Raw genomic sequence first — 110,219 nt, 5'->3', positions numbered from 1 at the left:
ATCGTGTCCAGCCGGGCCGCGCTCGCGGTCGCGCTGGAGGCGCAGCCGCCGCGGTGCTGGGGCGTGATGGCCCCGCCGGAGACCCGGCTCGACGATCTGCGCAGCGCGCGCATGATACCGCTGGGCGACGATCCCGCCGCCTATGCCGAGGCGGACGGATTCCTGCTGGTGGGCAGCGACGGCTGGACGGAAGCGCGGCAGGCGGTGCTCGAAGACAGCCTGCGCGCCGCGCCGCGCCCGTTGCTGGTTGCCAATCCGGACATCATTGCGCCGCGCGACGAGGGCTTCTCTGCCGAGCCCGGCTATTTCGCGCATCGCATCGCAGACAGGCTCGGCATCGAGCCCGCGTTCTACGGCAAGCCCTTCGCCAACATCTACGACCTCGCCCTCGCCCGGATCGGGCGGGAGGTGCCGCCGTCGCGGGTGCTGATGGTGGGCGACAGCCTGCACACCGACATCCTGGGAGCCCAGACCGTGGGCGTCGCCTCCGCCCTGGTGGCGGAGTTCGGCTTCTTCGAGGGGCTCGACATCCCGAACGCGATCGCCCGCACGGCGATCGTTCCGGATTTCATCATCCGGAGGCCATGAGGGGAAGCAGTGAGAGATAACGCACGGACCATTGAAACCAGCAAAGAACGACCCTGCCCGAGACCGTGCCCGGCGCAGGAAAGACGAAATCACTTTGGGAGAAACGCACCAATGAAATACGCACTGTCCTCGCTGGCGCTGGCCGCCAGCCTCGGCTCCGCCCAGATGGCCGCCGCGCAAACCGAAATCGAGTTCTGGCATGCCTTCACCGGCCGCCTCGGTGACCTCGTCGCCGAACAGGTCGAGACCTTCAACGGCAGCCAGAGCGACTATGTCGTCAAGGCGACCCACAAGGGCAACTATTCGGAAACGCTGAACGCCGGCATCGCCGCCTTCCGCGCCGGCGAGCAACCGGAAATCCTGATGGTCTTCGAGGTCGGCACCGCGACCATGATGGCCGCCAAGGGCGCCATCAAGCCGGTCTACACGGTGATGGAGGAAGCCGGCGCCGAGTTCGACCAGTCCAAGTACATCGGCTCGGTCAAGGGCTACTACACCGCGCCCGACGGCAACATGCTGTCGCTGCCGTTCAACTCCTCGACCCCGGTTCTCTGGGTCAACCGCGACATACTCTCCGAGGCCGGCATCGACCCCGACACCGATCTCTCGACCTGGGAAAAGGTCGGCGCGGTGCTCGACCAGCTCAAGGAAGCCGGCGTGCAGTGCCCGATGACCACCGCCTGGCAGAGCTGGATCCACCTCGAGAACCTCTCGGCCTATCACGACGTGCCCTTCGCGACGCAGGACAACGGCTTCGCCGGCACCGACACGGAACTGGCCTTCAACGGCGAAGCCCAGGTGGCGCATATCTCGGCCATGGGCGAGTGGGCAAAGGACGGCAAGTTCATCTATGCCGGCCGTCGCAACGAGGGCGGCGCCAACTTCCGCGCCGGTGAATGCGCGCTGTTCACCGAATCCTCGGCCGGCTACGCGGGCATCAAGTCCGAGGCCCAGTTCGACTTCGAAGTGCGCCCGCTGCCCTATTGGGAAGCCGTGACCGCGGAGCCGCAGAACACCATCATCGGTGGCGCCTCGCTCTGGGTCATGGAAGGCCACGAAGCCGAGGATTACAAGGGCGTCGCGGCGTTCCTGAACTTCCTCAGCTCGCCCGAGATCCAGGCCAAGTGGCACCAGGATACCGGCTATCTGCCGATCACCGCCGAGGCCGGAGAGCTGACCCGCGAGCAGGGTTTCTACGACGCGAACCCGGGCACGGACATCGCCGTGATCCAGATGACGGCCAAGGAACCGACCGAAAACTCCAAGGGCCTGCGGCTCGGATCGTTCGACCAGATCCGCACGATCATCGACGAGGAACTGGAAGCCGTCTGGTCGGGTGACAAGGACGCCCAGGCCGCGCTCGACAGCGCCGTGGAGCGGGGCAACGCCCTGCTGCGCCGCTTCGAACAAGCCTCGCAGTAAACGGAAAGGCGGCGCTCCCGGCCAACGGGAGCGCCGCGCATCTCAGATGGAAAAACGCGTCACCTTCAAGGGCATCTGGCTGCCGATCCTGCTGGTCTTCCCGCAGATCCTGATCACGGCCGTGTTCTTCTTCTACCCGGCCGGGCAGGCGATCTGGCAGTCGCTGTTCATCCCCGATCCCTTCGGCCTGTCGATGCAGTTCGTGGGCCTGGGGAACTTCGAGTTCTTGCTGAGCGATCCCTACTACCGCGCCTCCTTCGCAACCACGGCGGTGTTCTCCTCGCTGGTCACCATTGTCTCGATGGCTGTCGCGCTCTACCTCGCGGTGCTCGCAGACCGGCTGATCAAGGGCTCCGGGACCTATCGCACGCTGCTGATCTGGCCCTATGCGGTCGCCCCCGCCGTGGCCGGCGTGCTGTGGCTCTTCATGTTCAACACCCGCGTCGGCGTGGTGACCTGGTATCTCGGCCTGCTGGGATACGACTGGAACCACGTGCTTAACGAGGGCGAGGCTATGGGCCTTGTGGTCGTCGCCTCGGCCTGGGGACGGATCAGCTACAACTTCCTGTTCTTCCTCGCCGGGCTGCAGGCGATCCCGAAATCGGTGATCGAAGCAGCGGCGATCGACGGCGCGCGGTTCTGGACGCGGTTCCGCACCATCGTCTTTCCGCTGCTGTCGCCCACCACCTTCTTCCTGCTGGTGGTCAACATCATCTACGCCTTCTTCGAGACCTTCGGCGTGATCCACACGATCACCAGCGGCGGGCCTCAGCAGGCGACGACGATCCTCGTCTACAAGGTCTATGCCGACGGTTTCGTGGGCCAGGACCTCGGTTCCTCGGCGGCGCAATCCGTGATCCTGCTTGTCGTCGTGTCGATCCTGACGGTGGTCCAGTTCAAGTTCATCGAACGCAGGGTGCACTACTGATGGCACAGCACAACGGCATGGTCGAAAAGCGCGGCGCCGGGCTCTGGCTCACCCATCTGGGCCTGATCATCGGCGTCGCCTTCATCTTCTTCCCGATCTGGCTCGCCTTCGTCGCATCGACGGTCGAGCAGCAGGACATCGTGCGCCCGCCGATGCCCCTGCTGCCGGGCGACCAGTTCTTCGAGAACTACTCCCGCGCGCTGACCTCGGGCGTCAACGCGCCGGTGGCGCGGATGCTGGTGAACTCGGGCGTGATGGCGCTCGGGATCGCGCTCGGCAAGATCGTGATCTCGCTGCTCTCGGCCTTCGCGATCGTCTACTTCCGCTTCCCGCTCCGGAAGCTCTTCTTCTGGCTGATCTTCCTGACCCTGATGCTGCCCGTGGAGGTGCGCATCGTACCGACCTACGAGGTGGCGGCCAATTTCGGAATGCTCAACAGCTACTCCGGCCTGATCTTCCCGCTGATCGCCTCGGCCACGGCGACCTTCCTGTTCCGGCAGTTCTTCATGACCGTTCCGGACGAGCTGGCCGAGGCCGCCCGCGTCGATGGCGCGCGGCCCATGCGGTTCTTCGTCGACATCCTGCTGCCGATGAGCCGCACGAACATCGCCGCGCTCTTCGTGATCCTCTTCATCTACGGCTGGAACCAGTATCTCTGGCCGCTCCTGATCACGACAGATCCGGAGATGAATACCATCGTGATGGGCATCAAGCAGATGTTCCCCTCCGGCGACGACATCGCCGACTGGCCGGTGATCATGGCGACATCGATCCTGGCCATGGTGCCACCGATCATCGTGGTGATCGGAATGCAGCGGCTGTTCATCCGCGGCCTTGTGGAAAGTGAGAAATAGATGGCGACAGTTTCGCTCGAAAACTTGAAGAAGAGCTTCGGCAAGACGGACGTCATCCATGGCGTCGACATCGAAATCGAGGATGGCGAGTTCATCGTCATCGTCGGCCCCTCCGGCTGCGGCAAGTCCACCCTGCTGCGCATGGTGGCGGGGCTGGAGACGGTGACCAGCGGCGAGGTCCGGATCGGCGGCACGCGGGTCAACGAGGTCGAGCCGATGGACCGGGACATCGCGATGGTGTTCCAGAACTACGCGCTCTACCCGCACATGTCGGTCTTCGACAACATGGCCTACGGGCTCAAGATCGCGAAGGTGCCGCGGGCGGAGATCGAGTCGCGCGTTCAGACGGCCGCGCGGATGTTGCAGCTCGAGGAATACCTCAAACGCCGCCCGCGCGAGCTGTCGGGCGGCCAGCGCCAGCGCGTCGCCATGGGGCGCGCGATCGTGCGCAAGCCGGCGGTGTTCCTGTTCGACGAACCGCTCAGCAACCTCGACGCCAAGCTCCGGGTGCAGATGCGGCTGGAGATCAAGGCGCTGCAGCGCGAACTGGGGGTCACCTCGCTCTATGTCACCCATGACCAGGTGGAGGCGATGACGCTGGCCGACCGCATGATCGTGATGCACGACGGGGTCGCCGACCAGGTCGGCGCGCCACTGGAGGTCTATGCCAACCCGCAGACCGCTTTCGTCGCCGGCTTCATCGGCTCGCCGCCGACGAATTTCCTCGATGCCGGACGCGTCGGCGGCGGGCCGGCGGGCGCGCAGGTGGGCATCCGCCCGGAGCATGTCCGGCTAGGCGCGAGCGGCAAGCTCGCGGCCACGGTCGCTTATGCCGAGGCGCTTGGCGCTGAAACGCTGGTCCATCTGCGCACCGAGGACGGCGCGGCGATCACCGTTCGCCAGGACGCAGGGGAGCCCATCCCCGCGGAGGGCGCTTCGCTCCATCTCGACTGGAGCCCGGAGCACCAGATGGTCTTCGGCGCGGACGGCCGGCGCGCCGGCTGAGCCTTGCGCCCTGCGCCAACGCGGCGCGGGGCGACCGTCACCGAGGACCCGAGCGGGCCGCGCACGTCACTCGGACTTGGTGATCTGCTTGCGCAGCCAGCGGGCGCGGGCCATCTGGTCGTGAACGATCTTGAGCTTGGCTTCGAGACGTTCCCGTTTCGACGGCTTGGTCGCCTTCTCAAGGTCCTTGCGAAGCGCCTCCTGCTTGGCTTCGAGCTTGAGGATGACCTTCTCGACATGACGGACCTTGATCCGGTCAGCCTTGTCGCTCTTCAGCCTGGCGTAATAATCGTCCAGCCGGGCAATCGTCTTTTCCAGGGCCATCGTGCCATCCTCCGGATGTGCCGTTGCAGCCTTCGGCGGATCGCCCCGCTCAGGCCGACAACTCCTGAATCTCGTCTTCCTCGAGGGCGAGGATCCGTTCAACCTCGGCAACCGCGCCCTCAGTCTCGATATAATACACCCGGGCCGCTTCGATCAGGTCCGTCATTGCCGCATAGGCATAATCGGAATCGTTGAGGAAGGAGGTCGCCGTGGCGGCGCCGATCCTGCGGTCGCGGATCAGTTCCTCGACCAGCCGCGTCGAGTTCTTGCGGTCGCGCTCCACCTGGATCCGTTCATCGTCCAGCCAGAGGCTCGACCGCATCTCCGGGTCGCTCCGCTCGAGATCGTCGATCTCGACGAGGATGCGGGCGATCTCGGTGCGCAGACCGTTGTAGAGATCCGTCGCCGTCCCCTTCGGATGGGTGGTGTAGGCGCTGGCGTTGCGACGCATGTGCTTGACCGCCTTGACCGCGCGAACCGTGCGCTGCGCGGCGTCCCAGAGCAGGTGAACCTGCTCCATCGTGTCCTTTGGCAGGCTCTGCGTCCCGGCCCGCGTGGCGAATTCCACGATGGCGGCATAGAGCGACTTGACCCGGGTCTCGTAGAGTTCGTCGAACTCCAGCTCCATCGGTTCGGTGCTGGTGGCCACGGTCGCGGCGATGTCGTCGCTGGCGTAGATCTCCTCGCGGTGCAGGTTCAGGCCGTGGGCGATGAGGGCGATGGCGTTGTCCTGCAGGTGCCGGACCTCGTTGCGCATCGCCGCGACGATCGTCGCGGGGAAGCCGTCCACCGCCTCGCTGAGATACCTGGGCTTGCTGACATCCGGCTCCGGCTCGGGGATCGTCCGCTCCAGCAGGGCGATAAGCTGACCGATCAGCGGTACCATGATCGCGACGCCGAGCACGTTGAAGATCGTGTGGAAGACAGCGAGCTTGAGCGCGTAATCCTCCGCATTGATCCCGACGAGATCGCTGATCTCGTCGACCGCCCAGACGATCTGGTTGATCAGGACGAGCGCCACCCCGGCGGTCACCAGGTTGAACAGCAGGTGCGCCAGCGCCAGCCGCTTGCCCTGGAAATTCGCCGTGAGCGACCCGATGATGGCGGTGACCGTCGTGCCGATATTTGCCCCGATCGCCAGCGCGATGGCGTTCTCGTAGGAGACCTGCCCCGCCGCCAGCGCGGTGATCGTCAGCACCATCGTCGCGTGGCTCGACTGCATGACCACCGTCGCCGCCGCCCCGATGAGCGTATAGACCACCAGCCCGAGCACACCCGTCATCGCGAACCGGGTGAGGTCGAACTGTTCCTTGAAGGAGTCGAACCCCTCCTTCATGTGGTGGATGCCGAGGAAGAGAAAGCCGAGCCCGGCGAGGATATAGCCCGCGCCGCGGAGGTATTTCGATTTCTGGAACACCAGGATGATGCTGACCCCGAGCATCGGCAGCGCGTAGGCCGAGATATTCACCTTGAGCCCGAGCCCGGCGACCAGCCAGGCGCCGGTGGTGGTGCCGATGTTGGCGCCAAAGATGATGCCGACCCCCGCCGCCAGCGTGATGAGCCCCGCGCTGAGAAAGGAGATGGTGATCACCGAGACCAGCGAGCTCGACTGCATGAGCGTGGTCGAGACAATCCCGAAACCGAGCGACTTGCCGAGCGAATCCGTGGTCGCCGCCAGCATGCGCTCCAGGAAGCCGCCCGAGAACATCTTGAACCCGTCTTCGAGCATGAACATCCCGAACAGGAAGATGGCGACGCCCGCCGCTATCTCCTGGAAATCCGCGCTGGCCCAGAACGCCAGAAGCAGCGCGCCAACGGCGAGCGGCAGCAGAACGGTCTTCACAGACGATCCGCCAAGGTGGTCATCTCCGGTCTGCGCTCCGTCTCGGAAAGCGGCGGCGGTCTGTTCAAGACTCTGATTTTCCCCTCCGTTTCTTTCACGCCCGGCCAGCCAGGGCCTCTCCTCGCGGCCCCTTCCCGCCGACGCGTCCCACGAGCCTACGCCAACGGGGCGATCGCGGGCAAGCGCCTCCGCCGCGCGCGCTCACCGTATGGCGCGGAGCCAGCCCAGAGTCGCACCGGTATCGCCGCCGGTCCGGTATTCGGCCCCGAGTGGCGCCGACCACCCGAACGCCGCGATCCGCTCGAAGACGAAGGGATAGAACAATTCTCCATGGTCCGGCGCGCCGCGGTCGGGCACCGAGGCGAACTGGATATGCCCGACCAGCGGCAGAAGATCGGCCAGCCGGCCGGTCACGTCGCCCTCCGTCCGCTGCACGTGGTAGCAGTCGAACATGAGCATCAGGTTGCCCGCGCCGACCTCCTCGATGACGGTCCGCGCCTGATCCGTGGTGGTCAGGAAGTAGCCGGGCGCGTCATGCCGGTTGAGCGGTTCGATCAGCAGCGTGATCCCGTGGGCGGCGGCCTTTCCGCAGGCCTCGGTGAGGTTCGCCACGTAGGTCTCCCGCGCCTGCGGGCCTTCGGCGACCCCGGCCATCGCGTGGATGCGCCGGGTGCCGATGGCATGGGCATAGGCAATCGCCTCGTCGATCGCCGCCTGCGCCTCCGTTTCGCGACCCGGCAGGGCAAGGAGCCCGTTCTCGCCCGCCGCCACGTCGCCGCGCCGGGTGTTCAGCGCGAGCATCTCCAGCCCCGTCTCGCGCAGGGCCGAAACGATCTCCTCCGGCGGGGTGTCGAAGGGCCAATGGCATTCCACGGCGTCGAAGCCCGCGGCATGAGCGGCGCGGATAGCATCGGGCAGTGGCCGGTCTGTCCAGAGGAACCCGAGATTGGCGGAGAATGTCGTCATGCGTGCCTCTTCAGCCCGTTGGTTTCACTGTCCGGCCCCAAGCTGGCGGCGCAGGCGGGGCTCGTCGATCTTGGAGGCGTGGCGCCGGTCCATCGGCATCCGCCGGACCTCGACCACGCGGTCAATTCCGAGGCGCCTTGCCGCCGTCTGCCAATGTGCCAGATGGCGGACGTCTCCCTCGATGGCTAGCACCGCCCCCTGCTCCATCCGCACCAGCGCGGCCCGACGGACACCTGGCCAGAACCGCGCGGCCGTCTCGACCTGCAGCGGCATCGGCCCGTCCTGCGCCCCCGGCTTCCAGCGCCCGAGCAGCCAGAGCCGGCCATGCCCGTCGAGCCGTGCCGCATCGCCGGTACGATGCCAGATCCGTTCGCCCTCCCGGACCTTGTTGCCGTTGTCCTGCGCCGGGTCGATGTAGCCGCGGTTGACATGCGCCCCGGCGACCTGAACCTCGCCCTCGACCAGCCGCAGCTTGATCTCCGGCACCGGCGGACCGGCCAGCAGCCCGCCGCCGGCCTCCATCTCGGCCCAATCCTCGGCGGCGATCTCCGCCGTGCCGATCTCAGCGATCGGCTCGGCCTCGGTGGAGCCATAGACGGCCACAACCCGCAAGCCCGGACGCCGCTCCAGAAGGCGCCGGAGCGTGTCCGGAAAGACCGGCCCGCCGCCGGTGAAGATCGTCGTGACACCGGCCGGCACCCCGGAATCGGCCAGTTTCTCGCATATCGAGGGCGGCAGCAGCAGGCGGGTCGCGCCGCTCCGGGCGATCCATGCGCCGATCCGTCCTCCGTCGGCCCGGTCCTGCCGGGTGAGCTTCCAGTTCGGCAAGACCGAGCAGCGCCCAGCCGCGAGGTTCACCAGCACGAAGACCGGGAACCCCACGAGGTCGCGTTCCGGCCCGCTGGCGGCGAGCAAGGGCGCGACGGCGGCGTTCTGGGCCATCAGGAACCCGTGGCTCCTCAGGATCCCCTTGGGCGCGCCGCTTGTGCCCGAGGTGAAGGAGATCAGCGCCGGGTCGTCGGGGCCGAGCATAACCGGCGGCACGTTGCCTGCCTCGTCGTCCCCCGGCCGCAGGCCGGTCAGGCCCCAAAGCGTCGGCAGGGCACGCAGAAGCCGATATGGCCCGCTGGCGGCGAAGGCCGCGGGGCGGGTCGTCTGCACTGCGTGCAGCAGTCCGCGCAGCCCCATCGCCGGCTCCGGGAAGACGGCGACAAGCCCCGCCTTCCAGATCCCGGCCAGCGTCACGTAGAGCGTCGCCGAGACAGGAACGGCCACCAGCACCCGGTCCCCCTTGCCCAGCCCGCGCGCACGGATCTGCGCGGCAAAGGCGCTGGCCCGCCGGTCGAGTTCCCCGAAGCTGGTCAGCTCCCCCGAGGGATCGAGGATCGCCGGCGCATCGGGGCTCCGCGCGACCCTCTCCGCGAAGGCCTCAACGAGCGTCGTCATCGAGCACCTTGCCCATCAGCGCGTAGCGGCGGAACAGGCGCCCCCCGAGCTGTTCGCTGCGTTGGGCGGAAACGTTGGTTTCGTGGATCAGCGCATGGATCGCATGGGTGAACCCCGCCTTGCGCGCCGCGTCGTGGAACACCGAGGCGAGCGCCTGTCCCGCACCGTGCCGGGTGCTGGCGTAGGTCTTGAGGATCACCGTGTCGGGCGACGGCCCGGAGCCGTAGTTCGGGATTCCGAAGAGAAACCCCACCAGCGCGCCCTCGCCGTTCCGGGCAAACAGAACGAACTCGCGCCGCAGCATCGGGACGAAAGGAAGATACATGCCGAGGAAGTCCTCGCGCGTGATCGGCGTGTAGAACGCGTTGCCGGCAAAGGCCGCGAGCGACAGGTCGTAGACCTGCCCGAAATGGGCCTCCGGGTCGGTTCCGTCCCAGGTCTCGACGGTGATCTCCGGGTCGAACGACGGCGGGTTGTCCATGCCGGCAAGCGCGACGCGGGCCGAGAGATACCGGGCGATCGGCGTGAAGCCGGCGGCGGTGAGGGCGGGCAGATCCGCGGGGCCGGACTTTGGCTCCATCAGGAAGGACGGCGAGCCGTCACTTTCGGTCACGAGTCGATAGCTGTGCCAGGTGTTGCCGTCCATCGGGCCGAGCAACCGCGCCGCTCCCCTGGCCAGGGCGGCAGTCTCGGCCTGCGCCAACACCGCGCGGCCGGCCTCGGCGCTCTCACACGTGAACTTGCCCACCGCCATCGTCGGCTTCCCGTCCCAAGAGGGCGCGTCGGGGAAGAGGGTGACGCGGGCGCCGGCTGCGGTGAAGGTTTCGGTCATGAAGAGACTCCGATCAGGGCGAAGGTGGCATAGGTCAGCGCCGGCAAGGCGACGCTCAGCCCGGCGAGACGGGCCATGCGCTGTCGGTGGAAGGCTCCGGGCCAGCGCAGCGCGGCCAACCCGCAGAGCGCCAGAGTGGCCAGAAGAAGAAGCCCGACATTGGGGGCCCAGTGCTTGGCGGCCAGGTTGGCTTGGATCAGCCAGAGCCAGAACGCCCAGAGTCCGGCCGCAAGCAACGCGAGCCCTCCGAGGCGCAACACGAGCGCTGCCCTGGCGAGCGCCAGCGCCGCCAGCGCGATGCAAAGCCCGGCCATGGTCGCACCGAAGAAGTCGAGCGCGTTGAGCCCCGTGGCATGACCCGCCGCCAGCCAGCCGAAACTCAGCACCGCCAGCGCGGCAACGGCATCGAGTTCCGGGTGCCGGTCCGCGCTCGGCGTACGGCGTTCGGCCAGAACGTGCAGCACCAGCATGGCGAGCGGGAGCACCGTGTTCTGCATCGCGGTCACCGACAGCAGCAGGAAGATCGCCAGCAGATAGACCCGAGCCACGTGCCGGGACAGCCCGAGCCGGTCCGCCAGCATGTGGAACAGCGCGAAGGCGCCGGCAAAGACGATGGCCAGCGCCAGCAGTTCGGAAGTCGGGCTCGCGCCATGCTCGCGCAGGATGATCAGCACCGCGAGCGGCAGAAACAGGTTGTCGAACCCCCGCCAGCTGTCGGCCTCGACCAGCGTGCCAAGGGTGGCGATGAGGAAGCCGAGGATCACCACGTTCTGCCGCGGGATCTCCGATAGCAGGAGCAGGCAGACCATTGAGAGGATCACGGTCACCATGAACAGGATCGCGCTGCCCTCGACGCTCTTGACCCCGTCCTCCACGGTGAAATGCCGCCGGCCATAGGTGCTGCCCGCAAGCGCAGCGGCGGCATCTCCGAGCGTCAGGACGGCCAGCGGCAGCACGTAAAGCAGCGGGTCGCGCTGGCTGAGCAGCAGGACGAGCGCCACCGCGGCGGCGAGCAGGAAATCACCGTAGGATTGCCGGTCCACCGAGTGGAGCGCGGCCGAGGCGCCGCTGCCGCGCAGGATCGGCGCGCGCATTGCGGCCATCACCAGGACGGTGAAGCCAAGAAGCATGTAGACCGGCCAGTTCTCGGCAAACAGGAACGGCAGGCAGATGGCGAAGAGGCCCGTAGCCACGTGGACCAGCTTGCGCTGCACCTCGGCGCTCCAGCCGGCCGCCTCGGCCCGGCGCCGCACCAGCGTCATGAATCCCAGAAGCCCGAGAATCGCGGCCACTGCGACGAGGAGCGGGCCGAGAAGTTGCATCAGCGCATCTCCTCAATCACGAAATCGGAGTAGAAGAACGCCTTGTCCTGCGCCTTGAGCCGGTCTTCGAGCGCCGTCAGGGTGGTCACGCTTTCGGCCAGCGAAGCCGGCACGCGGCGCGGGGCCATCATGTTCCAGTAGACCAGCCGGCTGCCCGGCCTGCCGCGCTCCAGCACCTGCCGATAGGCCGCTTCCGCCGCCTCGGGGGACATGTATTCGAAGATGTCCGAGAGGTTGAACCCGTCCACCGGCGGGCCGGCTGCAGCTTCGAGCGGGCCCTGCACCAACTCCAGCCGGTCGAGCCGTTCGCGGATCACCTCGTAGGGGCCGGGCCGCCAGGGCATCGGCAGGGCTGCCCCGTGACCACCCTTGAGGATCCAGTGCAGGTACGGGTTCTCCGCCGGGTCGCAGGTCACCCCGGCATGGCGGATGCGGCGCGCGACATGTTCGGCGACCGAGCCCTCGACATGGTCGAAGAACGCCTTGTCTCGCCCCATACGCCCCATGACGAAGCGGGAGAAGAACAGCTCCAACATCAGCCGCCAGCGCCAGGTGACGAAGCGCTCATCAAGGAACCGCGCGCGCTCGGCCGGCGGGCGAGAGACGAAGACGTCGTCGATGGTCCGGCGCGAATGGACGAGCGGCAGGATAAGTCGGCGGAAAATGCGGAAGTAGCGCTCGAACCGCCCGACCCCGCCCGCGCCATGGGCCAATACCTCCGGGCGCAGCGCCTGCCAGCGGGCGCGCGTCTCCTCCGGCAGGCCGGCGATGGCGCGGTCCAGCAGCGCGCCGCGCCGCTCACTGGGGCGCGAGCCCATGAGCTCAAGGAAATCGGGCTGATCCAGCGCCCGCATCGCCCCGATCCGCAGCCGCAGGCAGTCGAGCTGCGCCGCCGACAGATCCACCGCCGTGACCCGCTCCGGATCCAGCGTCAGCAGGGCCAACGCATTGTCGCCCGCCGAGCAGATCGACAGGAAGTGCTGCCCCGCCTCGGGGCGCATCGCGGCGACGAGCACATCGGCGTCCTCCCAGAGCTGGGCGTAACGGATGATGTCGAACCGGGCGCGCTCGGCGATGTCATTGCGGGTCATGGGCCAGCCGCACCTCCCCGGTTTCGCCGTCGACGGAGAGCATCGCCCCGTCCGGCACCCAGTCGGTCGCCCCCTTGATTCCGACGACGCAGGGGATGCCCAACTCCCGCGCCACGATGGCCGAATGCGACAGCAGCGAGCCGCGCTCGACGACGATGGCCGCGGCGTTGGAAAAGACGGCGATCCAGCCGGGATCGGTGTTGCGCGCCACGAGGATCTCGCCAGCCGACAGATGCTCGGTGCGCGGGTCGCGGATCACCCGCGCCCGGGCGGTGACCTGGCCCGCGGAACAGCCCGTGCCGGTGCGCAGCGTCCCGGTCTCGGGCTCCGCGGCCGCGACCGCGCCGGTCTCCACCAGCAGCGCCGCACCGCGCCCCACCATCCGCTCCGGTGGGTCCGGCAGACGCTCGTGGCGGGCCTGCTCGGCCTTGCGCGCGGCGGCGATGGCCCGGATGTCCTGCGTCAGGGCGTTGCCCTCGATGGCGCCGAGCACCTCCTCCACAGTGAGCAGGAAGATATCGCGCGGAGCATCGAGCCGGCCGGCGGCCCAGAACTCGCGCCCCATCGCGAGGAATACACGCCGGGCATGGCCGAAGATCCGGGTGCGTTCGAACCGCAGGTTCTCCCGGTCGCGCACCCGTGCCTTGGCATAGGCCGTGACCTGCCGGGCGATCCAGCGCCTCACCGGGCTCTCCGGCATCAGCACCTGCCAGTCGGGCTCGGCACGTTCCGGCACGGCGCCCTCCGGCCGGCGGGCACTGGCGACGATGGCGGCGAGCAGCTGCGAGGGATCCTCGTCGAGCGGGATCGATTCCAGCTTCAGCTCCTGCGTGCAGCGATCCCCGAAGCGGTCGATATAGGAATCGAACTCGGCCGCGATCTCCGACTGCCCCGCCAGCGCCTCGCGTTCGTCCCGCGCCAGCGCATCGGCAAGCCCCGCCTCGGCCACCATCCGCCCCATCCGCGCGATCCTCCGCGAAGGCTCCGCCGAGACGATGTCACCCTGCCCGATCATCACGTCGTTGTGCAGCGCCAGCCCCGCCGGACCGGCCCAGCGTTCCAGCAGCTTCCGCGAGCCACCGAAGGCCATCATGCACAGAAAATCGTTGATGAGCGGCGCGTCCCAGCGGTCGAGCAGATCGGCCTCGATCGTCCGGTAGATGGCCGCGAGCTCGCTCAGGTTCGCCCGGTCCGGGTGCGGCCCGGTGGCCAGAGCCCGTTCCAGTCGCGCCTCGAACCGCCGTTTCGTCGCCGGCAGCCGGAGCGCGGCCCAGCCCAAGCCCCCCGCCACCCACGCCGTCCGCGCGGCCTCGGCGAGCCGCCGCAAGCCGGTCGCCGGCGGCGGGCCGATGGAATCTCGCAACTCGGCCGGCAGCGGCTCGTCCACGCCCATCATCGTCTCCATGTGGTCGCGGTTGCGCGAAAAGCCCGGCAGCAGCGCCAGCGCACGATACCAGTTGCCGAGGTTGTAGTAGACCCGCCCCTCGACCCGCGAGAGCATGTTGTCGAAGACCGGTCCATTGGCGGCGATCTCGGCCGCGCCGACCCCGAGAAGCGCAACGAAGGCGCGATAGACCCGGCCGTAGACATGGACCGCGAAACTGTAGGTCAGCGGGCTGACGATGCCCGGATAGCTTTCGACGATGTTGGAATTGTCGAGCACGACCATGGAGTCGTCCGGCATAGGCGCCGGGCGCAGGGGCGTGGTGATAGGACGGGATTGCAGCATCAGCAAGCGCGCGCCGTCGAGCGCCCATTCGATATCCTGCGGCAGGCCAAAGAAGGCCTCGGCGCGCGCGACCAAAGCGGCGATCTCCTGTGCTTCCTCAGACGTGAGAACCTGCGGCGCCTCCGGGGCGACAATCACGCCGCCGTCTGAGCCAATCTGCCAGTCTTCGCTGTCCGCCTCACCGGAGACCAGAGCCTCGCCCAGCCCCGCGATGGCCGAGATGGTCCGCCGGTCGCGAAGCCCGCTCACCGGATCGGCGGAAAAGGCCACGCCGGCGGCGCGAGCCGGCACCATCCGCTGCACGACGATCGCCGGCGGCTCAGCCTCGGCGGCCTGAGTCGCCTGCCGGTAATGCTCCAGCGTTTCCGAGGTGCCGGAGGCCCAGACCGCGCAGATCGCGTCTTCCACGCCCTCGGCCGGCACGTCGAGCGCGGTGTGAAACTGGCCAGCATGACTGAGGGCGGCACCGTCCTCGGCACGGCCGGATGAGCGCACCGCGTATGGGCCGGGACCGAGGGTGTCGAGCGCATCGCCAAGCGCGGCGATAAGATCAGACAACGCGACCACGCACTCGCCCTCCCGGCGACAGGCATCTGCGGAGACGACGAAGAAGGCCGGCACATCGAAGCCACCTTCTGCCAGCCGATGCAGCGCCGCGCCCTTGCCGCCGGCCGTTTCCAAGTTGATCTCTGCTGGTTTCAGGATCGGTCCCATAGGTCAGCCCGCCGCGACCAGTGGCAAGAAACCGGCTGCCAGGTAGCAGACCAGAACCCACAGGCCCGACATCTTGTCCACGCGCCCCTGCCAGACCGGGCTGGGATCGGCCCGGAACCGCCACGCGCAGATTGCGACAAGCAGCAAGCCAATTGCCCCGATGGCTGCGATCGCCGAGACTGCGCCCAGCGCCTGCCCGAGACCCACCAACAGGACAAAGGCCAGGACGGCCGTCGCCAGCCAGATGGCGGCCGCACGGCGCGCCCCCCAAAGGCCAGAATAGGTGTCCACACCCTCCCGCTCGCTCTGTGGCGCCCAGACCTTGCGCCCGATCTCCAACACGCAGCCATTGACGAAGCTCAGCGCGAGGAACCAGCCGAGCGCGGGGGCGGGCGCGGCGCCGGCGGCCGTCCATTCAATGCCGGTAAGCATCAGGTCGATCATTGGCATGATCATCATGTGGCTGAGCAAGTAGAGCAGCGGCCGCGCCTTGAGCCAGGCCGGCGCGCCGAATTCCGCGGTCATTAGCGCGAGCCAGAGCCAGACCAGCAGGAGCAGCCCGCGCGTGGCCGGGTTCCAGGCCCAGGCCAGCGCCAGCATCCCCGCGCCCACCAGCGCGGCCAGCCCGAGGATCGTCCGCAGGCTCACCAGCCCACGCGGGATCGGCCGTTCGGGGCGATAGCGCCGGTCGTCCTCCAGATCCTTCGCCTCGTCGAAGGCGCGCATCTGGAAGAAGATCCCGAGTGCCAGCAGCGCCGCGACGACATAAGCCCAAATCCCGGGCAACGGACGCCCCGCCAGAAACGCCGAGACGTTGACGCTGGCGGCGGCGAAGACTGTCAGCAACGGCACTGTCTGTACCAGCGGGAAGCGCTCTGCCTGGTAGGTCCAGAGGCGGCGGGGAAGACTTTGGGTCATCGTTTGCGTGCCAGCTTGTCGTGGGCGGAGGCGAAATGCCCGGCGGCCATGGCGGCCACGATGGAGATCTCGCCGCACAGGCAGAGCGCCGCCGTGACCTCGGCCAGCGCGGCGGCACTCCCCGGCCCCTCGAGCCCGACGAGGTTCAGCGCGGCGCGCTGGCTCGGCAGGCGGGTGCCGCCGCCGACGGTGCCCACGAGAATGTTGGGCATGGTCACGGAGCAGAAGATCCCGCCCTCGCGCCGCTCCATCCGGGTAAAGCCGACCGCGCTTTCCGCCACGCAGGCGGCGTCCTGCCCGGTTGCGATGTAAAAGGCGGCGAGCGCGTTGGCGTAATGCGCCTGCGCCCCGAACTGGCCGGAGAGCAGCGCGCCGAGGCCGGCGACGCGGCCATAATCGAGCATGGCGTCGATGTCTGTCCGCAACACGCTGCGCACCACCTCCGGCGGCAGGATGACCGAGGCGCTGACCTTGCGGCCACGGCCCGTGATCGTGCCCAGCGAGGTCGCTTTCTTGTCGCCGGAGAAATTGCCCTCGACATACCAGCGCAGCGGCTTCGTCGGGCATTCGGCCACGGCGGCCTTGCCGAGCGCCTCGGTGGCGATCGTCACCATGTTCTGCCCGGCCGCCTCGCCGGTCGTGTAGCGGCAGAGCAGGAAGACGACGTTGTTGTCGATCACCGGCTCCAACGAGACCAGCTTGCCGTGAGACGTCGTTGCCTCGGCGGCGGCCTTCAGCCGCTCGACATGGCTGACCGCCCATTCGACGAAGCGTCCGGCGTCGAGCAGGCTCTCGAAGACGAAGGCCGGAGTCCGCAGCACGCCCTCGTAGAGCACCGCGGTGCTGATCCCGCCGGCCCGCGTCGCCGCCCAGGCGCCGCGCGCGTAGGAAGCCACAAGCGCGGCCTCGGTGGTGGCGAGCGGCAGGTGGAAATCCCCGTCGGCATGCAGCCCCCGCACGCGCAACGGACCGACGACGCCCACCGGCAGCTTCACCGTGCCGATCATGTTTTCGATATTGGTGGAATAGCGTTCGGCGTTGGCGAGCGTCTCCGGGTCGGCCAGAACCGCCTCGCTTTCGGGCGGTGCATGCCCCTGGCCGCGTAGCGCCTCCCACAACCCTCTGATCGACTCGGCCGAGGCGGATTGCGCGCCGCGGAACCGGGACAGAGCGGCGTCGCTGGGAAGCATGCGTTCCTCGCGGCCCTGCCGGAAATACAGCTCGCGCACCCGCTGCATCATCTCGAGCACATGGTTCGGAACGATCAAGCGAAACCCCTCAAATTCGCTCGCGCCTGGCTGGCGCGCATGGAGAATGGGGCGAGACTATAGGCCGGACCCGGCTCACACAATCCGACCGCGAGGCCCTGCGCCACTCGCTGTCTCACGCTATGCCCGGCGGGTCTGACCGGAAGAAAGCGCCGATGGGACAATGCCGTGGCATCCGGCGCGCGCTGCTTCGGATGCCACGGGAGAGACGGGTCGGGCGGTGCGGCGCGTCAGATGTAGGCGGAGAGCCCGCGCCAGCCGGCAAGCAGGGCGGAGAGCCCCATGACGGCGATGGCAAGCTGCCGGTACTGGGTGCTGTCGAGCCGGTTGAAGGCCTCGGTGCCCAGCCAGGTGCCGAGCGCCAGCGCGGGGATCGAGACGAAGCTCAACCAGAGCGTGTGGCTGTTCACGGCCCCCGCAACAAACAGGCCGGGCGTGGCCATCAGCGCCGCGATGAAAAAGAAGAACAGCAGCGAGGCACGGGTCTGGACCGAGTTGATGCCGGAGCCGAGGTAATAGGCCACGGCCGGAGGGCCGGGGATCGCCGCGAGCCCCGAGAACGCGCCGGAGGCGACGCCGGCCGCCAGGGCGAGGCCGTTATGGGCCCGCTGCTCCGTCGGCTTGTAGCGCAGGATCATCACCAGCCCGACCAGAATGGCGGTCGCGATCAGGATCCGTGCCGCATCGGGGCTGAGCGCGGTCAGCGCGAGGATCCCCACGGGTGTCCCCAGCAACGAGCCGAGCGACAGCCGAACCAGCGAGGGCCGGTGAATGTCGGCGTGCAAGACGAAGACATCGCGCAGCCCCACCACCACCTGCAACAGCACACCGATCGCCACCGCCTCGACCGGCGACAGGACGAGCGAGACGATCGGCACGGCCGCAAGCGCAAAGCCGAAACCTGCCATGCCGCGCAGGAAGGCCGAAAAGAAGACGGCGCAGATCACGAGGAGGGTCGTAGTGGAGAGCATCTTGGGTGTCGTCCCGGGCGAGTTTGGTGTCCCCACCCGCCTATCCGCTGCGCTGCAGCAAGGATTGGGCCAGTTCTGCGCTTTCGATGGGGCCAGGGCCCGCGGCGGCAAGCTCGGCCGCAAGTTCTCCCAGCTTGCGCATCCCCGGAACGATGGCCTCCGTCTGGATCAGCGATAGCCCGAGCCTCAGATATCGCCCCGCCTGCTCCGGCGGCACAAAGGGGTCGCCGCTCTCGAACAGAACGCCCGCCTCGAGCGCAACCCGGTTCAGAACGCGGGCATCCACGCCCTCTGGACATTCCAGCCAGACGCTGGCGCCGCCGTTGCAGGGATCCGGCGTCCGGAAGCCGGGGAGCAGCTCCGGCAGATGCTCGATCACCCGGTACCAACGGTCCGCGTGGGCCGCGCGGAGCTTGCGGATCAGCGCCAGGAAATGCCCCTCGGCCAGGAAGATCGCCGCCGTGCGCTGGTTGTTGAGTGGCACGGAACGGTGGACCAGCCGGCGCAGCCAGCGCGCCTCGGTCACCAGCGGCTCCGGCGCGATCATGAAGCCCAGCCGCACGCCGGGTGCCAGCACCTTGGAGAGCGTCCCGAGATAGATCACCCGCCCGTCGCGGTCGCGCGACTTGAGCGATGGTTCGCCGGAGAAGGAGACCAGCCCCTCGTGGTCGTCCTCCACGATCAGGAAATCGTCCTGCGCGGCGCGGGCGAGTATCTCGTCCCGGCGTCCGCCGGGCATGACGGTCATGGTCGGGCATTGCGCCCCCGGCGTCAGGATCGCCAGGTCGAGGTTGGAGCCCGGCGAAATTCGCGCGCCCCGCTCGTCCACCGGCAAAGGCACGGATTCCGCGCCGGTCAGCTCGAAGATGAAGCGCGAATCCGGATAGCCGGGCATCTCGCAGCCAACCCGCCGGCCGGGGCCGGCCAGCAACTGGGCCAGCAGATAGAACCCCTCCTGCGCGCCGAGGGTGATCAGGATCTCCTCGGGCCGGGCATAGATCCCGCATTCGGGCAGGATCCGCGAGCGGATCTGCTCGATCAGCATGGGGTCGTCGTCCACCGCCCTGTCCGCCGACCACCAGTCCAGCGCCGCCCGTCCCAACGTATCGCGCGAGGATTCGCGCCAGGCGTTCAGCGGAAAGAGCTGGCGGTCCACCTGGCCGAAGATGAAGGGATAGGGGTAGTCGTGCCAGTTCTGCGGCTTGCGGATATGGTTGAGTCGCGACGGGTGCACCGCCATCCGCGCGTCCCAGTCCACCACCGTCTTCAATCCCGCAGGCCTCTCCGCCGAGCGCCCACGCGCCGCCACGAAGCAACCGCGCCGGGGGAGCGACTCCAGATAGCCGCGCGCGATCAGCTCGTCGTAGACGGCGGTGGCGGTGTTGCGCGCGATCCCGAGTTTCTCGGCCAGAGCGCGGGAGGAGAGGATCTTCTGCCCCGGCTGAAGCGTGCCCTCGTGAATCGCCGCGATGAGCCCGCGCCGAAGCTGCCGCTGAAGCGGCTCCGAACTGCTTCGGTCGACTGAAACGGGCACGCTCTGCATCGGGTGGGGGCTCCGGCTGTCCTGAGCCTTCTGCTGGAGCCAGCCGCGCCGCTTGGCAAGCGATCGGCCCCGATCCGGCGCCGCGCATCCCGTTAGCGCCCAAAGTTTCATCAGCGCCGCATTCCGCCGGCCCGGAATCGACAATCTTCGAGGATGACGGAGCGGAACTGGCCCCAACTGATCTGCCGCGCTGGCCCTGTTTCGCTGCGGTGCAGAAGTGATTGGTTGGCCGCCAAATCGAGTTCGAGAAGGAAACTCCATGGACGGCATGTATCCCAACGGCATCTGCGCCACCGTCGAGGCGGACCGCGCACATGTCTGGCACCATCTCTTTCAGCACGCCGCGCTCGATACCCAGGATCCGCGCATCTTCCTCGAAGGCAAGGGAATGACCCTCTGGGACCAGGCCGGCCGCGAGTATCTCGACGCGGTCTCCGGCGGCGTCTGGACGGTCAACGTCGGCTATGGCCGCGAGAGCATCGCCAACGCCGTGCGCGACCAGCTGCTCAAGCTGAACTTCTTTGCCAGCAACGCCGGCAACGTGCCGGCCGCGCAATTCGCCCAGCGGCTGACCGAGAAGACGCCGGGGCTGACCCGCGTGTTCTATGCCAACTCCGGCTCGGAGGCCAACGAGAAGGCTTTCAAGATGGTCCGCCAGATCGCACACAAGCATCACGGCGGCAAGAAGTGGAAGGTGCTCTACCGCGAGCGCGACTACCACGGCACCTCGATCGGTGCGCTGGCCGCCTGTGGCCAGCAGGAGCGCTATGACCAGTTTGGCCCCTTCCCCGATGGGTTCGTCCAGGTGCCGCATTGCCTCGAATACCGCGCCCAGTGGGACGTGGAGGAACACGGCCAGCGCGCCGCCGATGCCATCGAAGAGGTCATCCTGCGAGAGGGGCCCGACACCGTTGGCTCGATCTGCCTGGAACCGATCACCGCCGGTGGCGGCGTCATCACCCCGCCGCAGGGCTACTGGGAGCGGGTGCAGAAGATCTGCCGCAAGTACGACATCCTGATCCACATCGACGAGGTCGTCTGCGGCCTCGGCCGGACTGGCCAGTGGTTCGGCTACCAGAACTACGGCATCAAGCCCGACTTCGTGACCTGCGCCAAGGGGCTGGCCTCCGGCTATGCCGCGATCTCCTGCCTGATCACGACCGAGGAGGTCTTCGACAAGTTCAAGACCGACCCCGGCGACAAGCTCAGCCACTTCCGCGACATCTCCACCTTCGGCGGCTGCACCGGCGGCCCGGCTGCGGCGCTGGAGAACCTGCGCATCATCGAGGACGAGGCGCTGCTGGACAACACGCTCGCGATGGGCGCGCTGCTGATGGAACGGCTGCAAGAGCTCAAGGACAAGCACGCCATGGTCGGCGACGTGCGCGGCAAGGGCCTGTTCTACGGGCTGGAACTGGTGGCCGACCGCAAGACCAAGGAGCCGCTGGCCGAACCGCTGGTCGACGCCGTGGTCGCCGGCTGCGACGCCCAGGGCGTGATCATCGGCCGGACGGCGCGCGCGCTGCCAGGCTTCAACAACACCCTCTGCCTGAGCCCGGCGCTGATCGTCGGCCCGTCCGAGATCACCCGGATCACCGAAACGCTCGATCGCGTGCTCGGCAAGATCGCCGCCTGACCCCGTGGCGGGCGGCATCCGACCGCCTTCTCACAAAGACCAAGAAGATCCCAGTCCAGCAAGGAAAGAGAAAAGACATGCTCAACAAGACCGCGACCCGCATCGCCGCGACCCTGATTGGCGTCGCGCCCCTGGTCGGCACCGCCCAGGCCGAAAGCCTGATCGTCGGCAACTTCGGCATTCCGATCCCGATGATGAAGGACGTCGCCTCCGACGCCTATTCCGAGGCGATGGGCTTCGACATCGAGTGGCGCAAGTTCGCCTCCGGCGACGTGAAACTCGCCGCGCTCGGCTCCTCGCCCTTTGCCATCGCCGCGAGCCAGGGCGTGCCGATCGAGCTGTTCTCCATCGGTGCGGTGATCGGTGAGGCCGAAAGCCGGATCGCCCGCGACGGCTCCGGCATCGAGACCCTCGAGGACCTCAAGGGCAAGCGCGTGGCCGTGCCGGTGGGCTCCACGGCGCATTTCTCGCTGGTCGGCGCGCTGGCCCATGCCGGCATCGCCGAGAAGGAACTGACCATTCTCTCGATGCCGCCCGACCAGATCGCCGCCGCCTGGGAGCAATCGGCCATCGACGCCGCCTTCATCTGGGAGCCGGTCCAGTCCCAGATCCTGCAGTCCGGCACCCGGATCCTCGGCGCCAACGAGACCGCCGAATGGGGCTACCCGACCTTTGACGGCTGGGTGGTGAATGCCGAATGGGCAGAGGAGAACCCCGAGGCGCTGGCCGCCTTCGTCAAGCTCAGCGACGAGGCAAACCTCGCCTACCTCGCCGATCCCGCGGCCTGGACGCCGGACAGCGCGCCGGTTCTGGCGATCGCCGAAGCGACCGGCGCCGATCCGGAGCAGGTTCCAGTGATCCTCTCGGGCTTCACCTTCCTCCCCGCGGCCGACCAGGCCGGCGAGGCCTGGCTCGGCGGCCCGATGGCGCCGGCGATCAAGGCAACCTCGGAGTTCCTGAAGGAAGCCGGCCGGATCGACATGGTGGCCGACGACTATTCCCAGTTCATCACGCTGAAGCCGCTCGAGGACGCGACGGCGCAGTAAGCCTTCCGGTGCGGCGCCCCCGAGGCGCCGCACTCCCACCCCACGCAACGGAGAAAGACATGCTCGAAATCCGCCGCGCTTCCGTCCTCTATCCCGGCCGTGACGGGGCCGACCCCGTCGAAGCCCTGCGCAGCATCGAACTCGACATCGACCCCGGCGAATTCGTCGTGGCCCTCGGCGCCTCTGGCTGCGGGAAATCCACCCTGCTCAACCTGATCGCGGGCTTCCTCGCCCCCAGCTCCGGCCAGATCCGCCTCGACGGCGCGCCGGTCACCGGCCCCGGGCAGGATCGCGCCGTGGTGTTCCAGAAACACGCGCTGATGCCCTGGATGAACGTGATCGACAACCTGTCATTCGGCCTGAAGCTACAGGGCGTCGAGAAAGCCGAGCGGCACAAGATCGCCCGGGAATTCCTAGAACTCCTCGGCCTGGAGGATTTCGAGACCTCGCCGGTCTACATGCTCTCGGGCGGGATGCAGCAGCGCGTCGGCATCGGCCGGGCGCTGACGGCGGACCCGCGCATCCTGCTGATGGACGAACCCCTCGGCGCGCTCGACGCGCTGACCCGCGAGCGGGCGCAGGAGTTGATCCTGCGTATCTGGGAAGCGCATAAGAAATCCGTCTTCCTGATCACCCACAGCGTCGAGGAAGCGCTCTTCATGGGCACCAAGCTGATCGTCATGTCGCCCCGCCCGGGCCGGATCACGCATCGCTTCGACCTGCCCTTTTCGCGCCAGCACCTCTCCGGCATGTCCGGCCGCGAGGTGAAGGCCTCCCCCGATTTCATCGCGATGCGCGAAACCGTGCTGAGCATCATCTTCGCAGACGAGGAGAAGGCGGCATGACCATGAAAGCCGACAACGCGATCCCGGGCACCCCGCGCAGCGCCCTCCTGCGCAACGTCTTCCGGCAGGCGCCGACCAAGCCGGGCCAGACCTATGGCGTGCCCGGCGAGGGCAACACGATCAGGATCTCGGTCGCGGCCTTGCTGTCCGTGCTGGCGCTCTGGCAGATCGTTACAGCGAGCGGGCTGATCGCGCCGCTCTTCCTGCCCTCGCCGGTCGCCGTGGCGGAGAAGTTCTTCGCCCTCGTGCAGAACGGCTACACCAACGCGCCGCTGCTGCAGCACATCCTGGTCTCCGCCGCCCGGGTCTTTGCCGCCTTCGCGCTGGCCTGCGTGATCGGCATTCCGCTTGGCCTCGGCATGGGGATGAGCACGACCCTGCGAGGTCTGTTCGACCCGTTCCTGGAGTTCTACCGACCGATCCCGCCGCTGGCCTACCTGCCGCTGATGATCATCTGGTTCGGCATCGGCGAGACCTCCAAGATCCTGCTGATCTTCCTCTCCGTTCTGGCGCCGGTGGCGCTCGGGGCGCGGGCCGGGGTGCGGTCCGTCGCCATTGAGCAGATCCACGCCGCCTATTCACTGGGGGCCACCCGGGCGCAGGTCCTGCGCGAGGTGGTGCTGCCCTCGGCCTTCCCCGAGATCCTGACCGCCATGCGCATCGGCGTCGGTTTCGGCTGGACCACGCTGGTCGCTGCCGAGATGGTCGCGGCGACCCAGGGCCTCGGCTACATGGTGCTCTCGGCGAGCCAGTTCCTGCAGACATCGACGGTGCTTGTGGGCATCATCCTCATCGGCGGCATCGCCTGGATCTTCGATCTGGCGATGCGGTGGGTGGAGAAGCGGCTGGTGCCCTGGAAAGGACGGATGTGACTGCAACAGGCGACCCTGTCGACCGGACATCCCGCAAGGCCCTGCCTTGCGGGATTCGCCGTGCGACAACGGCGGATGAAACGGCGATCCGTGCCTGCGTGCGCGAAGCCTATGGCCGGTATGTCGCCGACATAGGCCGCGAGCCCGCACCGATGCAGGCCGACTACGCCCGCCACATCGCCGCCGGCGAGACCTGGGTCGCGACGGCCCCGGACGGCGGCTTCCTGGGCTTCGTCGTCTTCTATCCCGACGGCAGTGCAATGCACCTCGACAGCGTCGCCGTCGCACGCCACGCCGAACGGCGCGGCATCGGCAGGGCGCTGATCGGGTTCTGCGAGGAGACGGCCCGTCGGGCCGGGTTCGGCGCCGTGCGGCTCTATACCAACGCGAAGATGACCGACAATCTCACCATCTACCCGCGCCTCGGATTCCGAGAGACCGGCAGGCACCGGCAGGACGGCTTCGACCGGGTCTTCTTTGAAAAGCGCCTGTCCCCCGAGACCGGTTGATCGGGCCAGTCGGGCCCACCATGGCGCGCGGGCGACACCTCCCTGAGGCGACCGCCTGATTCCTTCGCGGCAAAGGCCTGATCCGGCACTGCCCGTGCGGCGGATTTGTCATTTTTCAGGTACGAAACCCGCGCTCCGGCACGTCCGACATTGTGCCGCACCTGTTAGCGCAACAGCCGACATCTGAGACGCCACCGAGGCATCAAACCCTCGTCAGAACGCGGCTTTCAGCCGATCTCGCCCGAATTTCCTTTTGCGTAAGCTTATGTGAGATATTAGTTTTTACGCCCACCCAGCATAATCCCCCTTCTCCCGGGGCGTTTGATCAACTCGCGTCGCCCCCCGGTCGTTCAGCCACAATTCGACGTCTTCCGAGGCCCGCGATGCCCCACTGCGACAGGCTGTTCAGCTTTACAACTTTTGCCAAATTCTTTAGGCCCGGCGTCAGTTTGATGACATCCCATCACCCACAGGTCACCCAGGGCGCCGCCCGTAGCTTCGACATGCGAAAGCTATCCAAGACGCGTTCGTGACCCCTTCGGTTACAGGAGCTTTCATGGAAACCGAACTCTTTGCTTCACTGCTCGAACGCAGGGTCGATTTCGCGCTTGTCGTGCTCTACCTCGTGTTCATCGTCGCCATAGGCTTTCTGTTCAGCGGCAAGTCCAACAACCCCAGCAACTACTTCCGCGGTGGCGGCAAGCTGCTGTGGTGGATGACCGGCGCCTCGGCCTTCATGGTGCAATTCTCCGCATGGACCTTCACCGGCGCCGCCGGCAAGGCCTATAGCGACGGTCTCGCCGTCGCGGTCATCTTCATCGGCAACTCGATCGGCTACTTCGTGTCGTTCCTGCTGGTGGCGGAGATGTTCCGGCAAACCCGCTGCATCACCCCGGTGGACGCGATCCGGCGCCGCTATGGCCCGGTGAACGAGCAATTCTTCACCTGGGCGCAGGTGCCGCTCGGCGTCATCCAGGCGGGTATCTGGCTCAACGGCCTGGCGATCTTCACCTCGGCGGTCTTTGGCATCTCGATCGAATGGACCATCGTCATCACCGGCCTCGTCGTCATGTTCGTCTCACTCACCGGCGGCGCCTGGGCGGTCGTGGCCTCCGATTACGTCCAGATGCTCGTCATCATGGCGATCTCCGTCACCGCGACCGTGTTTGTGGCGGCCGAGTTCGGCGTGACCAATGTCGTCGCGGAGTTCCCGAACGACCTGTTCACCAACAACATGAACTACGTCGGTCTGTTCTTCGTCTGGTCGCTGATGTCGATCACCAAGCAGATCTTCTCGACCAACAACATGTACGACGCCTCGCGCTACCTGGTGGCGAAGGACAGCCTCAACGCCAAGAAGGCCGCGCTGCTTGCATCGCTTCTGATGCTTGCCGGTACCTTCATCTGGTTCCTGCCGCCGATGGCCACTGCCGTGATGGACGTGAACCTGACAGAAGCCTACCCGACCCTCGGCTCCAAGGCGTCCGATGCCGCCTACCTCGCCTTCGTCGACTTCGCGATGCCCGTCGGCATGGTGGGTATCATGATGGCGGCGCTGTTCTCGGCCACGATGTCCTCAATGGACTCGGGTCTGAACCGCTCTGCCGGGATCATGTGCATGAACTTCTATCAGCCGGTCATCAAGCGCGGTCGCGCCACCGATGCCGAACTGATGATCGTCGGCAAGGTCATCACTTTCCTGTTCGGACTCGTGATCGTGGGTGTTGGCCTGTTCATCGCCTCGCTGAAGGAACTCAGCCTGTTCGACATCATGCTTCAGATGGGTAGCCTGATCCAGATGCCGATCCTGATCCCGCTGTTTCTGGCCGTCTTCGTGAAGAAGGTGCCGGACTGGTCGCCGTGGGCGACGGTGGTGCTGGGCGTCGGCGTGTCGCTTGTGTCGAAATACGTGCTGACGCCGGACGTGATCAGCTCGTTTACCGGCATGGAGTTCACCGGCCGCGAAAACAGCGACCTGGTGTTCATCGTCTCGATGTTCCTGCACCTGACGGTCACCACCGGCTTCTTCTTCTGGTCGCGGCGCTTCTATGCCGGCCTGAGCGAGAAGCGGCTGGCGGAAGTCGACGCCTTCTTCGAGGACGTCACCACGCCGGTGGTCTCCGAGGAAGAGGTCAGCGAAACCGACCTTGAGCAGCGCAACAAGCTCGGAACCCTCGCGATCATCTACGGCGCGACGATCCTGCTGCTTCCGCTCATCCCGCAGGAAGGTAGCCAGGTTCCGGCCATCCTCGGCTTCGGCCTGACCGGCGGCATCGTTCTCGTGATCGGCACGTTGCTGAAGCTCTCGGCCCGGCCGTCGAAAGAACAGAAGGCCCGCACCGCGCGCGCCTGAAGGTAACCGAACGCTTGAAAGAAGAAGGGGAGGCCATCAGGCCTCCCCTTTCTGGTATGGAAGGATGCTTTCGCCGTTGGACTTGAGTGGATGTCCTTGTGCTGAAAGCGGCCTTTCCCTGGAAGTGGCTGGAACCGGCGGTCGCCGTTACGGCCGCCAAGCGTTCTTCAGAACATCGAGGTCGAGACGCTGTCGCGCTTCATAGTGCGAAGGCGCTTGCGATAGTTGCGCCCGACGGACACGCCCTTGCTCTCGGCTCCTTCGAACACCGCGGTCGGCGCGTTGAAAACCCGGACGACAGCCTGCGCCAGCCAGGACATCGCAGCCCGCGCTGCCTTGGCCTGAGCGGCCCGAGACTCCAGCTCGATCTGACGGCGGTCAAGGGGCGTTTCGGTGAACTTCAGATTTTCTTTCGACATATCAAGCTCCTTTTCAGAAAAATCGTCGCAGGACCAAGATACCTGTTAGCGCCATCATTTCCACCGACACCTCTGCATTGCTGCGTTGCGGCATACGCAAGCGGAAATATCATGGGTGCGCGGATTTGTGGCAGCCTCGCGTTTCACGCCCGAATTTCCGACGCTGCCGTGAGTTTGTTGCTCGCATTGCCCAGCGTCGAAAAAGGCAATCCCGATGATCTCGTGTTTCCATCGTTCCGCGGCGGCCGTCTGTAGAACTGGGATCGTTTTCAAAAGTATTTGTTCAACACGAGCGGCACGGAAAACTGGACACGACACGACCTTCGATCGACAGCGGCTACGATAATGCAGCAGCTTGGTATTTCTCCCGTCGTCATCGACCGGCTTCTCGGTCATGTGAACCCTTTGGCCGCAGAGGGCGTTTCGGGAGCCGCCGCGAGCTACATCTTCAGTGATCTGATCATCGAGGAAGGTCCGAACCCGGAGCGCCACGCTATGAGTCTCTTTGCAGAGGCAATTATGTCGATTGCTTTCAGTCGCTCGCAGCGACATGTCCTTCCTGAAATAAACGAACGAGTTAGCTCTGTTGCCGAACCAGCCCGACAGGTTGCGAAGGTCGCTTTCGTCAATTCCAAGTCGACGGCACGCCGTACATCGCCATGGGCAGTCGCAGAACGGTAACGGGATTTGGCGGATCTGACTATTCGGACAAAGGCTGGAACAATCCCACAACGGCTCCGGCGGCCGGGGCCGAAGATCTACTCTCAAGATGCTGAATTAAAACGGAAAAAAAGGCCCTATTCCTCCGAGACTCTGCAGTGTGACGTAGTCTGTGCCGGATATCAAGAGCCCCGTCGGCACCGTGCCATCGCGTTTCTGGTGCGCGCGCCACCATCGCTTTCGAAGATCTTGAGCCGGGTGATCTCTGCCAACCCCAACGAGGTCCCAAGGAGGAATGCGACATGTCAGATGGAGCAGCAGAACCGATGGCGGTCATAGCCGGTCTCATCGTCGGTGTGTTGAGCAAAACCGCTATTGAGACCTGAGAACCGGTTGTGGCCACCAGCCGCGAAACGTGGGTGCACTGCAGGGAGCAGTAACCGCTAAATCGCTAGGATTCCCCCGTGCTGCTGTCCCGAGTTCATTTTTCAGAAAGTCCGGACTGGATTGCGGCCGTCGGCGCCAAGACCACCTACATCGAACCAGGTTCGCCCTGGGAAAATGGATGCTGCGAGAGCTTCAACGCCAGTTTCAGGGACCAGCTGTTAACGGCGAGGAGTTCTATTCGCTCAAAGAGTCGCAAATCCCGATCGAGAAGTGGCGGAAACACTACAGCACCGCCAGGCCGCACAGTTCACTCGGCTTCAGACAACCTGCACCAGAAGCATTCATACCGATGGAACAAAGACCAACCATGCATTAGCATTCACCCTGGGCCACCCAATGGGTGCACCGCACATCCGCGGATCTCTTGGCCAAGATGGTGGAAATCGGGTTAATGGTGGGGCAGAATCAGAAGCGCGGACGAAATGCCAGCGTGTGCCAGCCGAGGTTTGTTCTCACTCGGCGAGCGGCCATGGCGACTTTGCTGGCGGGAACGGCAGCCGCATGTTCGTCCCCGAGACATCTGATCGCTGTGGGGCCTGATATGCAAGGCGCGGAGCCGCAGGCTGCGCTTCGCACGCACAGGATCTTCATCGCAACGACGCGAGCGCCATCGTCGGAACCGGGGGTCTTTTTTTCGGGGCAGCGCAGCGGAAAGTTGAGATTCGCAACCGTGGATGTGCAGATTCCGCCGAACCACGTCATCGGCCAGGTGGAACGGCCGCGCAGCCTGCCACCCGATCCCGATAGGCACTTCGTCATATCGAATCCGCAAACCCTCGACGGCAAAGGGCTGCTCTCGGAGGCAGAGTCGGTCGGTAGGACAATGCCGCGCGGCGAACGGAAGCTTTTGATCTGGGTGCATGGGTTTAACACGACGTTGACCGATGCTGTCTTGCGTCTCGCACAGTTCGTCGAGGATACGGGGTTTGATGGCGTTCCATTGCTGTTTTCGTGGGCCTCCGACGGGCGCCTGACGAGTTACGTCTACGATATCAACAGTGCCCTGATCGCCCGCGACGCGATTTCGGAGGTTGCAAGCACGTTGGGTCGGTCATCGTTCGACTCAATAGACATCGTGGCCCATTCCATGGGAAACTTTGTCGCCATGGAAGCGATCCGAGGCGGGAGCCAACAAAACGTCTACGATTCCACCGGCAAGCTCGCGAATGTCATTCTGGCGGCGCCTGACATCGACTACGAGTTGTTCGCCGCACAGGTCAGTTCCATACCGCCGGAGAAGCGCCGGTTCTTCGTTCTCATTTCCGATGATGACGAGGCACTTCGCCTGTCAGGTTTTCTCGCCCGCCGCCCGAGGGTCGGAAATGTCGGTGCGGATCATTTGACCCGGCTCGGCGTCAACGTCATCGACCTGAGCCAGGTGCAGGACACGAGCTCCATCCATCACACGAAATTCAGTGACGCGCCCGAAGTGGTGAAACTGCTCGGGTCGCGCATTTTGGCCGGGGATAGCTATACCACGAGAAACCCTTCGTTGCTCGGCCAAGGAATTATCATCGGAACCGGTGGTGCCCTTAAGCTCCTCGAATGAGCCGATATCACAGCGAGCGCCATCTGCGGTAGAGAACTGCGGATATGGGGGCTGTCTCTTTACAGGCCTGCTCGTTTACCTGGCCGCGAATGATTTCCCACAGCTGACGGTGGTCGCTGGCGGTTTTGCCGCGGTCCTCGCCTTCGCGCTGCGGCAGACGCTCACAGATGTCGTCGCAGGGGTTGCCGTCGGCATCGAGCGCCCCTTCCAACGCCGCGATTGGGTGATGCTGGAGGACGGTACCATCGCGGAGGTTGTCGACATTGATTGGCGGGCAACGCATCTTGGGGCTGGGATCGCGCGATCTTCCTCGTTCCGAATGCGCAGCTGGCACGTCAAGCCCTGCGGATTGTGCCGAAGTCTGGCCAGCTCTACCCGGACACAAATACAATCCTTGTGTCGGGGGCCGAGGACCCGGAGCGCGTGAAGTCTCTCCTCCGGGAAGCGGCCCAGCCATGTGAGGCGCTCCTGCCGCGTCTGGCTCCCGTGATCCGGCTGGCCGACGCGTCGTCATTTCCCTATAGCTGCCGTACTGCCTGGCCAGCTCGATCATGTCGGAAACCAGCCGCTCCTCGTCTTCCCGGCCCCTTGGACGCCGCCGCTGTGTCGAGCGGTGTTGTCCGAGCACACGGCAGATCCGGCGTTCCGACACCTTCATCTCGCTTCGGATCACATCGATACAGGCTCGACGGCGAGCGGGGCTCAGAAGTTTCGAGGAGCAGATCAGGAAGATCATCCCTGAGAAGGATCGGATCATCTGCGCGAGAAAAGGATTGATGCTGCGGGACGCGTCCGACGCTTCGGTCTTTCGCCACAACGAGGAAGTCGCGAAGGAGATCTCCCGCGCCACGAAGACAAGCATGGACAAAATGCGCGCCCAGGGCGTGGTGTTCGGAAACCCTGCGATCCGGACAGATGTCCAACCGCAGGAATCAGCAGCTTGGTCGAAGAGCGCTGGCGATCTCGTTCGCCGTATCGCGGATGTGCTACGGGAGTTTGACGATCCTCAGGCTCTCACTCGGTCGGAGGTCGCGAGGATCCTGAACGAGAGGGGCATCCGGTCGGGCCATGACAACGAATGGAACGCCTTCCGGGTAACTGCTCCGCTCAGGAAAGCCCGTGAACTTCTCCGGCAGCAGGATCAGGAGGCACTCCAGTCGCAGCCGACCTTCGGGATGTTCTGATCTGCGGCGAGGAATGGCTCGACATCCCGCCGTGAGCCTCTGTGCATGAGAGACCGTAGAGCGAAGTCCTAGGGTTTTTCGCATGTGGTGATGGGGATTTGTTCTGGCGCCGGCACGTCTCGGTTGCTGAAACCTCCTATGCCCGCGCACAAGAGCCGATCAGATCAGACGGCGTTGAAACCCGTGTGAGACATTCGATGATCTCGGGCGGCTCCCGGTTCACGCATTCTATCATGCGCGCAAGTCCAAAGCGGGTGTTGCTCGGTCCTCTACGCGACTCGTGTGAGGTTCAACGGCCACCGGGCCTCGTATACCAGTATGCCTTCGTTCACAGCTTCGTCTCTCACCGCAGTTGGAGCTCGTTCAGCGACGAGAAGTCCGGTGAGACCGCCATCTGCGAAGTCGTCGCGCTGCCCAAGCGCGCGCAGATACTGTGAGACCTGCTGGACAGCGTCGACGGAGGCTTCGGCGCGCTTTAGTTCGATGACGAGCCAGTCACCGGTTTGACGGTCCCGCGCGAGGATGTCGATCCTGCGCGAGTTCAGTCCGCCGTCGACGGGAAACTCGTCCTGAACGACATCGAAGCGCTCGGCCCACGGCGTATCTGACCAGTTCGTTAGAATCTGACGTTGGAGAACATGTTCCGTCGTGAAGCCTTCACCTTCATGCGCAGTGCGATTGAGGACAAGGACTGTGTGGTCGAACGTGCTTAGCGCCCTCAGGGTCGTGATCACGTGCGGCCGCGCAACTACGAGGTGACCAGCTCCCTTGTTGCGGCCCTCGAACTTGAAGGGAATGCCTGCACTCACAAATTGCGCCTGATATTTTCCATTGAAGACGGCGAACCCGTAATCCTCACGGCCGGGGCGGTAGGTGTCGATTGCGACGGACCACTGCGTATCAGGCCGTGGAGAGAACGCGAGATATACCACGCCCCTTGAGTTAGGCCATCTTGCGTTTTTGCGTGGATGCTCGTCTCTGATCATGCATCCGAGACCGGCCTCAATAGCCGTCTCAATCAGTTCCTTGGTCGCCGACGTAAGTTGCCAGTTTCGCCCGACCTAGGCCTCGTTGCCCTGGCGGACGAGAAGCCCGCCGTCCACGTCTTGGACTTCAATCGCACCGGCGAACCTATGGCTATGTCGGGTGGTCGACATCACTCCCTCCTGAAGCAGATGAACTTTGTCGATCTCCGAGACGCCTCAGAAGGCTCTGCGCACGCGCCCTCCGGCGCAAACTCGGTATCAAAAGGCGTTGCGGCGGGATACGCACCCAATGGATAGCGGTCTATCGATCTCGATAGAATGCCCTCTCCTTTTTGTTTCCATCCCAGTGTTTTGTGTGCAACCGAGACCGGCCACATGTTGCGCGCATACACATCGCTAACGCTCCCGCCCCGCAGATCACATCAACTTCCATCCTTGCCGGGCTCGGCGCTCTCGACCGGGAGGAGATGTGCTCGTTTCTTGCGCTTCTTGAAACGCTCGACGGGGTAAATCTCACGAAAAGCGCGATCGCCGACCTCGGAAAGCGCATGAGGATATTGAACCGGGTTTCGGAGGATGCGGTCGATGGGGCGAGGAAGCGGCTACTGCATTCTTCCGCGCCGGATGCGATCTTGCGGCATCGGTTGTGGGTGCGTCTCGCAGATGCGCTTGCTGTGCCGTCGACCATTCCACTGTCGTCACGCTCGGCGCGTCGTGCAGCCTCAGCGCTTGCGGTCCGCTCATCAGAGAGGCTCACGCCTGCGGTGGTTGCTCAACGCAAGAAGTTGGATGACGAGTCTCCGGGGGGAAGGGATGCGTTTGGAGTCCGCAAGATCGCTGCGGAGGCGTTGAGGGCTGGGCAGAAGTCTATGTCTCCCGAGGCCCCTCTATCGTTCCCGGATCTGGTTCACGAAGAGCTGCTCAACTTGATGGCCGACGAGAGCCTCGTCTCAGCCGCCGCGGAGCAGGCCGACCCGGAGATCAGGGAAGCCCTACGCAAGGCCCACACGGCCGCACAGGCAGCGATGGCCGCTGGCGGTAGCTGGGCGGTGTTCGCCGCGATTGTCGGCAATGCCGGCTTCCTGCCCTACATCCTTGCTGCCAAACTCAGCGCCTGGATCCCCTTGGTAGGTGGGCCGGCGCTGGTGTCTTTGCTCGCGATCCTGGTCAACCCGGTGATGCGAGTCAGGCTGAAAGGCGTGAACTCGGTCCGCAAGGTTCTCGCGGACGAGTCGACCCACACCTATCACTACGCGTGGAAGGGAGGACCGCGCTTGCCCGGAAAGCCCGGCGACCCGGAGGTCGTGGAAGCCTACCACTCGGCTGTCCGGGCAAAGCGCGAGCAGCCGAAGGGCACGTTGCAGGCAATTCTTAAAGCTTACCAAGATAGCCAGAAGTTTCAGGATCTCGCACCGCGCACCCGGCGTGACTACATTCGGCACATCCGCAAGATCGAGGACGAGTATCACGACTTCCCCATTGACGCGCTGACGGACCGTGCCGCCAGAGGGGAGTTCCTGTCTTGGCGCGACAGGATGGCCAAGACCTCACGTCGCCAGGCCGACTACACCTATTCGGTTCTGGCCTTGATCATCGCGTGGGCATTCGATCGGGGGCTCGCACCGGCCAATCCCTGTGAACGTCCTGGCAAGTTATACAGGTCCAAGCGGATCGACAGCATCTTGACAACAGTGGACGAGGCCGCATTCCTGCGCGTGGCACCACCGCACGTTGGCCTCGCCTTCATGCTCGCGCTCTGGACCGGTCAGCGGCAGGGAGATCTGCTTCGCCTCCCATGGTCCGCATACGACGGCGAAAAAATCCGCCTGAAGCAGCGCAAGACCGGCGCACGGGTCGAGATTCCCGTCGGTGCACCGCTAAAGGAGGTATTGGACAAGACGTCCAAGAACGCGGTGACGATCCTGTCAACCAGCAGAGATGCTTCTTGGACAGAGTCTGGCTTCAGGGCGTCCTGGGCGAAGGCCTGCAAGAAAGCAGGGGTAGAGGGCGTGACCTTTCACGACCTCCGCGGCACCGCGGTCACCCGATTGGCCGTAGCGGAATGCAGTGTTCCAGAAATCGCGTCGATCACCGGCCACAGCCTCAAGCAGGTCGCCGCCATACTCGATGCACACTATCTGAGCCGCGATTCCAGCTTGGGTGTGTCAGCCATCCGGAAGCTGGAGGCGCACGAAAAGGGAACGAAGATTCCCAACCGACCTCCCAACCGCGAAAACGCGTCGACGATGTTTCTAGCTAAGCTATCGAAAATCTTGGTAGCGGAGGAGGCTATGCGATGCCGTTTCCTCGCAATTCTCAGGTCGTCACTTAGTTTCAATATTCACATGCACTTAGCATCATTTCCGCTTGACATATGTTCACACTTGTTCTCACTCTTTCCTCAATATTCATGGTAGTTATTAAGGTAGCAATAGCGAATGCCACGAGGAAAACTGACCGTTGCCCGCATCAACAAGCTGACCGAGCCTGGACGCTATGCGGACGGGAATTGCCTGTTCCTGCTCGTCACCAAGTCGGGCGCAAAGCAGTGGGTTGCCCGTTTGACAATCCACGGAAAGCAGACCGACCTTGGTCTGGGCGGGTACTCGTACACCAGCCTAGAGGAAGCGCGTGAAGACGCTGCGAAACTGCGCAAGGTCGCGCGCAACGGCGGCGACCCTCGATTGGAACGCAGGCGGGAAACATTGACCTTCGAGGCAGCAACTCGACGTGTTCATGCCGACTTGCTTCCGACGTGGCGCAGCAATGGACATGGGCAGCGCTGGTTGTCGTCAATGGAGACCTACGCATTCCCTCGCCTGGGGCAACGTCCGATCCACACAATTGGCCCTGCAGACGTCCTTAGTGTCTTGTCACCTATTTGGACGGAAAAGAACGACACGGCCAAGCGGGTTAAGCAGCGGATCTCCAACGTGTTCGATTGGGCGAAAGGTGCCGGCCATTATCCCGGCGAAAATCCGGCGAACGGATTGGACAAAGCTCTGCCAAGCGTCAAAGTCTGCCCAGCGCACATGGCGGCGCTGCCGTGGCAAGAACTTCCAGCTTTCATGCATGACCTCAGCGAACGCGAAGCAATTTCGGCGAGGGCGCTGGCATTCCTCATACTAACTGCCACACGCTCCAGAGAGCTACGCGGCGCACGCTGGGCTGAAATTGACGGCCGTATCTGGACAATTCCAGCCGAACGGATGAAGGCGGGTAAAGAACATCGCATTCCCCTTTGCCCGCTAGCGCTGGAAGTGCTGGATTCAGTGCGCGGTCTCGGAGAAGACCTCGTATTCCCGTCGATTTCCAGACGGCGTCCGGGAGTAGAACGCCCCTTGTCCGATACCGTTTTCAAGGCGCTTATGGATCGAATGCAGCGTAAAAACATCACCGCGCACGGTTTCAGATCCACATTCCGCGACTGGTGTGGTGAAAGCGCCCACGCCGACCGTGAGGTTGCCGAAGCTGCGTTGGCGCATGCGGTCGGGAGTAAAGTCGAGCGCGCATATGCCCGCTCTGACCTATTCGAACGTCGACGCGCATTGATGGATGCTTGGGGACGGTACTGTGCCGGCGAAGCGGGCGACGTGGTGCAGGTGGTGCGGTCGTGAGCCGGTTTCAGGATGCAGTCGATTACGTTGCCAAGCAAATAGGTCCACATATCCAGTACGGCCAACTAGTGCACTCTGGGCACCCGATAGAGCGCTCGGCCCTTGAGTTGCATCTTGGCATCTGGCTTGACCCCACGGCAGCAAATGGCCGTCCGGATTTCATAGTCCCAAAGGGTGCCGACGCGGTCCTTCTTGATTGCTGCCAAACTACGCCAGGGGCCTATGAACTCTTAGCTGACATCGTCGCATTTCGAATTCAGAGCGGTGGCCCGCTGTCGTCCGCGATGCGAATTTTCGCGGCACTACACTTGATGGGTCGATTGAAGAAACCAAGCCAAACCAAACGGTCAAAGACCTGGAGCCGAAATCAAACCCTGCTGCACCTCGCCTACATGTGCCGAGACCACTTCGATTTGCAGCTATCGCGCGGCGACGCAAGCAAAGTTCAAGAAAGCGCCTGCGACGCGGTATCCGTTGGCGTCACACGAGCCGGCCACGCAATTTCACCTAGGGCGATTAAGGAACTAGTCGTTGGCTCCAAACCAGAGAACAAGCAGTTGCGCGACGAATACCGTGAAATGGCCGAACTTGCCGTAGAAGTCGGCAGGGAACGCCCAGACCTCGTGGAACTTTGGCACGACTGCGCAGTGCGGCCGAACTGGGATCCTCGTCGTTCACCCCCGTTCAGACGCTTGACGGAGAAGTAAAGTAACGTCCGTCATGATCGGTGTCGCACGTTGAAATATCTCGATGACACAACCTCAACCGATGGAGTGTCACCGGAATGAACGCCCCCCAGAACATGCGCCCGTCGGCTGCCGCTGACTATCTCGGCGTATCGCAGTCCCATCTCGCCAAGCTTCGGATGGAGCAAAACCGGCACAAAGGCCCGGCCTTCTCGAAGGTTGCCGGCTGCGTCGTGTACCGCCGCGCGGATCTCGACGCCTGGCTTGAAGCCAACGTGGTGCAGGCCGCCTAAACGAAACCCCGCCCAATCGGCACGATCAGGCAGGGCGTATTCGTTTCAGGCTCACACCGGAACCATACTGCGTCTGCCTCGTCAAATCAACAAGAACGAGCAGATTATGAAGCAATATCATGTAAATGAGCATCCAGGCGGCGACGGTGTCCAGCCCTGCCAGACCCGTATCAACAGCCCCACTCCTCGTGACATCCAGATCCGCCGCCTTCGCATGAGGCACGGGCTCACTCAACGACAGGCTGAGCTACTAGCCCGCTGGTGCTTTGGGGAGATTGGCGGATGAACATGCACTCCGACGCCGGGTCAGACGCCCTTGCCCCCAATCGCTCTGCCATTCAACAACATCTCGCTGCATTGGCCGCCCCTTTCCTGTCCGGTCCCTTTGAAGATGGGCTTATAGAGATTGCCTACACGGCTCCTTTCCAGATGCCGCCCGACCGTAGCCGCTTGTTCGGCCTCGACGACCTCGACGCCGCCGCCGACTTCGCAGAAACGCGGAACAATGCCGGATGCTCTGTCTATGTCGGCGCGGCCTTGCGGAATCCGGATGCAGATCGCAGCCGCCGCTGTTCGGGTGCGGACTTCTATGTCGCGGCTTTCGCAGCCTTTGACGTTGACGAAGACTTAGGGGCGGTGTCGAAGCGGGTGGCGGATGCAAGCCTCAAGCCCGCCTTCGCTGTTCGCACGGGGAGCACGCCGGCCAACAGGTTCCAGGTTTGGCTGCCACTTCGAGTGCCTTGCGACGATCCCGATGAGCTGGGGGAGGCGCTTGGCGCACTGGTTGCCCATGTCGGCGCCGACCCAAAGGTCCATGATTCCGCGCGGGTTTTGCGGCTGGCGGGAACGGTGGCCCGCGGGTCCCTAGACCCTCGCAAAGCCGCCAGGGGCTACGTTGATGAAGTAACCAGCTTCACCCCCCGGGAGGGCGAACCGGTGGACCTGCTTAGGCTGGCCGCCTTGGCACCAATGCCGGGCCGCGAGGCGGGCAGCACAGGCGGCCACAACAGGGGTGGCGGATCGGGCGAGGTCGTCCGGGATGCCAACGGCATCGTCACAGACGGGCGCGAGACCTGGTTCCGAACCCTTCTCCTCAAGCACCTCGCCAGGACGCAGCGCCAGCACGGGGCCGACCCGACCGCCGACGAACTTTTCGCGGACGCCTACACCGAGTTCGGCCAGACGACCGAAAACAGCGATGAACGCTGGACCTCGAGCCGCGGGCAGGCGGCGCTGCGGAAACGGACGGTAAACACGCTACGCCGACTGCGCGCCGGGCACCTCGCCCGTTGCGGCCTCTACAGCTACGAAACAGCCACAGGGCGCGAAGAGGCCGAAGCCGTCCAGGCGGAGCGCGACCGCAAGTTCTCCGAACGAGCGGCTGGCAACAATACACCCGACACGTTTGACACCACCCACGACGCCCTGGCCGTCGCCTTGGGCGCCGATGGGTGGGATCTGGACGCTCGCTACGTCGCCACCTGGGGCAAGTGGCTGTTCTGGGACGGCACCCGCTGGCAGATCGACGAAAAGCTGGCGCACATGACCCAGACACGGGCGTTCCTGCGGCGGCGGGGCGCCAGCCTGACTGAGTGGTGCGAGCGGAAGGCTTCAAAGAGCGAGAACGCGAAGGAAGCGGACACGCTGCGGGCGCGGATCAAGTCACAGGTCGCAGGGCTGGCAAACAACAAGACGGTTATGGCGGTGGCGTCCCTGGCTCGGTCGAACCCGGAAAGCGTGGCGCGGGCCGAGAGCTTCGACGGCGACCGCCTACTGCTCGGCACACCGGGCGGCACGGTGGATCTGCGCAGCGGGCAACTGCGCCCCGCTCGGCGCGCAGACATGATTACCCGGCTGACAGGTTGCGCACCGGCTCGCGGCACGCCCGTGCGGTGGCTGCGGTTTCTTTCTGAAGTCTTCGACAGCGACGAGGAACTGGTTGCATTCACGCAGAGGGTTGCCGGATACGCCCTGACGGGTGCGACGAGCGAACACAAACTGTTCTTTGCCTATGGCACAGGCAGAAACGGCAAGTCGGTCTTTCTCAACACGCTCTTCGATATCTGGGGAGACTATGCGCGCCGGGCCTCGAGCGCGACCTTCCTGAACTCGCACGGCGACCGGCACCCGACCGACCTCGCTGGCTTGCAGGGCGCACGCCTCGTCGCCGCGTCGGAACTGCCCAAGGGCAAGACCTGGGACGAGAGCGTCATCAAGGATCTGACTGGCGGCGACGTGATCACCGCACGCTACATGCGCGGCGATTTCTTCGACTTCGAACCGCAAATGACCCTGTTCATCGCCGGCAACAACATGCCCTCGTTTCGGGGCGTGGACGAAGCGATCCGGGCGCGAATGGTCCTTCTGCCGTTCACCGTCACAATCCCGCCGGAGCAGCGCGACAAGGATCTGCCCGCGAAACTGAAAGCCGAGGCGCCCCAGATCCTGCAATGGGCAATCGACGGCGCGGTGCAATGGCGCGCGGCTGGCTTGCAGGTTCCGGCCAGCGTGGAGGCTGCATCCGCCGAATACCTCGACGACGAGGATACGGTCGGTCAGTTCCTGGCGGATGAAACAATCGTCGATCCCGCGGCCTTCACGAAGACGACCGACCTGCATATCCGCTTCGGGCAGTGGTGTGACCTGCAGGGATTGAACACCTGGACGCTCCGCACGCTCCAGAAGGAAATCAAGCAGCGGGGCTACCAGGAGCACCGCCGCAACTCTGGCCGCGGTTTTATCGGCCTGCGGCTGGCATCACCTTGAACACCCCAATGCTGAAAAGTGACGGAAGTGACGGATCGTCCCTTATCTATCGTATAGAGAATTTCCCTCTCTCACTCTCTATACGGTGGATATAGGGCCATCCGTCACTTCCGTCACTTTCCCCGCTAGCTGCCGCCGCGGAGGCGAATGCGAACGGAAGACAGGTCCCAGCGTCCCGCCTTCGTGGCGCCGCCGGAACCGTCCCCCCGTCCGAAGTGATCTGATCCAAGCGGCGACGGAGCCGGCAATTCGTGTACCGCCGGGAACGAAGATCGCGTGGGCTATCCCGTCTATAAGGCGCACCGTCTCTGCCAACCGGTTGCCAATCTGAAGCCGCCCACCAAAGTGCTGTGGCTGCTTTGGAAGGGCAGCTATGGAAGGTCGCGTTTGCCGACCTACCGGACCTTTGCCACAGTTGCGAAAACACCGAACGTGCGGGCGCGGCAGGCTGCGCGAAGGGCGGGGAGCCGACTTTCCCCACAACTCGCACGAGTGTCCGCTTGTTTCCCAATCTGCCAAGGCGGGAACGACCTTTGGTCGCGCCAGATCATTGGAAGGGAAATGAAACAGGCCGCCGCCCGATGTGCCGATCGGAGAATCGGAACTTGCATGATTCTGACTTTGAACCGCCAAGCTAAATCGGCCCTCGCCGCGGCCCGAGGCAATCGGGGCCTGGCCAATGTCCTCTAATGTCCTCTTCTGGGGCGGTTTTCTCGGGTGTCGGGAGAACGCGCTCACGGACTTGGCGGAACGCATCGTGAACGGCACTACAATGGCAGTTAGATTTGCGGGATGGGAATGTGGGCGTGAGAACCGAACCGCTGGTCCGGCTGTGGCAGGCCGGCGCCCACAGCCATGCAGGACCATGGCACCGGCTTACCGACCTCTGTCATCCGCGATTGTGTGACCATCACGCCAGCACGCGAGATCTACCATGCGGTGAACGGATCTGACGGCATCGTTTGAATGATAAACTTCCCAAATGAAGTGAGAAACTTTCCGGGAAAGCCGCATGAACTCGTGGTCGCAGTGGTGCGGCCTGTCGTTTCGCAGGACATCCGCGTCTGCATTCCAGCCATTCTCGGAAAGCACCAGAATGTAGTGCACCACTTCATGGGCGAGTTCGCCGATGACAGCCAGCCGATCGGGTCCGGCGGCACGATCGACGGACCTTGGCGAAATGACGATCCGCGTCTCTTGCCAGGGCGCAGCTTCGGTTGGAAACACAAACGCCATGCGGACAGTCTTCGGCAAGGGTTCGATCTCGATCTTGGGCCATGAAACAGAAAGGGGCGCGTTCACCTCCGACTTCAACCATGTCCAGTAGCGCTCGATGAGGTAAATCTCCTCATCGAACGGCGGCGGCAGGTCGTCCGGCGAGAGCGCCCGCGCATTGTTGGTCGCGAGGAAGTTGACTGCGACCAATGCCGCAAGCAGGTGAAAGCAATTTCTCATGGCTGTCAGGATGTGGCTCGCCCTCGAAAGGTCAATGCGCGAGCGTGATTGCCTTGTCTCTCGACCCAGTGTTAGCCTCCGGACTAGTGCAGGAATTCATCGGGGAGGCCGACGCACAGATGCCGGGAAGATCCAACGCACTCATGCTGTCCATGGTGTTTCTCTCGCTTGCTCAGCCGATCGCCGCCGAGGGCGACAAGACGCGCCGGGCCGAACGCCTCGAGCCGCTCGTCCTGAACGCCTCGACCGGCTTCTCGATCACGCAGTATGAGATCGAAACCGGGGTCTATTACCGTTGGCGGATCGAGAGCGACGGGCTTGAGGAATACAAGCTGCTCGCGCCGGGTCTCTTTCGCGAAAGCTGGATCGACCAGGTCGTGATCGAGGACAAGGAGGTCAAGCCGTTCGGGCTGCACGCCGTCGAATTCGACGATGAAGGTGAGATCGACATCTGGTTTATTTCCCAACGCCCGGGTGAGTACCCCTTCTTTGTCGAAGGGCTCGATACACAGGGGTTCAGCGGCGTCTTCATCGTTCGATGAACAGGACCGCACTGCTTGGCCTCGCACTTCTTGCCACCGCCCCCGCAAGCCTTGAGGGCCAACCTGCCACGCCTGTCTGTGAAGCGCTCGAAACCCGTATCGCGCAGTCGCCCGCGAACTTCGAAGGCAGGATCCTGAGCGAGGCGCTCTTCGACGCCGCTGCACTGGATTGCCCCGAGACTGCGACCGCGCTGTTGGAGATGGGTGCCTCGGTCGAGGCGCGCAACCGCTTCGGCGGCACACCGTTGAACGTGGCGGCGGCGCGCGGGGCGCGGGAGATCGTTGCGACCTTGCTTGAGCGCGGAGCCGAGCTCGATCATCCGAACCTCGGGGGCACAACGCCCCTGCTGGCCGCCGTGCAGGAGGGCCGCCGGCGCATGGTCTTCGACCTGATCGCCGCCGGTGCGGACGTGAACGTTGCAAACCGAGAGGGGATCACGCCGGTCATGGCCGCGGCTTTCGAGGGCGACCGCCGAATGCTGACGGCGCTGCTCGAAGCGGGCGGCGCGCCGGATGTCGCGGACCGCCACGGAAAGGGCGCGCTGGTCTATGCCGCGGGTCGCGCCTTCCCGTCGATCGTCGAGGCCCTTCTGGAGGCCGGCGCGAACCCGGACCGGACCTGGGGCCACGACCTCACTGCCTTGATGTGGGCCGCCGGCCACGCAAACGATGCCCCGGCCGAGGACGGGCGCGCCGTGGCAGAGCTCCTGCTCGACGCCGGCGCCGGGATCGATCGGCAGGACGACAGGGGGCGCACGGCGCTGATGATCGCCGCCGAACGCGGGCACGGCAAGATGGTCGCGTTCCTGCTGGCTGCGGGCGCCGATCCCGGCCTTCGGGACAGATCCGACGCGAGCGCCGCGGACCTCGCCGCCACCGACGAGATCCGCGCTGCGCTCCCGCAGCCCTGACCCTACTGCACCTTGATGGTCGTGAAATAGCGCGACAGGGCTGCGATCGTCTCCTCGTCGAGCTGTTTCATCGTGCTGTTCAGATCGGGGGCGTTCATGCGCACATCGTTCTTGAAGTCGAGCATGGTCTGGCTGAGATAGACCGGCTGCTGCCCCGCGATCCTGGGAATCCGGCTGTCGCCCTGCCATTTCCCGTGACACGCGCTGCATTGCCCGCCGGTGATGCCCTTCTCGGCCAATTGTTGATCACCCTCCTGATACACGACCGGGATGTCGGGCCAGGGTAGTGCCGCGAAATGCTCGGCCAGAAGCTTCGCCTGGTCGCGGTCATACTCGGCAGCGATTGGCGACATGATGTCGTTCTCGCGTCGCCCTGCCCCGTAATCGCGAAGCTGGGTGTAGATGTAGAAGTACTCCTGTCCCCAGATGACCGGGTATTCCGGCTCGATCGGGATGCCGTCTTCGCCATGACAGCTCATGCAAAGCGCGACCTCGTCCTCGAGGACGAAGTCGTCCATCGCGATGGAAGGCGTCGCGGAAAGGGTTGGCGCCAATGCGGAAAGGGTCCATGCCAGAGTGGCAAAGGGCAGTCTCATGTGCGGGTCTCCATGCAAGCAAAGGGCGGACTGCGCAGCCCGCCCCTTCCGTCAGTTTGTTGCGCCCTCAGTCGGCGAGCGTGAAGGCAATGATGTTGTTGCCGCGCTTGAAGTTCAGCTGCGCGTTGCCGCCTGCGGCGACGACCACGTATTGCTGGCCCTCGACCGTGTAGCTGGACGGAGGCGCGTTCACGCCGGCACCTGCCTGGAAGCGCCACAGTTCTGCACCGTTGGCGCTGTCGAAGGCCTTGAAGAGGCCGTTGCCTTCACCCGTGAACACAAGGCCGCCGGCCGTTGCCAGGATGCCGCCGATCATCGGCTCCGCCGTCCGCACCTGCCAGGCGATATCACCGGTATCGTAGTCGACCGCGGTGACGTTGCCCCATTGCTCCTCTTCCGGGATCACGTCGAACGACCCACCGAGCCAGAGCTTGCCCTCGGGATATGGCGTGGATTTCACGGTGTAGGTCATCGGCTGATGCAGGTTGATCGCATAGCTCAGGCGGTGGTTCGGGTCGATTGCCATCGGCGACCACTCGACACCACCGTTCGCGCCGGGCAGCATCCGAGCCCCTTCGGCCGTCGGCAGAACCCACATGTTCTCCTGCGGAACCATCGCCTCGGAGAAGCGGATCATCGAGCAGTCTTCGGCGTTGTGGACATAGACATGGCCGGTCTTGCCGGCATGCAGCACGCCTTTCACGTCATTGCCGCTGGCATCCGCGACGGTGGTGATGATCGGGGGCGAGACCGCGTCGAGGTCCCAGACATCATGCGCGATATACTGGAAGTGGCAGACATACTCGCCGCTATCCAGGTCAACCGCAACCAGGCTGTCGGTGTAGAGGTTGTCGCCGGGGCGCAGGCTGCCATCGAGGTCGGGCGACGGGTTGCCCACCACGAAGTAGATCCGGCGCGTGTCGAGATCGACCGCCGGGTTCTGCCAGACGCCACCGCCAAGGGTCTCGTAGGGGTCGCCCATCTCGGCGAGCGCCGCCTTCTCGGCCTCGATGTCGCGCAGCATGTCGCGGCCGGTGGCATCGTGCGTGGCCCAGACACCGACCGAATCCTCGGGGATAGTGTGGAATGTCCAGATCTCTTCACCGGTCTCGGTATCGAAAGCCTTCACGAAGCCGCGGATGCCATACTCACCGCCGTTGGTGCCGATCAGCACCATGTTCTCGACGACGCTGGGCGCCATGGTCTCCGAATAGCCAAGCTCGGCCTCGGCGATCTGGGTTTCCCAGAGCTGCTTGCCGGTCTTGGCGTCGAGCGCCACCAGCTTGGCGTCCAGCGTGCCCATGAAGACCTTGTCGCCGGAAACCGCCACGCCGCGGTTGTTCGGCCCACAGCAATAGGTCGTGACCGGACCCATGGCGTGCTTGTGGTGCCAGATCTGTTTACCGGTCCGGGCATCCAGCGCGTAGACGTGGTTGAACGCCGTGGTGACATACATGATGCCGTTCACGACGATCGGCGATGTTTCCATCGTGTCCACGATCTCGGTCTGGAAGATCCAGGCTGGGCGCAGGTTCTTCACGTTGCCGGTGTTGATCTGGCTGGCAGGGTAATACCGGGTCTGTTCGTAGTTGCCGTTGGTGTGAAGGAAGTTGTTTCCGTCACCCGCTGCACGCGACAGCATGTTCTGCGTGACCGACTGCAAATCGCCGTAGAGCGTGCTTGCCGAGGTTTCTTCCTGGGCGTTCGCTCCACCCGAAACACACGTTGCCGCAACACAAAGTGCAGCCGTTGCCGACCTGTTAAACATACTGTGTCCTCCCAAGGCTATCGTTGTGGATTTTTATTTTTTATTTGCCTAACGTAACGCAACTTCGGCAAAAAAAATAGTGTAGTTCGATGTCATCCGGATCCTTCATCCCCGCCTTGGTGATGAGCACCCTCTTGCTCCCGGCGGCAGCTGGGTCGGCCTCCGCGCAGTCGGGCTATGCGATCGTGCCCAATGAACGCGGGGACACTCTCACGATTCTGTCTCCCGATCTGGAGGTCGTCAAAACCGTCGAGACCTGCGCGCGTCCCCGTGGCATCCATTTCGACGCGGACCATACGAGGTTCTTCGTGGGCTGTGCGGATGATGACATGATCGCGATCTACGACACCGAGTCGCTGGAACTCGTTGGGCGCATCCGTGGCGTGCCGGCGCCCGAGACATTTGACCTTCACCCGGATGGACGCCGCTTGATCATCTCCAACGAGGAAGATGCGGCGGCGTCTGTCTACGACGTGGAGACAGGAGAGTTCCTGGCCGAGTACCTGACCGGAGAAGAACCCGAAGGCGTTCAGGTCACGTCGGATGGGCGCCTGGTGTTCGTCGCGTCCGAGGCCGCCAACCTGGTCCATGTGATCGACCTCGAAGCCGATGCCGTGATCGCCGACATCCTTGTCGACACCCGCCCGAGAAGGTTCGCCCTGACCCCGGACGAAACGGAGCTCTGGGTGTCGGCCGAGCTCGCCGGCATCGTCAATATCATCGACGTCGAGACCCTGAAGCTTGTCGGCGACATTCCCTTCCTGCCAACCGGGTTCCGCCCGGAACAGGTGACGCCGGTGGACCTTGTCATCACCGCGGACGGGCAGCGCGCCTATGTTGCGCTTGGCCGTGCCAACCATGTTGCCGTCGTCGACGTCGCCAATCGGAAGGTGATCGACTATGTGCTTGTGGGCAGCCGCGCCTGGGGCCTTGCCCTGACTGCCGACGAGTCGCGTCTTTACGTTGCCAACGGTCTTTCCGACGATGTCACGGTCGTCGACACCAAGAGCCTGAAACCAATCACCTCGATCCCGGTCGGCCGCGTGCCCTACGACATTCTGATCGATGATCGCTAGGGCTCTCGCGCTCCTGTTCGTTCTCACCTGTCCTGCGGTCGCGCAGGATGTCGCCCGAATGGTCTATCTCGGTGTCGAGGAAGATCCTCACTACGAGCCGCAACCGCTCTACACCGGGCTCTCGCTGCGTGATCGAGAGCGGCCGCTCGCGGCGATACGGCTCGGACTTCGGGACACCCGCGTGCTGGGCCGAGTCCTGGGACTGACGTTCGCTCTGGACGAGGTGATCGCCTCACCCGAGACGCTTTCCGAGGCGCTCAGCGAGGCTCAAACCTCGCAACCGCTCGCGATCCTGATCGATCTTCCGCCCGAAAACATGGTGGAGGTCCTGTCCGCCGCCGGTCCGGACGATCTCTTCATCAATATTCGGGACCGGTCCGGCCGCTGGCGTGGCAAGGACTGTGCCCCCGGCCTCCTGCACACACTTCCATCTCAGGCGATGCTGAGCGATGCGCTGGCCCAGTACCTGCGGGCACGCGGCTGGACCGACGTGCTCCTGGTCCATGGAATGACGGATGCGGATGCGGACAAGACGGCGGCGGCCAGGCAATCCGCCACCAAGTTCGGTCTCAGGATCGTCGATGAACGGGCCTTCGAGTTGACCAACGATCCCCGTCTCCGCGACAAGAGCAACATCGCGCTCCTGACGGGCGGCGCGCGATACGACGTGGTGTGGCTGATCGACGATCTGGGCGATTTCGGGCGCTACCTGCCCTTCGCGACCTATGCGCCGCGCCCCGTGATCGGATCAGAGGGGCTTGTGCCGCGTGCGTGGCACTGGACGTTCGAGCGCTACGGGGCGCCGCAACTGAACCAACGGTTCCGGCGCCAGGCGGATCGGGACATGACTTCGGAGGACTGGGCCGCCTGGGTCGCCGTCAAGGTCGTCACCGAGGCCGTCGTGCAGGCTGGGTCGGCCGACCGCGCCGCTGTCCACCGGGCCCTGCGGGGGGAAGACCTGTCCGTGGATCTCTACAAGGGCGTGCGCGGGAACCTCCGCGACTGGGATGGCCAGTTGCGGCAACCGATCCTGCTTGCAACTCCGAACGCGGTCATCGCGGTCGCCCCGATCGGGGGCTTCGAACACCAGTTCGATACGCTCGACACCCTGGGTGCCGACAGGGCCGAGAGTACGTGCCGACTATGATGAACACCGTTGCCTGGGGGGCCGAGATCAACCAGTCTCAGGGCGCGATCGCAGATTTCGCAGAAATTTGAATGGAGAACACAATGCCAAGGATGATCCTGATCGCTTCGATGTTCGCGTCACTCTTGGCACTCGCCGGCGGGCTCCACGCCGAGACGCCGGTGCTGCGGATCGCGGTCCTGGAAGCCGGAACGGTCAACTGGGAAATCGACACCATCGATCACTATGGGCTCGATGCGGCCCAAGGGTTCGACATGGAGGTCCAGGGCATGGCTGGCGGCTCGGCGTCGCAGGTCGCCTTTCAAGGCGGCGAAGCGGATGTGATCGTGTCCGACTGGATCTGGGTGGCGCGCCAGCGGGCCGAAGGCCGGGATTACGTTTTCGTGCCCTATTCCAAGGCGGTCGGGGGCGTGATGGTGGCCGCGGACAGTCCTGCCAGGTCGCTCGAAGATCTCAAGGGGGGCAAGATCGGAATCGCCGGCGGCCCGCTGGACAAGAGCTGGATCATCCTGCGCGCCTACGCCGAGAAGTACCACGGAATGGACCTTGCAGGTGAGACCGAACAGGTCTTCGGCGCTCCGCCCCTCATCTACAAGTCGGCGCTCAGCGGTGAACTGGTCGGGGCGATCAACTACTGGCATTTCATGGCGCGAATGCGGGCGGCCGGCATGAGAGATCTCATCTCGGTGGCCGAGGCGGCCGAGGCGCTCGGACTCGATCCGGACCTGCCGCTGCTGGGCTACGTCTTCAGGGGGGAAACGCTGCGGGACCAGCCCGACCTTGTCGCGGGCTTCGCAGCCGCCTCGCGCGCCGCGAAGGAACTGCTGAGTTCGGACGAGTCCGCCTGGGAGCGTCTGCGTCCGCGGATGCCGGCCGCGAACGACGCCGAGTTCGAAGCGCTGAAAGCCGGGTATCGCGCCGGCATCCCGGATGGACGGGACGTCGACCCTGACAGCGCGGCGCGGGTTTTCGAGTTAATGGGCGAGCTTGGCGGTTCCGACCTGATCGGGTCGTCCTCCAGCATGCCTGAGGGTGTATTCGTTGACGTGGGCGGCTGATCGTTCAGGCTCCCTGGCGGTCACCGCGACCTCGATCCTGGCGATGGTCCTCGGCTGGGGGGCTCTCGCGCTGCTCAATGGAGACCCGACGGTCCTTCCCGGCCCCTGGCGCGTGCTTCCGCTGGTCGGGGCCGAACTTGCCAGTGGAGACCTGATCCACCATCTCGCGGTCACTCTGCGCCGGGTGGCGCTCGCCTTTGTCATCGCGATGTCCGTCGGTATTGCCGTGGGCCTCCTGATGGGCAGCAGCCCGGGCGCGGACCGGTGGCTCGATCCTTGGCTGATCGCGTTTCTCAATCTGCCGGCACTGGTGACGATCGTTCTCTGCTACCTCTGGATCGGGCTAAACGAAGTCGCGGCGGTCACGGCGGTGGCGATCAACAAGATCCCGACCGTGGTCGTAACGATCCGGGAGGGAACGCGCGCCCTCGACCGCCAGTTGAGCGATGTCGCGACCGTCTTCCGGATGAGCCCTTGGGTCCGGTTCCGGCATGTCGTCCTGCCACAGCTTGGCCCGTACATCGCCTCGGCCGGGCGCTCCGGGATCTCGTTGATCTGGAAGATCGTCCTCGTGGTCGAGTTCCTCGGGCGCAGTGACGGCATCGGCTTCAAGATCCACCTCTACTTCCAGCTCTTCGATGTCGGCATGGTGCTGGCCTATGCGCTAAGTTTCGTCGTCGTCATGCTGGCGATCGAGGCGCTCTTTCTCAGGCCCTGGGAAGCGCATGCCACTAGGTGGCGGCGCGCATGATCTCCGTTGCCATCGACAGCAAGAGCATCGGCGAGACAAGGGTGCTTGGCCGCGTGCGCTTCGAGATTGCCGAGGGGGAGACGCTTGCCGTCGTCGGGCCGTCGGGCGTCGGCAAGACGACCCTTCTCAGGGTCCTGGCCGGGTTGGACACCGATTTCGAGGGGCAGGTGGCGGTCCCTGAGCGCTGTGCCATGGTGTTTCAGGAACCGGCCCTCCTGCCGTGGCGCAGCGCTCTTCAGAACCTGACGCTTGTCAACGGTGTCAGCGACGCCGCCGCCCGCGCGGCGCTTGGCGAAGTCGGCCTGCGCGACCTGGCGGATCGGTTTCCCGGGCAGCTTTCGCTTGGCCAGCGGCGCAGGCTGTCGCTTGCACGCGCGTTTTCGGCCGCGCCCGACATGCTCCTGATGGACGAACCCTTTGTCTCGCTCGACTCACCGCTGGTCGAGGAGATGCTGGAGCTCACCGAGAGCCTGCTTGCGTCCCGCTCCATCGCGACGGTCTTTGTCTCCCATGCAATGGAAGAAGCGCAGCGGCTCGCGACCCGGATCGTCCGGTTGACCGGAAGCCCGGCGATGCTTGAAGACCCGGCGCCCTGACCGCCCGTCAGCCTCCCGCAGAGCGTTTCCGCGACATGCCCCGCGTCGGGTCGTAGCCCAGCAGCGCAAGCCCGAGGAACAGCACAAGCGCCAAAAGCGTCCATCCCAGCGCTGGCAGGTTGGCCTCGCCATGGAGCGCGAAGCGGATCGCCTCGACCGCATGGGTGAAAGGATTGATCGAGCAGATCCGGTAGAGCAGCGTCGAGCTTTCGGCCATTTTCCAGAGCGGGTAGAGCGCCGACGACACGAAGAACGCGGGAAAGATCACGAAGTTCATCACGCCGGCAAAGTTCTCGAGCTGCCGGATCGTGGCTGACAGGGCCAGCCCGAGGGCACCGAGCATCAGGCCCGTCAGGCACAGGACCGGCAGCACCAGGAAGTATCCCGCAGCCGGCATCACGATGCCGAACGCCGCGGCAATCGCGAGAAACGCATAGACTTGCAGGATCGACACCACCGTTCCGCCGGCGAGCTTGGAGAAGAGCAGCCACCAGCGAGGCAGCGGACTGGTCAGCAGGAGCCGCATCGATCCCATCTCCCGATCGTACACGAGGCTCAGAGACGACTGCATGCCATTGAACAACTGCACCATTCCGCACAGGCCGGGCACGATGTAAACTTCGTAGGTCACGTAGGTGGTGTAGGGCGGAATGATCGAGAGCCCGAGCGCGGAGCGGAACCCGGCCGCGAACACCAGCAGCCATACCAGCGGCCGTACGAGAGCAGAGACAAACCGACCGCGCTGCGCGATAAAACGCAGGACTTCGCGTTCGACGATGGCCCGCAGGGCGACAAGGTAGGCCCTCACGACGTAACTGCTGTCATGTCGAGAAAGACCTTCTCGACGGTTTGCTCACCGGCGATCCGCCTGGCTGTGTCATGGGCCAGAACGCCGCCCCGATGGAGGATGACCAGGTCGTCCTCGGCCTGGACCTCGTCGACCAGATGGGTCGCCCAGAGCACGGTCAGGGCCTCGTCGACGCAGAGCCTGTGGACATGGTCCGTGATCGCGGCCCGGCTGGCGGGGTCGAGCCCCACCGTTGGCTCGTCCAGAAGCAGGATCTCCGGGTCGTGCAGGAGGCACCGTGCGATCTCGGTCCTGCGCCGGTGGCCGCCATTGAGGTCGCGCGCGCGCACCGAGGACTTTTCGCCGAGTTCCAGCCGTTCCAGGGCCGCGTCGATCCTACTGTCAGCATCCCGCCCCGAAAGCCCCCGCAGTGCGGCGTAGTAGGACAGGTTTCGGCGAACCGTGAGGTCGAGGTCCAGTGTCATCTGCTGGAATACAATCCCGATCCTGGCCAGTGCAGCACGCGGCGACGTGCCAAGGTCGATCCCCGCGATCTCGATGCGCCCGGTGGACGTGGTCGCCAGTCGGGTAAGGAGCGAGAACAGGCTGGTCTTTCCTGCCCCGTTCGGCCCAAGGAGCGCACAGAAATTGCCGCGTTCGACGGTGAAGCTGACGTCCTTCAAGACCGGTTCGGCTCCGTATCCAAAGCTCAGATTCTCAAGAATGAGTCCACATGCCGACATGTCCAACCGCTCCGATGGCGTCCGAGGATCGTCTCCCTGGCCCCGCGGGCCACACTGCCCACATATCATTGTGTTGATCTCATTGACCTTCAAAATCATTTCATAATTTCCGAGGAAATAAACGCTTGGCTGTTTCCTCCTCGACGCAGCTCGCTGCAATTAGGAGCCTCTCAACTCATTGCGTGGGTTTAGTCGATCCCACCCAGAGCCGGCGCAACCACCTCTGCGACACCAAGGGGACATTTGGACACTTGCCTAAGCAGCGCTATCGCTTACCGAGTTCCACTCGGCGTTTCGATCACGGGAAGGAAAGCCAGCGTCGACCCTCTGCTTCGGCGCTTGGAAGCGGACCTTCTCTGCGCTCAATCTGAACATCCGCTCCGGGCCGCTCGCGTCGTGTGGGTTTGTGCGAAACTTGGCTGCGGATACAACGTTGCCAACGACGCAACCGGCTCTGACCTGCCTTTCATGCTGAAAGCCGATGCTGCGCTGCTGCCCGTCAGACCAGACTTTCGCCGCAAGCGCGAAGTTGAGCACGACCGAACTAACGCTTGGCGGACCTTGCTGCCGTTCGCTCCAGATGCAGCATTTCTCTCCGCTAAGGTTTCCGCAGAACCGAAAAACTCCTCCAAGTTCTGGTACCATAGCCAGCGACCGACTTCACATGAGGTCTGGGTCCTGAGCGAACGGCGACGGAACCACTGCAGGGAAATCGCCGGGTGAGGATTCATCAACCTGCGTGATCGGGGAAAAAAGGTTCGGTCATTTCAGGATTCCATGGCATTCTTTACGGATTCCGAATGCAGATTCACCATTGGAACTGGCCTGTTGATGCCGGATCGGAGATGCATATGCTAGAGTTCATTTCAATGCTTCGAGGGGAAGTCGTCATCGCGGGCCAAACGCTCAAGCTGTATTTTGACGCCAATCATCAGGGGCTTCAGGCGGCAGTACTCGCTTTCTTCGCGTTCGTGAACTCAGTGCGGATCGTGGCATATGTTCCTCAGATCGTGAAAGCATCTCGCGACGGAAACGGAGCGTCAGCGATTTCCTGCCTCACTTGGGGATTATTCTTGGCTTCGCATGTGGCGACCATACTGTACGCCGTCGTATGCCTTGGGGACTTACTCATGGCAGCAATTTTCATGGGAAATGCCTTCGCGTGCATCGTCATCGTTGCCGTCACGCTGTCGAGGCGACGGGCGCATCGACTCAAACACAATCCGGCCGAATGACGTCAACCCGGCCGAGTGCCCGGTTTGACCTATCGCTGAAATGACCTGATCATCGCTCCACGGAGCAGTGCTTTTGAGCGCTCAAGCCGAAAGATTGGAAAGACATTCAATCGGCTGGCTTCATCGGAAGTTCACATCTGATCAGGTGGGTAGCCCTGAGCCGGCCAGCAAGGTCTCCGGCCTTTCTTGTAGAATTCTGCAAGCCGCACCGAACTCCTGAAAGGGCCTCGGAGAGCCATCATCCCAGTTTTTCGGTCGGGCACCGTTGCGTCAGAGTTACTGTCATTTAAACCAAGCGCGGCGTCTGTCTCGTTGGGTTCCTCGCTTCTTTTCTTAGCGTCTTCAGTGTAGTCCCAGTCAAGAGCCGCTCGTCCCTCATTGGCATCTCTGCGATCGCGAACTGGTTCACGGCCTCAACGGCAACTCTGCGCAGTTCACTGCCCTTAGGCTCGCTTAGAGGACAAGTCGGCCAATCGCGGAGGTCAGTTGTTGGCAGAAGATCCCATCAACTGCCGTCACCTCCAGTTTCGGACCCAATCGGCTTCGTTTCGTAAGCCTCCGGCGGGAGCCGTCTGACGGGGAGTTAGAGGCGATGATAAGTCCGACGTTATGGTCGACCTTATGTTCACACCCCAGATCGAGATCCTGTCTGCCGAGGACGCGCCACGGCGTCGGCACTGGAGCGACGCGGACAAGATCCGGGTGGTGGAAGAAAGCTATCGGGGACATCGGCAGGTCTCAGCGACAGCGCGGCGTCATGGCATCTGCCGTTCGCTTCTGACCGTCTGGCGGCGACAGTATTGGAACGGGGAGCTCAGGAACGCAAGCGGCCCGGCGTTCGTGCCGGTGAAGATGGCGGTGGACATTGATGCCCAGTCGCCGCTGCAGCCGGCCCCCGACGTCCAGCTCGAGATCGTTCTGCGGAACGGACGGCGCCTGCTCGTGCCGTCTTCGGTGGACCCGGACGCATTGGCACGGCTGCTGCCGATCCTCGAGAGCAGATGATCGCCTTCCCGGCGGGGGTGCGCGTGTGGATCGCAGGCGGGGTCACCGACATGCGGCGCGGCATGAACACGCTGGCGCTGACGGTCCAGCAGGGGCTCGGGCGCGACCCGCATGCGGGCGAGATCTTCTGCTTTCGCGGCCGCAAGGGCGACCTGGTCAAGCTGCTCTGGCACGACGGCGTCGGCATGTCGCTCTACAACAAGCGGCTGGAGGCCGGGAAGTTCATCTGGCCGAGCAGCGGCACCGGCGAGGCCGTGCAGATCTCGGCAGCCCAACTCGGCTATCTTCTGGAAGGGATAGACTGGCGCAATCCGCGGTGGACACAACGCCCGACAAAGGCAGGATAATAGTTCGCGAAAGCCCATATTTTGTTGGGCGTACTATCCGCTCAGGATATGCTTCGGGCATGTCCGATACCGCTTCTGAGATCGCCCGACTGCGCGCTGCCCTGGCGGCGTCGGAGGCCCGCGCCGCGGTCGCCGAGAGCGAGCTGGCGCAGGCCCGGGCGGTCGTCTCCACCTCGGAAGCGATGATCAAGCACCTCAAGCTGGAGATCGCCAAGCTCCGGCGCGACCACTACGGCCATAGCGCCGAACGCCGCGACCGCCTGATCGACCAGATGGAGATGCAACTCGAGGAACTCGAGGCCGCCGCCACCGAGGACGAGATCGCCGCCGGAAAGGCGAAGATCACGGCGGTTGCCGGGTTCGAGCGCCGCCGCCCGGTGCGCAAGCCGTTCCCGGATCACCTGCCGCGTGATCGGGTGGTGATCGAGGCACCGACAGCGTGCGCCTGCTGTGGCTCGGACCGCATCGTGAAGATGGGTGAGGACATTACCGAGACGCTCGAGGTCATCCCGCGGCAGTGGAAGGTGATCCAGACCGTCCGGGAGAAGTTCACGTGCCGGGCCTGCGAGAAGATCAGCCAGCCGCCAGCGCCCTTCCATCCCACGCCCCGAGGCTGGGCGGGGCCGAACCTGCTGGCGATGGTTCTGTTCGAGAAGTTCGGTCAGCATCAGCCCCTGAACCGTCAGGCCGAGCGCTATGCAAAGGAAGGCGTCGATCTCAGCCTGTCGACACTGGCCGACCAGGTCGGGGCCTGCGCGGCAGCTCTGGCACCGATCCACGCCCTGATCCGGAACCATGTTCTGGCGGCCGAGCGCCTCCACGGCGACGACACAACGGTCCCCCTCCTCGCGAAGGGAGGGACGCAGACAGCGCGGCTCTGGACCTATGTCCGCGACGACCGGCCCTTCGGCGGCGGGGCGCCACCAGCTGCGCTGTTCCACTTCTCGCGCGACAGGGAGATGGCCCATCCGAACCGGCATCTTGCCGGGTGGCAGGGCGTTCTCCAGGCCGATGCCTATGGCGGCTACAACGATCTTTATCGCGGTGATCGTGATCCGGGGCCCGTCACCAGCGCGCTGTGCTGGAGCCATGCCCGGCGCAAGTTCTTCGAACTTGCGGACATCAAGGAGAATGTCCGCCAGAAGAAGCCCGCGCACGACATATCGCCTGTCGCGCTGGAAGCCGTGAAGAAGATCGACGCCATCTTCGACATCGAGCGTCAGATCAACGGGCTGGACATCGCCAGTCGGCTCGATGCCCGGCACCGGCTGGTCCGCCCTCTGGTGGAGGAACTGCACGACTGGATGCGGACCGAGCAGGGCACCATGTCGAAGCATAACCCCGTCGCGAAGGCGATCGCCTACATGTTCAAGAAGGACCGATGGGGCGCCTTCACGCTCTTCCTCGACGATGGGCGTGTCTGCCTGACAAACAACGCGGCCGAGCGCGCACTGCGCGGTATCGCCTTGGGACGGAAATCCTGGCTCTTCGCCGGCTCCGAGCGTGGAGGCGACCGCGCCGCCTTCATGTATTCCCTGATCGTCACCGCCAAGATGAATGACATCGACCCGCAGGCTTGGCTCGCCGACGTCCTTGCCAGGTTACCCAACGCAACCGCATCCCGAGTGCCCGAACTGCTTCCATGGAATTGGCAGCCAGCGGAGCAACGCTGCGCGGCCTGACCACGGCCTACGCCGGATGCTTACTTCGTTTCGCGCTCTACGATGGGCTTTTCTCACAACGTCACATGGGGTATTATAATACCATTAGATCGTTGTAGTTGAGCAGGGCAATGAAGCGAAACAACGCGGGCAATACGTACACCGACGCAAGCGGCAAGTTCGCCCCGGGGAACCCAGGCCGACCGAAGGGCGCACGCCACAAGGTGACGAGAGCGGTCGAAGCAATCCTCGGCAACGATGCCGAGGCGCTCACTCGCAAGGCGGTTGAGAGGGCACTGGAAGGTGACGCAACGGCCTTGCGTCTGTGTCTGGAGCGCATAGCGCCGATCAGGAAGGACTCCCCGGTCTCCTTCGACCTTCCGCCCATGGATACCGCCCTGGACGCCGCAGCCGCGGCTCAAGCGGTGCTGCGGGGAGTTTCCGAGGGCGAGATAACCCCATTGGAAGGTGCTTCGGTAATGGCTCTCATTGAAGGCTACAGGAAGACGTTGGAAACCACCGAACTGGAAGCGCGCATCGTGGCGCTGGAGGAGCAGAATGGGGCTCGCTGATCGACTGATGAAGCTCGAACGGACGAGGCAGGCGAGCGCCGTCGACGCCGGATCGGGTGTTCGTGCAGAACTTGGAGCTAAACTGGCGCGCATCGCAGAGCGAACTATCGGCGAGGACATGACGCCAGCATGGTGTGAACGGCAGCCGCCCATCACCATTGCAGCAATGTGCCACCACGAGCTGGGAGCGGCAGAACACAACTTCGCGCTGTGGGCGAAGTGCAAGGAACTCAGCGCACTCAGCGGCGTACCCGGCAAGACTTTTCGGGCCATGGTGGATCTGCGTGCCCGAGGTCTCAGAGACGTCGGACTGCTGCCTGACGACGTATTCTCCATGGCAGAACCGGAGGCCGTAACATGACCGAATACATGAGCGACAGGGAACGCGATGCAGCCTATGCCGCTGGCGGAGTAGTGCTTGAAGATGACGATCAGTGGGAGAGCGAGCAATGGCACTCAAGCATCGACTGACAAACCTGGAGCGACGAAGTCCAATCAATACCCAACTCCCAGACGTCGTCTTCGTGAACTTTGTGGATCACGACGGCACCGAGCCCAGCCTTGCCACCATCGTCGGTTCGCAATTTGGCCAGATCAAACGAGAGGCCGGCGAGACAGCCGACAAGTTCAGGCGGCGCGTGTATGCGATGAAAGCGGTCAACAAGCCCGTCGAGGAAATGACGGATGCGGAACTGATGGTGGCAATGGCCGCCGCCGATGAGCGTGTCGCCAAAGAACTGGCAGAGACAATCTCGGTGAGCGACGAAACCCTGGAAAGGATGATTGGATGAGGCTTCGCGGCAGGATCGAACGAGTGGAAGAGCGGACGGACAATGTTTGGCTGGTGGTACTCGCCAACCGGATTGGAACGGACGGCGAGTTAATCTCTGACCAGGACCACATTCAGGGCCGCAGGGTCATCTTGCTTGACCCAGATGCCAACGATCTATGAGGAAATGAAGCAAGCCTTAAAAGCCGGCTAGGTCCACTGGAGGTGGCGCGTCCCGCCTCGTAGTGACGTCCGATCGTGGCTGACGGTTGTGTCTACATTCCTGGCGGCAATCCGGAGACATGTTGCGTTGCCAGCTATTCCGGTTTGATATCTCCAAGTTCGGCCTGATCGGTTGCAACCTTCAACTGGGCGCCCAGCCACTCTCGCCAGAGTTGGGCGAAATCTTCAGCGTCGCCCCTCTCGCAAAACCGAACCGCCCCCAGCGTTTCACGCCCACCATTTCGATGGGTGACCAAATACCCCTGTTTGTCATGCGTCACTTCGATCATCATGACGTTGCTCCGAACCTTAAGAGACGGTCGGATAGCAGGACACCGCGACGGAGCCATGACGATTCTGTGGCATGCTATGACCATTCCGTGCGCTCCTCTTGCGGGCCATTCGCCGATTGCCGTAACGGTATTTGGCAGGACGCATGCCGGGAGGGACCGATGGAAGAGATTGCTAACTTGGTGACATCTGGCAAGAGCCAGACGGTTGTTGTCGACGGTCACCCATTTGACATCGAAATCTATCGGCTTGAGGCAAGCACTTACTGGACGCTTGAAGTCGTGGACGAAGAGGGAGCGTCCCACGTTTAGGACGATGAGTTCCCGACCGACTCGGAGGCGTTGGAAGCCGCGCTCACAGCATTAGAAGAGGAAGGCGCCAGCGGGTTCCTCTATGGTGGAGAGAATGTGGTGCCCTTCAGGAGGGACTGAGAGGCGGCACCTCCGGCACTGTTGGGCGCACGAACAAAGGAAATTCCGAAAGCAAGTATGGTAGGATTAATGGTTGCCGCCGCACCGAGCGCAGCACAACTAATTGAAATTATTATTTCTTTACAGAAAACTTGGTAGCGGAGGAGGGACTTGAACCCCCGACACGCGGATTATGATTCCGCTGCTCTAACCAACTGAGCTACTCCGCCCCGAAGCGTGGGCGGGACTTAATTGACGGGGCGCGGGGCGTCAAGCGGATTCGGCCCATTTTCCGGCACTGCCGGACGGGCGTTGCGCGGGTTGCCCTTTACCTTTGAACCAGGCTTCGCTTGATATGCGCCGAAGCCCGAGGAGAGCCCATGCACGCCGCCCTGCCCCTGACCCGCGACCTCGTCCTGATCGGTGGAGGGCACACCCATGCGCTGGTCCTGCGCATGTGGGGGATGCGCCCGCTGCCGGGCGTGCGCGTGACGCTGATCAACCCGGGCCCCACCGCGCCCTATTCCGGGATGCTTCCGGGGTATGTGGCCGGGCATTACGGGCTCGATGAACTGGAGATCGACCTGGTGAAGCTGGCGCGCTTTGCCGGTGCGCGGATCGTGGCCGGAGCGGCTGTCGACATCGACCGGGAGGCGCGGCGAGTGAAGCTCGCCGGCCACCCCGACGTCCGCTACGACATCTGTTCCATCGACATCGGCATCCACACCCGGATGCCGGACCTGCCCGGGTTCGCCGAGCACGGGATCGCCGCAAAGCCGCTCGACCGGTTCGCGGAGGCCTGGCGCGACTGGTGCGCGGTGGTCGCGTCTGGTGATGCGGCGCCGGAGACCTGCGTGATTGGCGCGGGCGTGGCAGGGGTGGAGTTGGCGCTGGCGATGAGCCATCGGCTGCGAACCCTTGGCGCCAAGCCGCGGCTGGGGCTGGTCGATGCCGGATCGGCGCTCGACGGGATGCCGCGACGGACGCGCAACCTTCTGCTCGACCGTCTCGCACATGAAAACGTCGCGCTCCATGAACGTGTCGAGGTGGCCGAGGTCGCGCGGGACGCGGTCCGGTTCGGGGATGGTACCACGCTTCCCTCCGGTTTCACGCTGGGGGTTGCCGGGGCGCGGCCCCATGGCTGGATCGAGGACACCGGACTCGACCTTCACGAGGGCTACATCACCGTCGATGCATCGCTGCGGAGCGTCTCGGACCCGGCGATCTTTGCCTGCGGGGATTGCGCCCATCTCGGGTTCGCGCCGCGCCCCAAGGCCGGGGTCTACGCGGTGCGCGCCGCGCCAATCTTGTTCGCCAACCTGCGCGCGGAACTTGCCGGGACCCGGCCCCAGCGCTTCCGGCCCCAGAAGGACTACCTCAAGCTGATCTCCATGGGCGGCAAGGAAGCGGTGGCCGACAAGAACGGCATCACCGTCTCGGGCGGCTGGCTCTGGCGCTGGAAGGACCACATCGACCGCAGTTTCATGCGCAAGTTTCATGACCTGCCGGCGATGGCGCCGCCGCCGTTGCCGCCTGTCCATGCGAAGGGCGTCGAGGCCGTGCTGGGAGACAAGCCGCTTTGCGGTGGCTGTGGGGCCAAGGTGGCGGGGGCGCGGCTCCGTGCGGCGCTGGCGGGCTTGCCGCCGCCCGAGCGGTCCGACGTGCTCTCGTTGCCCGGCGACGACGCGGCGGTGCTGGCGTTCGGCGACGCGCGGCAGGTGCTGACCACCGATCATATCCGCGCCTTCACCGAGGATCCGGTCGCGCTGGCCCGCATCACCGCGGTTCACGCGCTCGGCGACATCTGGGCGATGGGCGCCCGGCCGCAGGCGGCGCTGGCCAGCATTACCCTGCCCCGGATGCGCGACGAAATGCAGGAGGCGACACTGCGCGAGATCCTCGACACCGCCTCGGAGGTGTTCCGGTCCGAGGGCGCGGAACTTGTGGGCGGGCACACAAGCGTCGGCGCGGAGCTGACGGTGGGCTTCACCCTCACCGGGCTCGCGTCGGAAAGGCCGATCACGCTGGCGGGCGCGCAGCCCGGCGATGTGCTGCTGCTAACCAAGCCAGTCGGCTCGGGAACGGTCCTGGCCGGCGAGATGCAGGGCAAGGCGCAGGGGCGCGACGTGCTGGCGACGCTGGCCTCGATGGCACAGCCGCAGGGCGCGGCGGCCGCGATCCTGCACGGTGCCCATGCGATGACCGACGTCACTGGCTTCGGCCTCGCCGGGCACCTGATGGGGATCTGCGAGGCCTCGGGCGTCGGCGCCGAGATCACGCTCGACGCGGTGCCGATCTACCGGGATGCCGAAGAGCTGGCCGCCGCCGGGGTGCGTTCCACGCTGTTCCCGGCCAACCGCGAGGTAGCGGAGCGGATGGTCCTGCCGGACGGTCCGCGCGCCGACCTGATGTTCGACCCTCAGACGGCGGGCGGGCTACTCGCGGCGGTGCCCGAGGCCGATGCCACCGAGCTGCTCGCCGCGCTGGTCGAGGCGGGCTTCGCCGCCGCCCGCATCGGTCGCATCGTGACGGGTCCGCCGTTCATTGCAGTTCTGTAAGCCCCGCGACCTCATCAAGCAGCGGCACCAAACGGTCGGCGGCCCGCGCCAGCCCGTCGGGGTCGAGCGCAATATCGAGCCGCGCCGCCGGTTCGCCCGCGTCGCTGCGGGACTTGGCATAGCGGCTGTCGTAATGGCGCGTGACCAGTTCGAAGGCCAGCGCCTCGAAAGCGCCGGCATCGACCATCCCCTGCCATTCGGCGACCCGCTCGCGGCCTTGCAGACGGACAAGCTGCCCCAGGATGCGTTTGAGGTCCTCCCGATCCTGCGAGATGTCGGAATAGGCCCGCGCAAGATAGCGGGCGCGGTCCTCCACACTTGCCTGCATCCGGATGCGGCGGGCGGCGCGCATCGCGCTCCAGATGGACGGCGGCACCAGCAGGTCGCCCACCTTGCTGCTCTCGGCCTCCACCAGCACGGGGCGGGCAGGGTCGAGCGCGGCGAGCGCCTCGACCAACCGGCTTTCGAGCATCTTCTGGCTGGGCTGGCCGCCAGGGCGCGGCCCCAGCACCGAGCCGCGGTGATTGGCCAGCCCCTCGAGGTCCAGCACCTGCCCGCCGCGCGCCGCCACCATGTGCAGCAGTTCGGTCTTGGCGGTGCCCGTGTCACCGTCGATCAGCACCAGCCGGTGCGGCAGCGGCCGGTCATAGAGCGTGGCGACGACCGCGCGGCGGTAGCTCTGGTAGCCGCCCTTGAGCACGTCGGCGCGCCACCCGATCTGGCTCAGGATCGAGGCGAAGGAATTCGAGCGCTGCCCGCCCCGCCAGCAATAGACCAGCGGCCGCCAGCCGCCGTCCTTCTCCGCCAGCGGACCCTCGATATGGCCGGCCGCATTGCGCGCGACCAGCGCGGCGCCAACCTTGCGGGCGCGGAATGGGCTCTCCTGCTTGTAAATCGTGCCGACGACGGCCCGTTCCTCGTTCGACAGGACTGGAAGCGAGATCGCGCCGGGCACGTGATCCTCGGCGAATTCGGCGGGAGAGCGCACGTCGATTACCGTGTCGAACGGCAGACTCAGCGGATGGGAAAGATCGGGCAGGTCATGGGCCATGTTTGTGCTGTCTAGCGTAGCTTAAACGCGGACAAAAGCGGTCCTGCCCCAGACGCGGGACAAACATCGCCCAATGCGCGCGCCATACAAGGTCGCGACTGCACAACTTGAATGCCATGCGAAAATTCCTTCGAGGCTCGGAGACATTCCGATTGCCTCAATTCGCGCCGTTCGCGCTACCGTGGAGTCACAGACTTGGTGCGTACGAGGACAACGCGTCAGTGGACCTCCGATAGAGACGACTGACCGAATGCGGCGGGTAGGACAACTCCCTTCCTGCCCGCCGCCACACGCTGTCTAACGTGCGTCAGGTCCTATTGCGGATAGAGGAGGCTACCGAATGATCCCGACACTTGACTGGCAGCGTTTCTCGACCGGGCGCGACCGGGCCGGTTTTCTGGCGGATCTGGGCGCGGCCTGCAAGACACCTGGGTTCTTCCTTCTGACCGGCCATCGGATCGATCCCGCGCTTGTCTCGGCGACATTTGCCGCGGCTGGTGAGCTTTTCGAGCTCACGGAAGCCGAAAAACGGACCCTTTCCCTGCCTTCTCGGCCCAAGGATCGCGGCTGGTCCAAGATCGGCACCGAAAGCAGCACGGCGGACAATCCGCACCCTGACCGCCGGGAATCCTTCGGGATCGGGCCGGAAACACCTGGTGCCGCGCCGCAGATGCGTTGGGGAACCCCCTATCGCGGCACCAATGTCTGGCCCGACCTGCCCGAGTTCCGCGAAATCATGCTGAACTACTTCAACGCCGCGCAGGCGCTGTCGCTGGCGCTGCACCGCGCCATCGCCGCCGATCTCGGCTTTCCCGAGGGCTGGTTCGACGCGCGGTTCCGCAAGCCGGACGCGAGTCTGCGCCTGATACATTACCCGCCGTCGCGCGGGCTCGCGGGCTCGCGGGCGAGATGGGAGCCGGGGCGCATGTCGACCAGGGAGCTCTGACGCTGCTGCTGACAGATGGAGAGCCGGGGCTGCAGGTCTGGTCCGCAGAGCAAGACGACTGGATCGACGTGCCGCATGTGCCGGGCGTGATCGTGGTGAATGTCGGCGCCTGCCTGCAGGAATGGTCCGGAGGCCGGTATTCCGCCCCGCTGCACCGGGTTCTGCCTCCGCGCGGGGATCGCCGCTCGGTCGCGTTTTTCCTGCGCCCGGAGAAAGGCTCCCCTCGCGTTAGCCCTGGCGAGCGCACAAGTCGTCAGTCATGGGCCTCCGAAACCACCGAACGGCACGCGAATGCCTGAGAAGCGAGTCGCGGCAGGTTATTCCCGCGCTCGCAGCACCCGCGCGGGCCGCGCCGCGAGCGGCCGCCAGGCAAAGGCGAGCCCGGCGAGCAAGGTCGCCAGCACGCCGCCGGTGACGATCAGCAGGGCCGAGACCAGCTCGAAGGCGTAGTCGGTTTCCATCACGAAGGTCGTCACCGCCCAGCCGGAGAGCCCGCCACAGAAGATCGCCACGATCCCCGCCGCCGCCCCGAGCAGTGCAGAGCGGATTGCGAAATAGCCGAGGATCTGGCCGCGCGCCGCGCCGACCGTCTTGAGCACCGCCGATTCGAACACCCGCATCCGCTCGCCCGCCGCCGCCGCACCGATGAGGACGATCACGCCCGTCACCAGCGTCGCCGCCGCGCCATAGGTGATGGCGGCCGCGATCCCGGCCAGCACCTCGGTCACCCGGTCGATGGCATCGCGCACCCGGATCGCGGTGATGTTGGGATAGCTTCGGGCCAGATCGCGCAGGATCGCGGCCTCGGCCTCCGGCGCGGCATAGATCGTCGCGATGTGGCTGTGCGGCGCGCCGGCCAGCGCGGCCGGGTTCATCGACAGGATGAAACCGATGCCGGCGGTCGAAAAATCGACCTCGCGGAAGCTGGTGATCTCGGCGTCGATGTCCCGGCCAAGGATGTTGACGGTGATCGCGTCGCCGAGTTGCAGGCCCATCTCCTCGGCCTCCTCGGCGGCGAAGCTGACCTGGTTCGGGCCGGTGTAATCCTCCGGCCACCATTCCCCGGCTGTGACGGTGGTCTGCTCCGTGGGCCGAGCCGAGTAGGTCACGCCCCGGTCGCCGCGCAGCACCCAGTGGTCGCCCACCGCCTCGCGCGCCGGCTGGCCGTTGATGCGGGTAATGATCCCGCGCAGCATCGGCGCGGTCTCGACACGGGTCACGCCCGGATCGCCCTCGACCCTCTCGAGGAATCCGTCCAGCTGGTCGGGCTGGATGTCGACCACGAAATAGGAGGGCGCGACCTCCAGCAGGTCGCGGGCAATCGCGCCGCGCAGGTTCGAATCGATCTGCCCCACGGCGGCAAGCACCGTGAGGCCGAGGCCGAGCGAAAGCACCACCGAGGTCGCCTCGCCCCCCGGCCCGCCGACCGCGCCGAGCGCCAGCCGCAGCGCGGTCCGGCCGCGCAAGGCGCGCGCCCGCGCCAGCCGCCGCGACAGGAGGCGAATCCCGGTGGCGGCCAGCACCAGAAGCAGCAGCGATCCTGCCACCCCCGCCGCCGAGTAGAAGGCGAGTTCCGGCACGCCCGAGAACCACGCCGCCGCGCCGACCAGCAGCGCCACCAGCAGGGCGGTCACGACGAGAAAGGCCGGGCGGGGCAACCGCCAGCGCCCGGAAACGGCATCGCGGAACAGCGAGGCGGCGCGGACCTCCTCGGTGCGCGCGAGCGGCCAGAGGGTGAAGATCAGCGCCGTCAGCGCGCCGTACAGCGCGGCTTCGGCCAGCGGGCCGGGATAGATCCCGAAGCTCGCGGGCACCGGCAGGCGCGCCTCGATGACCGGCGCAAAGATCAGCGGCACCAGCCCGCCGAGAACAAGCCCTAGCACGATGCCAAGGATCGACAGAGCGCCGATCTGCATCAGGTAGGCGGCGAAGATCGTGCGGCTGTCGGCGCCGAGGGTCTTGAGCACCGCGATCACCTCGCGCTTGCCATCGAGATAGGCGCGCACCGCCGCCGAGACGCCGACGCCGCCCACCGCCAGCCCGGCAAGGCCCACCAGCACCAGAAACGCCGCGAGCCGGTCGACGAAAGCCGCCACGCCCGGCGCGCCGTTGCGGCTGTCGCGCCAGCGCATGCCGCTGTCCCTGAAAAGCCGGCGCGCCTCGGTCTTGACGGCCTCGATGGCGGTGCCTTCGGGAAAGGCCAGCCGGTAATGGGTCTCGAACAGCGTCCCGGGTTCCAGCAGGGTGGAATTGGCCAGCGCCTCGGTCCGGACCAGCGTGCGCGGGCCAAGGCCGAAGCCGTCACCTGCGTCGTCCGGCTCGCGCTCCAGGATCGCGGCCAGCCGAAACTCCTGGGTGCCAAGGCGGAACACGTCGCCGGTGTCGAGCCCCAACCGCTCCGCCAGCACTCGCTCCATCACCCCGCCGGGCAGCCCGCCCTCGACCGCCAACGCCTGCTCTAAAGGCATGTCGGGGGCGAGCCCGGCTGTGCCGTAGATCGGCCATGCAGCGTCGACACCCTTCACCTGGGTCAGCGCGCGTTCCTCACCATCGCCTTCGCCTACGACGGCCATGGACCGGAAGTCGACCACTTCGGAGATCGTCTCCGCCTGCGCCTCCATCCAGGCGCGCTCGGCGTCGTCGGCATAGCGGTAGGTAAAGGACATCTCGGCATCGCCGCCGAGCAGCACCGCGCCCTCCTGCGCCAGACCGGCCTCGATCCCGGTCCGCACCGAGCCGACGGCGGCGATGGCCGCCACGCCCAGCGCGAGGCAGGCGAGAAACACGCGAAAGCCGGAGATCCCGCCGCGCAGCTCCCGCCGGGCGATCTTCGCGGCGGTGGCGAGGCTCATTCCGCCGCCCTCGTGCCGGCCTCGGCGGCGTTGTCCAGCCGGCCGTCGACCAGCCGCAGCACCCGGTCGCAGCGCTCCGCCAGCTCCGGCGCATGGGTCACAAGCACCAGCGTCGCGCCATGGCGGTCGCGCAGGCCGAACAGCAGTTCCATGATCGCTTCGCCGGTGGAGCCGTCGAGGTTGCCGGTGGGCTCGTCGGCCAGCAACAGACGCGGACGCGGCGCGGCTGCGCGTGCCAGCGCCACCCGCTGCTGCTCGCCTCCCGAAAGCTGTGCGGGGTAATGGTCCAGCCGATACCCCAGCCCGACCGCCCGCAATTCCTGCTCAGCGCGGTCGAATGCATCGCCTGCCCCGGCAAGTTCCAGAGGCGTCGCCACGTTTTCCAGCGCGGTCATCGTCGGAATCAGATGGAAGCTCTGGAAGACTACCCCCATATGATGTCGACGAAAGCGGGCCAGCGCGTCCTCGCCCATCGCCGAGAGGTCATGGCCGGCCGCCGTGATCGTTCCGGAGGTCGCGCGCTCAAGCCCGCCCATGAGCATGAGGAGAGAGGATTTGCCCGAACCGCTTGGCCCGATCAGCCCCAGCGTCTCGCCCGTCGCCACATCGAGCGAGATGCCCCGCAGGATCTCCACCCGACCGGCATTGCCGTCGAGCGCAAGGGTCACGTCCCTGAGGGAGAGAATCGGGTCTGGCATCGGGCGGGTCTCCGTCTGGGTGCACGGTTCTCGATATGGGGCCTTGGCCCGGGCGAACAAGGCATTGCTTGGCCTTGCCTTTGCCCTGGCCCTGCCCGCAGCCACCTTGGCGGAACCGGTAACGCTCGCCGCGCTCGGCGACAGCCTCACCCAGGGCTACGGCCTGCCGCCCGAGGACGGCTTCGTCCCGCAGTTGCAGAATTGGCTTGAGGGCCGCGGCCACGAGGTGACGGTGATCAATGCCGGAGTCTCGGGCGACACCACGGCAGGCGGGCTTTCGCGAGTGGCGTGGACGCTCACGCCGGAGGTCGACGCGATGATCGTGGCGCTTGGCGGTAACGATCTTTTGCGCGGCATCGACCCGGCCAGCAGCCGCGACAACCTGCGGGGCATCCTGGAGGCTGCCTCCGAGGCCGAGGTCTCTGTCCTGCTAGTCGGAATGCAGGCGCCGGGCAATTATGGGCCGGACTACAAGCAGGCCTTCGACACGATGTATCCAGAGCTCGCCGAGGAGTTCGGCGCGCTGCTGGCACCGAGTTTCTTCGAGGGGCTCACCGGCGATCCGTCGGACGCGCAGGCGATGGGCCGGTACATGCAGCCCGACGGGTTGCATCCCAATGCCGAGGGCGTGGCGCAGATCGTCGAGGCGCTCGGACCCCGGGTGGAAGCGCTGATCGGGCGCGTGGAGACCGCGTCGAACTAGGCGCGGCAGGGAGGAAAGCGGCATGACCCTGATCGAACGGCTGCGCGACGTGCTGGGCGCGCCCAATGTCCTGACCGGCGAGGAGACGGCCCGCTACGCGACCGACTGGACCGGCGTCTATGCTGCCGAACCGTTGGCCGTGCTGCGCCCCGGATCGACGGCGGAAGTCGCGGCGGCAGTGCGGCTGGCGGCCGGGACCGGCACGCCGGTGGTCCCCGTGGGCGGCAATACCGGGCTCTGCGGCGGCACTTACGCGCCGGGGGCGCTGATGATCTCGCTGGAACGAATGTCCGCGATCCGGGAGATCCGCGACAGCGCCCGCATTGCCGTGGTGGAGGCCGGCGTGGTGCTCGACACGCTGCACACGGCCGCCGCCGCACACGGCCTCGCCTTCCCGCTCACCTTCGGCGCGCGCGGCTCCGCGATGATCGGCGGCTGTCTCTCGACCAATGCCGGCGGGTCCAACGTTTTGCGCCACGGCTCCACCCGGGGGCTCTGCCTGGGGCTGGAGGTCGTGCTGCCGTCAGGCGAGGTGCTGGACCTGATGACGGCATTGCAAAAGGACAATTCCGGCTACGATCTGAAGGATCTGTTCATCGGCGCCGAGGGCACGCTCGGCATCATTACCGCCGCAACGCTGAAGCTCGTCCCGGCGCCGGTCGCCCATGCCACCGCGATGATCGCGATGCCCTCGCTCGACGCCGCGCTCGGCCTGCTGAACCGGCTGCAATCCGAGACCGGCGGCGCGGTGGAAGCGTTCGAATACCTCCCCGGAGACACGCTCGACGCGATCGTCACCCATTTCGACTCCCTGCGCGCGCCCTTCGCCGAGTCCCACGCCGTCAACATCCTGCTCGAGATCGGCGCCACCGCGCCGCGCGACGCCACCCCCGGCGCCGACGGCACCCTGCCCGTCGTCAGCCGCCTCGAAGAGATGCTGGGTGAGTTGATGGAGGAGGGAGTGGTGCTGGATGCCGTCATCGCCGTGAACGCAGCCCAGCGAAAGGCGTTCTGGGCGATCCGCGAGGGCGTTGCCGAGGTCGCGCTCAGCCGCAAACCCTTCGTCAACGCCGATGTCTCGGTGCCCGTCGACGCGGTGCAGGCGTTTCTCGACCAGATCGCCGAGCGCCTCCGTCGGCTCGACCCCGAGGTCACCGCGCTCTGGGTCTCGCACCTTGGCGACGGCAACGTCCACTACACCGCCCGGCCATCCCGCGATGATCCCACGCTGCTCGACCGGGTGCTGGAGGCGGTGGAGGACGTGGCCCTTTCCCTCGGCGGCAGCTTCTCGGCGGAGCACGGTATCGGCAAATCCAAGCTCGCCTCCATGCGGCGGCGCAAAAGCCCCGTGGCGCTCGCCGTGATGCGGCAGCTCAAGGGCGCGCTCGACCCGCAGGGCCTGATGAACCCCGGCAAGGTGATCCCCGACTGATTGCCACGGCTTCCCTCGGCACGCGGTATCTGACATAGCAGCTCCATGTTCGACGATCTCGACGATATCCACCCGCTGTTCCACGGCGCCCCCTCGACAACGGAGTTCAAGAAGCTTCGCAAACGCATCGTGCGCAACGTGCGCGAGGCGGTCGAGCAATATGGCATGATCGAGCGGGACGCCCGCTGGCTGGTCTGCCTGTCCGGCGGCAAGGACAGCTACACGCTGCTCGCCGCGCTCTACGAGCTGAAGTGGCGCGGGCTTCTGCCGGTCGATATCCTCGCCTGCAACCTCGACCAGGGGCAGCCGGGTTTCCCGGCGACGGTGCTGCCGGATTTCCTCGAGCGCATGGGTGTGCCGCACCGGATCGAATACCAGGACACCTATTCCATCGTGATGGACAAGGTGCCCCAGGGGCGCACCTATTGCGCCCTCTGCTCCCGCCTGCGCCGCGGCAACCTCTATCGCATCGCCCGCGAGGAAGGCTGCTCGGCGGTCGTTCTCGGCCACCACCGGGACGACATCCTCGAGACCTTCTTCATGAACCTCTTCCACGGCTCCCGGCTGGCCACCATGCCGCCCAAGCTGGTGAACGAGGAAGGCGACCTGTTCGTCTATCGTCCGCTGGCCCATGTGGCCGAGGAGGATTGCGAAAAATTCGCCCGGGCCATGAACTACCCGATCATCCCCTGCGACCTCTGCGGTAGCCAGGACGGGCTGCAGCGCCAGCAGGTCAAGGCGCTGATCGACGGCTGGGAAGCCAACCACCCCGGCCGGCGGCAAAAGATGTTCCGGGCGCTTATGAACGCGCGCCCCTCGCACCTGCTCGACCCGGAACTCTTCGACTTCAAAGGACTTTCCCGGAGGCCCGGACAAATCGACGAAAATTGAAACGAGATTCCGGATCTGCATTAAGGGGATTCTGAGTCGCATCCCCTAGCGTCGTTCCCGACCGGCGAAGAGCCAAACCGAGGAACATGTCGCATGAAACGGCCCGCACTCCGCTTACGCCAGATCCGGCGGCGGCTGAACCACGCCTTTATCCGCCCACAAACGCTCGCCTTCGTCCCGGCGCTGATGTTCGGCGGCTACTGGTTCGGCGGAGAGGGCGTGCTGATGATCACCGCGGTGACGTTCCCGATGGTGCTCATGCTGGGCGGGCTGTTCGAGGGGGACCGCAATTTCGAGCGGCTGGACGGGCTGACCGGACTCGCCAACCGCACGCACCTACTCGACACGCTGCAGGATTTCCTGTCGCATTACGAGGGACAGGGGCAATCGACCATCGCCTTCGTGATCCAGCTCGACGAGTTCGCCGAGGTGGCGGAGGCGCTTGGGAGCGCCGGCACCGAAGAGGTGCTCCGCCGCACCGCGGACCGGATCCACGGCGCCATTCGCCCCGGGGACGTGGCAGCCCGACTGGTCGAACATCGCTTCGGCCTTGCGCTCGGCCCGGTGCGGCAGGCGAACATGGAGGTTGGCCTGCGGGTCTGCGAGCGCATCCAGACGGCGATCGCCGAACCGATCAGCCTCGACGCCACGACAGTCCACGTTTCCGCTTCCATCGGCTTCTGCCTCGCGCGCCGTTCACCACAACGGGAGGCAGAGGCGATGCTCGAGGCCGCCGAGATCGCGATGGACGCGGCCCGCCGCGCCGGCCGCTCTCAGATCAGGGCCTATTCCCGCGAGATGAGTGCCGCCATCGAGAACAGGCACACCCTGTCGAAGGAGATTGCGCGGGCCTTCGAGCAGGGCGAAATCCGCCCATGGTTCCAGCCGCAGATCTCCACGGACACCGGCCTCGTGTCCGGTTTCGAGGCGCTGGCCCGCTGGGACCATCCCACCCGCGGCACCCTTCTGCCGGCGGATTTCCTCGAGGCGGCGGAAAGCGCCGGACTTCTCGAGCGCCTGGGCGAGGTGATGCTGTTCAGCAGTCTGACCGCGCTGCGCATGTGGGACAAGGCGGGGTACCGGGTGCCCCGCGTGGCGCTCAACTTCACAGCCGCCGAATTGCGCAACCCGCGCCTCGTGGACAAGATGAGATGGGAGCTCGACCGGTTCGACCTGACCCCGGACCGGCTCAACGTCGAGGTGCTCGAGACCGTGGTCGCCGACAGCTCGAACGACACGATCACCGCCAATATCGCGGCACTTGCAACCCTAGGCTGCCAGATCGACCTCGACGATTTCGGAACCGGTCATGCCTCGATCGCAAACATCCGGCGTTTTGCCGTCAACCGTATCAAGATCGACCGCTCCTTTGTCGCGCGGGTCGACGCCGATCAGAGCCAGCAGAAGATGATTGCCGCCATCCTCTCGCTTGCCGATCAACTCGATCTGGACACCCTTGCCGAAGGGGTCGAGACCGTTGGCGAGCACGCCATGATGGCCCAACTGGGGTGCGGCCATGTCCAGGGCTTCGGCGTTGCCCTGCCGATGCCTTTCGAGGAAACCATGGGCTGGATGGATCGACATCTCGCGAAACTCGGCCACGCCCCGAGGATCGGGCGCCCGACGAGCTGAGAACCCGCCCATTCGGGCCAGCCTGTCGCACGTTCGCCAGGTTGTCGCGGCCACGCGCGGTCTTCAAAAAATGGGAATCTGCTTGACGTTTCGGCCCGCGACGGATTGAACCGGCGCCAACCCCGGATACCAAAGGACGTCGGTGATCCCCTGATGGACGATCAGAACAAGAACCTCATTCTCGCCACCGCGCTCAGCTTTCTCGTGATCCTCGTCTGGTTCCTGCTGTTTCCGCCACCGGAACCGACCGTGACCGATACCCCGCCTGTTGCGACCGAGACAGTTGGCCAGACCGATGCCAACGGCACGCCGATAGCCTCCGTTCCGCAGGCCGCCGATCCCGGCGCGACCACGGCGACGACCGAGGTCACACCCGCCGCCGACGCCCCGCGCCTGACCGTCGAGACACCGCGCCTGACTGGGACGATCTCGCTCGCAGGTGGCCGGATCGACGACCTTCTGCTGAACGACTACCGCGAGACGCTCGACGCCAACTCGCCCAATGTCCGCCTGCTGGAGCCGGTCGGCGACCCGCTCTCCTATTACGCGCTCTTCGGCTGGGCCCCCGGCGGCGGCCTGACCCCGGCCGATGTGCCTGGCACAGACACGGTCTGGACAATCGAGAACGGCGAGACCCTGACGCCGGAAACCCCGGTGTCCTTGCGGTGGGACAGCCCCTCTGGCCTCGTCTTCCGGCGCGAGCTGTCGATCGACGCCAACTACATGTTCACCATCGCCCAGACCGTCGAGAACCCGACCGAAACCGCCGTCCGCGCCGCCCCCTACGGGATCATCGCCCGGCACGGCCTGCCCGAGACCAGCCGCTTCTTCATCCTGCATGAGGGGGTCGTCTCTATGGCGAACGGCTCGCTCACCGAGAAGGATTACAGCGACTTCGAGGATTTCGCGGTCGACCCGGCCATGGGCGCCCAGGCCGAAACGATCGAAGACGTGACCGAAGGCTGGATCGGCTTCACCGACAAGTACTGGATGACCACGCTGATCCCCAACAACGGCGAGACCTTCAAGCAGGTCATGCTGTTCCAGCCCCAGTCGCAGATCTACCAGACCCAGACGATCTATCCGACGGTCGAGATCGGCCCCGGCCAGACGGTGGAGCATTCCTCGCGGCTCTTCGCCGGCGCCAAGGAGTGGGAGGCGATCCGCGACTACCAGAACGAGGGCGGCGTCTATCGCTTCATCGATTCCATCGACTGGGGCTGGTTCTTCTTCCTGACCAAGCCGATCTTCCAGGTGCTGCACTTCCTGCACGCGCTGATCGGCAACATGGGCTGGTCGATCATCGCGCTGACAGTCATCATCAAGGCGCTGCTCTTCCCGCTGGCCTACAAGTCGTACTCCTCGATGGCCAAGATGAAAGAGCTTCAGCCGGAAATGGAGAAGCTCAAGGAGAAGGCCGGCGACGACCGGATGCAGCTCCAGAAAGACATGATGGAGCTCTACAAGAAGGAGAAGGTGAACCCGGCTTCCGGATGTCTGCCGATCCTGCTTCAGATCCCGATCTTCTTCTCGCTCTACAAGGTGATATTCGTCACCATCGAACTGCGTCACGCGCCCTGGCTCGGCTGGATCCGCGACCTCTCGGCGCCGGACCCGTCGTCGATCCTGAACCTGTTCGGCCTGCTTCCCTGGGGAGTGCCCGAACTCGGCGCGCTGCAGATCATCTCGCTCGGCATCCTGCCGATCCTGCTCGGCATCTCGATGTGGATGCAGCAGAAGCTGAACCCGGCGCCCACGGATCCGACGCAGCAGATGATCTTTGCCTGGATGCCGTGGATCTTCATGTTCATGCTCGGCAGTTTCGCCAGCGGTCTGGTGCTCTACTGGATCACCAACAACACGATTACCTTCATCCAGCAGTACCTGATCATGCGCTCGCACGGCTACAAGCCGGACATTTTCGGCAACATCACGTCAGGCTTCAAACGCAAGAAATCCGACGCCGAGTGACCGGCAGACTCGCACATATCGTTCGTCATCCGATCAAGTCCCTCGGATGGGAGAAATTGCCGGTGGTCGATCTGACCGCCGGCAAAGTGCTGCCCTACGATCGCCACTGGGCGCTGGCCCACGACGCCGCTGCATTCGACGGCGCCCCCGACGGCTGGTACGCCAAGCGCAACTTCGTGCGCGGTGTGGCTTCGGCCCCGCTGATGGCGATCCGGGCGAGCCTGTCGCCCGACAACCGCCGCGTTACACTGACCCACCCGGAGCGCCCGACGCTCGAGATCACCCCGGATGACGGCGCAGCCTCGGCCGCTCTGACCGACTGGGTCGCGCCGCAATGGCCCGCCAACCGGCCCGAACCGGCACGCCTCGTCACCGCCGGCGCGCAGGCCATGACCGATGCACCGGACCCGTTCGTCTCGGTGCTGAGTCTCGCCTCGCTGCGCGACCTCGGGCAACGCATGGACAAGGATCTTTCGATCCACCGTTTCCGCGGCAACCTCTGGTTCGACGGCCTCCCCGCCTGGGAAGAAACCGGCTGGATCGGGCGCGAGGTTGCCATCGGCCCGACCCGGCTCCGCGTGGTCGAACCGATCACCCGGTGCAACGCCACCCGCGCCAACCCCGACACCGGCCGCGACGACGGAGACACCCTCGGCGCGCTGGAAGCCGCCTTCGGCCACCGGGACTTCGGCGTCTTCGCCACCGTCATCGAAGGCGGGCCGATCCGCATCGGCGATCCAGTGGAGCCCTGCCCATGAGTGCCCTGCCCTTTCCGCTCGCCCCGACGCCGGACGACGCCTCGATGGAGCGGGGCCGCAAGCTCTTTGCCGGCCGGACAGAGTTCCTCAAGGGCGTGGTCGCTATGCCAGGCCTGCCGCCGGCGGACCGGATCGAGGTCTGCTTTGCCGGGCGTTCGAACGTCGGCAAGTCGACGCTGATCAACGCACTGACCGGGCACAAGGCGCTGGCCCGCGCTTCCAACACGCCGGGCCGGACGCAAGAGATCAACTTCTTCACTCTGCAGGAAAGCCATTACCTCGTCGACCTGCCCGGCTACGGCTTTGCCAAGGCGCCGGTCGCCGTGGTCGAGAAATGGCAGAAACTGCTCAAGGCCTACCTCTCCGGCCGCGCCACCCTGCGCCGCGCCTTCGTGCTGATCGACGCCCGCCATGGCGTCAAATCGGTCGACGAGGAGATCCTGACGCTGCTCGACAAGGCCGCCGTGCCCTTCCAAGTGGTGATGACCAAGGCGGACAAGGTGAAGGCGGCCGAGCTCGACAAGGTGCTGACCCAGGTCCGCGGCAAGCTGCAGCCGCACCCGGCCGCCTACCCCGAGTTGCTCGTCACCTCCTCCGACAAGGGCGAAGGGATCGAGGCCCTGCGCGCCACTATCGCCGGCCTCGACTGAACCGGGCGCAAACGCGCCGCTACTTCTGTCCCAGTAATTCCTGCCGGAAGCGCCCCCGCTGCCAGTCCGCCCTCAGACGTGCTGCCCGCCGTTCACCTCGATCTCGGTGCCGGTCACATAGCTCGATGGCTCCGTGCAGAGGAAATAGATCACGTCCGCGACTTCCGACGGCTGGCCGAGCCGCCGCAGCGGCAGACCGTTCACGATCTTGTCGGTGCCAGGGCTCAGGATCGAGGTCTCGATCTCGCCGGGGGCGATCGCGTTCACTCGCACCCCGTGCGGCCCGAAATCATGCGCCATCTCGCGGGTGAGCGCCTTGAGCGCTGCCTTGGAGGTCGCATAGGCCGCGCCGGCAAAGGGATGCACCCGAGAGCCCGCGATGGAGGTCACGTTGACCACAGCTCCCTTCGCGGCCGTCAGTTCCTCGATCAGCCCACGCGCAAGCACGACGGAGGCGAAGAAGTTGACGTGGAACACCCGCCCCCAGTCCAGAAGGTCGGTGTCGATCGAGTTCAGCCGCTCGCCATTCGGCCCCTTGGGCGAGATCCCGGCATTGTTGACCAGCGCGTCCAGCCGACCACCGATCTTCTCCTGGATCACGCCCACCGCGTTGATCGTGTCGGCCGGGTCCGACAGGTCGATCTGGACATGGTTCTCCTCGCCGCCGGGCCAGGGGCAGGCAGGAGCGAAGGGATGCCGGGAGCAGGTGATCACCCGCCACCCTTCCGCACTGAACTTGCGCACCGTGGCATGGCCGATCCCGCGGCTCGCCCCAGTCAGCAGCAATGTCTTCTGTCGGTTCTCATCGGCCATGCTGTGCTCCCGCATTCTGGCCCAAGCCATACGCAAAGCGGCGGCAAACACAATCGCCCTTGGCACGCGGTCGGTCAGGCCCTAACACGGGAGACCAATGCATCACCGAGCCGACAGATGAAGAAACAGGTCATGAACCGCGACTGGATTGCCACCGCCCGGACACTCTCCGAGGCCCTCCCCTACCTCCAGCGCTACAGCGGCGCCACCGTTGTCATCAAGTTCGGCGGCCACGCGATGGGCGACGCCGAGCAGATGGCTCAGTTTGCCCGCGACATCGTGCTGATGAACCAGGTCGGCGTGCACCCGGTCGTCGTCCACGGCGGCGGGCCGATGATCAACGAGTTGCTGGCCAAGCTCGACATCAAGAGCGAGTTCGTGAAGGGCAAGCGGGTGACCGACGCCGCCACCATGGAAGTGGTGGAAATGGTGCTCTCCGGCCTCGTCAACAAGCGGATCGTCCAGGCGATCAACCAGGAGGGTGGCCGCGCCGTGGGAATCTCCGGCAAGGACGCCAACATGATGGTCTGCGACCCGGTCGACCCGGCGCTCGGGCTCGTTGGCCAGCCGGTGGAGGTCTCGCCCGACCTCATCCACCAGATGCATGCGCACAAGATCATCCCCGTGGTCGCCCCGCTCGGCGCCGGCCGCGACGGTGAGACCTTCAACGTCAACGGCGACACCGCCGCCGGCGCCATCGCCGCTGCGCTCAAGGCCGACCGCCTGCTGCTGCTCACCGATGTCGAGGGCGTGAAGGACGCCAGCGGTTCCGTGGTCACCCAGCTCAGCCCCGACCAGGTGCGCGAGCTGACCGCCAGCGGCGTCATCGCCGGCGGCATGATCCCCAAGACCGAGACCGCGCTTGATGCCATCGCCGGCGGGGTGCGGGCCGTGGTGATCCTCGACGGTCGGGCGCCCAATGCCTGCCTGCTGGAGCTGTTCACCGACCACGGCGCCGGTTCGCTGATCCGGGTGCCGTTCGAACAGGAACCGCGCAAGATGTGAAAAGGGCTTCGCATCGGCGAAACCTGTCCTATGATCGGGCCGTCATGTGCACCGCTCCCCAGTCAGCCGGACCGGATTTCGAGTCGCTGGAGCACGAGGCGGGGAGCCTGTCTCTCTCGATCCTCGGCGGGCTTCACGTCGCGCCGTCGGACAAGGGCATCCCAGAGGGCGTGCACACCCTGCTGCTGCTCGGCCCGGCCGAGCCCGGCTTCTGGCCCAGCGTGACCGCCACCCCGGAGTTCTCCGACGCCGCCCCGGACCCGCTGGATCGCTGGTCGCGACGGGTGATCGGGGACTGGGCGGCGCGGATCGGCGCAGAGGCGCTCTTTCCTTTCGGCGGTCCGCCCTTTCTACCGTTTCTCGACTGGCTGACCCGGACGGGGCGCGCCTGGTCATCCCCGGTGGGGCTGGTCGTGCATGCCGAGGCGGGGCTTTTCCTTTCCGTGCGCGGCGCGCTCGCCCTGAGGCAGCGGATCGCGCTTCCCGATCCGGTGCCATGCCCCTGCGATAGCTGCGCCACCCGACCCTGTCTTTCCGCCTGCCCAGTCTCGGCCCTTGGCGCCGGCGGCTACGATACAGGGCGCTGCCATGACCATCTCGACACCGGGCGCTCGGACTGCATGGAACTTGGCTGCGCCGTTCGGCGCGCCTGCCCTGTCAGCCAGAATTATCCACGCCTGCCTGCTCAATCCGCATTTCACATGCGAGCTTTTCACGGAACCCAATGAGACACCTCATCCTTCTCCGCCACGCGAAATCCAGTTGGGTGAACCCCGACATCGACGATTTCGACCGCCCGCTCAACAAGCGCGGCAAACGCAGCGCCAAGGCGCTCGGCACATGGCTGCACGAAAGCGAAATGCATCCGGACGAAGTTTTGTGTTCCTCCGCCCGGCGCGCCCGCGAGACATGCGAGGCGCTGAGGCTGTCCGTCGGGGTGGACCTCCGCGAGGATCTCTATCACGCTGAGCCCGAGGTGATGCTCGAGGTGCTGCGAAAGGCCAGCGGGAAGTCTGTCCTCATGATCGGCCATAACCCCGGGATTGCGGCCTTTGCCCAGATGCTGACCGAGACGCCACCGGACCATCCGCGTTTTGCCGATTACCCGACCGGTGCGCTTCTGGTGCTGGATTTCGACATCAAGAACTGGTCCAAAGCCGGCCCCGGCAAGGGCAAGGTGCGAACCTTCCTCACGCCGCACGACCTGGTTCCGGCAGAAGAATAGCCGCCAAACGGCAAACGCTCTGGCCGTTCCGCCAGGGCGCTGTCTTCTCGGGATCGGCGCGACCTCAGTGGCCCAGGATCTGGCTCAGGAACAGCTTCGTTCGCTCGTGCTGCGGGTTGTTGAAGAACTCTTCCGGCTCGTTCTGTTCCACGATCTGGCCTTGGTCCATGAAGATCACGCGGTTCGCGACCTGCCGGGCAAAGCCCATCTCGTGGGTCACGCAGAGCATGGTCATGCCTTCCTCGGCCAGCTCGACCATCGTGTCGAGCACTTCCTTGATCATCTCAGGGTCGAGCGCCGAGGTCGGTTCGTCGAAGAGCATGATCCGCGGCTTCATGCAGAGCGACCGGGCGATCGCCACCCGCTGCTGCTGACCGCCCGAAAGCTGGCCGGGATACTTGTTCGCCTGCTCGGGGATCTTCACCTTTTCAAGGAAGTGCATCGCCGTTTCGACGGCTTCCTTGCGCGGCACCTTGCGCACCCAGATCGGCGCGAGGGTGCAGTTCTCCAGGATCGTCAGGTGCGGGAACAGGTTGAAGTGCTGGAACACCATCCCGACCTCGGAGCGGATCTTGTCGATGTTCTTGAGATCCGAGCTGAGCTCGGTCCCGTCGACGATGATCTCGCCCGACTGGTGCTCTTCCAGTCGGTTGATGCAGCGGATCAGCGTCGACTTGCCGGAGCCAGAGGGGCCGGCGATGACGATCCGCTCGCCGCGGTGAACCGAGAGATTGATATCGCGCAGGACGTGGAACGTCCCGTACCACTTGTTCATATGGGTGATCTGGATCGCGACCTCGTCGGACACCTGCATGTGCGAGCGGTCGATTTCGCGTTGGGCGGACATTTCGGACATGAGCGTTTCCTTAGCGATGGCCCGTCTGGAGCTTGCGCTCCAGGTACATGGAGTACCGGGACATGGAGAAGCAGAAGATGAAGAACATGACGGCGATGAAGCCGTAGATCTCCCAGACGAGGCCGTTCCAGGCAGCGTCGGCGAGGATCGCGCGCGACAGGCCCAGCGGGTCGAGAAGGCCGATGATCGACACCAGCGTCGTGTCCTTGAACACGCCGATGAAGGTGCTGACGATGCCGGGGATCGAGATCTTGAGCGCCTGCGGCATGATGATCAGCCGTTGCGCCATCCAGAAGTCTAGCCCGAGCGCGTCGGCCGCCTCGTACTGACCGCGCGGCAGCGCCGCGAGACCGCCGCGGATCACTTCGGCCATGTAGGCCGAGGCGAAGAGCGTCACCATGATGATGACCCGCAGGATGATGTCGAAATCGGTGCCTGGCGGCATGAAGATGTTGAGCAGCGTCGAGGCCACGAAGAGCAGCGTGATCAGCGGCACGCCCCGGATGAACTCGATGAAGCCCACCGAGAGCGAGCGGACGATCAGCAGGTTGGACTGACGCCCGAGCGCCAGCAGTATGCCGATCGGCAGCGACAGCGCGATCGCGACCACGCCGATGGTGATCGAGAGCATGTAGCCACCGAAGGCGCGGCTCTCGACCGACTGGATTGCCAGCGGCAGGATCGAGGCGATACCGTCGGCCACCGGGCCGGAGAGGAAAATCCACCAGATCACCGGCAGGACGAAGGCCAGGATCGTCGCGGCCAGGTTGCCGAGCACCGGCGCAAGGTGCCGGGAGGCGAGATAGCCAATGACGAAACCGAGAGCCGCCATGACCGGGTTCCAGATTGTGCCGCCCCAGAGCAGCCAGGGCATCAGGAACGGGTAGATCGCCGAGAAGTAGAGCATCTTGCGCGGCAGGTGGGTGAAGAGCACCGGTGCGAGCGCGACGAAGAGCAGGATGAAGTCCAGCACGACCCGCCAGTAGAGTTCCTTGGGGTAGAAGCCGAACATGAACTGCAGCCAGCGTTCGCGGATGATGCCCCAGCAGGCCCCGCCGTAGCCGAGTTCCGCGATGATCTCGCGGCATTCGGTCAGGGAAGAGGCGTGCCAGGTGGGCGAGACCATCCAGGGCAACGCCTGGGCCAGCAGCCAGTAGATGAAGGCCAGCGCCAGCAGCGTGACGATAGAGTTGAAGGCCGAAGAGAACAGGTTCTCCCGCACCCAGCCGATCGCGCCGGTGGTCGCCGCGGGCGGCTCCTGCTCGGGAAGCATCTCGGAGCGGACGTAATGCGTGTTGCTCATCTTACCGCTCCACCAGTTTGACGCGCTGATTGTAGAGGTTCATCCCTGCCGAGATCGCCAGGCTGATAGACAGATAGACGAGCATCCCCATCAGAACAGTCTCCAGCTCACGGCCGGTCTGGTTGAGAGTGATCCCCATCAGCGTGCCGGTCAGATCCATGTAGCCCACGGCGATGGCGAGCGAGGAGTTCTTGGTCAGGTTCAGGTATTGCGAGATCAGCGGCGGGATGATGACCCGCAGCGCCTGCGGCAGGATGACGAGGCTCATGATCCGGTTGGGCCAGAGCCCGAGCGCCGCGGCGGCCTCGGTCTGCCCCTTGGAGATGGCGAGGATACCCGCGCGCACGATCTCGGCGATGAAGGCCGCAGTGTAGAGCGACAGCGACAGCCAGAGCGCGATCAACGAGTTGCGGAGATAGATACCGCCCTGGAAGTTGAAGCCCTGGAGCTCCGGCATGCCGAGATGGAAGCCCAGGATCGCCAGCACAGCGAGAGTCGGGATCATCACGACGCCCAGACGCAGGTACCAGGTGGTCGGCCGGTCGCCGGTCTGGTTCTGGATCCGATCCGCACGCTGGCGGATCTTGCTCGACGCATAGAGGCCGGCAAGGAACACGGCCGCGATGAGCAGGAAGTCGAGGCTGATCTGGAACATACCGCAGGAATCGCTGACCGGGCCACCGTCTTCGGGGATGGCGCAGGCCGGGCTGTCCGTGTCGGGCAGGATCGGCAGGTCGCCGAGGCCGCGGCTGAACAGCGGCTCGGGGATATAGACGCCACGGTTGGTCAACGCGACGGAATCGAAGAGCAGCATGCTGGCTTCGGGGTCCTCGCCGCGGAAATCGCGGGGCGCGGGCAGGGTTTCGATCAGGATCGCCATGGTGAAGACGATCCAGAGCAGCACAGGCACGTTGCGGAAAATCTCGACGTAAACGGTCATCAGACGTGACACGAGCCAGTTGTTCGACAACCGCAGAACGCCAACGATCACGCCGACGACCGTCGCCGTGATGCAGCCGAGTACGGCTACCAGCAAGGTGTTGAGCAGGCCGACCACGGTCGCCCGCCAATGGCTGGACTGTGAGTTGTAGTCGATCAACCTCTGGTTGATATCATATCCGGCCGGGTCCCGAAGGAAGGTGAAGTCGATCGGCTTCCCGAGGACGGCGAGGTTGTTGATCGTGTTGTTGATGAGCCAGCCTGCCAGGATCAGGAACCCGATGAGCGCAACGATCTGGATCGTGATCGAGCGGTAGCGGGTGTCGTAGATCAGCATGCCGAGCTTGAACGACTCCTTCGGCGGGTCGGTCATGGTGCTCATGGCAATGTTCCCTGCAGCGCTCCGGGCTTCTTTCATCGGCGAGGTTTGCTCACCCCGTCCATTGGCCCGGATATTTTCGTTGAAGTGCAGATACGCGAAGGGCGCGACATTTGCCGCGCCCTTGCATAGTCGATCTTAGCGGAACGGCGGGGAGTAGAGCAGGCCGCCGTTGGTCCACTGCGCGTTCAGGCCGCGCGCCAGGCCGATCGGCGTGGTCTCGCCCACGTTCTTCTCGAACAGCTCACCGTAGTTGCCGCCCGCCTTGATGGCGTTCTTGGCCCAGTCGGCTTCGAGGCCGAGCATCTCGCCCAGCGAGCCTTCGGTGCCGAGGATACGGTTGATCTCCGGATTGTCGGTGCCGGAGGACAGCTCGTCGATGTTGGCCGAGGTGATGCCAAGCTCTTCGGCCGAGATCAGCGCGTTCAGCGTCCAGCGGACGATGTCGCCCCAGTCGTTGTCGCCGTGGCGAACGAGCGGGCCGAGCGGCTCCTTGGAGATGATCTCCGGCAGCAGGATGTGATCGCCAGGGGTCTCGAAGGTGGCGCGCACGGCGGCGAGGCCGGAGGCGTCGGTGGTGTAGGCGTCGCAGGCACCGGCGAGGTACTGCTGCTGGGCCTCGTTATCGGTCTCAACCGGGACCGGCTCGTAGGAGATGTTGTTGGCGCGGAAGAAGTCCGCCAGGTTCAGCTCGGTGGTGGTGCCGGTCTGGATGCAGACGGTGGCGCCGTCCAGTTCCTTGGCCGAGGAGACGCCGAGTTCCTTCGGAACCATGAAGCCCTGGCCGTCATAGTAGTTTACGCCGACGAATTCGAACTTGAGGTCGATGTCGCGGGTAAAGGTCCAGGTGGTGTTGCGGGCGAGCAGGTCCACTTCGCCCGAAGCCAAGGCGGTGAAGCGGGTCTTCCCGGTGGTCGGGATGAACTCGACAGCGGTCGGATCCCCGAGCACGGCAGCCGCGACAGCGCGACAGAACGCAACGTCGAAACCTTCCCACTCGCCATTCGCGTTGGGAGCGGCGAAGCCGACGAGGCCGGTGTTCGCGCCGCAGTTCAGCTTGCCGCGGGCCTTGACGTCGTCCAGGGTTGCAGCCCCCGCGACACCGGCCGACAGGCCAGCCACGGCCAGTGCCCCAACGAGTACGGTCTTTTTCATGAGTACCTCTTCCTGATGGTCCCACCCGTTCCGGTGGTGATCCTATATTTTTTGGGCCTCTCGACCCGAGCGAAACTCTCCCGAGAGGGCGCTGCCCCCTCAGCGCCCCAACTTTGGGCAAATTCCTAAATAAAGGTCAAGTGCGGCCCGGGAAGTGGCCCTAGCGTCAACTTTGCATACGCGCAGGTCATGTCCATGTGTTGAAAAATTAGGCAGCCGAAGCGACGATCAAGACAGGATCTAGACGCCTGGGCGAGACACGCGGTGGAAATTCGCAGCATGCAGAAACGCTTGCCGCTTGATCGCCGCATCCGCGGCCGCCTCCGCGTCGACGCCCCACTGGCTCTCCTGGAAGGTCTCGTCGACCCGCGAACGCCGCCAGAGCTCCTCGGGAGAAAAAACTTCGTCGACAGCGGCGAGGCCGATCAGCAGCGAGCCTGAAAGGCTGACCAGATCATGCAGAGCAGTTAGCGCGAACGGATCCGAATCTTCGACCCGGCGGCGCAGGGTCGCGAGGCTCTCTTCCGACTGGGCCACCGGAACGATTCCCACGGTCGGCTCCAGCGCGGCGCCAAGTGCGCTGCGCGCCCAATCGAGCATCGGGTCCCAGGCCTCGGCCTGCAACTGCGCCAGCAGCTCGGGCCCGTCAGCGCGGTAGCAGCAGAGGTCGGTTTCGCCGTAGGCCGCGATCAGCCCCGCGACCTCCATGAACTGCGGAACGACCTTGTCGATTGCGGAATTGGCGGAGCGGGTGAAGGGCATCGACAGCGGGTCGATCTCGCCTTCCTGCGCGTTCCACTCGGCGGCGATCTCCTCGGCCAGCAGGCGCGTCGGCAGCAACAGCGTCGCCTTGCTGGGCGTCCGCACCGGGCGGCCGTCGAGCGCCACGCTCCAGCCCGCCCCGGAATCGACGGCCTCGGCCTGCGTCCAGAAGCGTTTCGCCTTCCACTCGGCCATTCAGCTCTCCCAGATTCGTTCGATCGCGGCGGGCAGATCGGCATAGCGATCGACGATCGCGCCGGCCCCGGCCCGCGTCAGCGTCTCGGTGGGATGGTAGCCCCAGCTCACGCCAAGCGTCCGGACGCGGGCGGCGCTGCCCATCTCCATGTCAAAGCTCGTGTCGCCGATCATCACCGCGTCCCACGCCTGCACGCCGGTTTCGGCGAGCGCCGTCAGCACCATCGAGGGGTGCGGCTTGGAGGGGTGGTGGTCGGCCACCTGTTCGGTGACGAAGGCCCCGGTCAGCCCGTGGGCCAACAGCAGGTGATCCAGCCCGCGGCGGGACTTGCCGGTGGCGATGCCGACCAGCACGTCGTCGCGAGCGAGCAGCGCGTCGATCACCTCCCGCGCGCCGGGATAGAGCGGCGACATCTGCTCCGGCGCACCGGTGCTGCGAAGGCTGGAGAAGCTGTTCTTGTAGCCCTCGACCAGTGCCTCCTGCGCCTCGGTGTCGAGTTCGGGAGAAAGCTGTGCCATCGCCACCGGCAGCGACAGGCCGACGATCGACAGCACCGTTTCGCGCGGCGGCGGCTGCATCCCGAGCCCGCCATAGGCGGCATCCATCGCGGCGACGATATGCGCCTGGCTGTCCACGAGGGTGCCGTCGACATCGAAAATCACCAGCCGAAGCGGGGAATGGCTCATCCGTCCTGCTCCTCGAAGGGATCGGCGGGCACGTCAGCGGCGCGCCAGTCGAGCATCTCCCAGGTCCGTTCCATGTGTTCCGGTAGCGGCGCGGTCAGCACCAGGCGGCTGCCGGTCACCGGGTGGGTCAGCGACAGCGACCGGGCGTGCAGGTGCAGCTTGCGCGACAGCGCGCCGCCCAGACCCGCGCCCCAGCCGTCGCCCAGGTTCTCCTGCCCGGAACCGCCATACTTGCCGTCGCCCACGATCGGATGCCCGATCTCGGCCATGTGTGCGCGCAGCTGGTGCGTGCGCCCCGTGACCGGGACCAGCGCCACCCAGCTCACCCGCCCGCCGAGACCCGAGAGCACGGCGTAGTCGGTGGTGGCGCGCTTGGCACCGGGAGTCGCGTCGACCTCGCGCGGATGCACGCAGCGCATCTTCTCGCCCTCGCCGCCGGCCCCGTGGCCCCCGGCCTTCACGAGGCCGAAGCGGATCGTACCCATCTGCGGCGCGGGCACGCCGGCGACGGCGGCCCAGTAGATCTTGCGGGTGTCGCGGGCGCGGAAGGCCTCCGTCAGGGCGCCGGCCATCGCGCGGGTCCGCGCCAGCAGCAGCACGCCGGAGGTGTCCTTGTCGAGCCGGTGAACCAGCCGCGGTTTCTCGTCCAGCCCGAAACGCAGCGCCTCGGCCAGCCCGTCGACATGGCGGGTCTGTTTGCTGCCGCCTTGCGTGGGCAGGCCAGCGGGCTTGTTGATCGCGATCAGGTGGTCGTCCCGGTAGATCACGGTCTCCCGGATCATCCTGGCGTCGGCCTCGGAGACCTCGCTCCTCTCCTGCCGCGGCGGCTCGCTGTCCGCATCGGGCAGCGGCGGCACACGCACGATCTGCCCGCCCTTGATCCGCGTCGAGGTCTTGACCCGAGCCCCGTCGAGACGCAGCTCGCCCTTCCGGCACATCTTCTCGATCCGGCCCTGGCCGACATGCGGGAACCGGTTCCTGAACCAACGGTCGAGCCGCTGCCCCGCCTCGTCCGGCGCGATCTCTATCTGCTGCACACGGCTCATGGCAGCGGCACCACACCGCGGGCGAAGGCAAGCCCCACGACAAGCGCGGCGAGCGAAACCAGCACCGATGCGGTGATATAGACCAGCGCAATCTCCGTCCGGCCCTCCTCCATCAGGAAGATCGCGTCCAGCGAGAAGGCCGAAAAGGTGGTGAAGCCGCCGAGGAAGCCGGTCATCAGGACCGGGGCCAGCGCATTGGCACCCTTGCGCTCCAGCAGGACGACAAGCGCGCCCATGAGGAAGGAACCGACCACGTTCACCGTCAATGTCCCCCACGGGAAGCCGATGCCCAGCATGGCCTTCATCCCGACGTTGGTCAGGTATCGGCAGGTTGCGCCGAGCGCGCCGCCGAGGGCGACCTGGAGAGCGGTAAGGATCATTGCGCCGATGTCCTGTGCCACCGGCGCAATGTCAAGGGCCCGGCCTTGCGCTCAGGCCGATTTGCGCGCGCCGGCGGGGCCTTCGTCATTGGCGGCGATCACCTCGATCACGCGATCCTCGGGCACCGGCCCGCGCACGATCTTCTTGCCGTGGATCATCGACGGCACCAGGTTCTCGCCCTTCCAAACCTTGTAGAAAAGGATCGCCGCGAGGTGCAGCAGAACGAGCGCCAGGATGATCGGGGGCAGCGTGTTATGCCAGCCCGACGCCCAGCCAACCCAGGCGCCGCTGACGGAATCGGCAAGCGGGCCCTTGTTGATGAAGTCGTCCGGATCGCTGAACAGCCCCGTGAAGGCCTGGAACGCCAGGACCCCGAGCAACGCAAAGACCGACAGCGCCCCAACTGGGTTGTGCCCGGCCCAGTGGCTCGGCTTGCGCTTCGAGATGCCGCTGGAATAGCGCAGGAACGTGCCCGGCGCGTAGACGAAGTCCCGGAAGCGGGCGGGCCAGGGGCCAAACAGCCCCCAGACCACGCGGAAGACGAGCAGCCCGATCACGGCGTAGCCGAAGTAGAAATGCAGGGTCATGATACCCGGGCCGAACTTGCCCAGGTACCATGCCGCACAGACGCAGATCGCCAGCGCCCAGTGGAACAGGCGAAGGCCCGGATCCCAGAGGCGGACGCGGCGAAGCTGGTCGGTTTCAGGCGAGCCGTCAGACACGCGCCTCAGTCCTTCTTGGCCTGGAATTCCTTGTGACAAGCCTGGCACTGCTGACCGATCGGCCCAAGGGCGGCGACCATGGCGTCCTTCCCGTCGCTAGCGACGTCCTGCATGTTGGCGGCGGCGGCCTGCAGATCGGTCATGATCGCGGTGACCTGATCCGTGTTCTCCCAAAGCGCCGGCTTGGCATAGGAGACGCCCGGCAGATCGTCCATCGAGGTGCCTTCCATCCAGAAACCGGACTGGTCGGCATTGGCCAGCTCCACCAGCATGTCGGCGGCGGCCTGAGCGACGGCCGGATCGTATTCCGCTTCGCCCTTGGCGACAGCGGCGAAGGTACCGACCTGCTTGCCGAAAGCCTTCATGTGGTCCTGACGGGCTTTCACGGCGTCCGTGGCGGCGTCGGCAAGAGCAATGCAAGGGATGGAAATGGCGATGGCGGCTAGAATGGTCTTTTTCATGGCTGGTCTCCTGAAATGGCCAGTTTGATGAACCCGGTCACAGGGTTGCGAGATTCGCGCTCCTCACTAAGGCATCGCACGGCTGCATTCACAGTTTAAGATGATTGTCTGTAGCCCTTATCAAATTTAGGTCATCCGCCGCGCTTCGCCCGGAGCTTGACGAAATAGTCGAGCCTGCGTTTCAGGTCGCGTTCGAAGCCGCGCTCGACCGGGAAATAGTAGATGCCGCGCTTCATCCCTTCGGGAAAGTAGTGCTGGCCCGAGAAGCCGTCTTCGGCGTCATGATCGTAGCTGTAACCCTCGCCATAGCCTTGGTCCTTCATGAGCGAGGTCGGCGCGTTCAGGATGTGCTTGGGCGGCGGCTCGGAGCCGGTCTGGCCCGCAGCCCTCATGGCAGCCTTGTAGCCCGCGTAGGCCGCGTTCGACTTGGGGGCGAGCGCGAGGTAAACGACCGCCTGCGCCAGCGCCAGCTCGCCCTCCGGGCTACCGAGACGTTCGTAGACCTGCCAGGCCTGAAGGCAGAGCGCCTGTGCCTGCGGGTCGGCCAGGCCGATGTCCTCCACCGCCATGCGGGTGATCCTGCGCGCTAGGTAACGCGGGTCCTCGCCGCCCTTCAGCATCCGCGCCAGCCAGTAGAGCGCCGCGTCCGGGTCCGAGCCGCGGACGGATTTGTGAAGGGCGGAAATCAGGTTGTAATGCGCGTCGCCCGACTTGTCATATTGTGCGGCCCGCTGGGTCAGCCGAGCGCTCAGCGCGTCGGTGTCGATCACACCGTCGGGCTTCCAGGCCGAGACCTGCTCCACAAGGTTCAGCAAAGCCCGTCCGTCGCCGTCGGCCATCGCCAGCAACGACATGCGCGCCGCATCCGTCAGGGGCAACGTGCGGCCAAGCTCCGACTCGGCCCGCGCGAGCATCGCCGCCAGCGCCGTCTCGTCCAGCCGGTTCAGCACAAGCACCTGGCTGCGGCTCAGAAGCGCCGCATTGAGCTCGAAGCTCGGGTTCTCGGTCGTCGCCCCGACGAGGACGATCGTGCCATCTTCCATATGCGGCAGGAACCCGTCCTGCTGCGCCTTGTTGAAGCGGTGGATCTCGTCGACAAAGAGCAGCGTGCCCTGCCCGTTCCTGCGCCGTAGGCGCGCCGCCTCGAACACCTTCCTGAGTTCGGGCACCCCGGTGAAAATGGCGCTGATCTGCACGAAGTGGAGGTCGGTCACATCGGCCAGCAGCCGCGCGATGGTGGTCTTGCCGACGCCGGGCGGCCCCCAGAGCACCAACGAGGAGAGCGAGCCCGCCGCAAGCATCGCGCCCAGCGGACCGTCGGGGCCCAGCAGGTGATCCTGCCCGATGACCTCGCCGAGAGTCCTGGGGCGCAGTCGGTCGGCAAGCGGACGCGGCGCGTCGCTCTCGGTTCTGTCGGTGGGCGAGTCGAAAAGGTCCGGCATGGGCGCAGCCTAGGTCCGGGTCGGGCAGAGCGAAAGCCGATCCCGACGCAAAAAACAGTAGAGATACCCGCGGATCGCCCCGTCGCGCCCCGCCTGAATGACACGCCGTCTCAAAGCAGCCGCGCGTCCTTGGCCCGCTGGATGGCCTCGGCCGTCGTACGGGCCATCAGCCGCTGTCGCGCTGCGGTCAGCCGGGCCTTGAGCGCGCTCTCCGAGATCCCGAGCTTGGCCGCCGCGGCGGCATGCCGGTCGCCCGTAGCGATCAGCCGCAAGGCCTGTGCCTGCGCCGCGGTCAGCTTCTCCGGCGGTTCGGTCAACCGGTGAAGCCGGTCGATGATCCGGGAGATCTGCTCCATCTCGGAATCGGCGAACTCCCTGTCGGATCGGGCGGCCCCCGCAATCGTGCGCGACGACACCGGCCCGGCAGAGACAGCGACTCCGAACCGCAAGCCGAACCCGGCCGCCTCTTCCATGATCCCGAACGGGTCGGGAATCCCCAGTTCGCTCCAGCGCGCGTAGCCGGTCGTGGAAAAGGCCCAGGCAGTGACGGGATCGCGCATCACATAGGCGTTCGCCGTGTAATGCTCGATCCAGGCCGGATCATAGGTCTGAATCGTCAGCAGCGGCGAGGCAAAACGGATGTGGAGACCGACGAAGTATCCCGCGGGCGACATTGCCGCCAGCTTTGCCAGTTCACGATCGACAGCCGCACGGTCAGCCATGATGAAAGAGAGCCCTACTGAACATGTCACCCGTCATATAAGGATTGAGGTGGTCACTCGTCACGTCCCGGCGTCATTTTTCGGGCACCGCTGTCGCGGATGATCGGTCATCCCCGAAAACAAAAGGCCCCCGCGATGCGGGGGCCCTATCGTTCCGGCCTGTCGGGCTTACGCTTCGTCGGTGGCCTCTTCCCGGACGCGATCCTCGGCGCCCTTGGCAGCCGGGTCGCGGTCGACCAGCTCGATGATCGCCATCGGAGCCATGTCGCCGTAGCGGAAGCCGGCCTTCAGAACGCGGACGCAGCCGCCCGGACGTTCGGCGTAACGCGGGCCGAGCACTTCGAACAGTTTCGCAACGTGCTTGTCCTGCTTCAGCCGAGAAGCGGCCTGACGGCGGGCGTGGATGTCGCCGCGCTTGCCGAGAGTGATCAGCTTCTCGATGATCGGCTTGAGTTCCTTGGCCTTGGGCAGGGTCGTCTTGATCTGCTCATGCTCGATCAGCGAGCCGGCCATGTTGGCGAAGAGCGCCTTGCGGTGCTCGTGGGTGCGGTTCAGGCGGCGGTATCCGCGGGCGTGACGCATTTTCTATCTCCAAATTGCCCTCTACGGGCGGTTTTGCTTTGTCTGGCCAGAGATGCGTGTCTCCGACTCTCCTTGGGGCAGTAGGCCCGTTTGTTTGGGCGCGCCCCGAAAGGCGCGACCGGATCGAGATCAGAACTGATCTTCGAATTTCTTGGCCAGATCCTCGATGTTCTCCGGCGGCCACTCTTCGACATCCATGCCGAGGTGCAGGCCCATGCCCGAGAGCACTTCCTTGATCTCGTTGAGCGACTTGCGGCCGAAGTTCGGGGTGCGGAGCATCTCGGCTTCGGTCTTCTGGATCAGATCGCCGATATAGACGATGTTGTCGTTCTTCAGGCAGTTGGCAGACCGCACCGAAAGCTCCAGCTCGTCCACTTTCTTCAGCAGAAGCGGGTTGAACTCGAGGCCGTCGTCCTCTTCCTGGCGACCGGCAGCTTCCGGCTCCTCGAAGTTGACGAAGATGCTCAGCTGGTCCTGCAGGATGCGCGCGGCATAGGCCAGCGCGTCGTCCGGGGTCACCGAGCCGTCGGTCTCGATCTTCATGGTCAGCTTGTCGTAGTCCAGAACCTGGCCCTCGCGGGTCGGCTGGACATCGTAGGAGACCTTCTTGACCGGCGAGTAGATCGCATCGATCGGGATCAGACCGATCGGCGCGTCCTCGGGGCGGTTCTTGTCGGCCGCGACATAGCCCTTGCCGGTGTTGACCGTCAGTTCCATGTAGAGATCTGCACCATCGTCGAGGTGGCAGATGACGTGGTCGCGGTTCAGGATCTCGATGCCGGCGGTCTCCGAGATGTCACCGGCAGTGACGGCGCCCGGGCCCTTGGCGGAAACCGACAGGCGCTTGGGTCCGTCGACGTCCATCCGGATGGCAATGCCCTTGAGGTTCAGGACGATGTCGGTCACGTCCTCGCGGACGCCGGCAACGCTCGAGAACTCGTGCAAAACATTGTCGATCTGGACGCTGGTGATCGCCGCACCCTGCAGCGAGGACAGCAGAACGCGACGCAGCGCGTTGCCGAGCGTCAGACCGAAGCCTCGCTCCAGCGGTTCGGCCACGACGGTCGCCTTGCGGCTCGCATCGGCGCCGGGCTTGACCTCCAGCTGGGTCGGCTTGATGAGTTCCTGCCAGTTCTTGTGGATCATGTAGATCGCCTCCATACCTGTCCGTCTCCCATGTCCGTGGAAACGGACGCCCGAGGTTCAAAATGCCAGAACGGACCGCGCCTGTAGCGGCGCGATCCGAAAGAGTAAGCCCTGATCCTCAGACGCGGCGGCGCTTCGGAGGACGGCAACCGTTGTGCGCGATCGGCGTGACGTCGCGGATCGAGGTGATGTTGAAGCCGACGGCGGCCAGGGCGCGGAGCGCGCTCTCACGGCCGGAACCGGGGCCCTGCACCTCGACCTCGAGGGTCTTGACGCCGTGTTCCTGCGCCTTGCGGCCGGCATCTTCGGCGGCCATCTGAGCGGCGTAGGGGGTCGACTTCCGGGAGCCCTTGAAGCCCATCGTGCCGGCGGACGACCAGGAGATCGCGTTGCCCTGCACGTCGGAGATCAGGATCTTGGTGTTGTTGAACGAGGAGTTCACGTGAGCAACGCCGGTGGCGATGTTCTTGGAAACCTTGCGCTTGGTTTGACGCTTGTCGCGAGCCATCTGTCCTGCCTCCCCTTACTTCTTCTTGCCGGCGATCGGCTTCGCCGGGCCCTTGCGGGTGCGGGCGTTGGTGTGGGTGCGCTGGCCGCGCACGGGCAGGTTGCGGCGATGGCGCAGGCCGCGATAGCAGCCGAGGTCCATCAGGCGCTTGATGTTCATCTGCGTCTCACGGCGCAGGTCGCCTTCGACGGTGTAGTTCGCGTCGATGTGCTCGCGGATCGCCAGAACTTCGGCGTCGGACAGTTCGTTGACCCGGCGGGTCGCGTCGATGCCCACGGCCTCGCAGATCGCCTGCGCGGAGGTATTGCCGATTCCGGTGATGTAGGTCAGCGCGATCGGGACGCGCTTGGCTGTCGGGATGTTGACCCCAGCGATACGTGCCAAGAGGGATATTCCTTCATGGTTGCGGTTCCGTAGTCCCAGAACCTTTTTTCACAACAGAGGCCCGACAGCTCATGCGCCATCGGGCCAGATTAGCCGCCGATCGACCTTTGCGACACGCGCAGGGATTCGACGGCGATTCTCCAATGAGAGGGTGTCAAGTAAAGCCAAAGCCGGGGCCCGTCAAGGGCCCCGTTCACGATCTGTCAAGGGATATCATGCATCCCGAGACATCGCGTCCGACCAGGGTAGGTTCCGCGATTTTGCGGAGGGCGTCAACCGGTGGCTGTGCCGCGGCCGCCAAGGTCATGTCAGGTAACCCAGCTGCCGGAAGGAGGCATCCTGTTCCTTTCCGATCACGACGTGGTCGTGGATGGTGATGCCAACCGCCCGACAGGCCTCGGCAATCCGGTCGGTCATCATGATATCCTCGTTCGAGGGCGCGGGATCGCCGGAAGGGTGGTTGTGCACCAGGATCAGCGCGCTGGCGTTCAACTCCAGGCTACGCTTGACGATCTCGCGCGGGTAGACCGGCACATGGTCCACCGTTCCCTCGGCCTGCGCTTCGTCGGCGACGAGGTTGTTCTTGCGGTCGAGATAGAGCACCCGGAACTGCTCGGTGTCGCGGTGCGCCATCACCGTCTTGCAGTACTCCATCAGCGTGTCCCACGAAGACAGCACGTGGCGCTGCAGCACCTTGGCCCGCGCCATCCGGTGGGCGAAGGCCTCTGCGAGCCGGAGCTGGTAATAGACCTTCTCCGTCGCACCCTCGACCTCCAGCAGCCGGGCCTGCGGAGCCGCGATGACGCCGTTGAGATCCCCGAAGGCCGCGAGCAACCGCTTGGCCAGCGGCTTCGTGTCGATCCGCGGGATCGCGTTGAAGAGCAGCATCTCCAGCAGTTCGTATTCCGGCATAGCCGCATGTCCGCCCGACAGGAAGCGCTGGCGCAACCTTTCGCGGTGGCCCCAGTAGTGCGGGCGGGCCTGCCCGTCCTCGCCAACGACGAGCCCGCCACCCGCCGCGGCATCGGGCTTCAGCCGGTCGGTCTGTCGGTAGCGCGGCTCGCTCGCCGGCCGGGTCGCCGCGTCAAGCGGCGGCAGCCGTGCCTCCAGTTCCTCGAGCCCACGGAGTGCCGCCTCGGAGAAGCCCCGGGTCCCCGTTGGCGCAGTATCGGCAAACAGATGGCCCTGCTGGCTCTCGTCATCAGGCCGCCGCGCTCCGATACCGGCAATGCGATCCCAGATCTTGACCATCGGCTCCTCGTTCCCCGGCTTACGGGGACCGAGCTTGCCCGGAACTGGTTAACAGAGTGTAAGGGGCGGCCCGATCCGGGCGCAGGGAAGGCATTTCAGCACCGCCAAATGCAAGACGGGCGCCCGGAAGGACGCCCGCCGTGCTTCTGCTGAAGGTGTCGCGATCAGCGCCGTGCAGGCGCCTTGCGCGAGCGCTTCTTGCCGCGCAGTTGCGATTTCTCGATCAGCCCCTCGTACTGGTGCGCCAGGAGGTGCGACTGAACCTGCTGGATCGTATCCATCGTCACCGAGACGACGATCAGAACCGAGGTCCCGCCAAAGTAGAAGGGAATCGCCAGCTGGTTACGAAGGATCTCCGGGAAGAGACAGACCGCAGCCAGATAGGCAGAGCCGAGGACCAGCACGCGGCGCACGACGTAGTCGAGATATTCCGCCGTCTTCGGCCCTGGACGGATGCCCGGCACGAAGCCGTTCTGGTTCTTGAGGTTGTCGGCCACGTCATCGGTCTTGAACGCCACGTTCTCGGTATAGAAGTACGCGAAGAACACGATCATCGACGCGAAGAACAGCAGGTAGAGCGGCTGTCCCGGTCCGAAGTAGGCCAGGATGGTCGACATCACCGGGCCGGTGTTGCCGCCCGAGAAGGTGGCGATCGTGGTCGGCAGCAGCAGCAGCGACGAGGCGAAGATCGCCGGGATCACGCCCGACGGGTTCACCTTGATCGGCAGGTGGCTGGAGCCGCCGTCGTAGACCTTCATGCCAACCTGCCGGCGCGGATACTGAATGTGGATCTTGCGAAGCGCGCGCTCCATGAAGACCACGAAGCCAACGATCAGGATCATCATCACGAGGACACCGATGATCACCGCCGGGCTGATCGCACCGGAGCGGCCGGAGGCGAGGAACTGCGCCAGCGCGGCCGGGACCTCGGCGATGATGCCGACGAAGATGATGAGCGAGATACCGTTGCCGACGCCGCGGGCAGTGATCTGCTCGCCCAGCCACATCAGGAACATCGTGCCGCCGACCAGGGTGATCACCACGGCCGCGCGGAAGAACCAGCCCGGATCATGGGCCAGGCCGCCCGCCTCGAGGCTCACGGCCAGGCCATAGGCCTGGAACGTCGCCAGCAGCACGGTGCCGTAGCGGGTGTATTGATTGATCTTCTTACGCCCCTGCTCGCCCTCTTTCTTCAGCTGTTCCAGCTGCGGGACCATCGCGGTCATCAGCTGCACGATGATCGAGGCAGAGATGTAGGGCATGATGCCGAGCGCAAAGATTCCCATGCGCCCGAGCGCGCCGCCGGTGAACATGGTCAGGATGCCGCCGATACCGGCCGCCGCCTGCTCCATGAAGTCGCGCAGCGCCTGCCCGTCGATCCCCGGAACCGGAATGTAGGTGCCCAGGCGATAAACGATGAGCAGACCCAGGGTGAACAGGATGCGCTGTCGGAGCTCAGTGGCCTTGCCCAGGGCGGCCCAGCTCATGTTGGCCGCCATTTGCTCTGCTGCAGATGCCATTCGTGGTCTCTCTCATGCATGCGCCGCCGAGCGGTTTTCCCGTCGGCGGCGCTGGAAAACTGGAAGTTAAGTAAGGGGCATTGCTTCCCCTCACAACCTCTTATTCGGCCGCGGCCTCGGTGGCTTTCGCAGACGTGACCGTCAGCGAGCCGCCGGCCTTCTCGACAGCCTCGACCGCCGACTTGGACGCGCCGGAAACGGCCAGCTCGACCTTTGAGCTGAAATCGCCTTTGGCGAGAACGCGGACGCCGTCGAGCTTGCGGCGCACGAGGCCGGATTCGAGCAGCACGTCCTCGGTGATCGGCTTCTTCGCATCGATCTTGCCGGCTTCGATGAATTTCTGGAGGATGCCCAGGTTCACAACGGCCCAGGACTTGCGGTTCGGCTTGTTGAAGCCGCGCTTCGGCAGCCGCATGTAGAGCGGCATCTGGCCGCCTTCGTAGCCATTGATCGCCACGCCCGAACGGGACTTCTGACCCTTGATACCACGACCGGCGGTCTTGCCCTTGCCGGAGCCGGGACCACGGCCGATGCGCTTTTTCTTGGGGGTCGAGCCCTCGGCGGGGCTGAGTTCATGCAGTTTCATGTCGCTACTCCTTGCCGGATGCGGCCCCCAGCGACGGGAGCGGCCGAACTCGGCATTTCTTGTTGGTTCGTCGGTTGACGTGAATCGGCCCTGTAAGGCCATGGGGCGTCTTATGCGATGCGGCGACGCCTATCAAGGCGTAATGGAGCGGGCGGCCAGCGACAGACCAGCGAGTTGCCCGAAATCGAGATCAAAGCCGGTGCGATTGCCGCCCGTCATGGCGCTCCTCCGCTCAGCCGCCGGTCTTTTGCCAGCATTGCGGATAGCCATAGCCCCACCGCCAGGGCAGGCCGGTGCAGGGCCCGCCGCCCAGCCTGACGGCCTGGAACATGCCAGCGGCAATCGCGGAATAGACCTGGCGAATCTGTTGGGCGTCGAGCGCATAGATCTCGCTGAGGACGGCATCCCGGCTGTCGGCGGTCTGCTCGACACAGCTCCGCAGCGCCTCGTCTGCCTGCAGCCGCGCGTCATAGCTCGCTTCCGGCGCCGAGTCCGGGCCGGCGGAATGGTAGGCGCGGTCATGCACCACGCAGCACCCCTCCCAAGGAGGGGTGCCCTCGTGCGCCTCGGCGAAGGCGGGAAAGCGTTCGGCCATGAAGGACCAAAGGCTCGACATGCCGCCGCTGCACCCGTCTGTGGTGAATTCCGAGAGCGTCGTCCCAGGGGCGTCGCGCACCTCGGCCAGCCAGCCATGCGCGGGCAATTCGACGGAGCGCGACAACTGCGCCTGCCAACCCTCCGCGTCCTCCGTCAGCGCGGGGGCGGCGATGGCGATACACAGCACCGCGCCCGCCAGCACCCTACGGAGAGCCATCGCGATACACCTTGTCGCTTACCGTCATTCCGAGCCGGTTGCCGAGCGCCAGCACCAGCCGCTCGACACTGCTCAACTCCTCCCGCTGCCGCAGGACCTCGCGCGCCAGCGCCGGCTCGTCCGTGATCAGCCCGGAGACCCCGAGGCTCAGCATCTGCGACATGGACAGGGGATCGTTGACCGTCCAGACGTAGAGCGGCTTGCCCGCCTCGCGGGCATGGCGAACCAGCTTGGGCGAGGCCATCGCCATGTTCACGGCAAGAAAATCCGCTTCCAGCTCCCACAGCCGCCCCACCGATTGCGCCGCCAGCAGGCCCACCGCCCAGTCCGGCCGGAGCGCCTTCATCTTCTGGACGGCCTCGTATTTCAGGCTCATCGCGCGGATCTGCTCCTCCATGCCGGTCTCGGCGACAATGTCGGCGACACGCTGTTCCAGCATCTCGTCATGGCCGTAGTACTTCAGCTCGATCAGCACGCCAGAGCCGGAATCCTTGGCGAGTTCCAACGCCTGGCGCAGGGTCGGCGTCCGCTCCCCGGCATAATCCGCGCCGAACCAGCTGCCGATGTCGATCTCCGCGAGGTCGGCGGCCGTGGCGTCCCAGGGTTTCAGATCGACCCCGGCGAGCTTCATGAAGTCGCTGTCGTGGACAACGATCACCTCGCCCTCGGCGCTTTCCTGCACGTCGAGCTCCACCCAGTCCGCGCCGTCCTCGATGGCCAGCGCAAAGGAGGCCATGGTGTTTTCCGGCCGCGCGCCCGCCGCGCCGCGATGGGCGATGACCTGAACCTCGTCCTCGACCTGCCGCGCCCCGAGATCCGCAGCCCCAAGCCCTCCGACGACCGCCACCACTGCGAGCCCGCCGACGAGTGCCAGGCGCAGCAGGCGGCGAGCCGGCGCGATGTCTATGTCGATCCCCGAAGTGCCCGGCCAGCCCGCGCGTTCCATCAGCAATGCCGCGAGGGCGCCCGTGGTCAGGGTCGTGACCAGCAGGTTCACCACCGACCAGATTGCGGCGAGCACCAGCAGGGCCGCCGCCAGCCGCCGGAGGTTGGCGCCGATGGTACCCGCAATGAGGTCTGCAGCGATCCCCACCGCGCCGAAGGCAAGCCCGACGACCAGCAGCGAAACCGCGCCCCAGGCCAGCAGGGCCGCCAACAGGTCCATCCGCTGGCCGCGCATTCGCTCGGCGCTCTCCCGGAAACTCCTGGAGGGCGGCACGTCCTGGAACAGCACGAGCGGCAACGCCAGGGCCCAGCCGAGCAGGTTCCAGGCGACCAGGAGGACCATCCCAAGGATCAGGATCCCGATGATCGTCGCGGCCTCGATGAACTCCGGCGGACGCTCGGCGAGATAGTAGTTGATGTCATATTCCGTCAGCCGGTTCTGCGCCACGATCAGTGCCATCAGCACGAAAGGCGCGACCATCGCCACGATCCGCAGCAGCAGCCGCCACGAGAAGCCGATGATCCGGGGCACCTGCGGCAGGATCGCGGCCACGCCGGCCTCGAACCGCCGTTCGCGGTGACGGCGGGCATCGCGGGCGATCGCCATCATGAAGGAGATGTCGAGCACGGCGGTGGTCAGCAGCAGACTTGCCACAATCAGCGCCGCCACGAACCCGGCCGGCGAGAGCAGGAACATCGCGATGTCGAAATCCGACAGCGCGGGCTGACCGGAGAGCGCGATCGCCGCGCGCAGCGCCAGCGCGGTCACCGGCGCCAGGAGCGCTGCGACGAGGAGGCTGAACACGAGATGGGACAGCAGGAACGGCCAGCGCAACCGCCAGGCTTCGTGAAAGGCGTCTCCCGCGGCGCGCATCGGCATGTTCAGCATGTGAAATCCTTCCCCTTTCCCGCAGCTTACCGCGGAACGGGGCTGTGTCGAGGGGCGGACCCACGCCGTACCTCGCCCTCGCGCAAAGAAAAACGCCCCGGGTGGGACCCGGGGCGCTTCGATTTCTGGTGCTGGCTGCGGATCAGCCGCGCTCTTCGACGATCTCGACGAGGTGCGGGATCTTGGCAACCATGCCGCGGACCGCAGGAGTGTCCTCCAGTTCGCGGGTCTTGTGCATCTTGTTCAGGCCCAGCCCGATCAGCGTCTGGCGCTGGATGGCGGGGCGGCGGATCGGCGAGCCGATCTGCTTCACGACGATGGTCTTGGCCATGTGTCCGTCTCCTTACGCTTCGGCTGCGGCTTCGGCCGGCGCCTCTTCCGGCTTCTTCAGGATGTCGGCCACCTTCTTGCCGCGACGCTGCGCGACCAGGCGGGGGCTGGCTTCCTTCTTGAGACCGTCCAGGGTGGCGCGGATCATGTTGTAGGGATTCTGCGACCCGATCGACTTGGCGACGACGTCATGGATGCCGAGCATCTCGAACACGGCACGCATGGGACCACCGGCGATGATACCGGTACCCTGCGGGGCGGTGCGCATCACGACGCGACCGGCACCGTGGCGACCTTCGATGTCGTGGTGCAGGGTGCGGCCTTCGCGCAGCGGCACTCGGATCATCTGGCGCTTGGCTTGCTCGGTGGCCTTGCGGATGGCCTCGGGGACCTCCTTGGCCTTGCCCTTGCCAAAGCCGACGCGGCCTTTCTGGTCGCCAACAACCACGAGCGCAGCAAAGCCGAAGCGCTTACCGCCCTTGACGGTCTTGGACACACGGTTGATCGCGACAAGGCGATCGGCGAATTCCGGGGTTTCCTCGCGCTCGCGACGGTTGCCCCGGCGGTTCTCACGTTCTGCCATACGGCTTTCCTTTAGTCATGGGCCGCGCACGGCCACAGGTTTCTTCAATCCAGGTGGGCGCGGCCTGAAGGCTGCGCCCCCGGATCATCGGGACGGCCCGGAGGCCGCCCACAGGGTTCAGAACTTCAGGCCGCCTTCACGCGCGGCGTCGGCGAGCGCCTTTACCCGGCCGTGGAACAGGAAGCCACCACGATCGAAGTAGCACTCTTCCACACCGGCTTTCTTGGCGCGCTCGGCGATCGCAGCACCCACCTTGGCGGCGGCTTCCACGTTGTTCTTGCCGATGATGCCCAGATCCTTTTCCAGCGAGGACGCCGAAGCCAGGGTCACGCCCTTCACATCGTCGATCAGCTGAACGCTGATGTTCTTGCTGGAGCGGTGCACGCTGAGGCGCACCTTGCCCGGGTTGATCTTGCGAAGCTTGTTCCGGACGCGCAGGCGGCGCTTGAGGAACAGGTCCCGTTTGCTGTTTGCCATCTTTCTCGTCCTTACTTCTTCTTGCCTTCCTTGCGGAAGATGAATTCGCCCTTGTAGCGAATGCCCTTGCCCTTGTAGGGCTCCGGCGCGCGCCACTCACGGATGTTCGCCGCCACCTGGCCCACGAGCTGCGGGTCGATGCCTTCAACGACAATCTCGGTCTGCTTGGGGCAGGTCACGGTCACGCCGGCGGGGACGGGAAAGTCCACGTCGTGGCTGAGGCCGAGGTTCAGCTTCAGGGAGTTGCCCTGCATCTGGGCGCGGTAACCGACGCCCTGGATCTCGAGCTCTTTCTTGAAGCCTTCGGTGACGCCGGTGACGAGGTTGGCGACGATCGTGCGGGACATGCCCCACTGCTGGCGAGCGCGCTTGGACTTGCCGCGCGGCTCGACAGTGACGGTGTTGCCGTCGATCGTGATGGTCACATCATCGGTGGCGTTGAAGCTCAGGGTGCCTTTCGGGCCCTTCACCTCGATGGTCTGGCCGGAGAGAGACGCGGAGACACCCGACGGCAGCTCGACCGGTTTCTTGCCAATACGAGACATTGATCAGGCCCTCCTTAGAAGACGGTGCAGAGAACTTCGCCACCAACATTGTTGGAGCGAGCCGCTGCATCCGACATCACGCCCTTGGACGTGGAGACGATGGAGACACCCAGGCCCTGACGGACCGAGGGGATGTCGTTCACGCTCATGTACACACGACGGCCCGGCTTGGAGACGCGCTTGAGTTCGCGGATGACCGGGGTGCCGTCAAAGTACTTGAGGCTGATTTCGATTTCGGGGTGCTCGGCATCCTCGACCTTTTCCCAGCCGCGGATGTAGCCCTCGTCGGCCAGCACGTCGAGAACCCAGGCGCGAAGCTTGGAGGCCGGCGTGCGGACGGTGGACTTGCCGCGCATCTGGGCGTTGCGGATGCGGGTCAGCATATCACCAAGAGGATCGTTCATTTCAATTCCTCCTTACCAGCTCGATTTGACCATGCCGGGGATCTGGCCCTGGGAGGCGAGGTCCCGCAGCGCGATCCGGCTCATCTTCAGCTTACGGTAGTAAGCCTTCGGACGACCCGAGACCTGGCAACGGTTGTGCAGGCGCGTGGCCGAGGAGTTGCGGGGCAGTTTGGCCAGCTTCAGCCGGGCCTTGAACCGCTCTTCCATCGGGCGCTCTTCGTCATTCGCGATCTCTTTCAGCGCGGCACGCTTGGCGGCATATTGCTCGACCAGCTTCTGGCGCTTCTTCTCGCGTTCGATCATGGATTTTTTAGCCATCGGTCGAGTTCCTCAGCTGTTGAACGGCATGTTGAAATGCTTCAACAGCGCCTTGGCTTCCGCGTCGGTCGGCGCGGTGGTGCAGATAACGATGTCCAGCCCCCATGCCTCGTCGACCTTGTCGAAATCGATCTCGGGGAAGACGATGTGTTCCTTGAGCCCCATAGCGTAGTTGCCACGGCCATCGAAGGATTTGCCGGACACGCCGCGGAAGTCGCGGACGCGGGGCAGAGCGATGGTGATCAGGCGATCGAGGAATTCGTACATCCGGTCACCACGGAGGGTCACCTTGGCGCCCAGCGGCATGCCTTCACGGACGCGGAAGGTCGCGATGGACTTCTTCGCCTTGGTGATGACGGCCTGCTGGCCGGCGATGGCAGTAAGGTCGTCCGCGGCCGACTTGGCCTTCTTGGAATCCTTCACTGCCTCGGTGCCGGCGCCGATGTTCAGAACGATCTTCTCCAGCTTCGGGATCTGATGATCGTTCTTGAAGCCGAACTCTTCCTTCAGGGCCGGACGGATCACGTCCTTGTAGTAGGCCTTGAGGCGCGGGGTGTAATCAGCGGTGTCGAGCATCAGATCGCGTCTCCCGTGGTCTTGGCGAAACGCACCTTCTTGCCGTCTTCCTCGCGGAAGCCGACGCGGCTCGGTTTGCCATTGGCATCTACGATGGCCAGGTTGCTCAGGTCGATCGGCATCGCCTTGGCAATGCGGCCGCCCTGGCTGTTCTGGGTCTGGCGGGTGTGACGAATGGCGATGTTGATGCCGCCGACGACGGCCTTGCCAGCTTTCGGATCAACGGATTCGATCTGACCGGTCTTGCCCTTGTCCTTGCCGGCAAGAACGACGACCTTGTCACCTTTGCGGAGTTTGGCAGCCATTACAGCACCTCCGGAGCGAGCGAGATGATCTTCATGAAGTTCTTCGCGCGCAGCTCACGAACCACCGGGCCGAAGATACGGGTGCCGACCGGCTCGTTGTTGTTGTTGAGGATGACGGCAGCGTTGCGATCGAAGCGGATGGCGGTGCCGTCCTCGCGACGCACTTCCTTGGCGGTCCGCACGACGACAGCCTTGCGGACGTCGCCCTTCTTCACGCGGCCACGCGGAATGGCTTCCTTGACCGACACCACGATGATGTCGCCCACGGAAGCGTATTTCCGCTTGGATCCGCCGAGGACCTTGATGCACTGAACCCGGCGGGCGCCGGAGTTGTCAGCGACATCCAGATTGGTCTGCATCTGGATCATGGGGTTACTCCCGACCTGTGGAGGGTGTTCTCGTTGTTCCCCCCAGGGTTTCGTTCAAACCAGGTGTGGCTTGGCCTCAAACGGCCGTCACCACCTCCCAGCGCTTGGTCTTCGAAATCGGCGCACATTCCTGGATACGGACGGTATCGCCAACCTTGAACTCGTTCTTGGGGTCGTGGGCCCGGTACTTCTTGGAAGACCGAATGGTCTTGTGCAGAAGCGGGTGCTTGTAGCGGCGCTCGACCAGGACGGTGACGGTCTGCTCGTTCTGGTCGCTGGTGACGGTGCCTTGCAGGATACGCTTGGGCATGGGCTCAGGCCTCCGATGCGGCAGCGGCCGCCTTTTCGTTCAGTACGGTTTTCACGCGGGCCACGTTGCGGCGAACCTGACGCATGCGCGCGGTGTTCTCCATGGCACCGGTGGCCTGCTGGAAACGCAGGTTGAAGGCTTCTTTCTTGAGGTCGATCAGTTTCTCCCGGAGCTGGTCCGGGGTCTGATCACGAAGTTCGTTGGCGTTCATCGCCTTGTCCTTTCCACATCGCCGGCAGGCCCCTTGCAGGGTCACCCTGATTCCAGCGGAGTTCGAAGATGAGCGGCCCCTTTACGCCTGCGTGCCCAGCAAAGCAAGGCCTGTCTGGCGAAAAGGCCGGAAATGGTGCCGCCGGTCGGAAATTAGGATCGATCCGGCGGGAAATCACCCTCGATCGGCGGCGTCTGGCGACGCTGTAAGGCGAATCGGTTCGGGCGCCGGACGCGCCGGAGCCGGGTTCCGTGGAGCCCGCGAATGCGGCTCAAACGTAGTGAGCTTCCTGGAAAACGTGGTCCACGATGTCTTCGCGCAGCAGGCCCATCGCGGCGAGTTCCTGGTCGCTCTTGGCCTCCAGCTCCCGGAGCTGGGCGAGCTGCTGGTCACGCACCTCGGCGGGCACCAGTTCGGAACAGACATCGGAGAAGTAACGCACGACGCGAAGCCGAGCTTCGTTCTCCGCGTCGGCAGAGGCCGTTGATTGAAGGAGCATGCTGTCACCTCAGGGTATCGGTAGATTGCGTTTCTCACTGCCTGACGTGATAGGACATGAGAAAGGTGCCAGCCAGTGGCCCTCGGTCATTGCCGCCTTGCAGGATTGGCAGAGGCCCGTGCCGGCCATCGGACGTCGGGACTCACGAAACGCCGCGCAATATCGCGCCGGACCACGCCCCCGGCTCGGCATTCAGCAGAACGGAGATAATTCCGTCAATCCAATCATTTCTCGTGACCCAACGGCAAGCAGCGGTCTAGGCTGAAATGATATCGCAACAGGACAAACAGAGAGGGACACGCCATGGGCGCACTGGAAAACCTGTTCGGCCTCATCGGAGATCTGACATGGGGCTGGGCCTTGATCCCGCTTCTCGTCGTCTTCGGTATCTTCATCACCCTGCTTACCGACTTCGTCCAGTTCCGCTTCTTCAAGCGCATGTTTCGCGTCCTGTCCTCTAAGAACCAGTCGGGCGACCCGAATGCGATTTCGGCCCGCGAGGCGCTGCTGATCTCGGTCGGTGGTCGCGTCGGTGGCGGCAATATCGCGGGCGTCGCCGTGGCCATCACGCTCGGCGGCCCCGGTGCGGTATTCTGGATGTGGGCGATCGCCATCGTCGGCATGGCGACCAGCCTCGTCGAATGCTCGCTGGCCCAACTCTACAAGCGCCGGCAGCCCGACGGCATGTTCCGCGGCGGCCCGGCCCGGTCGATCCTGCACGGGCTCGGTGAACACTTCCGTTGGCTCGCCGTGCTCTACGCGGTCTGCCTGATCGCCTCCTTCGCGCTCGGCTTCAACGCTTTCCAGGGCAACACCGTCGCCGGCGCCGTTCAGGACAGCCTCGGCATCAGCCGGACGATCACCGGCGCCGTGCTGGCCGTCGTCGCCGGTTTCATCGTCTTCGGCGGCATCCACAGGATCGCCAAGGCCGCGGACATCGTGGTGCCGATCATGGCCGTCGGGTACATCCTGATGGCGCTGGTCGTCATCCTGATGAACATCACCGCGGTGCCCGGCGTGCTCGTCTCGATCGTCGCGAACGCCTTCGGCCTCCAGGAAGCAGTCGGTGGAGGCATGGGCGCGGCCATCGCGCAGGGCCTGCGCCGCGGGCTCTTCTCCAACGAGGCCGGTCTCGGCTCGGCCCCCAACGTCGCCGCCACGGCGGACGTGCGTCACCCGATCAGCCAGGGCATCACGCAGTCCTTCTCCGTCTTCATCGACACGATCTTCATCTGCTCCTGCACCGCTTTCATCATCCTGCTGGGCGATGTCTACGTGCCGGGTGCCGAAGGGATCGACGGGATCGCGCTGACCCAGCAATCGCTGGTCTCCCACCTCGGGGAATGGTCGCAGTACCTGCTGTCGTTCATGATCATGCTCTTCGCATTCAGCTCGATCATCTACAACTACTACCTCGGCGAGAACGCTCTGACGGTTATTACCAAGCACCCGATGGCGGAGAACGCCCTGCGGATCGTCGTGATCGGCATCGTCTTCCTCGGCGCCACCGCGCCGGGCGCTACGGCGGTGTTCTTCTTCTCCGATCCGATGATGGGTATCCTCGCGGTGGTGAACCTTGTGGTGATCATGATGCTGCTGCCAATCTGCCTGCGCATCCTTCGAGACTTCCGCCAGCAGTTGGCGGAGGGCGTCGTGCGGCCCGTGTTCAACCCGGACAACTTCCCGGATCTCGACCTCGACCGCACCGCCTGGATCGCCAAGGCGGACAATTCGGACTGACCCGGCACGGCGCCGCCATGAAACAAAAGCGCCCGCCCTTCTCGGGGCGGGCAGGCGTCGCGGCGCTCAGGCCCAGGCGTAGTTGAAGCTGACGCTGATGCGTTCGTCCTCGGCCATGTTCATGGGCACCTCGTGCCGCAGCCAGCTCTCCCAGAGCAACACGTCGCCGACCTCGGGCGCCATGTAGATGAACCCCTGCATCTCGCGCCGCGCACCCTTCTTCCTGGCCGGCGCTGCCATCATCCGCGCTGAGCGCGGGTCCTCCAGCTTCAGCGCGCTCGTGCCCTTGGGCATCGAGACATAGGTCGTGCCGCTGATCACGCTGTGCGGATGGATGTGCGAGGCGTGCATCCCGCCCTCGGGAAGGATGTTGATCCAGAGATCCTCGAGCTTGAGCGCCCGGCCGTCGAGATCGAACTCCAGATCCTCGGCAAAGGCGGCGACATGGGCGTCAAGCGCCTCGACGAGATTGCCGAAGATCGGGAAACGCCAGGGCAGATCGGTGAGCGAGGCATAGGAGGTGTAGCCCGGATAGCCGTTCTGCTCGCACCATTCCTGGCCGGCCTCGTCATCCTCGGCGATCACAAGACAGGAGTTCTCCAGTTCGGCAGGGTCGATTGCGGGCCCGAACTCGGAGAGCGCGGCACGGTACAGGCGGGTGACGAAGAGCGACTCGATCTGAGGCATGGGCGTGGTCCCTGATGATCCGGCGTTGCTGGCGGCATAGCCGGAACGGGACAAAAATGAAAACCCCCGCCGATCTCTCGACGGGGGCAAATTTCGTAGGGTGAGGTTTTACCCCACCACGCCTTACCAGTCCTCGCGGACAACCACGCGGGTCTTGATCGGCAGCTTCATCGCTGCGAGGCGCAGGGCTTCTTTGGCCACGTCTTCGCTGACGCCGTCGATCTCGAACATCACCCGGCCCGGCTTGACTTTGGCGGCCCAGTAATCGACCGAACCCTTACCTTTACCCATCCGGACTTCGGTGGGCTTGGAGGTCACCGGCGTATCCGGGAAGATCCGGATCCAGACGCGACCCTGACGCTTCATGTGACGCGTCATGGCCCGACGGGCGGCTTCGATCTGGCGGGCAGTAACCCGCTCCGGCTGGATGGCCTTGAGGCCGTAATGGCCAAACGCGAGGTCGAACCCGCCCTTGGCTTCGCCCTTGATCCGGCCCTTGTGGAGCTTGCGGAATTTCGTGCGCTTCGGTTGCAGCATCTCGTTTACTCCTTACCGGTCACGGTCACGGTCGCCGCGTTCGCGACGGCCGCCACCTGCGCCACGGGGCGCGGGGCCATCCTGGAGCTCCTGGGCGCGGCGATCACGAGCCGACGGGTCGTGCTCCATGATCTCGCCTTTGAAGATCCAGACCTTGATGCCGATGATGCCATAGGGCGTTGTGGCTTCGGCGTGGGCGTAGTCGATGTCGGCGCGCAGCGTGTGCAGCGGCACCCGGCCCTCGCGATACCATTCGGTCCGGGCGATCTCGGCGCCGCCGAGGCGGCCCGCGACGTTGACCCGGATGCCCAGGGCACCCATGCGCATGGCGTTCTGAACCGCGCGCTTCATGGCGCGACGGAACGACACCCGGCGCTCCAGCTGCTGAGCGATGGACTCGCCGACCAGCGCAGCGTCCAGCTCCGGCTTGCGGACCTCGACGATGTTGAGGTGCAGCTCGGAATCCGTCATCGCGGCCAGCTTCTTGCGAAGCACCTCGATGTCGGCGCCCTTCTTGCCGATGATGACACCAGGACGGGCGGTGTGGATGGTGACGCGGCACTTCTTGTGCGGCCGCTCGATGATCACCTTGGACACGCCGGCCTGCTTGCATTCCTTCTCGATGAACTCGCGCATCGCGATGTCTTCGAGCAGGAGGTTGCCGTAGTCCTTGGTGTCGGCGTACCAGCGGCTGTCCCAGGTGCGGTTCACCTGCAGGCGCATGCCGATCGGATTGACTTTATGACCCATTAGGCTTGCTCCTCGACCTGGCGGACCTTGATGGTGAGCTCGGAGAACGGCTTCATGATCTTGCCGTACCGGCCACGAGCACGCGGGCGACCGCGCTTCATGGTCAGGTTCTTGCCCACGTAGGCCTCGGCGACGATCAGTTCATCGACGTCCAGGTTGTGGTTGTTTTCGGCGTTGGCGATCGCGGACTGAAGACATTTCTTCACGTCCTCGGCAATCCGGCGCTTGGAGAAGGTCAGGTCCGTCAGGGCCTTCTCGACCTTCTTGCCACGGATCATAGCCGCAACCAGGTTCAGTTTCTGAGGAGAGGTCCGCAGCATGCGCACCTTGGCCATCGCCTCGTTGTCCGCCACGCGGCGGGGATTCTTGTCCTTGCCCATGGCGAATTACTTCCTCTTGGCTTTCTTGTCCGCCGCGTGACCGTAGTAGGTACGGGTCGGAGCATATTCGCCGAACTTCTGGCCGATCATGTCTTCGGAAACAGCGACCGGAATATGCTTCTGGCCGTTGTAGACACCGAAGGTCAGACCGACGAATTGCGGCAGGATGGTGGAGCGGCGCGACCAGATCTTGATGACCTCGTTGCGACCGGACTCGCGGGCTTTTTCGGCCTTCTTCAGGACATAGCTGTCGACGAAGGGGCCTTTCCAAACGGAACGCGACATGTGTTAGCGGCCCTTCTTCTTGGCGTGACGCGAGCGCAGGATGAGCTTCTGCGACGCCTTGTTCTTGTTGCGGGTACGCGCACCCTTGGTCGGCTTGCCCCAAGGGGTAACCGGGTGGCGACCACCGGACGTCCGGCCTTCACCACCACCATGGGGGTGATCGATCGGGTTCATCACGACGCCGCGGACGGCGGGGCGCTTGCCCTGATGACGGGTCCGACCGGCCTTGCCGAAGTTCTGGTTCGAGTTGTCCGGGTTCGAGACGGCGCCGACGGTGGCCATGCATTCCTGACGCACCATGCGCAGTTCGCCCGAGGACAGACGGATCTGAGCATAGCCGCCATCACGGCCGACGAACTGGGCGTAGGTGCCCGCGGCGCGCGCGATCTGGCCGCCCTTGCCGGGCTTCATCTCGATGTTGTGAACGATCGTGCCGATCGGCATGCCGGAGAACGGCATCGCGTTGCCCGGCTTCACGTCCACCTTGCTGCCGGCGACGATCTGGTCGCCCACCGCAAGACGCTGCGGCGCCAGGACATAGGCCTGCTCGCCATCTTCATACTTCACCAGCGCGATGAAGGCGGTACGGTTCGGATCGTATTCGATCCGCTCGACGGTGGCCGCCACGTCGAACTTGTTGCGCTTGAAATCGACGATCCGGTAGAGGCGTTTCGCCCCGCCACCGCGGCGTCGTGCGGTAATACGTCCGGTGTTGTTCCGGCCGCCCTTCTTGGTCAGACCCTCGGTGAGGGACTTGACAGGACGTCCTTTCCACAGCTCCGAACGGTCGATCAGCACCAGCCCGCGCTGGCCCGGCGTCGTCGGCTTGTACGACTTGAGTGCCATGCTTTCTGTCTTCCGTTAGCTTCGCAGGGCTTGTCGCCCCGCTATGTGTGGGCCTTTCGGCCTGGGTATAGGGCCCTCGTCAGAGGTCCCCGGCTATCCGTTCTTGCGAACAAAGCCAAAGCCCCGGACGAATCCGGGGCTCGGCGGATGGGCTCTGATATGGGAGCGACGACAGATGGTCAAGCGATTCCCACCCTCGATCCCCTAACAAAACAAGCAAAACAACCAGTGCCGGGATCGAATGGGCGACTGCACTGTCCATCAGGCCGGATACCGGCCGACACACTGACCAACGGAGCCTTGCCGCCAGGGCCTCAGTCCGTCTTGTAGCGGCCCGGCTGGACAAACTCGTTGATCTTGCGCATGTGATCGCCGGTCATCTCGACCCCGCAGAACCGGGCGATCTCGACGGCGGTCTGCTCCGTCCGCAGGAGAAGTTTTTCATAGCTGACGATCAACGTCGGGCGCTGGTGCTTCAGGACGAAATTCAGGTTCCGCCGGGTCTGCTTCATCGATGCGCGCAACGACATGACGGCGTTCTCATCACCCCGAACAAACATCCCAAGGGCATTCGCCCCAAGGTCCCGGGTCGTGACGATGAAGCGAACATTCCTGAGATGCGGAAGCAGATCCTCAATGTATCCGTTGGAATGCGGATGTTTCCATCCCCAGACGTCAAATGCCTCGTTTCGCCGCGCCACCGTCTCGACGATCGCGCCGAGTCCCCGTTTCAGCCGGAATCCCCTGTCTTCGAGGTTGGTTCCGGTCTCTGTCCCCAAGGGGATGCCGAGACCGGACAGAACACCTGCGACGGCAGTCGTCCCTCCGCGGTTCACACCGAAGATGTGGAATGTCCGCTGCGGCGCCTCGTGGGAGGCAACGTCCTCGAAAAGCCGCATCGTGCATGCCTTGACGCGGAGCTCGTCCTCACCGTCCATCTTCGCTCTTTCTCAGTCCTATTGGGTGCGTCCACAGGGTCAGGCCGGCCCTCAGAAGTCGCCGCAATCCCTGCGTGCTGCCGTCTGGATCTGCTGCCGTTGCTGCAGGACCCCGATGCTCGACCGTGCACTCTGGTCGGTGATGGCCTTCACCTCGACGAGCGTCTGCCGGGACAAGATCGCGATACAGGCGTCCGGCACATCGGCATTCCGGAGGGCTCTGGTCATGGAAGAGCGGAGCTGTTCCGTGCCGCCGTTCTTGTCCGGTGGCGTCGTGGAAGTACACCCGGCGAGCAGGCCGCCGACGAGCAAGGCGCTGATCATGAAGCGATTGGGTTTCACCTTCGTGTCCTTTCCTTTGCGAGAGCCGCGCAGGACAAGCCTAGCATGAAGACAGGGGCCGACCACCCCGAAGGCTGCACATTCCACAGCAGGACGGGCTCAAATTTCCGGGCATTTCCTCTTCCTTCCGAGCCACCGAAAACGAAAAAGGCCCCCGCTGTGGCAGGGGCCTTCTTTCTTCGATCTGTCCGGAGCCTCAGAGGCCGGTGGACACGTCGATCGTGTTGCCCTCTTCGAGGGTCACGTAGGCTTTCTTGACGTCCTTGCGCTTGCCGGGCTGACCGCGGAAACGCTTGACCTTACCCTTGGTGACGGTCGTGTTCACGGCCTTCACCTTCACACCAAACAGGCCTTCGACGGCCTCCTTGATCTGGGGCTTGTTGGCGTCGATGGCGACCTCGAAGACCACAGCATTCGCCTCGGAGGCCATGGTGGCCTTCTCGGTGATGATGGGCTTGCGGATCACGTCGTAGTATTCGGCTTTGACGCTCATTTCAGACGAGCCTCCAGTGCTTCGACACCCGCCTTCGTGATCACCAGGGTGTCACGCTTGAGGATGTCCATGACATTGGCGCCGATCGATGGCAGCACGTCCAGACCTTCGATGTTGGCCGCGGCACGAGCGAAGTTCTCGTTCACCTCGGCACCGTCGATGATCAGCGCACGCTTCCAGCCCAGTTCCTTGATCTGCTTGGCAAGGATCTTGGTCTTGGCTTCGTCCATCGCGGCCGTGTCCAGGACAACGAGGTTGCCGGACGCCACCTTGGAGGACAGCGCGAGCTTCAGGCCGAGCTTGCGGACCTTCTTGGGAAGGTCGTGGGCATGGCTGCGCGGGGTCGGGCCCTTGTAGATACCACCCTTGCGGAAGATCGGCGCGTTACGGTCGCCGTGGCGTGCGCCACCGGTGCCCTTCTGGCGGTAGATCTTCTTGGTAGAGTAGCTGGTTTCCGAGCGGGTCTTGACCTTGTGGGTGCCGGCCTGCGCCTTGTTGCGCTGCCAGCGGACCACGCGGTGCAGGATGTCGGCACGCGGCTCCAGGCCGAAGATCTCTTCGGACAGATCCACGTCGCCGGCGGCCCCGCCGTCGAGCTTGATCACATCAAGTTTCATTCTTCCGCACCCCCTTCAGCAGGCGCTTCGGCCGGAGCTTCGGCGACGGCGGCGGCTTCAGCGGCCTTGATCGCGGCCGGGAACGGCACGCCTTCGGGCAGCTTCTTCTTCACGGCGTCCTTGATGGTGACCCAGCCACCCTTGGAGCCCGGCACGGCGCCCTTGACCATGATCAGGCCACGGTCGGCGTCGATGCGGACGACTTCCAGGTTCTGGGTGGTGACACGGGCAGCACCCATGTGACCGGCCATCTTCTTGCCCTTGAACACGCGGCCCGGGTCCTGACACTGACCGGTGGAACCGTGCGAACGGTGGGAGATCGACACACCGTGCGAGGCGCGCAGACCACCGAAGTTGTGGCGCTTCATGGCACCGGCAAAACCCTTACCGATCGAGGTACCCGACACGTCGACCTTCTGGCCGGCAACGTAGTGCTCGGCAGAGATCTCGGCGCCAACCTCGATCAGGTTCTCCGGGTCCACGCGGAACTCGGCCACCTTGCGCTTGGGCGCAACGTTGGCGGCGGCGAAGTGGCCGCGCATGGCCTGGGAGGTCCGCTTGGCCTTGGCCGAACCGGCACCGAGCTGAACGGCGGTGTAGCCATCCCGCTCGACGGTTCGCTGGTCGACGACCTGCAGGTTGTCGAGTTGAAGGACGGTGACGGGAACCTGCTTCCCGTCCTCCAGGAACAGGCGGGTCATGCCCACCTTCTTGGCGATAACTCCAGAGCGCATCTGATTCATGCCCCCTTAGTTAAGCTTGATTTCGACGTCGACGCCGGCGGCGAGGTCGAGCTTCATCAGCGCGTCCACGGTTTGCGGGGTCGGGTCGACGATGTCAAGCAGACGCTTGTGGGTACGGATTTCCCACTGGTCGCGCGATTTCTTGTCGATGTGCGGTCCACGGAGCACCGTGAATTTCTCGATCTTGTTCGGCAGCGGGATCGGGCCGCGCACCTGGGCGCCCGTCCGCTTGGCGGTGTTGACGATCTCCTGGGTGCTGGCGTCCAGCACACGATAGTCAAACGCCTTCAGCCGAATGCGGATGTTCTGGCTTTGCATTGTCAGTCAGCCTTGTTCTCGGCATTGGAGTTGAGAGGTGGAATGCGGCTCATTCCGCACCCCACATCGAACCCGTTCAATGAGGGTGAGGCAGGCCTATCGGCCCACCCCGAAAATCCGATCTCGAGAGTGATTACTCGACGATCTTGGAGACGACGCCGGCGCCGACGGTGCGGCCGCCTT

117 protein-coding genes, 1 tRNA gene and 2 pseudogenes (1 of these 120 running past the window's edge) are annotated in these 110,219 nt (G+C 64.9%); 48 read left to right on the top strand and 72 right to left on the bottom strand.

Annotated elements, in window-relative coordinates:
- From ACFQ2S_RS12440 to ACFQ2S_RS12420, 5 genes are all read left to right on the top strand, one after another.
- Positions 1-588: the 3' portion of an HAD-IIA family hydrolase gene (locus tag ACFQ2S_RS12440; protein WP_386074874.1), read on the top strand. Its footprint begins 321 nt before the window's first position; 588 of the gene's 909 nt are visible here — the last part of the coding sequence; its start codon lies beyond the left edge, outside the window; the stop codon is at positions 586-588.
- A 111-nt stretch (positions 589-699) separates the two neighbouring features.
- Positions 700-2,010: a sn-glycerol-3-phosphate ABC transporter substrate-binding protein UgpB gene (gene ugpB / locus ACFQ2S_RS12435; protein ID WP_386074872.1), complete on the top strand. Its 1,311-nt coding sequence runs from the start codon at positions 700-702 to the stop codon at positions 2,008-2,010.
- 46 nt (positions 2,011-2,056) lie between these two features.
- Complete coding sequence (gene ugpA, locus ACFQ2S_RS12430; RefSeq protein ID WP_386074870.1) at positions 2,057-2,938, top strand: sn-glycerol-3-phosphate ABC transporter permease UgpA; 882 nt, start codon at positions 2,057-2,059, stop codon at positions 2,936-2,938.
- 17 nt (positions 2,939-2,955) lie between these two features.
- Positions 2,956-3,792: a sn-glycerol-3-phosphate ABC transporter permease UgpE gene (gene ugpE, locus ACFQ2S_RS12425; protein WP_386074992.1), complete on the top strand. Its 837-nt coding sequence runs from the start codon at positions 2,956-2,958 to the stop codon at positions 3,790-3,792.
- A complete protein-coding gene (locus ACFQ2S_RS12420; protein WP_386074868.1) occupies positions 3,793-4,797 on the top strand; it encodes an ABC transporter ATP-binding protein in 1,005 nt (334 codons plus the stop codon).
- Between the two features lie 66 nt (positions 4,798-4,863).
- Here ACFQ2S_RS12420 and ACFQ2S_RS12415 read toward each other — a convergent pair whose 3' ends face one another.
- The 12 genes from ACFQ2S_RS12415 to ACFQ2S_RS12360 all read right to left on the bottom strand — a co-directional run bounded on the left by ACFQ2S_RS12415 (position 4,864) and on the right by ACFQ2S_RS12360 (position 19,764).
- The gene (locus ACFQ2S_RS12415; protein ID WP_089233388.1) at positions 4,864-5,121 is read right to left on the bottom strand and encodes a hypothetical protein; all 258 of its coding nucleotides are present in this window, start codon (positions 5,119-5,121) and stop codon (positions 4,864-4,866) included.
- 49 nt (positions 5,122-5,170) lie between these two features.
- Positions 5,171-6,964, bottom strand: a complete 1,794-nt coding sequence (locus ACFQ2S_RS12410; RefSeq protein WP_386074867.1) for a Na/Pi cotransporter family protein — start codon at positions 6,962-6,964, stop codon at positions 5,171-5,173.
- 201 nt (positions 6,965-7,165) lie between these two features.
- Positions 7,166-7,930 (bottom strand): hydroxypyruvate isomerase family protein, encoded by a 765-nt coding sequence (locus ACFQ2S_RS12405; protein WP_386074865.1) that lies wholly within the window; start codon positions 7,928-7,930, stop codon positions 7,166-7,168.
- 24 nt (positions 7,931-7,954) lie between these two features.
- Entirely contained in the window at positions 7,955-9,376 is a 1,422-nt protein-coding gene (locus tag ACFQ2S_RS12400) for an AMP-binding protein (protein ID WP_386074864.1), read from the bottom strand.
- Positions 9,360-10,208 carry a hypothetical protein gene (locus tag ACFQ2S_RS12395; protein ID WP_386074862.1) on the bottom strand — a complete coding sequence of 283 codons (849 nt, stop codon included), beginning with the start codon at positions 10,206-10,208 and terminating at the stop codon, positions 9,360-9,362. Before ACFQ2S_RS12395 ends, ACFQ2S_RS12400 begins: the two co-directional genes overlap by 17 nt.
- The gene (locus tag ACFQ2S_RS12390; RefSeq protein WP_386074860.1) at positions 10,205-11,530 is read right to left on the bottom strand and encodes a hypothetical protein; all 1,326 of its coding nucleotides are present in this window, start codon (positions 11,528-11,530) and stop codon (positions 10,205-10,207) included. The genes ACFQ2S_RS12395 and ACFQ2S_RS12390 overlap by 4 nt, the downstream gene beginning before the upstream one ends.
- A complete protein-coding gene (locus ACFQ2S_RS12385) occupies positions 11,530-12,621 on the bottom strand; it encodes a DUF3419 family protein (RefSeq protein ID WP_386074859.1) in 1,092 nt (363 codons plus the stop codon). The genes ACFQ2S_RS12390 and ACFQ2S_RS12385 overlap by 1 nt, the downstream gene beginning before the upstream one ends.
- Positions 12,608-15,064 carry a PEP/pyruvate-binding domain-containing protein gene (locus tag ACFQ2S_RS12380; protein ID WP_386074858.1) on the bottom strand — a complete coding sequence of 819 codons (2,457 nt, stop codon included), beginning with the start codon at positions 15,062-15,064 and terminating at the stop codon, positions 12,608-12,610. Before ACFQ2S_RS12380 ends, ACFQ2S_RS12385 begins: the two co-directional genes overlap by 14 nt.
- 3 nt (positions 15,065-15,067) lie before the next feature.
- Positions 15,068-15,982, bottom strand: coding sequence for a UbiA family prenyltransferase (locus ACFQ2S_RS12375; protein WP_386074856.1), 915 nt, complete (start codon positions 15,980-15,982; stop codon positions 15,068-15,070).
- Complete coding sequence (locus tag ACFQ2S_RS12370) at positions 15,979-17,250, bottom strand: hydroxymethylglutaryl-CoA reductase (RefSeq protein ID WP_386074855.1); 1,272 nt, start codon at positions 17,248-17,250, stop codon at positions 15,979-15,981. Before ACFQ2S_RS12370 ends, ACFQ2S_RS12375 begins: the two co-directional genes overlap by 4 nt.
- Positions 17,251-17,480: 230 nt before the next feature.
- A complete protein-coding gene (locus tag ACFQ2S_RS12365) occupies positions 17,481-18,221 on the bottom strand; it encodes a sulfite exporter TauE/SafE family protein (protein WP_386074853.1) in 741 nt (246 codons plus the stop codon).
- Between the two features lie 40 nt (positions 18,222-18,261).
- Positions 18,262-19,764, bottom strand: a complete 1,503-nt coding sequence (locus tag ACFQ2S_RS12360) for an aminotransferase-like domain-containing protein (RefSeq protein ID WP_386074852.1) — start codon at positions 19,762-19,764, stop codon at positions 18,262-18,264.
- Between the two features lie 259 nt (positions 19,765-20,023).
- On the opposite strand from ACFQ2S_RS12360, the gene ACFQ2S_RS12355 reads away from it, so the two are divergent.
- The 6 genes from ACFQ2S_RS12355 to ACFQ2S_RS12330 all read left to right on the top strand — a co-directional run bounded on the left by ACFQ2S_RS12355 (position 20,024) and on the right by ACFQ2S_RS12330 (position 27,025).
- The gene (locus ACFQ2S_RS12355; protein WP_386074850.1) at positions 20,024-21,400 is read left to right on the top strand and encodes an aminotransferase family protein; all 1,377 of its coding nucleotides are present in this window, start codon (positions 20,024-20,026) and stop codon (positions 21,398-21,400) included.
- Between the two features lie 77 nt (positions 21,401-21,477).
- Positions 21,478-22,446 (top strand): taurine ABC transporter substrate-binding protein, encoded by a 969-nt coding sequence (locus ACFQ2S_RS12350; RefSeq protein ID WP_386074849.1) that lies wholly within the window; start codon positions 21,478-21,480, stop codon positions 22,444-22,446.
- A 59-nt stretch (positions 22,447-22,505) separates the two neighbouring features.
- Positions 22,506-23,291: a taurine ABC transporter ATP-binding protein gene (locus ACFQ2S_RS12345; RefSeq protein WP_386074847.1), complete on the top strand. Its 786-nt coding sequence runs from the start codon at positions 22,506-22,508 to the stop codon at positions 23,289-23,291.
- On the top strand, positions 23,288-24,163 hold the full coding sequence (locus ACFQ2S_RS12340) for an ABC transporter permease subunit (protein WP_386074846.1): 876 nt from the start codon (positions 23,288-23,290) through the stop codon (positions 24,161-24,163). Before ACFQ2S_RS12345 ends, ACFQ2S_RS12340 begins: the two co-directional genes overlap by 4 nt.
- Entirely contained in the window at positions 24,160-24,672 is a 513-nt protein-coding gene (locus ACFQ2S_RS12335) for a GNAT family N-acetyltransferase (protein ID WP_386074845.1), read from the top strand. The genes ACFQ2S_RS12340 and ACFQ2S_RS12335 overlap by 4 nt, the downstream gene beginning before the upstream one ends.
- A gap of 556 nt (positions 24,673-25,228) precedes the next feature.
- A complete protein-coding gene (locus ACFQ2S_RS12330) occupies positions 25,229-27,025 on the top strand; it encodes a sodium:solute symporter family transporter (RefSeq protein ID WP_386074844.1) in 1,797 nt (598 codons plus the stop codon).
- A 167-nt stretch (positions 27,026-27,192) separates the two neighbouring features.
- Here ACFQ2S_RS12330 and ACFQ2S_RS12325 read toward each other — a convergent pair whose 3' ends face one another.
- Entirely contained in the window at positions 27,193-27,444 is a 252-nt protein-coding gene (locus tag ACFQ2S_RS12325) for a hypothetical protein (RefSeq protein WP_386074843.1), read from the bottom strand.
- A 345-nt stretch (positions 27,445-27,789) separates the two neighbouring features.
- Between ACFQ2S_RS12325 and ACFQ2S_RS12320 the strand changes: the two genes are divergently transcribed.
- The 3 genes and pseudogenes from ACFQ2S_RS12320 (at position 27,790) to ACFQ2S_RS12310 (ending at position 30,100) form a co-directional block, all read left to right on the top strand.
- Positions 27,790-28,125, top strand: coding sequence for a hypothetical protein (locus ACFQ2S_RS12320; protein ID WP_386074842.1), 336 nt, complete (start codon positions 27,790-27,792; stop codon positions 28,123-28,125).
- Positions 28,126-28,578: 453 nt separating this feature from the next.
- Positions 28,579-28,867 (top strand): annotated as a pseudogene (locus ACFQ2S_RS12315) (integrase core domain-containing protein); the annotation flags it as partial.
- A 153-nt stretch (positions 28,868-29,020) separates the two neighbouring features.
- On the top strand, positions 29,021-30,100 hold the full coding sequence (locus ACFQ2S_RS12310; protein WP_386074840.1) for an alpha/beta hydrolase: 1,080 nt from the start codon (positions 29,021-29,023) through the stop codon (positions 30,098-30,100).
- Positions 30,101-30,107: 7 nt separating this feature from the next.
- Here the strand turns inward: ACFQ2S_RS12310 and ACFQ2S_RS12305 are convergent, their stop codons facing one another.
- A complete protein-coding gene (locus ACFQ2S_RS12305) occupies positions 30,108-30,383 on the bottom strand; it encodes a hypothetical protein (RefSeq protein ID WP_386074996.1) in 276 nt (91 codons plus the stop codon).
- Positions 30,384-30,620: 237 nt separating this feature from the next.
- Positions 30,621-30,812, bottom strand: a pseudogene (locus ACFQ2S_RS12300) (IS3 family transposase); the annotation flags it as partial.
- A 148-nt stretch (positions 30,813-30,960) separates the two neighbouring features.
- Here ACFQ2S_RS12300 and ACFQ2S_RS12295 point away from each other — a divergent pair.
- Complete coding sequence (locus tag ACFQ2S_RS12295) at positions 30,961-31,284, top strand: hypothetical protein (protein WP_386074839.1); 324 nt, start codon at positions 30,961-30,963, stop codon at positions 31,282-31,284.
- A gap of 269 nt (positions 31,285-31,553) precedes the next feature.
- Here ACFQ2S_RS12295 and ACFQ2S_RS12290 read toward each other — a convergent pair whose 3' ends face one another.
- Positions 31,554-32,270 (bottom strand): endonuclease NucS domain-containing protein, encoded by a 717-nt coding sequence (locus ACFQ2S_RS12290; RefSeq protein WP_386074837.1) that lies wholly within the window; start codon positions 32,268-32,270, stop codon positions 31,554-31,556.
- 467 nt (positions 32,271-32,737) lie between these two features.
- Here ACFQ2S_RS12290 and ACFQ2S_RS12285 point away from each other — a divergent pair, with 467 nt between their 5' ends.
- The 4 genes from ACFQ2S_RS12285 to ACFQ2S_RS12270 all read left to right on the top strand — a co-directional run bounded on the left by ACFQ2S_RS12285 (position 32,738) and on the right by ACFQ2S_RS12270 (position 39,632).
- Entirely contained in the window at positions 32,738-34,687 is a 1,950-nt protein-coding gene (locus ACFQ2S_RS12285; RefSeq protein WP_386074836.1) for a tyrosine-type recombinase/integrase, read from the top strand.
- Between the two features lie 21 nt (positions 34,688-34,708).
- Positions 34,709-35,887, top strand: a complete 1,179-nt coding sequence (locus ACFQ2S_RS12280; RefSeq protein WP_386074834.1) for a tyrosine-type recombinase/integrase — start codon at positions 34,709-34,711, stop codon at positions 35,885-35,887.
- A 784-nt stretch (positions 35,888-36,671) separates the two neighbouring features.
- Positions 36,672-36,866 carry a helix-turn-helix domain-containing protein gene (locus tag ACFQ2S_RS12275; protein ID WP_386074833.1) on the top strand — a complete coding sequence of 65 codons (195 nt, stop codon included), beginning with the start codon at positions 36,672-36,674 and terminating at the stop codon, positions 36,864-36,866.
- A gap of 429 nt (positions 36,867-37,295) precedes the next feature.
- On the top strand, positions 37,296-39,632 hold the full coding sequence (locus ACFQ2S_RS12270) for a phage/plasmid primase, P4 family (RefSeq protein ID WP_386074832.1): 2,337 nt from the start codon (positions 37,296-37,298) through the stop codon (positions 39,630-39,632).
- Between the two features lie 876 nt (positions 39,633-40,508).
- Here ACFQ2S_RS12270 and ACFQ2S_RS12265 read toward each other — a convergent pair.
- Positions 40,509-41,087 (bottom strand): hypothetical protein, encoded by a 579-nt coding sequence (locus ACFQ2S_RS12265; protein WP_386074831.1) that lies wholly within the window; start codon positions 41,085-41,087, stop codon positions 40,509-40,511.
- A 119-nt stretch (positions 41,088-41,206) separates the two neighbouring features.
- Here ACFQ2S_RS12265 and ACFQ2S_RS12260 point away from each other — a divergent pair, with 119 nt between their 5' ends.
- The gene (locus tag ACFQ2S_RS12260; RefSeq protein WP_386074830.1) at positions 41,207-41,629 is read left to right on the top strand and encodes a hypothetical protein; all 423 of its coding nucleotides are present in this window, start codon (positions 41,207-41,209) and stop codon (positions 41,627-41,629) included.
- Positions 41,626-42,540 (top strand): ankyrin repeat domain-containing protein, encoded by a 915-nt coding sequence (locus ACFQ2S_RS12255; protein ID WP_386074828.1) that lies wholly within the window; start codon positions 41,626-41,628, stop codon positions 42,538-42,540. The genes ACFQ2S_RS12260 and ACFQ2S_RS12255 overlap by 4 nt, the downstream gene beginning before the upstream one ends.
- Positions 42,541-42,542: 2 nt before the next feature.
- Here the strand turns inward: ACFQ2S_RS12255 and ACFQ2S_RS12250 are convergent, their stop codons facing one another.
- Positions 42,543-43,136, bottom strand: coding sequence for a c-type cytochrome (locus ACFQ2S_RS12250; protein ID WP_386074826.1), 594 nt, complete (start codon positions 43,134-43,136; stop codon positions 42,543-42,545).
- 67 nt (positions 43,137-43,203) lie between these two features.
- Positions 43,204-44,778: a pyrroloquinoline quinone-dependent dehydrogenase gene (locus ACFQ2S_RS12245; protein WP_386074825.1), complete on the bottom strand. Its 1,575-nt coding sequence runs from the start codon at positions 44,776-44,778 to the stop codon at positions 43,204-43,206.
- A 215-nt stretch (positions 44,779-44,993) separates the two neighbouring features.
- On the opposite strand from ACFQ2S_RS12245, the gene ACFQ2S_RS12240 reads away from it, so the two are divergent.
- The 5 genes from ACFQ2S_RS12240 to ACFQ2S_RS12220 all read left to right on the top strand — a co-directional run bounded on the left by ACFQ2S_RS12240 (position 44,994) and on the right by ACFQ2S_RS12220 (position 49,532).
- Positions 44,994-45,980 (top strand): PQQ-dependent catabolism-associated beta-propeller protein, encoded by a 987-nt coding sequence (locus ACFQ2S_RS12240; protein ID WP_386074823.1) that lies wholly within the window; start codon positions 44,994-44,996, stop codon positions 45,978-45,980.
- Positions 45,970-47,127, top strand: a complete 1,158-nt coding sequence (locus ACFQ2S_RS12235) for an ABC transporter substrate-binding protein (protein ID WP_386074821.1) — start codon at positions 45,970-45,972, stop codon at positions 47,125-47,127. The genes ACFQ2S_RS12240 and ACFQ2S_RS12235 overlap by 11 nt, the downstream gene beginning before the upstream one ends.
- An 83-nt stretch (positions 47,128-47,210) precedes the next feature.
- Positions 47,211-48,185: an ABC transporter substrate-binding protein gene (locus tag ACFQ2S_RS12230; RefSeq protein ID WP_386074819.1), complete on the top strand. Its 975-nt coding sequence runs from the start codon at positions 47,211-47,213 to the stop codon at positions 48,183-48,185.
- A gap of 43 nt (positions 48,186-48,228) precedes the next feature.
- Positions 48,229-48,936 (top strand): ABC transporter permease, encoded by a 708-nt coding sequence (locus tag ACFQ2S_RS12225; protein ID WP_386074991.1) that lies wholly within the window; start codon positions 48,229-48,231, stop codon positions 48,934-48,936.
- Positions 48,933-49,532: an ABC transporter ATP-binding protein gene (locus ACFQ2S_RS12220; RefSeq protein ID WP_386074817.1), complete on the top strand. Its 600-nt coding sequence runs from the start codon at positions 48,933-48,935 to the stop codon at positions 49,530-49,532. Before ACFQ2S_RS12225 ends, ACFQ2S_RS12220 begins: the two co-directional genes overlap by 4 nt.
- Positions 49,533-49,539: 7 nt before the next feature.
- Here the strand turns inward: ACFQ2S_RS12220 and ACFQ2S_RS12215 are convergent, their stop codons facing one another.
- Positions 49,540-50,340, bottom strand: a complete 801-nt coding sequence (locus ACFQ2S_RS12215; RefSeq protein ID WP_386074815.1) for an ABC transporter permease — start codon at positions 50,338-50,340, stop codon at positions 49,540-49,542.
- Positions 50,337-51,062, bottom strand: a complete 726-nt coding sequence (locus ACFQ2S_RS12210; protein WP_386074813.1) for an ABC transporter ATP-binding protein — start codon at positions 51,060-51,062, stop codon at positions 50,337-50,339. The genes ACFQ2S_RS12215 and ACFQ2S_RS12210 overlap by 4 nt, the downstream gene beginning before the upstream one ends.
- 800 nt (positions 51,063-51,862) lie before the next feature.
- On the opposite strand from ACFQ2S_RS12210, the gene ACFQ2S_RS12205 reads away from it, so the two are divergent.
- From ACFQ2S_RS12205 to ACFQ2S_RS12175, 7 genes are all read left to right on the top strand, one after another.
- Positions 51,863-52,297: a hypothetical protein gene (locus ACFQ2S_RS12205; protein WP_386074812.1), complete on the top strand. Its 435-nt coding sequence runs from the start codon at positions 51,863-51,865 to the stop codon at positions 52,295-52,297.
- A gap of 609 nt (positions 52,298-52,906) precedes the next feature.
- On the top strand, positions 52,907-53,302 hold the full coding sequence (tnpA, locus tag ACFQ2S_RS12200; RefSeq protein WP_386074811.1) for an IS66-like element accessory protein TnpA: 396 nt from the start codon (positions 52,907-52,909) through the stop codon (positions 53,300-53,302).
- The gene (gene tnpB, locus ACFQ2S_RS12195) at positions 53,299-53,649 is read left to right on the top strand and encodes an IS66 family insertion sequence element accessory protein TnpB (RefSeq protein ID WP_386074809.1); all 351 of its coding nucleotides are present in this window, start codon (positions 53,299-53,301) and stop codon (positions 53,647-53,649) included. Before tnpA ends, tnpB begins: the two co-directional genes overlap by 4 nt.
- Positions 53,650-53,708: 59 nt before the next feature.
- Complete coding sequence (gene tnpC, locus ACFQ2S_RS12190; RefSeq protein ID WP_386074807.1) at positions 53,709-55,331, top strand: IS66 family transposase; 1,623 nt, start codon at positions 53,709-53,711, stop codon at positions 55,329-55,331.
- Between the two features lie 110 nt (positions 55,332-55,441).
- Positions 55,442-55,882: a DUF5681 domain-containing protein gene (locus ACFQ2S_RS12185; protein ID WP_386074805.1), complete on the top strand. Its 441-nt coding sequence runs from the start codon at positions 55,442-55,444 to the stop codon at positions 55,880-55,882.
- On the top strand, positions 55,869-56,243 hold the full coding sequence (locus ACFQ2S_RS12180) for a hypothetical protein (protein ID WP_386074804.1): 375 nt from the start codon (positions 55,869-55,871) through the stop codon (positions 56,241-56,243). The genes ACFQ2S_RS12185 and ACFQ2S_RS12180 overlap by 14 nt, the downstream gene beginning before the upstream one ends.
- An 88-nt stretch (positions 56,244-56,331) precedes the next feature.
- Complete coding sequence (locus ACFQ2S_RS12175; RefSeq protein WP_386074802.1) at positions 56,332-56,673, top strand: hypothetical protein; 342 nt, start codon at positions 56,332-56,334, stop codon at positions 56,671-56,673.
- Between the two features lie 295 nt (positions 56,674-56,968).
- Here ACFQ2S_RS12175 and ACFQ2S_RS12170 read toward each other — a convergent pair whose 3' ends face one another.
- Positions 56,969-57,166: a hypothetical protein gene (locus tag ACFQ2S_RS12170; protein WP_386074800.1), complete on the bottom strand. Its 198-nt coding sequence runs from the start codon at positions 57,164-57,166 to the stop codon at positions 56,969-56,971.
- A gap of 159 nt (positions 57,167-57,325) precedes the next feature.
- Here ACFQ2S_RS12170 and ACFQ2S_RS12165 point away from each other — a divergent pair, with 159 nt between their 5' ends.
- Positions 57,326-57,475 (top strand): hypothetical protein, encoded by a 150-nt coding sequence (locus tag ACFQ2S_RS12165; RefSeq protein ID WP_386074798.1) that lies wholly within the window; start codon positions 57,326-57,328, stop codon positions 57,473-57,475.
- Positions 57,476-57,727: 252 nt separating this feature from the next.
- On the opposite strand, the gene ACFQ2S_RS12160 is transcribed toward ACFQ2S_RS12165, so the two are convergent.
- Positions 57,728-57,804, bottom strand: a tRNA-Met gene (locus tag ACFQ2S_RS12160).
- 150 nt (positions 57,805-57,954) lie between these two features.
- Here ACFQ2S_RS12160 and selD point away from each other — a divergent pair.
- The gene (gene selD / locus ACFQ2S_RS12155; RefSeq protein ID WP_386074796.1) at positions 57,955-60,132 is read left to right on the top strand and encodes a selenide, water dikinase SelD; all 2,178 of its coding nucleotides are present in this window, start codon (positions 57,955-57,957) and stop codon (positions 60,130-60,132) included.
- Here the strand turns inward: selD and mnmH are convergent.
- Positions 60,116-61,183: a tRNA 2-selenouridine(34) synthase MnmH gene (gene mnmH, locus ACFQ2S_RS12150; RefSeq protein WP_386074794.1), complete on the bottom strand. Its 1,068-nt coding sequence runs from the start codon at positions 61,181-61,183 to the stop codon at positions 60,116-60,118. The two genes, selD and mnmH, sit on opposite strands and share 17 nt — an antisense overlap.
- 340 nt (positions 61,184-61,523) lie before the next feature.
- On the opposite strand from mnmH, the gene ACFQ2S_RS12145 reads away from it, so the two are divergent.
- Both ACFQ2S_RS12145 and ACFQ2S_RS12140 read left to right on the top strand, forming a co-directional pair.
- Positions 61,524-62,129, top strand: a complete 606-nt coding sequence (locus ACFQ2S_RS12145) for a 2-oxoglutarate and iron-dependent oxygenase domain-containing protein (RefSeq protein ID WP_386074792.1) — start codon at positions 61,524-61,526, stop codon at positions 62,127-62,129.
- Positions 62,093-62,428, top strand: a complete 336-nt coding sequence (locus ACFQ2S_RS12140; RefSeq protein WP_386074790.1) for a 2OG-Fe(II) oxygenase family protein — start codon at positions 62,093-62,095, stop codon at positions 62,426-62,428. The genes ACFQ2S_RS12145 and ACFQ2S_RS12140 overlap by 37 nt, the downstream gene beginning before the upstream one ends.
- Positions 62,429-62,446: 18 nt before the next feature.
- Here ACFQ2S_RS12140 and ACFQ2S_RS12135 read toward each other — a convergent pair whose 3' ends face one another.
- Both ACFQ2S_RS12135 and ACFQ2S_RS12130 read right to left on the bottom strand, forming a co-directional pair.
- The gene (locus ACFQ2S_RS12135) at positions 62,447-64,981 is read right to left on the bottom strand and encodes an ABC transporter permease (protein ID WP_386074788.1); all 2,535 of its coding nucleotides are present in this window, start codon (positions 64,979-64,981) and stop codon (positions 62,447-62,449) included.
- Complete coding sequence (locus ACFQ2S_RS12130; RefSeq protein WP_386074786.1) at positions 64,978-65,679, bottom strand: ABC transporter ATP-binding protein; 702 nt, start codon at positions 65,677-65,679, stop codon at positions 64,978-64,980. The genes ACFQ2S_RS12135 and ACFQ2S_RS12130 overlap by 4 nt, the downstream gene beginning before the upstream one ends.
- Positions 65,680-65,722: 43 nt before the next feature.
- Between ACFQ2S_RS12130 and ACFQ2S_RS12125 the strand changes: the two genes are divergently transcribed.
- The 7 genes from ACFQ2S_RS12125 to yihA all read left to right on the top strand — a co-directional run bounded on the left by ACFQ2S_RS12125 (position 65,723) and on the right by yihA (position 73,716).
- The gene (locus ACFQ2S_RS12125) at positions 65,723-66,382 is read left to right on the top strand and encodes an arylesterase (protein WP_386074785.1); all 660 of its coding nucleotides are present in this window, start codon (positions 65,723-65,725) and stop codon (positions 66,380-66,382) included.
- A gap of 22 nt (positions 66,383-66,404) precedes the next feature.
- Positions 66,405-67,814, top strand: coding sequence for an FAD-binding oxidoreductase (locus ACFQ2S_RS12120; RefSeq protein ID WP_386074784.1), 1,410 nt, complete (start codon positions 66,405-66,407; stop codon positions 67,812-67,814).
- Between the two features lie 45 nt (positions 67,815-67,859).
- Complete coding sequence (gene ttcA, locus ACFQ2S_RS12115; protein WP_386074782.1) at positions 67,860-68,705, top strand: tRNA 2-thiocytidine(32) synthetase TtcA; 846 nt, start codon at positions 67,860-67,862, stop codon at positions 68,703-68,705.
- A gap of 93 nt (positions 68,706-68,798) precedes the next feature.
- The gene (locus ACFQ2S_RS12110; protein WP_386074780.1) at positions 68,799-70,337 is read left to right on the top strand and encodes a putative bifunctional diguanylate cyclase/phosphodiesterase; all 1,539 of its coding nucleotides are present in this window, start codon (positions 68,799-68,801) and stop codon (positions 70,335-70,337) included.
- 153 nt (positions 70,338-70,490) lie between these two features.
- Positions 70,491-72,308, top strand: a complete 1,818-nt coding sequence (gene yidC, locus ACFQ2S_RS12105) for a membrane protein insertase YidC (RefSeq protein ID WP_386074779.1) — start codon at positions 70,491-70,493, stop codon at positions 72,306-72,308.
- A gap of 62 nt (positions 72,309-72,370) precedes the next feature.
- A complete protein-coding gene (locus ACFQ2S_RS12100; RefSeq protein WP_386074777.1) occupies positions 72,371-73,066 on the top strand; it encodes an MOSC domain-containing protein in 696 nt (231 codons plus the stop codon).
- A complete protein-coding gene (yihA, locus tag ACFQ2S_RS12095) occupies positions 73,063-73,716 on the top strand; it encodes a ribosome biogenesis GTP-binding protein YihA/YsxC (protein WP_386074775.1) in 654 nt (217 codons plus the stop codon). The genes ACFQ2S_RS12100 and yihA overlap by 4 nt, the downstream gene beginning before the upstream one ends.
- Positions 73,717-73,788: 72 nt before the next feature.
- Here the strand turns inward: yihA and ACFQ2S_RS12090 are convergent, their stop codons facing one another.
- Positions 73,789-74,529, bottom strand: a complete 741-nt coding sequence (locus tag ACFQ2S_RS12090) for an SDR family NAD(P)-dependent oxidoreductase (RefSeq protein ID WP_386074773.1) — start codon at positions 74,527-74,529, stop codon at positions 73,789-73,791.
- A gap of 117 nt (positions 74,530-74,646) precedes the next feature.
- Here ACFQ2S_RS12090 and argB point away from each other — a divergent pair, with 117 nt between their 5' ends.
- From argB to ACFQ2S_RS12075, 3 genes are read left to right on the top strand one after another with little or no spacing between them, the layout of a single operon-like run.
- A complete protein-coding gene (argB, locus tag ACFQ2S_RS12085) occupies positions 74,647-75,534 on the top strand; it encodes an acetylglutamate kinase (RefSeq protein ID WP_089233426.1) in 888 nt (295 codons plus the stop codon).
- A gap of 44 nt (positions 75,535-75,578) precedes the next feature.
- On the top strand, positions 75,579-76,262 hold the full coding sequence (locus ACFQ2S_RS12080) for a ferredoxin (RefSeq protein ID WP_386074772.1): 684 nt from the start codon (positions 75,579-75,581) through the stop codon (positions 76,260-76,262).
- On the top strand, positions 76,259-76,759 hold the full coding sequence (locus tag ACFQ2S_RS12075) for a SixA phosphatase family protein (protein WP_386074770.1): 501 nt from the start codon (positions 76,259-76,261) through the stop codon (positions 76,757-76,759). The genes ACFQ2S_RS12080 and ACFQ2S_RS12075 overlap by 4 nt, the downstream gene beginning before the upstream one ends.
- Before the next feature lie 64 nt (positions 76,760-76,823).
- Here the strand turns inward: ACFQ2S_RS12075 and ACFQ2S_RS12070 are convergent, their stop codons facing one another.
- The 33 genes from ACFQ2S_RS12070 to ACFQ2S_RS11910 all read right to left on the bottom strand — a co-directional run bounded on the left by ACFQ2S_RS12070 (position 76,824) and on the right by ACFQ2S_RS11910 (position 101,360).
- On the bottom strand, positions 76,824-77,615 hold the full coding sequence (locus tag ACFQ2S_RS12070) for an amino acid ABC transporter ATP-binding protein (RefSeq protein WP_386074768.1): 792 nt from the start codon (positions 77,613-77,615) through the stop codon (positions 76,824-76,826).
- A gap of 10 nt (positions 77,616-77,625) precedes the next feature.
- On the bottom strand, positions 77,626-78,918 hold the full coding sequence (locus ACFQ2S_RS12065; protein WP_386074766.1) for an amino acid ABC transporter permease: 1,293 nt from the start codon (positions 78,916-78,918) through the stop codon (positions 77,626-77,628).
- A 1-nt stretch (position 78,919) separates the two neighbouring features.
- The gene (locus tag ACFQ2S_RS12060) at positions 78,920-80,239 is read right to left on the bottom strand and encodes an amino acid ABC transporter permease (protein WP_386074764.1); all 1,320 of its coding nucleotides are present in this window, start codon (positions 80,237-80,239) and stop codon (positions 78,920-78,922) included.
- Positions 80,240-80,374: 135 nt separating this feature from the next.
- Entirely contained in the window at positions 80,375-81,391 is a 1,017-nt protein-coding gene (locus ACFQ2S_RS12055; RefSeq protein WP_386074762.1) for an amino acid ABC transporter substrate-binding protein, read from the bottom strand.
- A gap of 240 nt (positions 81,392-81,631) precedes the next feature.
- Complete coding sequence (locus ACFQ2S_RS12050) at positions 81,632-82,348, bottom strand: ATP12 family chaperone protein (RefSeq protein ID WP_386074760.1); 717 nt, start codon at positions 82,346-82,348, stop codon at positions 81,632-81,634.
- Complete coding sequence (locus tag ACFQ2S_RS12045) at positions 82,349-83,035, bottom strand: HAD-IA family hydrolase (protein ID WP_386074758.1); 687 nt, start codon at positions 83,033-83,035, stop codon at positions 82,349-82,351. It abuts the gene before it with no gap.
- Positions 83,032-84,081, bottom strand: a complete 1,050-nt coding sequence (locus ACFQ2S_RS12040) for an RluA family pseudouridine synthase (protein WP_386074756.1) — start codon at positions 84,079-84,081, stop codon at positions 83,032-83,034. Before ACFQ2S_RS12040 ends, ACFQ2S_RS12045 begins: the two co-directional genes overlap by 4 nt.
- Positions 84,078-84,461: a fluoride efflux transporter CrcB gene (crcB, locus tag ACFQ2S_RS12035; protein WP_386074754.1), complete on the bottom strand. Its 384-nt coding sequence runs from the start codon at positions 84,459-84,461 to the stop codon at positions 84,078-84,080. The genes ACFQ2S_RS12040 and crcB overlap by 4 nt, the downstream gene beginning before the upstream one ends.
- A gap of 51 nt (positions 84,462-84,512) precedes the next feature.
- Positions 84,513-85,184 (bottom strand): cytochrome b/b6 domain-containing protein, encoded by a 672-nt coding sequence (locus ACFQ2S_RS12030; protein ID WP_386074752.1) that lies wholly within the window; start codon positions 85,182-85,184, stop codon positions 84,513-84,515.
- A 5-nt stretch (positions 85,185-85,189) separates the two neighbouring features.
- Entirely contained in the window at positions 85,190-85,645 is a 456-nt protein-coding gene (locus ACFQ2S_RS12025) for a c-type cytochrome (RefSeq protein ID WP_386074750.1), read from the bottom strand.
- Between the two features lie 131 nt (positions 85,646-85,776).
- Positions 85,777-87,087, bottom strand: coding sequence for a replication-associated recombination protein A (locus ACFQ2S_RS12020; RefSeq protein WP_386074749.1), 1,311 nt, complete (start codon positions 87,085-87,087; stop codon positions 85,777-85,779).
- A gap of 110 nt (positions 87,088-87,197) precedes the next feature.
- The gene (locus ACFQ2S_RS12015) at positions 87,198-87,809 is read right to left on the bottom strand and encodes an autoinducer binding domain-containing protein (protein ID WP_386074747.1); all 612 of its coding nucleotides are present in this window, start codon (positions 87,807-87,809) and stop codon (positions 87,198-87,200) included.
- 168 nt (positions 87,810-87,977) lie between these two features.
- On the bottom strand, positions 87,978-88,391 hold the full coding sequence (rplQ, locus tag ACFQ2S_RS12010; protein WP_386074745.1) for a 50S ribosomal protein L17: 414 nt from the start codon (positions 88,389-88,391) through the stop codon (positions 87,978-87,980).
- 129 nt (positions 88,392-88,520) lie between these two features.
- On the bottom strand, positions 88,521-89,537 hold the full coding sequence (locus ACFQ2S_RS12005) for a DNA-directed RNA polymerase subunit alpha (protein ID WP_089233590.1): 1,017 nt from the start codon (positions 89,535-89,537) through the stop codon (positions 88,521-88,523).
- Positions 89,538-89,655: 118 nt separating this feature from the next.
- Entirely contained in the window at positions 89,656-90,045 is a 390-nt protein-coding gene (gene rpsK / locus ACFQ2S_RS12000; RefSeq protein ID WP_089233441.1) for a 30S ribosomal protein S11, read from the bottom strand.
- Positions 90,046-90,060: 15 nt separating this feature from the next.
- Positions 90,061-90,429: a 30S ribosomal protein S13 gene (gene rpsM / locus ACFQ2S_RS11995; protein WP_089233442.1), complete on the bottom strand. Its 369-nt coding sequence runs from the start codon at positions 90,427-90,429 to the stop codon at positions 90,061-90,063.
- A gap of 303 nt (positions 90,430-90,732) precedes the next feature.
- Entirely contained in the window at positions 90,733-91,680 is a 948-nt protein-coding gene (gene radC, locus ACFQ2S_RS11990) for a RadC family protein (RefSeq protein WP_386074742.1), read from the bottom strand.
- Positions 91,681-91,844: 164 nt separating this feature from the next.
- Entirely contained in the window at positions 91,845-93,200 is a 1,356-nt protein-coding gene (gene secY, locus ACFQ2S_RS11985) for a preprotein translocase subunit SecY (protein ID WP_386074740.1), read from the bottom strand.
- Positions 93,201-93,300: 100 nt separating this feature from the next.
- A complete protein-coding gene (rplO, locus tag ACFQ2S_RS11980) occupies positions 93,301-93,786 on the bottom strand; it encodes a 50S ribosomal protein L15 (protein ID WP_386074738.1) in 486 nt (161 codons plus the stop codon).
- A gap of 232 nt (positions 93,787-94,018) precedes the next feature.
- On the bottom strand, positions 94,019-94,600 hold the full coding sequence (locus ACFQ2S_RS11975) for a hypothetical protein (protein ID WP_386074736.1): 582 nt from the start codon (positions 94,598-94,600) through the stop codon (positions 94,019-94,021).
- A complete protein-coding gene (locus ACFQ2S_RS11970) occupies positions 94,587-96,434 on the bottom strand; it encodes a glycerophosphodiester phosphodiesterase family protein (protein WP_386074734.1) in 1,848 nt (615 codons plus the stop codon). The genes ACFQ2S_RS11975 and ACFQ2S_RS11970 overlap by 14 nt, the downstream gene beginning before the upstream one ends.
- Before the next feature lie 142 nt (positions 96,435-96,576).
- Positions 96,577-96,765 (bottom strand): 50S ribosomal protein L30, encoded by a 189-nt coding sequence (gene rpmD / locus ACFQ2S_RS11965; RefSeq protein WP_089233448.1) that lies wholly within the window; start codon positions 96,763-96,765, stop codon positions 96,577-96,579.
- A 12-nt stretch (positions 96,766-96,777) separates the two neighbouring features.
- Positions 96,778-97,347, bottom strand: a complete 570-nt coding sequence (gene rpsE, locus ACFQ2S_RS11960; RefSeq protein ID WP_386074732.1) for a 30S ribosomal protein S5 — start codon at positions 97,345-97,347, stop codon at positions 96,778-96,780.
- Positions 97,348-97,464: 117 nt separating this feature from the next.
- Positions 97,465-97,824: a 50S ribosomal protein L18 gene (rplR, locus tag ACFQ2S_RS11955; RefSeq protein WP_386074730.1), complete on the bottom strand. Its 360-nt coding sequence runs from the start codon at positions 97,822-97,824 to the stop codon at positions 97,465-97,467.
- Positions 97,825-97,835: 11 nt separating this feature from the next.
- Positions 97,836-98,369 carry a 50S ribosomal protein L6 gene (gene rplF, locus ACFQ2S_RS11950; RefSeq protein ID WP_386074728.1) on the bottom strand — a complete coding sequence of 178 codons (534 nt, stop codon included), beginning with the start codon at positions 98,367-98,369 and terminating at the stop codon, positions 97,836-97,838.
- A 14-nt stretch (positions 98,370-98,383) separates the two neighbouring features.
- Positions 98,384-98,773, bottom strand: coding sequence for a 30S ribosomal protein S8 (gene rpsH / locus ACFQ2S_RS11945; protein WP_089233452.1), 390 nt, complete (start codon positions 98,771-98,773; stop codon positions 98,384-98,386).
- Positions 98,774-98,785: 12 nt separating this feature from the next.
- A complete protein-coding gene (gene rpsN / locus ACFQ2S_RS11940) occupies positions 98,786-99,091 on the bottom strand; it encodes a 30S ribosomal protein S14 (protein WP_089233453.1) in 306 nt (101 codons plus the stop codon).
- 12 nt (positions 99,092-99,103) lie between these two features.
- Positions 99,104-99,667, bottom strand: coding sequence for a 50S ribosomal protein L5 (gene rplE, locus ACFQ2S_RS11935; RefSeq protein ID WP_386074725.1), 564 nt, complete (start codon positions 99,665-99,667; stop codon positions 99,104-99,106).
- Positions 99,667-99,972 (bottom strand): 50S ribosomal protein L24, encoded by a 306-nt coding sequence (rplX, locus tag ACFQ2S_RS11930; RefSeq protein ID WP_386074723.1) that lies wholly within the window; start codon positions 99,970-99,972, stop codon positions 99,667-99,669. Before rplX ends, rplE begins: the two co-directional genes overlap by 1 nt.
- On the bottom strand, positions 99,972-100,340 hold the full coding sequence (gene rplN / locus ACFQ2S_RS11925) for a 50S ribosomal protein L14 (protein ID WP_005621870.1): 369 nt from the start codon (positions 100,338-100,340) through the stop codon (positions 99,972-99,974). Before rplN ends, rplX begins: the two co-directional genes overlap by 1 nt.
- A gap of 76 nt (positions 100,341-100,416) precedes the next feature.
- Entirely contained in the window at positions 100,417-100,650 is a 234-nt protein-coding gene (rpsQ, locus tag ACFQ2S_RS11920) for a 30S ribosomal protein S17 (RefSeq protein WP_386074716.1), read from the bottom strand.
- 4 nt (positions 100,651-100,654) lie between these two features.
- Positions 100,655-100,861, bottom strand: coding sequence for a 50S ribosomal protein L29 (rpmC, locus tag ACFQ2S_RS11915; protein WP_386074714.1), 207 nt, complete (start codon positions 100,859-100,861; stop codon positions 100,655-100,657).
- Positions 100,862-101,132: 271 nt separating this feature from the next.
- On the bottom strand, positions 101,133-101,360 hold the full coding sequence (locus tag ACFQ2S_RS11910) for a DUF1127 domain-containing protein (RefSeq protein ID WP_386074712.1): 228 nt from the start codon (positions 101,358-101,360) through the stop codon (positions 101,133-101,135).
- Between the two features lie 303 nt (positions 101,361-101,663).
- Between ACFQ2S_RS11910 and ACFQ2S_RS11905 the strand changes: the two genes are divergently transcribed.
- On the top strand, positions 101,664-103,100 hold the full coding sequence (locus tag ACFQ2S_RS11905; protein WP_386074710.1) for an alanine/glycine:cation symporter family protein: 1,437 nt from the start codon (positions 101,664-101,666) through the stop codon (positions 103,098-103,100).
- Positions 103,101-103,166: 66 nt separating this feature from the next.
- Here the strand turns inward: ACFQ2S_RS11905 and ACFQ2S_RS11900 are convergent, their stop codons facing one another.
- The 12 genes from ACFQ2S_RS11900 to rpsJ form a co-directional block, all read right to left on the bottom strand.
- On the bottom strand, positions 103,167-103,787 hold the full coding sequence (locus ACFQ2S_RS11900) for a 2OG-Fe(II) oxygenase family protein (RefSeq protein WP_386074708.1): 621 nt from the start codon (positions 103,785-103,787) through the stop codon (positions 103,167-103,169).
- Between the two features lie 123 nt (positions 103,788-103,910).
- Positions 103,911-104,324 carry a 50S ribosomal protein L16 gene (rplP, locus tag ACFQ2S_RS11895; protein ID WP_386074706.1) on the bottom strand — a complete coding sequence of 138 codons (414 nt, stop codon included), beginning with the start codon at positions 104,322-104,324 and terminating at the stop codon, positions 103,911-103,913.
- Positions 104,325-104,336: 12 nt separating this feature from the next.
- Complete coding sequence (gene rpsC, locus ACFQ2S_RS11890; RefSeq protein WP_386074704.1) at positions 104,337-105,074, bottom strand: 30S ribosomal protein S3; 738 nt, start codon at positions 105,072-105,074, stop codon at positions 104,337-104,339.
- Positions 105,074-105,454 (bottom strand): 50S ribosomal protein L22, encoded by a 381-nt coding sequence (gene rplV, locus ACFQ2S_RS11885; RefSeq protein WP_386074702.1) that lies wholly within the window; start codon positions 105,452-105,454, stop codon positions 105,074-105,076. Before rplV ends, rpsC begins: the two co-directional genes overlap by 1 nt.
- Before the next feature lie 6 nt (positions 105,455-105,460).
- Entirely contained in the window at positions 105,461-105,739 is a 279-nt protein-coding gene (gene rpsS, locus ACFQ2S_RS11880; RefSeq protein WP_089233465.1) for a 30S ribosomal protein S19, read from the bottom strand.
- Positions 105,740-105,742: 3 nt separating this feature from the next.
- Positions 105,743-106,585 (bottom strand): 50S ribosomal protein L2, encoded by an 843-nt coding sequence (rplB, locus tag ACFQ2S_RS11875; protein ID WP_386074700.1) that lies wholly within the window; start codon positions 106,583-106,585, stop codon positions 105,743-105,745.
- A gap of 314 nt (positions 106,586-106,899) precedes the next feature.
- The gene (locus ACFQ2S_RS11870) at positions 106,900-107,523 is read right to left on the bottom strand and encodes a hypothetical protein (protein WP_386074698.1); all 624 of its coding nucleotides are present in this window, start codon (positions 107,521-107,523) and stop codon (positions 106,900-106,902) included.
- A 51-nt stretch (positions 107,524-107,574) separates the two neighbouring features.
- A complete protein-coding gene (locus tag ACFQ2S_RS11865) occupies positions 107,575-107,865 on the bottom strand; it encodes a hypothetical protein (RefSeq protein ID WP_386074696.1) in 291 nt (96 codons plus the stop codon).
- Between the two features lie 196 nt (positions 107,866-108,061).
- Positions 108,062-108,358: a 50S ribosomal protein L23 gene (locus ACFQ2S_RS11860; protein WP_089233469.1), complete on the bottom strand. Its 297-nt coding sequence runs from the start codon at positions 108,356-108,358 to the stop codon at positions 108,062-108,064.
- The gene (gene rplD / locus ACFQ2S_RS11855) at positions 108,355-108,975 is read right to left on the bottom strand and encodes a 50S ribosomal protein L4 (RefSeq protein WP_386074694.1); all 621 of its coding nucleotides are present in this window, start codon (positions 108,973-108,975) and stop codon (positions 108,355-108,357) included. The genes ACFQ2S_RS11860 and rplD overlap by 4 nt, the downstream gene beginning before the upstream one ends.
- Entirely contained in the window at positions 108,972-109,709 is a 738-nt protein-coding gene (gene rplC, locus ACFQ2S_RS11850) for a 50S ribosomal protein L3 (RefSeq protein WP_068118568.1), read from the bottom strand. The genes rplD and rplC overlap by 4 nt, the downstream gene beginning before the upstream one ends.
- 15 nt (positions 109,710-109,724) lie before the next feature.
- Positions 109,725-110,036 (bottom strand): 30S ribosomal protein S10, encoded by a 312-nt coding sequence (gene rpsJ / locus ACFQ2S_RS11845; RefSeq protein ID WP_068118569.1) that lies wholly within the window; start codon positions 110,034-110,036, stop codon positions 109,725-109,727.
- Positions 110,037-110,219 lie beyond the last annotated feature (183 nt).

This window comes from Tropicimonas aquimaris (assembly GCF_042676185.1).
Taxonomy (GTDB): domain Bacteria; phylum Pseudomonadota; class Alphaproteobacteria; order Rhodobacterales; family Rhodobacteraceae; genus Tropicimonas; species Tropicimonas aquimaris.
Note: the sequence above shows the minus strand (reverse complement) of the source record. Positions and strands in the feature narration are given on the sequence as shown.

Coding starts and splice junctions, on each gene's coding strand:
- ugpB (WP_386074872.1), top strand. CDS start 700: ATGAAATACGCACTGTCCTCGCTGGCGCTGGCCGCCAGCCTCGGCTCC.
- ugpA (WP_386074870.1), top strand. CDS start 2,057: ATGGAAAAACGCGTCACCTTCAAGGGCATCTGGCTGCCGATCCTGCTG.
- ugpE (WP_386074992.1), top strand. CDS start 2,956: ATGGTCGAAAAGCGCGGCGCCGGGCTCTGGCTCACCCATCTGGGCCTG.
- ACFQ2S_RS12420 (WP_386074868.1), top strand. CDS start 3,793: ATGGCGACAGTTTCGCTCGAAAACTTGAAGAAGAGCTTCGGCAAGACG.
- ACFQ2S_RS12415 (WP_089233388.1), bottom strand. CDS start 5,121: ATGGCCCTGGAAAAGACGATTGCCCGGCTGGACGATTATTACGCCAGG.
- ACFQ2S_RS12405 (WP_386074865.1), bottom strand. CDS start 7,930: ATGACGACATTCTCCGCCAATCTCGGGTTCCTCTGGACAGACCGGCCA.
- ACFQ2S_RS12400 (WP_386074864.1), bottom strand. CDS start 9,376: ATGACGACGCTCGTTGAGGCCTTCGCGGAGAGGGTCGCGCGGAGCCCC.
- ACFQ2S_RS12395 (WP_386074862.1), bottom strand. CDS start 10,208: ATGACCGAAACCTTCACCGCAGCCGGCGCCCGCGTCACCCTCTTCCCC.
- ACFQ2S_RS12390 (WP_386074860.1), bottom strand. CDS start 11,530: ATGCAACTTCTCGGCCCGCTCCTCGTCGCAGTGGCCGCGATTCTCGGG.
- ACFQ2S_RS12385 (WP_386074859.1), bottom strand. CDS start 12,621: ATGACCCGCAATGACATCGCCGAGCGCGCCCGGTTCGACATCATCCGT.
- ACFQ2S_RS12380 (WP_386074858.1), bottom strand. CDS start 15,064: ATGGGACCGATCCTGAAACCAGCAGAGATCAACTTGGAAACGGCCGGC.
- ACFQ2S_RS12375 (WP_386074856.1), bottom strand. CDS start 15,982: ATGACCCAAAGTCTTCCCCGCCGCCTCTGGACCTACCAGGCAGAGCGC.
- ACFQ2S_RS12365 (WP_386074853.1), bottom strand. CDS start 18,221: ATGCTCTCCACTACGACCCTCCTCGTGATCTGCGCCGTCTTCTTTTCG.
- ACFQ2S_RS12360 (WP_386074852.1), bottom strand. CDS start 19,764: ATGCAGAGCGTGCCCGTTTCAGTCGACCGAAGCAGTTCGGAGCCGCTT.
- ACFQ2S_RS12355 (WP_386074850.1), top strand. CDS start 20,024: ATGGACGGCATGTATCCCAACGGCATCTGCGCCACCGTCGAGGCGGAC.
- ACFQ2S_RS12350 (WP_386074849.1), top strand. CDS start 21,478: ATGCTCAACAAGACCGCGACCCGCATCGCCGCGACCCTGATTGGCGTC.
- ACFQ2S_RS12345 (WP_386074847.1), top strand. CDS start 22,506: ATGCTCGAAATCCGCCGCGCTTCCGTCCTCTATCCCGGCCGTGACGGG.
- ACFQ2S_RS12340 (WP_386074846.1), top strand. CDS start 23,288: ATGACCATGAAAGCCGACAACGCGATCCCGGGCACCCCGCGCAGCGCC.
- ACFQ2S_RS12330 (WP_386074844.1), top strand. CDS start 25,229: ATGGAAACCGAACTCTTTGCTTCACTGCTCGAACGCAGGGTCGATTTC.
- ACFQ2S_RS12325 (WP_386074843.1), bottom strand. CDS start 27,444: ATGTCGAAAGAAAATCTGAAGTTCACCGAAACGCCCCTTGACCGCCGT.
- ACFQ2S_RS12320 (WP_386074842.1), top strand. CDS start 27,790: ATGCAGCAGCTTGGTATTTCTCCCGTCGTCATCGACCGGCTTCTCGGT.
- ACFQ2S_RS12310 (WP_386074840.1), top strand. CDS start 29,021: ATGGCGACTTTGCTGGCGGGAACGGCAGCCGCATGTTCGTCCCCGAGA.
- ACFQ2S_RS12305 (WP_386074996.1), bottom strand. CDS start 30,383: ATGCGTTGCCCGCCAATCAATGTCGACAACCTCCGCGATGGTACCGTC.
- ACFQ2S_RS12295 (WP_386074839.1), top strand. CDS start 30,961: ATGGACAAAATGCGCGCCCAGGGCGTGGTGTTCGGAAACCCTGCGATC.
- ACFQ2S_RS12290 (WP_386074837.1), bottom strand. CDS start 32,270: ATGATCAGAGACGAGCATCCACGCAAAAACGCAAGATGGCCTAACTCA.
- ACFQ2S_RS12285 (WP_386074836.1), top strand. CDS start 32,738: ATGTGCTCGTTTCTTGCGCTTCTTGAAACGCTCGACGGGGTAAATCTC.
- ACFQ2S_RS12280 (WP_386074834.1), top strand. CDS start 34,709: ATGCCACGAGGAAAACTGACCGTTGCCCGCATCAACAAGCTGACCGAG.
- ACFQ2S_RS12275 (WP_386074833.1), top strand. CDS start 36,672: ATGAACGCCCCCCAGAACATGCGCCCGTCGGCTGCCGCTGACTATCTC.
- ACFQ2S_RS12270 (WP_386074832.1), top strand. CDS start 37,296: ATGCCGCCCGACCGTAGCCGCTTGTTCGGCCTCGACGACCTCGACGCC.
- ACFQ2S_RS12265 (WP_386074831.1), bottom strand. CDS start 41,087: ATGAGAAATTGCTTTCACCTGCTTGCGGCATTGGTCGCAGTCAACTTC.
- ACFQ2S_RS12260 (WP_386074830.1), top strand. CDS start 41,207: ATGCCGGGAAGATCCAACGCACTCATGCTGTCCATGGTGTTTCTCTCG.
- ACFQ2S_RS12255 (WP_386074828.1), top strand. CDS start 41,626: ATGAACAGGACCGCACTGCTTGGCCTCGCACTTCTTGCCACCGCCCCC.
- ACFQ2S_RS12250 (WP_386074826.1), bottom strand. CDS start 43,136: ATGAGACTGCCCTTTGCCACTCTGGCATGGACCCTTTCCGCATTGGCG.
- ACFQ2S_RS12245 (WP_386074825.1), bottom strand. CDS start 44,778: ATGCTGTCGCGTGCAGCGGGTGACGGAAACAACTTCCTTCACACCAAC.
- ACFQ2S_RS12240 (WP_386074823.1), top strand. CDS start 44,994: ATGTCATCCGGATCCTTCATCCCCGCCTTGGTGATGAGCACCCTCTTG.
- ACFQ2S_RS12235 (WP_386074821.1), top strand. CDS start 45,970: ATGATCGCTAGGGCTCTCGCGCTCCTGTTCGTTCTCACCTGTCCTGCG.
- ACFQ2S_RS12230 (WP_386074819.1), top strand. CDS start 47,211: ATGCCAAGGATGATCCTGATCGCTTCGATGTTCGCGTCACTCTTGGCA.
- ACFQ2S_RS12225 (WP_386074991.1), top strand. CDS start 48,229: ATGGTCCTCGGCTGGGGGGCTCTCGCGCTGCTCAATGGAGACCCGACG.
- ACFQ2S_RS12220 (WP_386074817.1), top strand. CDS start 48,933: ATGATCTCCGTTGCCATCGACAGCAAGAGCATCGGCGAGACAAGGGTG.
- ACFQ2S_RS12210 (WP_386074813.1), bottom strand. CDS start 51,062: ATGTCGGCATGTGGACTCATTCTTGAGAATCTGAGCTTTGGATACGGA.
- ACFQ2S_RS12205 (WP_386074812.1), top strand. CDS start 51,863: ATGCAGATTCACCATTGGAACTGGCCTGTTGATGCCGGATCGGAGATG.
- tnpA (WP_386074811.1), top strand. CDS start 52,907: ATGGTCGACCTTATGTTCACACCCCAGATCGAGATCCTGTCTGCCGAG.
- tnpB (WP_386074809.1), top strand. CDS start 53,299: ATGATCGCCTTCCCGGCGGGGGTGCGCGTGTGGATCGCAGGCGGGGTC.
- tnpC (WP_386074807.1), top strand. CDS start 53,709: ATGTCCGATACCGCTTCTGAGATCGCCCGACTGCGCGCTGCCCTGGCG.
- ACFQ2S_RS12185 (WP_386074805.1), top strand. CDS start 55,442: ATGAAGCGAAACAACGCGGGCAATACGTACACCGACGCAAGCGGCAAG.
- ACFQ2S_RS12180 (WP_386074804.1), top strand. CDS start 55,869: ATGGGGCTCGCTGATCGACTGATGAAGCTCGAACGGACGAGGCAGGCG.
- ACFQ2S_RS12175 (WP_386074802.1), top strand. CDS start 56,332: ATGGCACTCAAGCATCGACTGACAAACCTGGAGCGACGAAGTCCAATC.
- ACFQ2S_RS12170 (WP_386074800.1), bottom strand. CDS start 57,166: ATGATGATCGAAGTGACGCATGACAAACAGGGGTATTTGGTCACCCAT.
- ACFQ2S_RS12165 (WP_386074798.1), top strand. CDS start 57,326: ATGGAAGAGATTGCTAACTTGGTGACATCTGGCAAGAGCCAGACGGTT.
- selD (WP_386074796.1), top strand. CDS start 57,955: ATGCACGCCGCCCTGCCCCTGACCCGCGACCTCGTCCTGATCGGTGGA.
- mnmH (WP_386074794.1), bottom strand. CDS start 61,183: ATGGCCCATGACCTGCCCGATCTTTCCCATCCGCTGAGTCTGCCGTTC.
- ACFQ2S_RS12145 (WP_386074792.1), top strand. CDS start 61,524: ATGATCCCGACACTTGACTGGCAGCGTTTCTCGACCGGGCGCGACCGG.
- ACFQ2S_RS12140 (WP_386074790.1), top strand. CDS start 62,093: ATGGGAGCCGGGGCGCATGTCGACCAGGGAGCTCTGACGCTGCTGCTG.
- ACFQ2S_RS12135 (WP_386074788.1), bottom strand. CDS start 64,981: ATGAGCCTCGCCACCGCCGCGAAGATCGCCCGGCGGGAGCTGCGCGGC.
- ACFQ2S_RS12130 (WP_386074786.1), bottom strand. CDS start 65,679: ATGCCAGACCCGATTCTCTCCCTCAGGGACGTGACCCTTGCGCTCGAC.
- ACFQ2S_RS12120 (WP_386074784.1), top strand. CDS start 66,405: ATGACCCTGATCGAACGGCTGCGCGACGTGCTGGGCGCGCCCAATGTC.
- ttcA (WP_386074782.1), top strand. CDS start 67,860: ATGTTCGACGATCTCGACGATATCCACCCGCTGTTCCACGGCGCCCCC.
- ACFQ2S_RS12110 (WP_386074780.1), top strand. CDS start 68,799: ATGAAACGGCCCGCACTCCGCTTACGCCAGATCCGGCGGCGGCTGAAC.
- yidC (WP_386074779.1), top strand. CDS start 70,491: ATGGACGATCAGAACAAGAACCTCATTCTCGCCACCGCGCTCAGCTTT.
- yihA (WP_386074775.1), top strand. CDS start 73,063: ATGAGTGCCCTGCCCTTTCCGCTCGCCCCGACGCCGGACGACGCCTCG.
- ACFQ2S_RS12090 (WP_386074773.1), bottom strand. CDS start 74,529: ATGGCCGATGAGAACCGACAGAAGACATTGCTGCTGACTGGGGCGAGC.
- argB (WP_089233426.1), top strand. CDS start 74,647: ATGAAGAAACAGGTCATGAACCGCGACTGGATTGCCACCGCCCGGACA.
- ACFQ2S_RS12080 (WP_386074772.1), top strand. CDS start 75,579: ATGTGCACCGCTCCCCAGTCAGCCGGACCGGATTTCGAGTCGCTGGAG.
- ACFQ2S_RS12075 (WP_386074770.1), top strand. CDS start 76,259: ATGAGACACCTCATCCTTCTCCGCCACGCGAAATCCAGTTGGGTGAAC.
- ACFQ2S_RS12070 (WP_386074768.1), bottom strand. CDS start 77,615: ATGTCCGAAATGTCCGCCCAACGCGAAATCGACCGCTCGCACATGCAG.
- ACFQ2S_RS12065 (WP_386074766.1), bottom strand. CDS start 78,918: ATGAGCAACACGCATTACGTCCGCTCCGAGATGCTTCCCGAGCAGGAG.
- ACFQ2S_RS12060 (WP_386074764.1), bottom strand. CDS start 80,239: ATGAGCACCATGACCGACCCGCCGAAGGAGTCGTTCAAGCTCGGCATG.
- ACFQ2S_RS12055 (WP_386074762.1), bottom strand. CDS start 81,391: ATGAAAAAGACCGTACTCGTTGGGGCACTGGCCGTGGCTGGCCTGTCG.
- ACFQ2S_RS12050 (WP_386074760.1), bottom strand. CDS start 82,348: ATGGCCGAGTGGAAGGCGAAACGCTTCTGGACGCAGGCCGAGGCCGTC.
- ACFQ2S_RS12045 (WP_386074758.1), bottom strand. CDS start 83,035: ATGAGCCATTCCCCGCTTCGGCTGGTGATTTTCGATGTCGACGGCACC.
- ACFQ2S_RS12040 (WP_386074756.1), bottom strand. CDS start 84,081: ATGAGCCGTGTGCAGCAGATAGAGATCGCGCCGGACGAGGCGGGGCAG.
- crcB (WP_386074754.1), bottom strand. CDS start 84,461: ATGATCCTTACCGCTCTCCAGGTCGCCCTCGGCGGCGCGCTCGGCGCA.
- ACFQ2S_RS12025 (WP_386074750.1), bottom strand. CDS start 85,645: ATGAAAAAGACCATTCTAGCCGCCATCGCCATTTCCATCCCTTGCATT.
- ACFQ2S_RS12020 (WP_386074749.1), bottom strand. CDS start 87,087: ATGCCGGACCTTTTCGACTCGCCCACCGACAGAACCGAGAGCGACGCG.
- ACFQ2S_RS12015 (WP_386074747.1), bottom strand. CDS start 87,809: ATGGCTGACCGTGCGGCTGTCGATCGTGAACTGGCAAAGCTGGCGGCA.
- rplQ (WP_386074745.1), bottom strand. CDS start 88,391: ATGCGTCACGCCCGCGGATACCGCCGCCTGAACCGCACCCACGAGCAC.
- ACFQ2S_RS12005 (WP_089233590.1), bottom strand. CDS start 89,537: ATGATCCACAAGAACTGGCAGGAACTCATCAAGCCGACCCAGCTGGAG.
- rpsK (WP_089233441.1), bottom strand. CDS start 90,045: ATGGCTCGCGACAAGCGTCAAACCAAGCGCAAGGTTTCCAAGAACATC.
- radC (WP_386074742.1), bottom strand. CDS start 91,680: ATGGTCAAGATCTGGGATCGCATTGCCGGTATCGGAGCGCGGCGGCCT.
- secY (WP_386074740.1), bottom strand. CDS start 93,200: ATGGCATCTGCAGCAGAGCAAATGGCGGCCAACATGAGCTGGGCCGCC.
- rplO (WP_386074738.1), bottom strand. CDS start 93,786: ATGAAACTGCATGAACTCAGCCCCGCCGAGGGCTCGACCCCCAAGAAA.
- ACFQ2S_RS11975 (WP_386074736.1), bottom strand. CDS start 94,600: ATGGCTCTCCGTAGGGTGCTGGCGGGCGCGGTGCTGTGTATCGCCATC.
- ACFQ2S_RS11970 (WP_386074734.1), bottom strand. CDS start 96,434: ATGCTGAACATGCCGATGCGCGCCGCGGGAGACGCCTTTCACGAAGCC.
- rpmD (WP_089233448.1), bottom strand. CDS start 96,765: ATGGCCAAGACCATCGTCGTGAAGCAGATCGGCTCGCCGATCCGCCGC.
- rpsE (WP_386074732.1), bottom strand. CDS start 97,347: ATGGCAGAACGTGAGAACCGCCGGGGCAACCGTCGCGAGCGCGAGGAA.
- rplR (WP_386074730.1), bottom strand. CDS start 97,824: ATGGCAAACAGCAAACGGGACCTGTTCCTCAAGCGCCGCCTGCGCGTC.
- rplF (WP_386074728.1), bottom strand. CDS start 98,369: ATGTCTCGTATTGGCAAGAAACCGGTCGAGCTGCCGTCGGGTGTCTCC.
- rpsH (WP_089233452.1), bottom strand. CDS start 98,773: ATGAACGATCCTCTTGGTGATATGCTGACCCGCATCCGCAACGCCCAG.
- rpsN (WP_089233453.1), bottom strand. CDS start 99,091: ATGGCTAAAAAATCCATGATCGAACGCGAGAAGAAGCGCCAGAAGCTG.
- rplE (WP_386074725.1), bottom strand. CDS start 99,667: ATGCTCGACACCGCTGATTACACCCCGCGCCTCAAGGCCTACTACAAG.
- rplX (WP_386074723.1), bottom strand. CDS start 99,972: ATGGCTGCCAAACTCCGCAAAGGTGACAAGGTCGTCGTTCTTGCCGGC.
- rplN (WP_005621870.1), bottom strand. CDS start 100,340: ATGATCCAGATGCAGACCAATCTGGATGTCGCTGACAACTCCGGCGCC.
- rpsQ (WP_386074716.1), bottom strand. CDS start 100,650: ATGCCCAAGCGTATCCTGCAAGGCACCGTCACCAGCGACCAGAACGAG.
- rpmC (WP_386074714.1), bottom strand. CDS start 100,861: ATGAACGCCAACGAACTTCGTGATCAGACCCCGGACCAGCTCCGGGAG.
- ACFQ2S_RS11910 (WP_386074712.1), bottom strand. CDS start 101,360: ATGCTCCTTCAATCAACGGCCTCTGCCGACGCGGAGAACGAAGCTCGG.
- ACFQ2S_RS11905 (WP_386074710.1), top strand. CDS start 101,664: ATGGGCGCACTGGAAAACCTGTTCGGCCTCATCGGAGATCTGACATGG.
- ACFQ2S_RS11900 (WP_386074708.1), bottom strand. CDS start 103,787: ATGCCTCAGATCGAGTCGCTCTTCGTCACCCGCCTGTACCGTGCCGCG.
- rplP (WP_386074706.1), bottom strand. CDS start 104,324: ATGCTGCAACCGAAGCGCACGAAATTCCGCAAGCTCCACAAGGGCCGG.
- rpsC (WP_386074704.1), bottom strand. CDS start 105,074: ATGGGTCATAAAGTCAATCCGATCGGCATGCGCCTGCAGGTGAACCGC.
- rplV (WP_386074702.1), bottom strand. CDS start 105,454: ATGGGCAAGGACAAGAATCCCCGCCGCGTGGCGGACAACGAGGCGATG.
- rpsS (WP_089233465.1), bottom strand. CDS start 105,739: ATGTCGCGTTCCGTTTGGAAAGGCCCCTTCGTCGACAGCTATGTCCTG.
- rplB (WP_386074700.1), bottom strand. CDS start 106,585: ATGGCACTCAAGTCGTACAAGCCGACGACGCCGGGCCAGCGCGGGCTG.
- ACFQ2S_RS11870 (WP_386074698.1), bottom strand. CDS start 107,523: ATGGACGGTGAGGACGAGCTCCGCGTCAAGGCATGCACGATGCGGCTT.
- ACFQ2S_RS11860 (WP_089233469.1), bottom strand. CDS start 108,358: ATGAGCGTCAAAGCCGAATACTACGACGTGATCCGCAAGCCCATCATC.
- rplD (WP_386074694.1), bottom strand. CDS start 108,975: ATGAAACTTGATGTGATCAAGCTCGACGGCGGGGCCGCCGGCGACGTG.
- rplC (WP_068118568.1), bottom strand. CDS start 109,709: ATGCGCTCTGGAGTTATCGCCAAGAAGGTGGGCATGACCCGCCTGTTC.
- rpsJ (WP_068118569.1), bottom strand. CDS start 110,036: ATGCAAAGCCAGAACATCCGCATTCGGCTGAAGGCGTTTGACTATCGT.